This is a genomic window from Phyllobacterium myrsinacearum (assembly GCF_014138285.1).
GTDB lineage: Bacteria > Pseudomonadota > Alphaproteobacteria > Rhizobiales > Rhizobiaceae > Phyllobacterium > Phyllobacterium myrsinacearum_A.
Genome location: NZ_JACGXN010000001.1, coordinates 1 through 113,747, shown reverse-complemented (window position 1 = coordinate 113,747; position 113,747 = coordinate 1). Strand labels below are relative to the sequence as shown.

Sequence of the window (113,747 nt, the reverse complement as noted above, 5' to 3'; positions counted from 1 at the left end):
TATCCCTTGACCAAACCTGCAGAATGCCCTTCGATACGAGGGTGAATGGGAGACATGTTGGAGCCTTGAAAGGGCACGGGGGGAACCCGCCAACGTGGAAAATTTCCTCTCTGGGAACACGGGCAACAATTAAAGGGTTTGGTAGTTATGAAAAATCTCGTTTTGAAGGGCGTACTGGGGGCATCTGCGCTGGTCCTGCTGGCTTCCGCAGCATCCGCCGGCACGCTTGATGACGTCAAGAAAAAAGGCTTCGTGCAATGCGGCGTCAACACCGGTCTTGCCGGGTTTGCCGCGCCGAACGACAAGGGCGAATGGTCCGGTTTCGACGTCGACTATTGCCGAGCCGTTGCCGCTGCCGTGTTTGGCGACGGAACCAAGGTAAAGTTCACACCGCTGTCCGCTAAGGATCGTCTTCCTGCCCTGCAATCGGGTGAAATTGACGTTCTGATTCGCAACACCACATGGACACTGAGCCGCGACACCCAGGGTTTCGATTTCCCGGGCGTCAACTATTATGACGGCCAGGGTTTCATGATCAACGCCAAGAAGCTGTCGGGTATCAATTCCGCATTGCAGCTTTCCGGCGCATCGGTTTGCGTTCAGGCCGGTACAACGACAGAACTCAATCTTGCCGACTACTTCAAGGCGAACAAGATGGACTACAATCCCGTCGTGTTCGAGAAGCTCGAAGAAGTCAACGCCGCCTACGATGCCGGCCGCTGCGATGTGTACACCACCGACCAGTCCGGCCTTTATGCAATCCGTCTGACACTTTCGGCACCGGACGATCACGTTGTTCTGCCCGAAATCATCTCTAAGGAGCCGCTTGGCCCGGTCGTCCGTCAGGGTGACAGCCAGTGGGCGGACGTTATCCGCTGGACACATTATGCCCTGCTGACTGCTGAAGAACTCGGCATAACCAAAGCCAATGTTGAAGAACTGACGAAGAGCGACAGCCCTGAAATCAAGCGTGTGCTCGGACAGGAAGCCAACACCAAGCTTGGAACGGACCTGGGCCTGACCAATGATTGGGTTGTGAACATCGTCAAGGCAGTTGGCAATTACGGCGAATTGTTCGAATCCAATGTTGGTGCCGGCAGCAAGCTCAAGATTGCGCGCGGCATCAATGCGCAGTGGAGCAAGGGCGGTCTGCAGTACGCAATGCCGATCCGCTGATTTTCCCAGTGATCAATCTGAAATCCGGGAAGGGGGCTCTGCCTCCTTTCCGGGAAAAGCAATTACAAAAACAATAAAAATAATAAAAATAAACTGTTAAAAGAAATGAGGGGTCAATGGCATCGCAGGATATTACGCCTGTCGATTCAGGCAGCGCCAAAGCATCACTTCTGAACGATCCGAGAATCCGCGGCTATATCTATCAGGTCGTCGTTCTGGTTGTGCTGGTGGGTTTGGTCTACTGGGTCGTCAACAACACTATTGCCAATCTGCAGCGCGCGCACCTGGCAACCGGTTTCGGATTTCTCGACGGGCGCTCGGGATTTGATATCAGTTCTCACCCGTTCACGCAGTATTCGAGCGACTCGACCTACATAAAGGCGCTTTATGTCGGTATTCTGAATACCATGCTGGTTGCCGTCGCGGGTATTATCACCGCGACCATCATCGGCTTTGTCATCGGCGTCGGGCGCCTGTCGCATAACTGGCTGATCCGCAAGCTCTGCACGGTTTATGTCGAGGTTTTCCGCAATATCCCACCACTGCTGGTTATCTTTTTCTGGTATTCCGGCGTTTTGGCGGTTCTGCCCCAGGCACGGCAAAGTATCGCCTTGCCGTTCAACACATTTCTGAACAATCGCGGTTTCTTCTTTCCGGTGCCGGTCTTCGGCGAAGGGGCCTGGTTGGCGGGAGCTGCTTTTATCATTGCGATCGTTGGCACATTTTTTATCCGCCGCTGGGCCTATAAACGGCAAATGGCAACCGGGCAGCGTTTCCCCATTCTGTGGACAAGTCTGGCGCTGATCATTGGTCTGCCGCTCCTTGCCTTTGCCCTCAAGGGTTTCCCTGTTACCCCCGACTGGCCGGTGCTGGGCGGCTTCAACATCAAGGGAGGCTCACTGGTCGGCCCCGAGTTCATGTCACTCTATCTCGCGCTGTCTTTCTATACGGCATCGTTCATTGCCGAGATCGTCCGTGCGGGTATTCGCGGTGTAGGCAAGGGACAGAGTGAAGCTTCCCATGCACTCGGCCTTCGCGCCGGCACGACCACACGGCTGGTCGTCGTCCCGCAGGCCATGCGCATCATCATCCCGCCACTGACCAGCCAGTATCTCAATCTGACGAAGAACTCGTCGCTGGCCGTTGCCGTGGGGTACCCCGATCTGTTTGCCGTGGGCGGAACCATCCTGAACCAGACGGGCCGTTCCATTGAAGTGGTGGCGATCTTCATTACCGTCTACCTCAGCCTGAGTGTTCTGACATCGCTCTTCATGAACTGGTTCAACGCCAAAATGGCATTGGTGGAGCGCTGATCATGGTGGATAGCAATCTTAGTTTCGTTCGCACGGAAATGCTTCAGGGAGAGACACCGCCGCTAGGCGAGCGGGGTATCGTCCGCTGGATTCGTCTCAACATGATGGCAACGCCCGTTGATGCCATCCTGACTATTCTTGCCATTTTCTTTTTGGCCTGGTTCATACCGCCTATGATCAACTGGCTGTTTGTTCAGGCTTCGTGGTCCGGTGCGGATCGCGCGGTCTGCTCGACAGTCGCACAGGGCGGGGTCATGCCCGATGGCTGGTCGGGTGCCTGCTGGGCCTATGTGAATGCCAATTTTGACCAGTTCATGTATGGCCGTTACCAGTTGGACCAGCATTGGCGCGTCAATCTGGTTGGCATTCTGTTCGTCGTGCTGCTGGTGCCGCTGCTGATACCGAAGGCGCCCTTCAAGACGGCCAATGCGATCGTGTTTTTCTTCATTTTCCCGATCGCTGCCTTCTTCCTGCTGGTTGGTGGCTGGTTTGGCCTTCCCTATATCGAAACGGCAACATGGGGCGGCTTGCTCGTCACATTGGTCCTTTCCTTCGTCGGTATCGCTATCTCCCTGCCGCTCGGTATCGTGCTGGCGTTGGGGCGGCGGTCGAAAATGCCCGTCATCAAGATGCTCTGTGTCATTTTCATTGAAATGGTGCGCGGTATTCCGCTGGTGACGGTGCTGTTCATGGCCAGCTACATGCTGCCATTGTTCCTGCCGCCGGGCGTGTCCTTCGACAAGTTTCTGCGTGCTTTGATCGGTGTGTCGCTCTTCGCTTCGGCCTACATGGCGGAGGTGGTGCGTGGCGGTCTGCAGGCGATCCCGAAGGGGCAGTACGAAGGTGCTGACTCGCTGGGATTGAGCTACTGGCAGAAAACCGGTCTTATCGTCCTGCCGCAGGCCCTGAAAATGGTAATCCCGGGGATCGTGAACACTTTCATTGGCCTGTTCAAGGACACATCGCTGGTTTCCATCATCAGCATGTTCGATCTGCTCGGAACGGTGCGCCAGCACTTCAACGATGCCAACTGGGCATCCCCGCAAACCCCCATTTCCGGCCTGATTTTTGCCGGTTTCGTCTTTTGGATTTTCTGTTTCGGCATGTCGCGCTATTCCATCTTCATGGAGCGCAGGCTGGACACAGGACATAAACGCTAAGGAGTATACGCATGACCACTCAAAACGTCGTCGATCCATCTGAAATTCATGTCGACCGCTCCTTGATGCACGTCTCCAAGACCGACGTCGCCGTCGAGATATCAAGCATGAACAAATGGTATGGCGATTTCCACGTGCTCAAGGACATCAACCTCAAGGTGATGCGCGGCGAGCGTATCGTCATTGCCGGTCCTTCGGGATCTGGCAAGTCGACCATGATTCGCTGCATCAACCGGCTCGAAGAGCACCAGAGCGGCAAGATCCTCGTCGACGGCATCGAACTGACCAATGATCTGAAGAAGATCGATGAAGTCCGGCGCGAAGTGGGCATGGTGTTCCAGCACTTCAACCTGTTTCCGCACCTGACCATTCTGGAAAATTGCACGCTCGCTCCGATCTGGGTGCGCAAGATGCCGAAGAAGAAGGCAGACGAGATTGCGATGCACTATCTCGAGCGCGTCAAGATCCCGGAGCAGGCCAACAAATATCCGGGTCAGCTTTCCGGCGGTCAGCAGCAGCGCGTGGCGATTGCGCGCTCACTCTGCATGAACCCGCGTATCATGCTGTTCGATGAACCGACTTCGGCGCTCGATCCGGAAATGATCAAGGAAGTGCTCGATACCATGGTGCAACTGGCCGAAGAAGGCATGACCATGGTGTGCGTCACCCACGAGATGGGCTTTGCCCGTCAGGTGGCAAACCGGGTTATTTTCATGGATCAGGGCCAGATCGTCGAGCAGAATGAACCGGCTGCATTCTTCGACAATCCGCAGCATGAGCGCACGAAACTGTTCCTCAGCCAGATTCTGCATTGAGACGTCTGCGCACCATTCTGAAATCCATTGCAGCGGCCCTCGTGGCCGCTGCTTTGTTATTTGCAGCCGGCATGTTGCTGCCGCGTCCGTTCTTTGCCGGGACAAGCGAGGCACCGCAGGCTTCGCGCACAGTTCTGCTGCTGTCGAACCCCATCCACACGGACCTGGCATTTCCAGCCGACCCCGATGTTCTTGCCCGACTGTCTTTCATTGGTAATGAAACGTTTCATCTCACCGATCCCCGCATTGCCTGGATCGTTGTTGGCTGGGGCGGCCGCAGCTTCTATCTGGAGACGCCGACCTGGGCGGAACTGAAATTCCTGCCTTTGATGCGCGGCCTGACTGTTGACCGCTCCACCCTGCATGTGGAGCCCATCGGCGCCATCGATATACGTCAGCCCGGTATTGAGAAGCTGTCCGTCAGTCCGGCAGCTTTCGACGCCATGCTTGAAGGCACGATCGCGTCTTTCCAGCGGGATGCCGGGGAGAAGGCGATGATGATCGAGGGTGCGGGATACGGGCTCAATGATCGCTTTTTCGAAGCGAACGGCTATTTCACCGCATTGGCTGGCTGCAATACCTGGACCAGTGCGATTCTGCGTCAAGGCGGATTGCGCACGGGCTTCTGGAATCCATTGCCGCAGAGCCTAGTCTGGTCATTGAAGCGCTATAACAATACGGATGGCGATCAGATATCGCCACCGGGCTTCTCCGCATCAAAGCCATAGAGCCAGTCAAACCCGGCCACGAACTTTTCTGCGGACCTGTTGCGTAGCAACAGGTTGCGGGCGAGGGCGACGGGCCCCTTGGCGTGATAGGCAAGCTGATTGAGCGCACCGCGGCGCACGACCGCTTCGATGCGTTTCGTCCGGTTCCTGGCGTAGGTTTCAAGTTCAGATGGCCAGTTTTCTTTTCGAGGCCCGAGCGTAACGGCGAGGGAACAGGCATCCTCGATCGCCATCGCGGCGCCCTGTGCCGCATAGGGCGTCATTGCGTGGGCCGCATCGCCGATCAGCACCAGCCGGTCATCCTGCAGGAATCGGCAGCGCTTCATCTCGAACAGGCGCCAGGGCGTCCATGGCCCGGCGGAGAGGACCAGATCGCGAATGCCCGGATGCCACCGGTGGAAATCCGTGGCAAAGCTCCGGCTGGGCGCTTCGGGATTAACCTCGACGTCCCAGCGTCGCGTATTTTTCCGGTCACGCGTCACGGCAACGAAATTCATGATTTCACCGGAGCGCACGGGGTAGGCGATAAGGTGCGCGTTGCTGCCGGTCCAGGCAACCACATTGGTCCCTTCAGGCAGAAGCGTCGTGAAGGACGTTGGCAACCGGGAAACCAAAACCGATGCGCGCCAGGCGATGGAGCCCGTATAGCGAGCCCGCTCGAGATCAGAGACTGCATTGCGCATGTTCGACCACACACCGTCCGCTCCGATCAGCAGCGCGCCGCGATGTTCCTCGATGCGATCATTGTACTGGACGCGCACCATCATGCCCTGTGCATCGCTCCTGTGATGGGTGACAGCGGATTCCAGCTGCATGGCGATATTGCTGCGGCTCTGCACTTCGTCGAGCAGGGCGCACTGCAAATCGGCGCGGTGACAGACGATATAGGGAGAATGCCAGCGTTCGGCGGCACCTGCACCCATGGGCAGGCGCAGCAGCTGATCGCCGCTGACCCCATCCTGCAGGCAAACGGCATCGGGCTGTACGGAGGAGGGCAGCAACCGGTCAAGCACGCCGAGGCGGCCCAGCAGGCGCGTTGCATTGGGTGAAAGCTGTATGCCGGCCCCGGCTTCGGCAAGAACGGTGCTCTTCTCGAAAATCTGGACGGCAAATCCTCTGCCGCTCAGGGCAAGCGCCAGCGTGAGACCGGCTATACCGGCGCCGGCAATGATGATCTGGTCAGGATTGGGAATTCGCCTGTTGCGAGCCGTCTTCAGATCGATGACGGGCGTTTGCAATCAGGCAGCCTTGTTGTCCACGTAGGTGCAGCCGGCAGGGATGGTCTCTTCAGCAGCAAGCGATGCATCAAAGCGATACAGCGTCGAGCAATAGGGGCAGACCTTTTCATTGTCGTCGCCAAGATCAAGGAAGACGTGCGGATGGTCGAAAGGCGGATTGGCACCGACACACATGAATTCCTTGACGCCAATGCTGATGGCGGCGTGGCCAGCGCTGTTCTGGAAGTGAGGAATACTGTGTCCGGCCATGTGTCGCTCCTGAGCTTTCGGTCCATACGCAATAGTGTTGCCTTCCTCATAGAGCAATTCTGCCATGATGAAAATCGCTTCTGTTTCCTGAAAGCGAGGCAATCTGACACAAGCACAGTCCATTTGGTCGCAAATGGTGCCGTACGCGGGCATGCCGCTGCTCATCGGCTTAAGAATTTCGTCGCAGAACCCTTCGTTTCAGGTGTAAGCTGTTCGACGTATTGATTTTTTATCGGCTGCAACGTGAATTTGCGGTGACTGCTATAAAACCTTCAAGAGACATCTCTATTGTGGCCTGTGATTCCGCGTTTGACGGGACTATTCTAATCGGAGAATGACAATGAACGATCAGTCACCCGCCATAACGAATGCAGTCGAAGCCATCGATCTGCCGGATCTGCATACCAGTGTCGATCGTTTCGTCAATCGCGAGTTTTCGTGGCTGCAGTTCAACCGCCGTGTGCTGGAAGAAGCGCACAATGTGCACCAGCCGCTGCTGGAGCGTTTGCGCTTCCTGTCAATCTCCGCTGCCAATCTCGACGAGTTCTTCATGGTGCGCATCGCCGGTCTTGCCGGGCAGGTGCGTGCAGGAGTTGCCAATCGCAGCCCGGATGGGCGTACGCCGCAGGAACAGCTGGAGTTCGTGCTTGATGAGGTCAGCAAACTTCAGGCCGCCCAGCAGCTTCGCCTGAACGAACTGCGGGTCGAGATGCTGGCCGAGAATATCGAGATCGTCCGTCCTGACAAGTTGACCAAGAGCGAGCGCCTCTGGCTTGAGGACCACTTCCTCGAAACCATTTATCCGGTTCTTACCCCGCTTTCCATCGACCCGGCGCACCCGTTTCCATTCATTCCCAATCTCGGTTTTACCATTGCGATGCTTCTGAGCCGCAGCATCGACAACCGGCCAATGACTGCGCTTTTGCGCCTGCCACAGGCGTTGAAACGTTTCATCCAGATTCCCGACGACGCCGGCCGTTTCCGCTTCCTTACCCTCGAGGATGCCATCAGTCTGTTCACGGGACGGCTGTTCCCCGGCTACGAGGTCAAGGGTGCCGGTACATTCCGCATCATTCGCGACAGCGATATTGAAGTGGAAGAAGAAGCCGAAGATCTGGTCCGTCTGTTTGAAAGCGCCCTGAAGCGCCGCCGCCGCGGTCAGGTGATCCGCATCGAGTTCGATGATGAAATGCCGGAAACGCTCCGTGCTTTTGTGGCAACCGAACTCGGCGTGCCGGACAACCGCATCAGCGTTCTCGAAGGACTTCTGGCGCTCAACACGATTTCTGAAATCGTCAGCATTCCGCGGGCTGATCTGAAGTTTGTGCCCTACAATCCGCGCTTCCCCGAGCGTGTGCGTGAGCATGGTGGTGACTGCTTTGCTGCGATCCGCGAAAAAGACATCGTGGTTCACCACCCCTATGAATCCTTTGACGTTGTCGTGCAGTTCCTGCGGCAAGCGGCGGCTGACCCGGAAGTGGTAGCCATCAAGCAGACGCTCTATCGCACATCCAATGACAGCCCGATCGTGCGTGCGCTGATCGATGCGGCCGATTCAGGCAAGTCCGTGACGGCGCTTGTCGAGCTCAAGGCACGCTTTGATGAAGAAGCCAATATCCGCTGGGCGCGCGACCTGGAGCGTGCCGGTGTTCAGGTTGTCTTCGGCTTTATCGAGCTGAAAACCCATGCGAAAATGTCGCTGGTCGTGCGCCGCGAGGAACAGAAGTTACGCAGTTACGTGCATCTTGGCACGGGCAATTACCATCCGATCACCGCCAAGATCTATACGGATCTGTCATTCTTCACCTGCGAACCATCTATCGGGCGTGACGTTGCCCAGATATTCAACTTCATCACCGGTTATACCCAGCCATCGGGCGAAATGGGCATTGCTGTATCGCCGACAACCCTGCGTCCGCGCATTCTCCAGCACATCCAGGAGGAAATCGAGCACGCCAAGGCAGGTCGCCCGGCCTCCATTTGGATGAAGATGAATTCGCTCGTCGATCCCCAGATCATCGATGCGCTCTACGACGCCAGCGGACATGGGGTGGATATTGACCTCATCGTGCGCGGCATTTGCTGCCTGCGTCCCCAGGTTCCGGGCCTTTCTGATACGATCCGCGCCAAGTCCATCGTCGGCCGCTTCCTTGAACACAGTCGTATTTTCTGCTTCGGCAATGGCGCGGGGCTGCCGTCGGAGAAGGCGCTCGTCTATATCGGTTCAGCCGATATGATGACCCGCAACCTCGACCGGCGCGTTGAAACGCTGGTACCGATCACCAATCCAACTGTGCATCAACAACTTCTTTCACAGATTATGCTGGCAAACCTTCTCGACAACCAGCAGAGTTACGAGTTACTAGCAGACGGTACATCGCGCCGGATCGTTGCGGCGGATGGAGAAGATGCTTTTAACGCGCAGGAATATTTCATGACAAATCCCAGCCTGTCTGGCCGCGGCAAGTCGCTGAAGTCTTCAGCACCACGCTTGATCGCTCACCGCAAGCGATCCAAAGCAGCGAAAAACAAGACTGCATGATATCCGCAGCGCAGGGGCGTGTGCAGGGGCGTCATCCGGCCGGTGTCATCGACATCGGCTCGAACTCTGTACGTCTGGTTGTTTATGAAGGCGTCACCCGCTCGCCCACTGTGCTTTTCAATGAAAAGATTCTGTGCGGTCTCGGCAAAGGTCTGGTGAAAACCGGCAGGCTGAATGAAAAGGCTGTGCAGAGCGCCTTGCGGGCATTGCGCCGGTTCCGTGCGCTGGCTGATCAGGCAGGCGCTCGCTCGCTCGATGTGCTGGCGACCGCGGCAGCGCGCGAAGCCGAGAACGGCCCGGATTTTATCGCACAGGCCGAAATCGTTCTGGGCGAGCCGATCAAGGTTCTGTCGGGTCGCGAAGAAGCCTATTACTCCGCGCTCGGGGTAATTTCCGGCTTCCATGATCCCGACGGTATCGCAGGTGATCTTGGTGGTGGCAGTCTCGAACTCGTGGACGTCAAGGGCCGCACCATCGGCGATGGCATTACCTTGCCGCTGGGCGGCCTGCGTTTGCAGGATATGTCGAACGGCGATCTTGCCGCTGCTTCGGATATCGCCAAGAAGACGCTCGAGTCGGCAAAACTGCTCGCCAAGGGCAAGGGCCGTGCTTTTTACGCCGTGGGCGGCACGTGGCGAAATCTTGCCAAGCTGCATATGAGCGCCGAACACTATCCCCTGCATGTCATGCATCATTACGAGATTCCGTTCGAAGAGGCGCAGCGCTTCCTCAAGCGCGTCGCTGACGGCAATCTCGACAATATGCGCGGTATCGAGGATGTCTCGAAAAACCGGCGTGCACTCCTGTCCTACGGTGCGATTGCCCTGCTGGAAACAATCCGCAAGATGCGACCGTCAAAGGTTGTCTTCTCGGCTCTGGGTGTGCGGGAAGGCTTTCTGTTCTCGCTGCTGCCTGAATCCGAGCAGCTCGAAGACCCGCTGATTGCTGCAGCCGACGAATTGGCTGTGCTGCGAGCCCGCTCGCCAGCCTATGCGCGTGAGCTGGCCGAATGGAGCGGGGATGCCTTTGCTGCGCTGGGTTATAACGAGACAGAAGACGAAAAGCGTTATCGTCGGGCGGCGTGTCTGATCGCCGATATCAGCTGGCGTGCTCATCCCGATTACCGCGGCTCGCAGGCATTGAATATGATCTCCAATGCGGCTTTCGTCGGTATTGATCACCCGGGCCGCGCCTATATCGCGCTTGCCAATTTCTTCCGGCACGAAGGCATTGCCAACAGCACAGCAGATCCGGATCTGGCCGCACTCGCCACTCCGCGTCTCCTCGAATATTCCCGGGTTCTGGCTGCAATCATGCGCATCGTCTATCCATTTTCGGCGTCCATGGCTGGGGTTGTTCCCAATCTTTCGTGGAAACAGGCAGCGGATGGCCTCTATCTTGAGGTGGCTGCCAAGAACGCCGATCTGATTGGCGATGTACCGGAAGGCCGCCTGCAGCAATTGGCAAAACTGACGGGCAAGACGCTGAAAATGGCAATCGGCAAATAGGTTTCAGGCGGCTGTGACAGCCGCCTTCTTGCGTCCGGGCAACGTCATCGCCGCGACACCGGCAATCACACAGATCAAGCCGATCCATGCGGTCGAGGTCAGGCTTTCGCCGAGAAACAGCACGCCAATACCGACACCGATCGGCACACGCAGATATGCCTGTGATGTCGTTCCCACCGTACCCAGCGTGTGAATGAGCCGGAAATAGATCACGAAGGCGAGGGCGGTGGAAAAGACGGCAAGTCCGAGCAGCGCCAACAGCGAGTGGTTGGAGGGTGCCAGCGTCCATGGCTGGTCGACCACAAGGCTGACCGGAATGAGAATGACGGCGCCGCAAATCAGCGAACCTGCAGCGGGCATCATCGGATCGAGACCTTTGAAACCCTTGCCGAAGATTGCCGCAGCCGCATAGGAAATCGTCGCGACGACGATGGCAATTTGCGCCACCAGCTCCTTGCCGAGACCATTGAATGCTTCAAGCCCGATAATCAGGGAAATGCCGACTACTCCGGCTGCAACGCCGAAGACTTTTCGCGCCGTCACGGCCTCATGGCGCGTGATCAATACGGTCAGCAGAAAGGCGAAGATCGGCGTTGTCGAGTTGAGAATGGTGGCAAGACCCGCGTTCACGGTCAGCTCTGCCCAGGCGATCAAGGTGAATGGAAACACGCTGTTGATGCAGGCCTGAATGAGAAAGCGTTTCCAGATCGCCGGATCGCGCGGCAGGGAAAGACCGCGCAGTTTGATGATGACAAGCAGCAACCCGCCGGCGATCAATGTGCGGGCGGCGATGAAGGTGATTGGCGGTATCGTCTCCACTCCCACCTTGATGAAGGTGTAGGACGCACCCCAAAGCGTGGCAAGGACGGCGAGAAGTGCCAGTTCTTTGGCCAGGGACGGGGTTTGTACGGGAGTGTTAGACATCATTGCCTCGCATCAGCATGGTTTCAATGGGCCGATGCTAGTCAATTTAGCCGGAGCGATACTTCGACAGTCGCCGAAGTGTCGCATCGCCACCTGAACGTCTTATGCCTGATCAATGCAGGGCACAGCCCGGATTCGTTTGTTTTCGAACTTCAGGCAAAGCTCGCCATTGATCAGCTGCAGCGCCTTTTCACCGAAGACTTCGCGGCGCCAGCCCTGCAATGCCGCAATATCATCCGCATCGCCTTCTGCGGCAATCCGGTCGATTTCGTCTGAAGTGGCAACCACCTTGGCGGCAACGCCGTGTTCTTCCGTCACCAGACGCAACAGCACTTTCAGCAGTTCGGCGGCAGCACCGGCACCTTCCGGCGATTGCACGGATTTGGGCAGGCGTGGCATGTCTTCCTTCGGAAGGTCCAGCGCGATATTGACCGCATTCAGCAGGCCTGTCGCAATGCTGGAACGCTCCCAGCCCTTGGGGATGGTGCGGAGCCGGCCCATTGCTTCCGCATCACGCGGCTGCTGCTGGGCGATTTCGTAAATGGCGTCGTCCTTGAGAACACGGCCACGCGGCACATTGCGCTCACGCGCCTCCCGTTCGCGCCACGCGGCAACACTGCGCAGCACGGCAAGTTCCTGCGGTTTGCGCAGGCGCATCTTAAGACGCTTCCACGCATCGTCTGGATGCATGTCGTAGGTCTCGCGTGCCGTCAGCACTTTCATCTCGTCAAGAACCCAGTCCGTGCGCCCTTCTTCCTCGAGCTTTTTGTTGAGGTAGAGGTAAATGTCGCGCAGATGGGTCACGTCGGCCAGCGCATAGTCGAGCTGTTTGTCCGAAAGCGGACGTCGCCGCCAGTCGGTGAAGCGCGAGGATTTGTCGATCTGCGCGCCGTTGACCCGCTGCACCAGCTGATCATAGGCAATGGCATCGCCGAAGCCGCAGACCATGGCCGCAACCTGCGTGTCAAAGACCGGATGGGGGATCAGATTGCCGAGATGGAAAATAATCTCGATATCCTGCCGCGCCGCATGGAAAACCTTGACGATGGTTTCATCGGCCATCAGCCGGAAAAACGGTGCCAGATCGAGACCCGGCGCGAGGGCATCGACAATGGCGGTGTGATCAGGAGACGCCAGCTGGATAACGCAAAGTTCCGGCCAGAACGTGGTCTCCCGGATGAACTCCGTATCGACTGTTACGAAATCGGATTGCGAAAGGGCGGCTACAGCCTGGTCAAGCTGATCTGTGGTTGTAATCATGGTCATGAATTTTCTATAGCGAATGGAAATGCATTTGTCTCGTCTGTCCGAGTTTCTTCGCCGCTTGTCGCGTCTATATGGTTGATACGCTTACAAATCCCGTCTCCGGTAATTCGCAATCTTGACAAATCGCCGTCAAAATGCGCTTGTCCGCGCAAATTCCAGATCATGGCCGGGGCTCTCTTCACACCTTCCGGCAACAAGCATCAAGCATCTCAGAGGCACATATCATGCACCGTTACCGCAGCCATACCTGCGCCGCCCTGCGGAAATCCGACGTTGGTTCGACAGTTCGTCTTTCCGGCTGGGTTCATCGCGTCCGCGATCATGGCGGCATTCTCTTCATCGACATCCGCGATCATTACGGTCTGACCCAGATCGTCGCCAGCCCCGACTCGCCCGCTTTCAAGCTGGCCGAGACCGTGCGCGGCGAATGGGTTATCCGCGTGGATGGTGAAGTGAAGGCCCGCACGGACGATACGGTCAATCCAAACATGCCAACGGGCGAGATCGAAGTGTTTGCCCGCGAGATCGAAATCCTGTCGGCCGCCAAGGAACTGCCGCTGCCGGTGTTCGGCGAACTGGATTATCCGGAAGACATTCGCCTGAAGTACCGCTTCCTCGATCTGCGCCGCGATACGCTGCATAAGAACATCATGTCGCGTACCAAGATCATCGCTGCCATGCGCCGCCGCATGACTGACATTGGCTTCACCGAGTTCTCGACACCCATTCTGACGGCGTCGTCGCCGGAAGGTGCGCGCGATTTCCTCGTGCCAAGCCGCATTCATCCGGGCAAGTTCTACGCGTTGCCGCAGGCGCCGCAGCAGTACAAGCAGCTGATCATGATGTCCGGTTTCGACCGTTACTTCCAGATCGCCCCCTGTTTCCGCGACGAAGACCCGCGCGCCGACCGTCTGCCGGGTGAATTCTATCAGCTCGACGTCGAAATGAGCTTTGTCGAACAGGAAGATGTTCTGACGACGATGGAGCCCGTCCTGCGCGGCGTGTTCGAGGAATTTGCCGAAGGCAAGCCGGTCACACAGCAGTTCCCGCGCATCGCCTATGACGATGCCATGCGCAAATACGGCTCGGACAAGCCTGATCTGCGCAACCCGATCGAGATGCAGGCTGTCACCGGGCATTTTGCTGGTTCCGGCTTCAAGGTCTTTGCCAACATGATCGCCAACGATCCGAAGGTCGAAATCTGGGCCATACCGGCTAAGACTGGCGGGTCGCGTGCATTCTGTGACCGCATGAACTCCTGGGCGCAGGGCGAAGGCCAGCCGGGCCTTGGCTACATCTTCTGGCGCAAGGAAGGCGAGGCGCTTGAGGGCGCTGGCCCGCTTGCCAAGAACATCGGACCGGAACGGACCGAAGCGCTGCGCGTGCAGCTCGGACTTGATGATGGCGACGCGGCTTTCTTCGTTGCGGGCGATCCGAAGAAATTCGTCTCGTTTGCCGGTGCTGCCCGTACCCGTGCAGGCGAAGAGTTGAACCTTGTCGACCGCGACCAGTTCAAGTTGTGCTGGATTGTTGACTTCCCATTCTTCGAGTGGCTGGAAGACGAGAAGAAGATCGACTTTGCTCACAACCCGTTCTCCATGCCGCAGGGTGGTATCGAGGCGCTGGAAAACCAGGATCCTCTGACCATCAAGGCATTCCAGTACGATCTGGTCTGCAACGGCTTCGAGATTTCCTCGGGCGGTATCCGCAACCACCTGCCGGAAACCATGGTGAAGGCATTCGAGGCTGTCGGTCATTCGCGTGAAACCGTGGAAGAGCGTTTTGGCGGTCTCTATCGTGCGTTCCAGTACGGCGCGCCGCCCCATGGCGGCATGGCAGCCGGTATTGACCGCATTGTGATGTTGCTCGTGGGCGCCAAGAACCTGCGCGAGATCACCATGTTCCCGATGAACCAGCAGGCCTATGATCTGCTGATGAGTGCGCCGTCGGACGTATCGCCAGCGCAGCTGCGCGATCTCAACATCCGTCTCGCACCCATCAAGAAAGAGGATTAAAAACTCTTTCTAACCGACTCTGGATAAACAAAAAGCCCGGCATCGCTGCCGGGCTTTTTGTTTACTGTGTACGCCCGCTTACTGGTTGGCGTTAACGGTGACGCCGAGCGTCTTGATCAGCGACTTCGGATCGGCCATGCCACCGGCAGCGATGATCGCAAACGGGACGGATTTTCCCGGAGCAGCCTTGATCTCGATGTTCTTCGGATCATCAAGGTAAGCACTCACGGCTGTTCCCAGAGCCTGCGCGAATTCGGCATTGCCGAGCTGTGCTGCCATCATCGGCAGGATCGCCTTGCCCTGATTAACCAGATCATCGCGCTTCATGCCCTGCTGCTTGGCAGCATAGTCGAGTGCCTTGTTGGTAACCGATCCATCGTCAAAGCGGATCGACGCTCCTGTGAAGCTGAGCTGTTGCATCAGGCCGAGCATGGCCATGCCCTGAGCCTCATCCGTCTTGCCTTCGCCCTTCTTGACGGCATCCTTCAATCCGTTGAGGAAGTCGAGCGTATAGCCGGAAATATCAAACTTGAGCCCAAGCGTACCAACCTGGTCTGCAATGAAATCGAACTTGTCGATATTGAAACGTCCGTCCGGAATATTCCACGAGCCGTTGAAGTCGATCTTGCCCGAAACGGTTTCGTAGCCCAATGCCTTCAGCGCATCCTTGGTCTTCGGGTCTTCCACGCCGGACAGGTCCGCCTTGAAGCTTTCAAGGTTGGATGTGAAGACAACCGGTGCTGAGGCGGTCAGTGGTGAAACGGTAAAGGACAGGTTTTCAGCTGTGAAAACGTCTTTGCCCTTGGCGTTGATATTCAGATGTTTGAGTCCACCTTTTTCGCACTGCATCAATTTCGCCAAAGGGTCGGTAACACCTTCGGCCGGAAGAGTAATGCCTTCGAGCTTGATGCCTTCGACGACGATCTTGCTGTCGGCTTCGCCTTCAGGGCTGAAGTTAACGTCAGGTACACCGAGTGAGCCGATCTTGAAGCCACCGTCGGAGGCGTCGCTTACATCATTCAAAGTCACGTCACCGATGCTGACGCTTTTCTTCATTCCGGCTGAAGTGACCTTGGTATCCTTGATAATGACCGTTGAACCGTTGGTCTCCACATTCGAATATTCGAGTGTGTTGCCCTGTTCGCCATAGGCAGACTTCAGGCGGGCAGCAACGGCATTGCCATCAACCGCATAGGCTGAACCGGCAAAGACAACGACAAGAGCGGTGGTCGCAGCCATAAGGCGCAAGCCGGATTTCAGAGAGTGGTTTGAAGGCATTGTTTGATCCTCGTTAACAACAATATTTGTACCTATTGCATGATGAGCGGCAAAACTGTGACAGACGCCAGTCAAAGCGCAATAACGGCAATTCGGGCGGTAGAAAGTCAGATTTGGGATGCGGAAGCAAGCCCTGCTCATTTTTTGCTCATTACAAAGCGCAACAGGCTGTGATCTCAACGAATCATTGCTTGCCCGGGAATCAGCGAATTGGTAACCCATTGACATGGGAAAAAGCCTGATTCCGCCAGACAGTGGCGACGATAATGTTGAACCGGTTGATTTGAAGGCCGCGCTGGAACAGCGCTATCTGGCCTACGCACTTTCGACGATTACAAACCGTGCCTTGCCTGACGTACGCGACGGTCTGAAACCCGTCCACCGCAGAATCATGCATGCGATGCGTCTGTTGCGGCTCTCGCCTGACCAGTCCTATGCGAAATGCGCCCGTATCGTCGGCGAGGTGATGGGTAAATTCCATCCGCATGGCGACCAGTCCATCTATGACGCGCTGGTACGCCTGTCGCAGGATTTCGCCGTGCGTTATCCGGTTGTCGACGGGCAGGGCAATTTTGGCAATATTGACGGCGATAATCCGGCAGCCATGCGTTACACCGAAGCGCGGATGACAGATGTCGCCATGCTGCTTCTCGAAGGCATCACCGAAGATGCTGTCGATTTTCGTCCAACCTACAATGACGAAGACGAAGAGCCGATCGTTCTTCCTGGCGCATTCCCGAACCTGCTCGCCAATGGCTCCTCCGGCATTGCCGTTGGCATGGCCACCTCGATCCCGCCGCACAATGTTTCGGAGCTCTGCGCCGCTGCCCTGCATCTGATCAAGCATCCCGATGCGACGGTGGAGGATCTCATATCGCTTGAAGAGGATCCGCAGGATCCGAGCAAGACCATGGTTCGCGGGCCGGATTTCCCGACCGGCGGCGTGCTTGTCGAAAGCGCCGATGCCATTCTGGAGGCCTACAAGACAGGGCGTGGCGGTTTCCGTCTGCGCGCCCGCTGGCAGGTCGAGGATCAGGGCCGGGGCACGTGGATCATCGTCATCACCGAGATTCCCTACCAGGTGCAGAAGTCGCGGCTGATCGAAAAGATCGCCGAGCTGCTGATCGCCAAGAAGTTGCCGCTGCTTGATGATGTTCGTGACGAATCCACCGAAGACGTGCGCATCGTGCTCGAACCAAAGAGCCGCAGCGTCAATCCTGATATACTGATGGAGTCCCTGTTCAAGCTTTCCGAGCTTGAAACGCGCTTCCCCCTCAACATGAACGTGCTGACCAACGGCAAGGTACCGAACGTCCTGTCGTTGCGCGATGTGCTCAAGCAATGGCTGGAACACCGCAAGGACGTTCTTATCCGCCGTTCGCGTCACCGTCTGGCCGAGATCGAGCGCCGTCTGGAAATTCTGGGCGGTTTCCTGATCGCCTATCTCAATCTGGACGAGGTGATCCGCATCATCCGCGAAGAGGATGAGCCAAAGCAGGAAATGATGGCGCGCTTCGGGCTGTCCGATGTGCAGGCGGAAGCCGTGCTCAATATGCGCCTGCGTTCACTGCGCAAGCTTGAGGAATTCGAGATTCGCAAGGAATTTGAGGGCCTGACCGCTGAAAAGGGCGAAATCGAGCAGTTGCTGGGTTCCGATGCCAAGCAGTGGCAGACCATTTCCTGGCAGATCGCCGAAATGCAGAAGAAATACGCGGCCGACACGCCGCTTGGCAAGCGTCGCACAACCTTTGCCGATGCGCCGCAGCATGACCTGACCGACATTCACCACGCCATGATCGAGAAGGAGCCGGTCACGGTTGTCGTCTCGGAAAAGGGCTGGCTGCGCGCCATGAAGGGGCATCTGCCTGACTTCTCCGCCCTGACCTTCAAGGAGGGCGACAAGCTCAAGCTGGCGTTTCATGCCGAGACCACGGACCGGATTCTCATCCTGACCACCGGCGGCAAGTTCTATACCATCGGTGCCAACAGCCTGCCGGGCGGGCGCGGTCATGGCGAACCTATCCGCATCATCGTGGATATGGAGAACGATCAGGATATCGTCACAGCCTTCGTCCACAATCCCGGACGCCAGCTGCTCCTGTCATCCCATGACGGCAACGGCTTCCTCGTGCCCGAGGTGGACGTGATGGCCAACACCCGCAAGGGCAGGCAGGTGATGAACGTCAAGGCACCGGATGAGGCGCGCCATTGCGTTCCCGTGACGGGTGACAGCGTCGCCATTGTCGGCGAGAACCGCAAGATGCTTGTCTTCCCTCTATCGGAAATCCCTGAACTGGGCCGTGGCAAGGGCGTCCGGCTGCAGCGCTACAAGGATGGCGGCGTCTCCGACATCCGCGTCTTTGCCATGGAGCAGGGGCTGACGTGGCAGGATGCGGCGGATCGCACGTTCACGCGCAGCAAGGAAGACCTGGTCGAATGGATCGGGCCGCGCGCTTCCGCTGGCCGCATGGTGCCGAAGGGTTTCCCGCGCTCGGGCAAGTTTTCCTGACAGGAAATTTACTGGTTGACCAAAAATAAAACGAGAACGATCATTCTCGTATTGACCAGTATTGTGTTTCGCTATAATTGAGAACGAACATTCGCTCTTTTTTTGTGGTGATGCATGGTCGACAATATTCTGCCAAAACAATCGAAGCTTCTGACCGATGACAAATCGGACAGCACCTGCGGTTGTTTTGTCACCAAACTGTTCAGCAAGCGCGCCCAGAACCGCGAAGTGCAGGAAGCCCGCATCCTTGAAGCGGCGACCAGCTGTTTTGTCCGTGCAGGTTTTCGCGGCGCGTCCATGAACGATATCTGCTCCGAGGCGGGCATGAGCCCCGGTGCCCTTTACCGCTACTTCCCATCGAAAGAATCCCTGATCGAAGCCATTGTTGCGGGTCACCGCAAGGCAAGCGCCGAAATTCTCGATCGTATGAGCGGGTACGGCAATATCATCGATGCACTTGTGATGGTGGGTCTCGATCACGTTCGCCAGAAATCGGCAAACGGCGTTGATGATGCCAGCGCGCGGCTTTTTGCCGAAGTGAGAGCAGAAGCCATTCGCAATGAAGCTGTTGCTGCCCAGTGCGAGCTTTATGAAGGACAGATGCGCGAGAAGCTTCTGTCAGCCATTGGTGCGGCCAAGGCAAGAGGCGAGATCGATCCCGTCGGTGACCTCGAGCTCGTCGCGGCAACCCTTGCTGCCATGGGCGAGGGCGTCATCATGCGGAATTTTCCGGCACAGGGTGTTCCTGTCGAGGCGTTGGAGCCCATGTTCCGCGCACTCGCCGTGGCCATACTGCGCCCAGCATCAGCATAAATTACTGACATACCGATCCAGCAAATACCTCTTTTTGATCAGGTTTTCCGATGCGCAACAGCCGCAATAAAGTTCTGGTACCTTTCGCCCTGGCCCTTGGCCTGTCTTCCATGCTGGCCTCCGGCGCACGCGCCGAAGACAAGGCACCGCAGGCCGTCAAGCCGCCTGTCATCAACGTCATTCCCGCAGCCGATGCCGAGATGGTTGCAAGCATCACGGTCACAGGTACGATTGTGCCCCGGCAGGAAGTCGCCGTCGGCACGGATGTGGCCGGGCTGATCGTGCTGGAACTCGGTGCGGATCAGGGCGACACGGTGAAGGAAGGCGATATCATCGCCCGTCTCGACAAGTCGTCGCTGGAAATCCAGCTGGCCCAGATCGAAGCCCAGCGCGCGCAGGCCGAAGCGTCAATCGCTCAATCGGAAGCGCAGATTGTCGATGCGCAGATCGCCGTTCGTCAGGCACAGGAAGCACTGGATCGTGCCCGCGCCCTGTCCGCCAAAGGCATCACCTCCAAAGCCGATTTCGACAATGCCACAAATGCCCATGACAGCGCCAATGCGCGGCTCAACACCTCCCGGCAGGCACTGGTTGCCAGTCAGTCACAATTGCAACTGGTGGCTGCACAAAAGCGGGATATTCTCTTGCGGATTGAAAAGGCTGACGTGAAGGCACCCACGGACGGTGTGGTGCTCAGCCGCAATGCGTTGCTGGGCGGCATTGTGTCGATGAATGCTGGACCGCTGTTCCGCATCGCCCGTGATAATGAATTCGAACTTTCCGCCAACATTCCGGAAGTCGACCTGCCGCGTCTCAAGCCTGACATGCCGGTATCGGTGCGTGTTTCCGGGATGGAACAGCCGGTTGCGGGCCGTGTCCGGTTGATTTCGCCTGAGATCACCGCAAGTTCGCGTCTGGGCGCCGTGAAGATTTCGCTCGAGCACAATGATGCGATACGACCCGGCAACTTTGCCCGTGCTGTTATCGAACTGACCCGGCGCAATGGCGTCAGTGTTCCGCTCTCCGCCATCGTCTATCGCGGCCCGACCGCACTTGTGCAGGTGGTCAAGGATGGCGTTGTCGACACCCGCAAGGTCACGCTCGGCATCCGCAATGACCGGGCGGTCGAGGTGCTGGACGGGCTGGCAGACGGAGAAGACGTGGTGGCGCGTGCCGGCACTTTCGTCGCCAATGGTGACCGTGTGACGCCCGTGCGCGTCGCCGAGGAAACGACGGGGGCAGTCAAATGAACTGGAACATTTCCGCCTGGTCGATCCGTAATCCTGTCCCTTCGATCCTGCTCTTTGTCGTGCTGGTCGTGCTTGGCTTGATGAGCTTTTCCAAGCTGCCGATTACCCGCTTTCCCAATATCGACGTGCCGCTGATTTCGGTGGCCGTCACTGATCCCGGTGTTGCGCCAAGCGAACTTGAAACGCAGATCGCCAAGCGGGTCGAGGACTCCGTCGCCAATATCACCGGCGTCAAGAACGTCATCACCACGCTGACCGAAGGCAGTTCGACAACGCTCGTCGAATTCCGCCTGGAAGTTGACACGCAGAAGGCGCTCAATGATGTCAAGGATGCGGTGACACGCATTCGCAGCGATCTGCCTGCAACCATCAAGGAGCCTATCGTCAGTTCGGTGGATGTCGAAGGGTCGGCGATCCTGACCTATGCGGTATCAGCGCCAACCATGACGTCCGAAGAACTCTCCTGGTTCGTCGATGACAAGATCCTGCGCGATATTCAGGGGGTGAAGGGCGTTGGCCGTGTCGAACGTTATGGCGGGGTGACGCGTGAAATCCGCGTCTCGCTTGACCCGGACCGGCTGACGGCGCTTGGTGTGACGGCCGCTGACGTCAATCGTGCCCTGAAATCCATGAATGCCGATCTGACCGGCGGGCGCGGCGACCTTGGCAGCACGCAGCAGACCATCCGCACCCTTGGCGCCTCGCGCACGCTGGACGACCTGCGCAGCGTCGAAATCCCGCTTGCTGGTGGCCGTTCCGTCCGCCTTGATGCCATAGGCACGGTGACAGACTCGTTTCAGGAACCGAAATCCTTCGCCCGTGTGAACAACCAGACCGTAGTCTCGGTTGGTGTGTTCCGCGCCAAGGGCGCCAGCGATGCCGACGTGTTCAAGCGCGTTCAGGACCGCATGGACCTGTTGAAGCAGAAATATCCCGATGCGCGGTTCAGCATCATCGACAACGCTGTAACCTATACCTATGGCAACTACGAAGCGGCCATGAGTTCGCTTGTCGAAGGTGCGCTTCTGTCGATTGTCGTTGTCTTCCTGTTCCTGCGCAACATACGTGCAACCCTGATTGCGGCGGTTGCGCTTCCGCTGTCGGCTATTCCGACCTTCTGGGCCATCGACATGCTCGGCTTCTCGCTGAATCTGATCAGCCTGCTCGGTATCACGCTGGTGACGGGCATTCTCGTCGACGATGCCATCGTGGAAATCGAAAACATTGTCCGGCATATGCGCTCCGGAAAATCGCCCTATCGCGCTTCGCTGGAAGCGGCAGATGAGATCGGACTTGCGGTTATCGCGATTTCGGTGACGATCATTGCCGTGTTTGCCCCTGTCAGCTTCATGAGCGGCATTGCCGGACAATATTTCAAACAGTTTGGCCTGACGGTGGCCGTGGCGGTGTTCTTCTCGCTGCTGGTGGCGCGCCTGATCACGCCGATGATGACCGCCTATCTCCTGCGTGACGGCAAGAACCTGCATCACGAGGAAAACAACGGCGGCTGGGTTGGCGCCTATACCCGTTTTCTTGGCGTGACATTGCGCTACCGCTGGTTGACCCTGATCAGCGGCGTGCTGCTGTTTGCGACAGCCATCTGGGCCATGGGGTTTTTGCCTTCCGGTTTTGTACCGCCGCAGGACGAAGCGCGCGTTGCAGTCAATCTCGAATTGACACCGGGCTCGCCGATCGACGAAACCCGCCGCGTGACTGACGAGGCTGCAACGCGCGTTCGGGAAATTCCCGAGGTGCAACAGACCTATGTCGTCGGCGGATCGTCGCCGAAGGGGGAAGTGGATACGCGGCGCGCGACGATGATTGTCAAGCTCAGCCACAAGAGCGAGCGCAGCCGGACCCAGAAGCAGATCGAGGTCGATATCTTCAACAAGCTGTCCGAAGTACCTGATCTGCGTGCCAATTTCGTCAATGATCGCGGCGAGCGCGAATTTGCGGTCGGTGTTATCGGCGCTGATGGCCAGAAGGTGAGCGAAGAGGCCCGGGCAATGCAGAGCGCCATGATGGCAACCGGCAGCTTTCAGGCGGTTTCCTCGAGTGCTGCGCTGGACCGCCCTGAGATTATCGTCACACCGCGCATGGACAAGCTGGCCGAGCTTGGCCTGTCCACGTCAGGTGTCTCCGATGCACTGCGGGTCGCAACGCTCGGGGATCTTGATGCCAATCTGGCCAAATACACGGTTGGTGACCGGCAAATTCCGATCCGGGTTCAGCTGACAGAGGAGTCGCGCCGCGACCTGACCGTACTGAATACGCTCACCGTTACGGCGCCATCCGGCGTTGTAGTGCCGCTGGCATCCATTGCCCAGGTCAGTTTCGGCCAGGGACCATCATCCATCGAACGCTTCAATCGCGAACGTCGTGTGGTTGTTGGTGCCAACATGGCCGGTGGCAAGGAGATCGGCGAGGGGCTGTCCATCGTCAAGGGATTGCCGCAGGTCAAATCCATGCCGGACGGTGTACGCATTCAGGAAACCGGCGACGCCGAAGTGATGGGCGAAGTTTTTGCGGGTTTCCGCGATGCCATGATCATGGGGTTGATGCTGGTGTTCGTGGTGCTGATCCTGCTCTTTGGCAGTATCTTCCATGCCTTCACCATCCTGATGTCTCTGCCGCTATCGATTGCCGGTGTTGCCGCGGCTTTGCTGCTCACCAACAATTCCGTGTCGATGGCCGTGGTTATCGGTATCCTTATGCTGATGGGTATCGTCACCAAGAACGCCATCATGCTGGTGGATTTTGCCATCGAAGAGGTCAAGCACGGCGTTCCGCGCAACGAGGCGATTATCGATGCCGGCCGCAAACGCGTTCGTCCGATTGTCATGACAACGATTGCCATGTCCGCGGGTATGATTCCAGCCGCGATGGCGTTCGGCGATGGCGGCGAGTTCCGCGCACCCATGGCTATTGCCGTGATTGGCGGTCTGCTGATCTCCACTGTCCTATCGCTGGTGTTCGTTCCATCGTTCTATACAATCATGGACGATCTCAGCCGCTGGATGGCCCGCGCGTTTCATTGGGGCTTCCGTCCCAATACGCCCGATGAAGCGGAAGGCCCGGCACGGCATGGCGTGCGCACTGTTCCTGCCTATCCCGCACCCGGCTTTGCCAGCGAGGCGGCGGAATAAGCCGATATCAGATTGGGTGGCGGATTTCCGCCATCCGGGACCGCCTGCGGGAACTGCGCATCTGCCAGATAGAATGAGAAACCAGTGCCGTGATGATGATGATCCCGCCCAGCAGGGTAGGATCGCTGGGACGCTCGGAAAAGACCAGCCAGACCCAGATCGGCGCCAGTACGGTTTCCAGAAGATAGAACATCGCCACTTCGGGCCCGGACAGGAACCGGGGCCCGGTCGCAAGGCAGGCGAAGGCGATTGTCGTGATCACCGCACCGTTGAAGATGATCCAGCCGGGGGCCGCGACGGAATATCCGTGCTGCGAAACCATGAAAGCCGCGACCGTCATCGGCAGGACGGTGCCGATGATCGCGGCAAAGCTCATATCCTTCTTCGAGGCGCGGGTTACCGTAATGGCCGACGCGAGGAAAAAGGTGGACATGAGTGCGATGATGTTGCCGAAGAGGTGTCCTGATGACAGGCCTTCGCGCACGATGATTCCGACACCGATCAGCATGAAGAACATGGCGACGAAGGTTGCGGTCTTTGGACGCTCCTTCAGGAAAATCCACGACAGGAGTGCGGCAAAAACCGTGTTGAATGCCAGAATGAAGACGAGGTTGGCCGTCGAAGTGTTGTAGACGGCAATCATGAAAAAGATCGAGCCCAGGCCGTAAAGCCCGGCTACCGCAAATCCGATGCGTCCCGGCAGGATTGTTTTGACCCGCCCGGTGGCAATGCTCCACACCGCCCAGATGATCAGGGCGCAGATGAAGGTGGTACCGCTACGCAGCAGCAGTGTCGACCAGGTTTCGCCCTGACCGAGGCGCAGAAGCGGAATATCGACGGAGAGTATCAGCCCGCCGATACCCGTGATGAGCAGGCCCTTGCGGTGATCAAGATGCGATTGGGACATTTCCTGTGGGCTTTCCAAGTCTTTTTATTGTTCTGAGCCACGAGCTTTAGCGGGAAGAACGATGTTATTCCAGGTGATGCCCGCATAATCAGTTTCAAATGGCAGAAGGCGCTGCAAATTTTCTATTCGCGCCTTTCCCAGCCTTTTGGTCCCAGATGTTCCTGCGGTTTGTAGCGGATCTTGTATTGCATCTTGCGCGAGCCTTCGACCCAATAGCCGAGATAGACATGCGGCAGTCCTGCAGCGGCGGCGCGCTGGATGTGATCGAGAATCATGAAGGTACCGAGCGAACGGTCCGCATAATCAGGATTGAAGAAGGAATAGACCATCGACAACCCATCGCCCATGATGTCGGTCAGCGCCACTGCGATCAGTTCGCCTTCACCCTTCTTGGTGATGAAGGAATCCGGTCCGCGGCGGCGATACTCGATGATCTGGGTGGGAACATGGGTATCCTCGACCATCATCGCGTAGTCGAGCACGGTCATCTCCGACATGCCGCCTTTGTTGTGGCGCGCATCAAGATAGCGGCGGAAGAGCGTGTACTGTTCGGTGGAGGGTTCGGCCTGATGGATATTGCCGATAAGGTCGCGGTTGCGGTTCCAGACGCGGCGCATGGATTTGTCCTGCTTGAACTCTCCCGCAAGAATGCGCACCGAAACGCAGGCCCGGCAATTTTCACAGGCCGGTCGATAGGCGATGTTCTGGGAACGGCGGAACCCGCCCTGGGTCAGGAGGTCGTTCAACTCGCTCGCTCGCCCGCCCACGAGATGGGTGAAAACCTTGCGCTCCAATTGCCCTTCCAGATACGGACAGGGCGAGGGTGCTGTCAGGAAGAACTGCGGTGATTGCTGCGGTTGATGCGTCATTCGTTATCCTGGACCAGTCTGCAACCCCTATAGAATCGTAAGACCCCCGAAAACGTCAATTCAATTATATTGTATTCAGTTGTGAATGTCGCGGGTTTCGCTGCAGTACCTGGCTAACAAGATTCAAACCTAGTTACGATTGTCGTCAAGATAGTAGCAAGGCGCTCCATTCCACGAATGGCTTGGTGTGTCGTCCCTGCCACCTTCTGTGCGGCCCCAGCGGCCATTGAACGAACGATAGTCATTGGAAAAATGCAAGGTCAGCAGACCAGAGCCATATTTGTCGGTCCAGACCATTGTGCGGACTGTTTCGGCGGTGAGATTCTTTTCCACCAGCGTTCCCATGACAAGGCCATCCGGCGCCTCGATCTGGTATGTACCCGAGATGCGGCCATCACGGTCCACATTGAGAATGGTCGTTATATCCTGATAATCGCCGTTTGAAATGACCTCGCCGCAATATCGCCCGGCGGGCGACGCGGCCGGGCTGCTGGCAATACCGAAACCATAGAAGAGGAACGCCATTGCGGCGAAGGCGGTGAGCCTGAGATGTGTCATGGACATGGCCGGCAAATGAAGAAGGCTCCCGCGTGGGAGCCCTCGGATTAATTATATGCGCGTACGACAACCGTACCAAGAAGAAGGTCATGCACCGTGCGTTTGCGGTCCAGAACGAATGTTGCAAGCAGGATCAGCGGTGTCAGCACCACGTTGAGGCCCCAGAACAACACCGTATGCACGATGGCAAACAGGCCGTCGACTTTCTGGCCGTCAAGACGTTCCAGCTTCAGACCCATCATCTGCATGCCCTTGGTCGCCTGACGTGGTCCGCCGAGTGTCGTCGCCACATAGGCGAGGGCGACGGCAGGGAACATGATGCCGTAGAGCATCCATCCAAGACCAAGCGTTGCAACACCGAGAACAGCGATGACGATCGCTACGGGGATGCAAAGGAAAAACACGATGACATAATCCATCAGGAACGCAAAAACACGGCTGGACCGCACGCCCTGATACATCCGCCAGTCATCCAGGCGGTTGGTGATTATTTCGCCGTCAAGCGCGCTCGTATTCATTTTGTTTCCCGTTTAAAACACACGGACACAGTGCCGTACTGCTGAACGTGGGAATTCTAGAATAGAAATTCAAGGAGATTTCTTGAAGCTTTGTGGTGCGTACGGAGCTGATGCAGTCTAAAGCCCGGCCTTCAGACGTTCGGCAACAAGAGGCGCGAAGTAGGTCAGAATACCGTCGCAGCCGGCGCGCTTGAACGCCAGCAGGGTTTCCATCATTACCCGTTCCTCGTCGATCCAGCCATTGGCACCGGCCGCCTTGATCATCGCGTACTCACCGGACACCTGATAGGCGAATGTCGGCACAGCAAAGGTTTCCTTGAGACGGTGGATGATGTCGAGATAGGGCAGGCCCGGCTTGACCATCAGCGAATCCGCACCCTCGGCCAGATCCTGTTCCGCCTCGCGGACGGCCTCATCCGTATTGGCCGGATCAATATAATAGGTCTTCTTGTCGCCTTTCAGACGCCCTGACGTGCCGATGGCTTCGCGATAGGGGCCATAAAACGCCGAGGCGAATTTCGTGGCATAGGCCATGATCGCCACATCCTGAAAGCCGTTCTGGTCCAGTGCCTCGCGGATGGCGCCGATGCGGCCATCCATCATGTCGGACGGCGCGATGATATCGGCACCGGCCGCCGCCTGCAGCACCGCGCCGCGGGTAATCTGGGCCACCGTTTCGTCATTGACGATGATGCCCTCACGCAAAATACCGTCGTGACCGTGGCTGGTGAACGGGTCCAGTGCCACATCGGTGATCATGCCGATCTCAGGCACGGCGTCCTTGATGGCGCGCGTGGCGCGATTGATCAGGTTGTCGGCGTCGAGAATGCCCGAACCGGTATCATCGCGCAGCGCCGGATCGATATTGGCAAAGGTTGCAATGGCGGGAATGCCGAGCTTTGCTGCCCGCTCCGCTTCGCGCACGGCCATATCCACAGAAAAACGCTGGACGCCCGGCATGGCCGCGATGTCCTCACGGCGGTTCGTTCCCTCGCACAGGAAGATCGGCCAGATCAGATCGTTGACCGTCAATTGGCTTTCCTGCACCAGACGACGTGACCAGTCGGCCTTGCGCATGCGGCGCAGGCGCCGGCTCTGCGTGATTTCATCGACGGACCTGCCGGTGCTGGCGTGGAAAGGGGAAACTTTGTTCATGATGACTGCCTTATCCGCATCGAACGGACTTTCTTCTGTTTTGTTTAAAAACAGTTTTAACAGGCTTCACCCTGCGGACCAAGACGCTTGCCGCAAGATGTGATCCATTGACGCGGTACGCCGGAGTTTCCTAACCTCACGACAATGAACGAGGAGGGGCGTATGGAAATTGATTTTGGCGGCGAAGGCGAGATCGCATTCGAAACCAAGGGGAAGGCCGGACTGGTGCGTCTGACGCGCCCAAAGGCTCTGAATGCGCTGACGCCCGTTATGATCAGGGCGCTGTCCCGCGCCTTGCATGCCTGGGCCATCGATCCCGATATTGCGTGTGTCATCGTTGAGGGCGAGGGCCGGGCCTTTTGTGCAGGTGGTGATATCCTTGCTGTTTATCATGCGGGGCGGGCGGGCAAACCACTCTATGACTTCTTTTATGATGAGTATCGGCTCAACGCATTCATCCGCCATTTTCCCAAGCCGTATATTTCGCTGATAGATGGCATTGTCATGGGCGGAGGTGTTGGCATTTCCGCGCACGGGTCGCACCGGATCGTCACGGAAAATGTCATGTTTGCCATGCCGGAGGTTGGTATCGGGTTCTTTCCCGATGTGGGTGGCAGTGCTTTCCTTCCGCATATGCCCGAACATTTCGGCACCTATCTGGCCCTGACCGGCAACCGTATCCGGCAGGGTGATTGCCTCCAGAGCGGCATTGCTACCCATGCGATCCGGGCGAAAGACAAGGAGGCAATACGCCGTGCTCTGATCAGGACCGGTGATCCCGAACAGGCTCTTCACGGGAAAACTATCAATCCGGACTATGAAACCAGCGAGAAAATACGCGATATGATTGGCGTTCTGTTCGATTCGCAAACGCTGGGCGGCTGTCTTATCCGCCTTGCCGCTGCTGGCGTGAACGGAAACGAGGATGCGCAGCGGGTTCTGGATATCGTCAGGACACGTTCTCCCACCAGCCTGCATGTGACGTTCAGGCAGATCGAAGAAGGACGTGATCTCGACATGGATCAATGCATGCAGATGGAATACCGGATTCTTTCGAGAATGCTGGAGAGCCATGATTTCTACGAGGGTATCCGCGCGCTTCTGATCGACAAGGACAACACTCCTGTCTGGCAACCTGCCACAATCGAGGATGTGACGACCGAAATGGTCGACGCTTATTTCGCACCGCTTGGCGAGCGGGAATTGCAGCTTACATGATTGAGAAGCCGACCCACCTGCCATTCGATTCGACCCTGGCCCAGACCGGCTTTGTCTGGCTGCTGCGGCTGGTCTCGCTTTATTGCCTCGTGGCGGGCGTTGGCTACTGGGTGCAGATCATGGGCTATTATGACGGCCTGCTCTGGCGCTTCGACCTGATGCCCTGGCAATGGAAGGTCGCGTCGGTGTCGCTGGCCATGCTTTTCCCGGTCGCTTCCATCGGATTGTGGATGATGGTTTCCTGGGGCCCGGTCATCTGGTTCGTTGCCGCAACAGGGGAGGCGCTGATGTTTACGGTCTTCTGGGAATATTTCTATTACCGGCCAGTGATTGCAGCCATCCATTGCTGCGTGGCTATCCTCTATATCGCCTTTCGTATCGTGCTTTTCCTGCAGAAGCGTCAGCAGGCCATGCCACAGCGGTAAGTCTTCATTAAGCCTGAAATTGCATCCATCGTGGTAAGGTACTGTTAAGTCTGAGTTTTAATTCGAATTTTATGCGTATTGGATAGTGTTGCCTCAACGGTGAGAAAAATACACCGAAACAACAGTGAGGCAGGTACTATGAACAACATACAGAGAAAGTCTGGCACGACCCCGCATGCAACCGTGAATGATACAGCATTGCGGACTCTTTATCTTGAAGCACTTCAGTTGGTCGAACGTCTGCATCGTCGTTTACTTGACGTCGTCAAAGATGAATTCGACCGCAACGGCCGCAGTGATATCAACGCCATCCAGGCATTGCTGCTTTTCAACATCGGCAATGCTGAATTGACCGCCGGGGAACTGCGCAGCCGCGGTTACTATCTCGGTTCGAATGTTTCCTACAATCTGAAGAAACTGGTCGAACTTGGCTTCATCTCCCACGAGCGTTCACGCACCGACCGTCGTTCGGTGCGCGTCAGCCTGACGGAGAAGGGCAATGAAGTAGCGGAACTCGTTGCGGGGCTTTATGAACGTCATGTGGCTTCGATCGAACATGTCGGCGGCATCAAGGCCGAGGAATTCCAGTCGATGAACAAGGCTTTGCAGCGTCTCGACCGCTTCTGGAATGATACGATCGCCTATCGCATGTAATCCTCGATACCAGTTGTCAAACAAAAGCCCGGCTTCGGACCACTAGCGGAACGAAGGCGGGCTTTGGTGCTCAGGCGCCCGTCAGCGGGTGCAAAAGTCATCAATCCGCCATAATGCCGTGAAAAGGCGATCCAAGTTATTCCATAATTCAGTGAAGCTTAAATATCGGCTCCGTATGGGCTGATCGGCGTTTGAACCATCACGATTACGCGATCAGTGTGAAAGTTGCTGTTTGTTAAGGGTGTTCCTGATAATTTTGGAAACCATAATCTGCGTTCTGCGTTATTAGGCGGCAGGTTGGCTGCAGAATTTCCATTTGGGTTGGGCAATACTATGAAGAAACTAGGATCATCAGGGCTTGATCGCCGCACATTCCTCACCGGAGTGGCAACTGCTGGTTTGGCTGCTATTTCATCGTCTGCATGGGCGGATGATCCGGCAATCAATGATATCCTCGCTTCTCCGCGCCGCGGCAACTGGGACGACCAGTTCGATGCGCGCTCAAGCGCCCACGCCAAAGTGGCAAGCTTCCAGCCAATTGCCAGCCCCGAGACGGTGTCTTTCATTCAGGCTGCCATCAACACCTACAGTCAGATCGTCGCCAATGGCGGCTGGCCGAATGTTCCTATCAACACCAAGCTGCAGCTGGGTGTTGTCGATCCGTCCATTCCTGCGTTGCGCAAGCGTCTGATGGTATCAGGCGATCTTTCCGAGAGCGCCGGGCTTTCGACGTCCTTTGACACCTATGTCGATGCGGCCGTGAAGCGGTTTCAGGCGCGTCATGGCCTGCCCGCCGACGGTGTCATGGGCCAGTTCACCATTGCGGCCCTGAATATCCCGGCCAATATCCGTCTTGGCCAGTTGCAGACCAACCTCGAGCGCGTACGCACGCTGGCCGCTGCCAACCAGGGCAGCCGCTATGTCATGGTCAACATTCCGGCAGCGCAGATCGAGGCCGTCGAAGGCGGCCGCGTCGTGCAGCGCCATACGGCCATTGTCGGCAAGATCGACCGCCAGACACCAATTCTCGACTCCAAGATTTCGGAAGTCATTCTCAATCCTTACTGGACGGCGCCGAAGTCGATTATCCAGAAGGACATTATCCCGCTGATGCGCAAGGATCCGACTTACCTGACGCGCAACAAGATCCGCCTGTTCAACGAACAGAAGCAGGAAGTGCCGCCGGAAAGCGTCGATTGGAACACCGACGATGCGGTCAAGCTGATGTTCCGTCAGGATCCGGGCAAGATCAACGCCATGTCGTCGACGAAGATCAACTTCGCCAATCCTTACGCGGTCTACATGCACGACACGCCGCAGCAGGGCAATTTCAACAAGCTGATGCGGTTTGATTCGTCCGGCTGCGTACGTGTGCAGAACGTGCGCGACCTGAACGTCTGGCTGCTGCGCAACACGGCGGGCTGGGATCGCCAGACCATGGATGCGACGATCAAATCCGGTGTTAACACGCCGATTGCTGTGGCCGATCCGGTTCCCCTGCATTTTGTTTATGTGAGTGCATGGTCGACGGGCGACGGTGTTGTTCAGCTGCGCGACGATATTTACGAGCGCGATGGCCAGCAGGCGCTGTCGATCGGCACGAATACCTGATCGATTGTTTTTTGATCGCTGTATTGGCAAAGACCGCCTTCGGGCGGTCTTTTTGCATTTGAATCGTGGATGGCGGTTTCGGGCTAATGGTTTTCGCCCCCCGGCCATTGGCCTTGATCGTTTAAGTATGATAATGCGCCGGAAATACCTACTCACTTAAGGCAAATGAGGGTCCAGGCACCATGTCGAATGCAAGCGCTTCCGTTGCAGATACATTTTTCAACGCATCACTCGAAGACATCGATCCGGAAATTTTTGGCTCCATCCGCAAGGAACTCGGCCGCCAGCGCCACGAGATCGAGCTGATTGCATCCGAAAACATCGTGTCGCGTGCCGTGCTTGAAGCACAGGGCTCGATCATGACCAACAAATATGCCGAGGGTTATCCGGGCAAGCGTTACTATGGCGGCTGCCAGTTTGTTGATATTGCGGAAGAATTGGCTATCGAACGGGCCAAGAAGCTTTTCGATTGCGAATATGCCAATGTGCAACCGAATTCCGGTAGCCAGATGAACCAGGCCGTATTCCTCGCGCTTCTGCAGCCGGGTGACACCTTCATGGGTCTTGACCTCAATTCCGGCGGGCATCTGACCCACGGTTCGCCGGTCAATATGTCCGGCAAGTGGTTCAACGTTGTTTCCTACGGCGTGCGCCAGGACGACAACCTGCTCGACATGGCCGAAATTGAACGTCTGGCCCATCAGCACAAGCCAAAACTGATCATCGCCGGCGGTACAGCCTATTCCCGTGTCTGGGATTTCGAGCGCTTCCGCCAGATTGCCGATGCGGTCGGTGCCTATCTCATGGTCGATATGGCGCACATCGCCGGTCTCGTGGCTGCCGGTGTGCATCCGTCGCCGCTGCCGCATGCCCATGTCACCACCACCACGACGCACAAATCGCTGCGCGGCCCGCGTGGCGGCATGATTTTGACCAACGATGCTGATATCGCCAAGAAAATCAATTCAGCCGTCTTTCCCGGCCTGCAGGGCGGACCCTTGATGCACGTTATCGCTGCCAAGGCCGTGGCATTTGGTGAAGCGCTGAAGCCGGAATTCAAGACCTACGGCCAGAACGTTGTGAACAATGCCCGTACCTTGGCTGAATCGCTGAAGAAGAACGGTCTCAACATCGTTTCCGGCGGCACCGACAACCACCTGATGCTGGTGGATCTGCGCCCCAAGAATGCAACCGGCAAGCGTGCCGAAGCTGCTCTTGGCCGCGCCAATATCACCTGCAACAAGAACGGTATCCCGTTCGACCCGGAAAAGCCGTTCGTCACGTCAGGCGTGCGCCTGGGCACACCGGCCGGCACGACACGCGGTTTCGGCGCAGCTGAGTTCACCGAGATCGGCAATCTGATTTCGGAAGTTTTGGACGGTCTCAAGGTCGCCAATTCCGACGAGGGCAATGCAGCTGTCGAGCAGGCCGTGCAGAAGAAGGTTGTCGAGCTGACCGACCGCTTCCCGCTTTACCCATACCTCGGACAGTAAGTCCGCGAGAAATACCTGAAATGGCGGTGCTTCGGCGCCGCCATTTTTGTTTGTGGCTGCAGGAAGGTGGGGTCCAAGTGTTGTGGCGTTTTCATCCCCCTCTGTCCTGTCGGACATCTCCCCCGCAAGGGGGGAGATCATATCGTCATCGACCATCTCGCGTAATTTTCAACTCTTGAAGATTAGCTGAAATGAACATGAAGGCTGATCTCCCCCCTTGCGGGGGAGATGGGCGGCAGCCCAGAGGGGGGTGAATCAATCGTTCGATCCGCTGGTCGGAAAAACACATGCGCAACGGCGGGCATGGCGATGCAAAAGCCAACCATTTCTTTGACAGATCGTTGCGGTCAGGGTGCTTTTATATCGTACCGAAAGACACTATCTTCCCTAACGATTTCAGAATCATCCGGAAAGCCAAACGATGCGTTGTCCCTATTGCCAGTCTGAGGATACTCAGGTGAAAGATTCCCGCCCAGCTGAAGATGGGGCGGTGATCCGTAGACGGCGCATCTGTACCGTGTGCGGCGGGCGCTTCACCACCTTTGAACGCGTCCAATTGCGTGATTTGAGCGTGATCAAGAAGAGTGGCCGCAAGGTCGCCTTTGATCGCGACAAGCTGATGCGCTCGGTGGAAGTTGCGTTGCGCAAGCGGCAGGTCGATCCTGAACGGGTCGAGCGCGCGGTATCGGGCATTGTCCGTCAACTGGAAAGCTCCGGTGAGCCGGAGGTCAGCTCCGATGAAATCGGCCGGCTGGTCATGGATGCGCTAAAGGGCATCGATGATATCGCCTACATCCGCTTTGCCTCGGTCTATCGCAATTTCCGCGAAGCCAAGGATTTCCACAATGTGATCGACGAAATCACCGCTGGCGATGTTGCGTGCGATCCGGTTGAGGATGATTGACCCCCATGAACTCATCGGAGCAGAATTCGCTTGACCGGCGCTACATGGCTGCGGCCATTCGTCTGTCGCGTAGCCATCAGGGACTGACAGGCACGAACCCGTCCGTGGCGACGCTGATTGTCGACAATGAGGGTGTCATTGTCGGGCGCGGCGTGACCGCTATCGGCGGACGGCCGCATGCGGAAACACAGGCTTTGGCCGAGGCAGGCGACAGGGCAAGGGGCGCCACGGCTTATGTGACGCTTGAGCCTTGCGCTCATCATGGCAAGACGCCACCCTGCGCCGATGCGCTGGTAACAGCGGGCGTCAGCCGCGTGGTTTCCGCCGCCAATGATCCGGATGACCGGGTTGCCGGCAAGGGCTATGCCATCCTGCGCAACGGTGGCATCGAGGTTGTGACTGGCGTTCTGGCTGCAGAATCTGCCGATTATCTCGCTGGTTACTTGATTCGATCTTCGAAAAAACGCCCGGAAGTGACTCTGAAACTTGCACTTTCTGCCGATGGCTACATCGGCAGGCACGGCACGGGCCAGATCGCGATCACCGGTCCCGTTGCACGGGCACAGGTGCACCTCATGCGGGCAGAGTCGGACGCTATCCTCGTGGGAATTGGGACAGCACTTGCCGATGATCCAGTCTTGACCTGCCGTTTGCCGGGGCTGGAAAACCGTTCACCGGTACGCATTGTGCTCGACAGCCAGTTGCGCCTGCCGCTCGACAGCAAGCTGGTGCAATCAGCGGGCAGCGTTCCGGTCTGGATTGCCGCCAGTGCACAGGCTGACGCGGCAAAGCGCCAGGCGCTGGTTGCAGCGGGATGCCGGATTCTGGCAACGGAGACCGATTGCGGCGCGACGGCGCTGCCGGAGCTGCTCGACGATCTCGCAGCGCAGGGCATTGCCACCCTGATGGTCGAGGGTGGCGCTTCCGTTGCATCGGCGCTTTTGCAGGATGGTCTGGTCGATCGGATTGCTCTTTTCAGAGGCCCGCTTTCAATCGGATCGGAAGGTGGTCTTGCAGTGCCCGAACTTTCTTCCCATATCGCTCGTGACTTCACATTGTCGCGTGATGATCGCTTTGGTGACGATCAGTACAGCGAATACATAAGACCCGTCTGAGGAAACAGCATGTTTACTGGAATTGTAACGGATATCGGCAAGGTCGGTCAGGTAAAGCCGCTGAATGAGGGCGTGCTTCTGCGTGTGGAAACCAATTATGATCCTCAGACGATCGAGATCGGTGCATCCATATCCTGTTCAGGCGTGTGCCTGACCGTCGTTACCTTGCCGGAAAAGGGATCGAATGCCCGATGGTTCGAGGTGGAAGCGTGGGAAGAGGCTCTGCGCCTGACCAGCATTGCCAACTGGAAGAGCGGTACGCGCATCAACCTCGAGCGTTCGCTGAAGCTGGGCGACGAGATGGGTGGTCATCTCGTTTCCGGTCACATCGATGCCATGGCTGAGCTCGTCCAGCGCGAGGAAGAAGGCGACGCCGTCCGCTTCACGCTGCGGGTGCCGGAAGACCTGGCGCGGTTTATCGCCCCGAAGGGCTCCGTTGCGCTCGATGGCACATCGCTGACTGTCAATGCGGTCAATGGCAACGAGTTCGATGTACTGTTGATCCGTCATTCGCTTGAAGTTACCACCTGGGGTGACCGTAAGGCGGGGGACAAGGTCAATATAGAGATCGATCAGATGGCGAGATACGCTGCACGGCTTGCAGAATATCCGAAATCGGCCTAGGACCACAACCAGAGGCGGAGCATCTCCGCCAACCCCATTGAGTTCTGGAGTTTTCCATGTCCAAAAAAAAGGCGCATGCGCCACATCTGTTGATCGTGGAAGCGCGATTCTACGACGATTTGTCGGATGCCCTGCTGAACGGTGCCAAGCTTGCACTCGACGAAGGCAAGGCGACCTATGATGTCGTGACTGTTCCCGGTGCGCTTGAAGTGCCTGCCGCCATTTCCTTTGCGCTGGATGCAGCGGAAAACGGTGGAACGGAATATGATGGATTCGTGGCGCTTGGCACAGTCATTCGCGGCGAAACCTATCATTTCGATATCGTTGCCAATGAATCCTGCCGTGCTTTGATGGAACTCGCTGTGGATGAAAGCATTGCCATCGGCAACGGCATTCTCACCGTCGAGAACGAAGAGCAGGCCTGGGCTCGTGCCCGCCGTGAAGACAAAGACAAGGGTGGCTTTGCAGCACGCGCTGCGCTGACTATGATTGCCCTCAAGGAAAAGCTCGGAGCCTGACCGGATGCCTTCTTCAAAAGATGGGGAAAGTCCCGCTGTAAAAACCGCCAACAAGCGCGGCGTTGCACGTCTGGCTGCGGTGCAGGCACTGTATCAGATGGATGTTGCCGGTACCGGCGTAATCGAAGTGGTTGCGGAATACGAAGAGCACCGCCTCGGCAAGGAAGTCGACGGTATGCAGTACCTGGATGCCGATCCGCAATGGTTCCGCGCCATTGTCGCCGGTGTCGTCTCTGAACAGACATCCCTCGATCCGATGATCCGTCAGGCCTTGACTGAGGACTGGCCGTTGTCGCGGCTCGATTCGACGCTGCGGGCGATCCTGCGCGCTGGTATCTGGGAACTGAAAAACCGCCCGGATGTGCCGACAGCCGTTATCGTTTCGGAATATATCGATATTGCCAAGGCCTTCTACACGGAAGAAGAGCCAAAGCTGGTGAATGCCGTTCTTGATCGTCTGGCTTTCGAGCTTCGCGGTGAAAGCAGGGGCGTAAAAAACCCGCGCAACTGAGTCCATCTTTCCTCGGTAAGACCCGTTTTTAAACGGGACTACGCAACTTGTTGGGAGTGTTTCAAACACTCTCATTGCATGAGTCTGCTTGAAATAAGCCGCCTCAGCGAAAGCCCTTGACCTTTTCGCATCCGCTTCGCTACTCCTACTGCATACGGTCGCGTTTCTGCCGGCCTGGCAGATTTTGTGTGCCGTACCGAACCTGATCCGGGGAGGGGTTATTTTTCGGGTCAAAATCTGAGGGAGTGGCATGACTATACTGTTTCTCGTCATCGCCTGCGGTCTGCTGTCTATCGTTTACGCTTACTGGGCTACCCAATCGGTGCTCGCAGCGGATCAGGGCAATGCGCGCATGCAAGAAATCGCCGGTGCTATCCGCGAAGGTGCACAGGCCTATCTCACACGTCAGTATACAACGATCGCCATTGTTGGCGTCGTTGTCTTTCTAGCAGTCTGGTACCTCTTGTCTTCCACCGCAGCGATCGGCTTCCTGATCGGTGCCGTCTTGTCGGGGCTTGCCGGTTTCATCGGCATGCACGTCTCAGTCCGCGCCAATGTGCGCACCGCGCAGGCGGCGTCCCGCAGTCTGGCTGCCGGTCTTGAGATCGCGTTCAAATCGGGCGCGATTACCGGCATGCTTGTGGCTGGTCTCGCCCTGCTTGGCGTGTCGGTCTATTATTATATCCTGACTGGACCGATGGGCCATCTGCCTGCGGACCGTGTTGTCATTGACGCTCTTGTCTCCCTCGGGTTCGGTGCGTCGCTTATTTCCATTTTTGCCCGTCTTGGCGGCGGCATCTTCACCAAGGGCGCTGACGTTGGCGGCGATCTCGTCGGCAAGGTTGAAGCCGGAATTCCCGAAGATGATCCACGCAATCCGGCAACCATTGCCGATAATGTGGGCGACAATGTCGGCGATTGTGCCGGCATGGCTGCTGATTTGTTCGAAACCTATGCGGTGACCATTGTTGCCACCATGGTTCTAAGCGCCATTTTCTTTGCCGCAACGCCTGTCTTGAGCAATATCATGCTCTATCCGCTGGCCATCTGCGGCGCCTGCATCATCACCTCGATTGCCGGTACGTTCTTCGTCAAGCTTGGCGCGAACAACTCGATCATGGGTGCGCTCTACAAAGGCCTCATCGTAACGGGGCTGCTGTCGATCGCCGGTCTTGCCCTTGCCACGTCGATGACCATTGGCTGGGGTGAGGTTGGCACTGTTGCGGGTAAATCGATCACCGGCATCAATCTCTTCTACTGTGGCCTGGTCGGGCTCGTGGTGACGGGGTTGATCGTGGTGATCACCGAGTACTACACAGGCACCGGCAAGCGTCCCGTCAATTCGATCGCCCAGGCGTCGGTTACCGGTCACGGCACCAACGTGATCCAGGGATTGGCGGTTTCGCTTGAATCGACGGCGCTTCCGGCACTGGTGATCGTCGGCGGCATCATTTCCACCTACCAGCTGGCCGGGCTCTTCGGCACTGGTATTGCCGTCACGGCCATGCTCGGCATTGCCGGCATGATCGTTGCGCTCGATGCGTTCGGTCCAGTAACTGACAATGCCGGTGGTATCGCCGAAATGGCCGGCCTTGATCCGGAAGTGCGTAAGTCAACAGACGCGCTTGATGCCGTAGGCAACACGACGAAAGCCGTGACCAAGGGCTATGCCATTGGTTCGGCCGGTCTTGGTGCACTGGTGCTGTTTGCTGCTTATTCCAACGATCTGCAGTTCTTCATCAGTGAAGCCAACAAGGATGGTTCGACGGTCTTCTCCTATTTCAAGGGAATGGGTGCCGTATCGTTCGAACTTTCCAATCCTTACGTCGTTGCCGGTCTGATTTTCGGCGGTCTCATCCCCTACCTCTTCGGTGGTATTGCGATGACGGCCGTTGGCCGCGCTGCGGGTTCCGTGGTTGAGGAGGTGCGCAGGCAGTTCCGCGAAAAGCCAGGCATCATGGCCGGTACGGAGCGTCCGGACTATGCGCGTGCCGTGGATATTCTCACCCGCGCTGCCATCAAGGAAATGGTTGTGCCTTCGCTGCTCCCGGTTCTGGCGCCGCTCGTCGTCTATTTCGGCGTGCTGCTGATTTCCGGCTCGAAAGCGTCGGCATTCGCCGCGCTCGGCGCTTCGCTGCTGGGTGTCATTATCAATGGTATTTTCGTTGCCATTTCGATGACATCGGGCGGCGGTGCCTGGGACAATGCCAAGAAATCCTTTGAAGACGGTTTTGTCGACAAGGATGGCGTTCGTCACATGAAAGGATCAGAGGCGCACAAGGCTTCCGTCACCGGTGATACGGTTGGCGATCCCTACAAGGATACAGCCGGTCCTGCGGTCAATCCGGCCATCAAGATCACCAACATCGTGGCCTTGCTGCTGCTGGCGGTGCTGGCACACGGATAAACTTTCGCTAGACCAAAGAAAAACCCGCGAAATCAGATTTCGCGGGTTTTTTGCATTTTTGGCTGATGGATTATTGACCGGGAGCAGGACCGGCTCCGGGAAGGGTGCCTGGTGCCTTGCCAACACCTGCGAGCAGCTGGCCGAGGAACGAGAGATCCTTGCCGCCTGTCGGCGTGGTGCGGGAGATGAAGTCGAATACCTTGCCGTCCTGCAATCCGTAGTTGGAAATGTTGGCGACCTTGCTCTTCTGGTCGAAATACACAGCCAGAATGCGGCGCTCGGTCACCTTCGGCTGCATGAACGCAACACTGCGATGACGCTTCTGCGAGATGTAGTAGAAAACCTCGTTGTCGAAGGTTGCCGTGGTGGACGGGCTGCCAAGCGAGAGGATGACCTGTTCGCGGCTTGAACCGACCGGAACGAACTCCAGCGCCTTCTCGTCGAGAATATAGCCTTCCGACAGGGTTTCGGATGGGTTGAGGTTGGCGGTGTTACAGCCGGCAAGCCCTACGACGAAAAACAGAGTCCCCGCGAGAAGATATTCCCGTGAACGATCGGCCTTGAAAATCCGCTGCAGCAACGACATCTCCATTTCAATTGTGGGGGCCACGTCTTTCGCTGCCCGCAGAACTTCGGTAAACCACCTTGAAGTCCGATGCAACAGCGACTCGTGTTGCAGCCTGACCCAAGTGAAAGCACATATATGATTCTCAGTTTATTCAGCCGTAAGGCCAAAGCAAATGAGGCGATTACCACCGCCCTTTACGACGCGATCGTGGCAGCGGCGCGGCAGCCATACTTCTATTCTGACATTGATGTGCCGGATTCGCCGCTGGGACGCTATGAAATGCTGTCTTTGCACGTTTTTCTTTTCATGCGCCGGATAAAGGGCAGAACACCGGCTCTGAAAATGATCGGGCAGGAGGTGACCGACGAATTCTTCCGGGATGTCGACCATTCCTTGCGCGAACTCGGTATCGGCGATTCCGGTATCCCGAAACGGATGAAAAAGCTGGCCCGCATGTTCTATGGCCGGGTAGAATCCTACGACAAGGCACTGCAGGCCAACGATTACCCCGCACTGGCTGCCGCATTGGCCCGCAATGTACGCCCGGACAGCAAGACCTGGCCACAGGCAGCGGATCTGGCCAAGTACACAGTAGAGGCTGCCCTGCTTCTGGAAACACAATCGGATGACGACTTTGCTGGCGGGCACCTGTTGTTTCCCGATGCCGGCGTTGTTGCCGAAACCCAACAAAATTGAGAAGGGGAGCAAGATGACAAGAAATCTCGATGGCGCACTGAGTTTCCCGGTCTCGGTCAAAAGACTTCCGCAGAAGGGACTGACCGTCAAGATAGAGGCGGACGAACGCGAGCGTATTGCGCTGCGTGACTTTCATGAATTACAGGATGTGAGTTCGTTCAGGGCCGAGCTGCAGATCATTCCGTGGAAAAAGGATGGCGTGCGTGTGCGCGGTGTCGTGAAAGCCCGGATTGTCCAGTCCTGTGTGGTAACATCCGATCCCGTCGATGCTGTTGTGGATGCTGAAGTGGATACGCTTTTTGTCCCGGAGAATTCCAAACTGGCCCGGCTGCCGCTCGATGAGAACGGCGAACTGATCATCAGCGCGGATGGACCTGATATACCGGAGACATTTTCCGGCGATACGTTGGATGCCGGGGCAATTGCAGAAGAGTTTTTCGAGCTTGCAATTCATCCTTATCCCCGCAAGGAGGGGGTATCGGATGCGCCTATAGAGGTTGTCTTTGGTGACGATGAAACGGCGGAAAAGCCTGTCAATCCGTTTGCCAGCCTCAAGGACTGGAAACAGAAGCCTTGATTGTGACGATTTCCTGCGGCTCACTATCGGAATGTTGCCCTGATGGGTTATAAGAGCGAAAAATAACAAAAGCAGGGATAGCGGTTTTCACAATGATTTCAGTCCATGTGCCAGCCCGCTGGCAGATTCCGGTTGTATGGCGACGGAAATTGACTATTTTCGCCGAGTCTTTGAGCCATTGATGAACCCAGCAAGCATACTCACTGAACAGGACAATCGAGAGTGATCAGAATTTCCATTGATGCCATGGGCGGTGATTTCGGTCCTGAGATCGTTATTCCCGGTCTGGCAACGGCGCTGGAGCGCCATCCTGATATCCGGTTCGTGATCTTCGGTCGTGAGGAAGAGGTAAAGCCGGTTCTCGATCGCTTCCCGACACTTGCCGGTTCGACGTTCCATCATTGTGACGTCGCGGTGCGCATGGACGAAAAACCCAGCCAGGCACTGCGCAATGGCCGCTGGAAGTCGTCGATGTGGCGTTCCATCGAAGCGGTAAAGACAGGCGAGGCGGATGTCTGCGTTTCGGCAGGCAATACCGGTGCCCTGATGGCCATGTCAAAATTCTGCCTGCGGACGATGGCCAATGTCGAACGCCCTGCCATCGCCGGCATCTGGCCGACCCTGCGCGGTGAAAGCATTGTGCTTGATATCGGTGCGACCATCGGCGCAGATGCACAGCAGCTGGTTGATTACGCCGTTATGGGCGCGGCCATGGCCCGTTCGCTGTTCGAGATCGAACGTCCGACGATCGGTCTGCTCAATGTCGGTGTCGAAGAAATCAAGGGACAGGATGATGTGAAGGATGCCGCGCGCATTTTGCGCGAGATTCCTTTGCCAAGCCTTGAATATTATGGATTTGTCGAAGGTGACGATATTGGCAAGGGTACTGTCGATGTTGTCGTCACTGAAGGGTTTACCGGAAACATCGCGCTGAAGGCCGCGGAAGGCACTGCAAAGCAGTTTGCACAGTATCTGCGTGACGCCATGAGCCGCACGCTGATGGCCAAGATCGGCTATCTCTTTGCCAAGGGCGCTTTTGATCGCCTGCGCGAGAAGATGGATCCGCGCAAGACCAATGGCGGTGTGTTTCTCGGGCTCAATGGGGTTGTCATCAAGAGTCATGGCGGGACCGATGCGTTGGGCTTCGCTTCCGCGGTCGATGTCGGCTATGATATGGCCCGCAACAAACTTTTGGACAAGATTGCCTCGGATCTGAGCCATTTCCACAAGAGCCCGGTCGGTGTCGCTTTTCAGGGCGAGGCCGAAAATGATTCAGAAGCTGAGATTGAGCCACAGGCGTAGGAAAAATAAATGATCCGGTCCGTTGTTAGAGGTGTAGGGGCGGCCAAACCGGCGCGTCTGGTGAAAAACGCCGATCTGGAAGGTATCGTCGAAACAAGCGATGAGTGGATTGTCCAGCGCACCGGCATTCGCCAGCGCTATATCGCGGGAGAGGGTGAGACAACAGCCTCTCTGGGCGAGGCAGCAGCGCGTGCAGCGCTCGACAATGCCGGTATGACGCCGGATGACATTGATCTGATTATCCTGGCAACCTCGACACCCGATAACACATTCCCGGCCTCTGCCGTCGACATTCAGGCGCGCCTCGGCATGACTCATGGCTTTGCCTTTGACATGCAGGCGGTCTGCTCCGGTTTTGTCTATGCCATCAGCACGGCCGATCTCTATATTCGCGGCGGCATGGCCAAGCGGGTTTTGGTCATCGGTTCAGAAACCTTTTCCCGTCTTCTCGACTGGAATGACCGCACGACCTGCGTCCTGTTTGGCGATGGTGCCGGCGCGGTTGTTCTCGAGGCGAATGAAGGGCGTGGTCTGACATCCGATCGCGGCATCCTGACCGCAAACCTGCGCTCCGATGGATCGCACAAGCAAAAATTGTATGTGGATGGCGGGCCGTCCAGTACCCAAACGGTCGGTCATCTGCGCATGGAAGGCCGCGAGGTTTTCAAACACGCGGTTGGAATGATCACGGATGTGATCGAAGCTTCGTTCGCCGAAGCCGGTATTACCGCCGAAGATGTAGACTGGTTTGTTCCGCATCAGGCGAACAAACGCATCATTGACGCTTCCGCCAAGAAATTGAACCTTGCCGAAGAAAAAGTTGTCATTACCGTTGACCAACACGGCAATACCTCGGCGGCTTCCGTACCTCTGGCTTTGGCGACGGCTGTTGCCGACGGGCGCATCAAGCAGGGCGATCTTGTCCTTCTAGAAGCGATGGGCGGGGGCTTTACGTGGGGTGCAGTTCTGCTACGGTGGTGATGGTCCGGTTGGGTCAGTGGTTTGTTTTATCAACTGTTTTTACCTGCTTGCCCTATCGGATTTGATCCTATAACGTCCGCTTCCACCTTGATAGTTTTGCAACAAACGAGAGCTTAGAGATCGTATGGGGGGTAAGACCATTACGCGCGCTGATCTGGCCGAAGCAGTCTATCGCAAGGTAGGGCTATCGCGCACGGAGTCAGCTTCACTCGTCGAAACAATCCTCGATGAAGTCTGTGATGCAATTGTTCGTGGCGAGACGGTTAAACTGTCGTCATTCGCCACGTTTCAGGTAAGAGACAAAAATGAACGCATTGGCCGAAACCCGAAAACGGGTGAGGAGGTGCCGATTTTGCCTCGCCGGGTGATGACGTTCAAGGCGTCCAACGTACTCAAGCAGCGCATTTTGCGCTCACACCAGGCGCGGAAGAAGAAATCGGCTTAGGATTAGCCGGTTCAGGGCATTTTAAGCGAGATTGCTGTGGGGCAATCTCGCGTTGTACTTGAAAAGCACATGATAAACCGCTGAAATGGACGTCGAATCAGATTTTCTCCTGAAAGGGTGAAAACATGGACAAGAGTCCCGACGCTTTTAGAACCATCAGTGAAGTTGCAGAAGATCTCGATCTTCCCCAACATGTTCTGCGTTTTTGGGAAACGCGTTTTACCCATATCAAGCCGATGAAGCGTGGCGGCGGGCGTCGATACTACCGTCCGCTTGATGTCGATCTGCTCAAGGGCATCCGGCATTTGCTCTATGATCAGGGTTATACGATCAAGGGCGTCCAACGGCTTTTGCGGGAAAACGGCGCACAATTCATCATCGCGCTCGGCAGTGGCGATACCGCTGCGGCTGAAGCCATCAGCCAGCAGAAACAGGCGGCCGTTCGTGAGGAGGAAGCGATTTCCGCCGAACAGGACCGCGTTGACGCTGCCGAAGAGGCTGCCGTCATGGGTGCGCCAAAATCTTCGTCTCATGGGCGGCGTCTGTTCGGATTGATCAAAGGCGATGATGACGGACCTGTGGTTGCCGATGGCAAACGCCTGTCGAAAGACAACCGCACGCTGCTTCAGGAAACGCTGTTCGATCTGCTTGAATGCAAACGGTTATTGGATCAAGTGCGATAAACTTCACAATCCCTGCAGCGCTGCAGGTGGAGAGTTCGTGGTTCGGCAAGCTCACCATGAGGCCATTGCAGCTGTAAGGTTAATCGGAGAGATTGCAGAGGTTGTTCACCTGCTTTGCAGAACTTGAATCCCTGCAATCCTCACTCTCCCTCATGGTGAGTTTCCTGAGCTTGTCGAAGGGCGAACCACGAAACCTTTATCTGCAGATGGGAGAAACAAAAAACCCAGCTTTCACGGGGAGCGAAAGCTGGGATTTGGGGTCGGCTGTGGGGTTCAGCCTAGCTGGTTGGGGGACCAGTTCAGTTAAAACGGAACCGGCTGTGAAAAGTTCCAAAAATATTTTTAAAATTTTGGAACAGGATTTAACGGGCCAGCATACCGATAACGATACCCAGGCCTGCAATCACAATCAGCGTCGATACCGAGTTCTGCGTCTGAATCCCGCCGATCTTCTGGGCCTGATGTCCGACAACACGTGCTGCACGTCGTCCGCCACTCTTGATGGCATCAAAAGCCGAGCTTTCGTCATCACCATCAAGATCATCCAGCAACTGAACGCCCTTGTCGGCCAGGGATTTCGTCAGCGCCGCGAGATCGCGCTTCAGATCCGCGATTTCCCGCTGCAAACGCTCCCGGTCTTCATCGCTACGGAATGCTTCAGCATTGTCCATATCAATCACCCTTCACTTAGCGTCTGGAAATCAACCCGATCAGCAACGCAGCGCCCGCCACGATGGCGAGGGTAGCCAGCGGATTTTCCTTGGCTGCGTCGGCAGCATAATTGACCTGCTTGGTTGCAGCCTTTTTCACATTATCAAGCTTTTCGCCGCCGATATCTGAGAAACTTGCCGTAAGCCGCGACACTTCCTTACGCAGGGCTGCGATCTGGGCTTCGACATCGTCCTGGATATCATCGGTATTTTTTGAGAATATTGCCATTCTTTATGCTCCTGTGCATGACAGGTCTATAACGGACCCGCGCCGCTTATGTTCCCTCACTGTTTGAGAGGGCAGCCGGACAGGCCAATAATATATTCGCCCGCTGGAAACTTTTCGGCTGAAGGCTTCGTTCTTGTTTGCATTCCCCACTAAGGGGGAGGCAAACGTGGAGCAATAAAATGGGTAAATTGACTGTAGGCATTTTCGCCGGCTTTTTGGCGGTTACAGCACTGAGTGGAGCGGCATTGGCCAAGGACAACCCGATGGTTGGCGGAGCGCCTATGTATGCCAACAAGAACATCATCGAGAATGCGGTCAACTCCAAGGATCACACAACGCTCGTTGCAGCGGTCAAGGCCGCCGGTCTTGTCGAAACACTTCAGGGCAAGGGACCGTTCACGGTTTTCGCACCAACCAACGAAGCATTCGCCGCATTGCCCAAGGGCACGGTCGAGACGCTGTTGAAGCCCGAGAACAAGGCAACTCTGACCAAGGTTCTCACCTGCCACGTGGTGGCCGCTGACGCCATGTCTGCGACAATCAAGAAGATGATCAAGGACGACGGCGGCTCGCACAAGGTCAAAACCGTTGGTGGCTGTGTGCTGACAGTCAGCGAGAAGGGCGGCAAGATTTCCATCAAGGATGAGAAGGGCAATGTAGCCCATGTCACGATCGGTGACGTGAAACAGTCAAATGGCGTCATTCATGTAATCGACAAGGTTCTGCTGCCAAAATAAGACGGCGGCAAACGCTGCAAGATCACATATTCTTATTATGCCCGCTACAGGTTCTCTTCCTGCAGCGGGTCTTTATTTGGTTCGATTAAAACCTACTTGGTCTCTTGCTTGAATCGCCGGTGGCTGAATCCGCCCTTGGCAAGCCGCAGGATTGAAGAGAGTTTAGTCGGATCGCAGGCGACTTTAGGAATTTGCCCGCGCACTTTCTGCAGCGTGTTGGGCGAGGCCGGTTTGGCATGGTGAGGTGTATGAAGAATTGCATCTCCCATTATTGTCACTCCCTGACGACGTTCCGCTTCCGGCCCATGCCGGAAAGCCGAATGCTGTACGCGGTATACGGACATTCCTCGATCAAGTCAGTCGATCCTTGCCTGGATCACTCGATACATGTGTCAGTCAAATCCTGCGGTTTCACGTTCAGTGCGAGGGTTTCGCCTGGTAAGCCAGCAAGAGAACCACAATAACTGCAAGCAAGAAATCAAGATCACGCATATCCGTAACCTCCTGCATTCTGCCCGAACTATATCGCGAAATCTTCCCGCTTCCAAATCACAACATGTCGATCAGCTGAATTGCAAGGATCACCAGAATGTAAAAAACGGTGAGCCGCGAAGCCCACCGTTTCAAAAAATGACGTGACTGGAGATCTCATCATCGCAGTTTGGCAATACAGTCCTTCTCCATTGCCAAACACAATTCGAATGTTTGTTGGGCCAAGGCCTGATGATCCGGGGAACGAGCCCCCGGATACGTCTTCAAATCCCGTGGGATTAGAAGTTGCGCTGGAAGCGGATCATGCCACCGAATGCATCGTCGCCACCGCCCTTGCGGCTTTCAGCGAAGGTCTTGCGGTCGCCGTCAAACTTGGTGTAGCTGACTTCCGGAGTGATAACGAAGCCAGGAACCAGTTCGTAAGCTACGTTTGCAGTTGCTGCCCATGTGCCTTCGGCTTCGTAAGCAACCTGTGCATTGACAGTTGCCTTGTCCGAAACCTTGGCGGAGAGACCACCCCAAGCTGCCCAGTCACCATCCCAGGTGCCGAACCAGTTGCGTTCGCCGCTGTCCTGCAGATCATCCCAGTTGGACTGGTAGCCACCCATGACGAATGCTGAAACCGTGTCTGTGAACTTCACGTCCAAACGCAGCTTGCCAGCGAATTCTTCTGCCTTGGAATCGTAACCGACAACACCGGAGATGCCGCCCCAAGCCTGCTCGAACTTTGCACCAGCAAGAACGTGTGGCATGTAGTCGTCAATACGATAGTCGTAGCTGAAGTAGTTAGCAGTCTGTACCTGGCCCTGTTCAGCAGCGATGATTGCCGAGAAACCGTTGCCGCCAGTGAATGTGTAGCTAACCTGGTTCGATGAGCCTGACTGATAGTTGATCACGTCATCGTTGATGACCTTGCCAGCATAACCGGTCCACGAACCGAAGATTTCATCCGAAACACCGATGCGGAAGCCGCCGAGGTCGATATAAGCCTGAGGAATCAGGCCGCCGCTCTGGTCGCCGTTTGTGTACTGGAAGCGTGTTTCAATGTACGAACGCAGTGTGCCGAGTTCGGTTTCCGAACGGGCATCAAAACGGACAGTCGCACGTGTACGCTTCCACCAGGTGCCGTATTCGCCGCCGGTGTAGACGTTGTCGCCGCCCTTGGCGTCGTAACGCAAGTAACCGCTGATCTTCAGGCAGGTTTCGGTGCCTGGGATGTAGAAGAAGCCCTTGCCGTAAGCGTCGCAAACGCGAACGTATTCGACAGCTTCTGGTTCAGCGACGACAACTGCGTCAGCAGCGCGTGCGCCAGTTACTGCAACCAGGGCTGCAGCGGAGCCGAGTAGAAGGCTCTTGATGTTCATTGTTGCTCTCCATCAGATTGGTAGTGACAATTTCGTATTCTGCGACTTTGGTCGTAGAGTCAAATGTCAAATTACAAATCTGTAATGTCGGCAACGAACGAATTTGTATTGTTGCTGATTTGCAACTAAAAGTTTACAATTGATAAATACAAAGTATAATTATGAGAAATACTACAACTTAGAAGCATATCACGTTATTGTAACAAAAATGTGATAAGTTTTTCAAATATAGTAAGATTTTTCGAATGTAACGCTCTTGTCCTCATGGTCTGGGGGATTCGCTGGCGCCCGCATTCTGGCCTGGAAATGACCGTTACGAATGTAGAACGAATTTTCCGGCAATGCATAGGGCGTTCTTTGCGAAATGTGACTTGTTCGCGTGAAAAATACACTGCGGAATGACCAGTCATCAGATGTCTGGGGTAGGCGCCGCGTGACACCCAGGCTCCTGATATCGTACCCTATTGATAGCGGAGTGAAATAAAGACGGCCACGTCCGTTCGTGGCAGCGGGTGAGACGTCAATCAGCCCGCCCGACCCTATCCTTAAGTTGATAGCAGTCGCGCCGTGCCCTTGCGGGCAGGGTGCTTGTGGCAGATTCCGGAGACAATTGATATGCTGAATAATGGTAAGCGGTTCCGGCGGGTGATCAGGCCCTGATAGATTCGGCGCACATACCGGCACGGTGCATTAACAGTCAACAGGGTAGAATAGCAGGACAAACAATCAGGCCATTCGATTGACGAGGCCCGGTAGCCTGCCTTCATCAGTGTCAGTTACCGAGCCTCTTGCTGCACTCTCGTGCAACACGACAAATGTGAGCCCTTGACCTGTAACAGTCAAATCACAGTTGCAGACTGGAAGCCCGGATTATCGATGACAGGTCAGAAGCTTAATGCGTTCCTTCCTTCGTGTGCGTCGCATGATTGCCAGCAGATCGGCGCCGCACTCTTGAATATTTAATCGCGCGCCACCGGTTTGTTGCTCCGTATGCCCGATGATGTTTTCTTTGCAGCTCTGGTGTGCCAGAAACTTAATTCTTATGCGCATGTTCCACCCCTCGTGTCTTATGACTTTTCTTGAGAGACCTAAGATATGCGATAATTCTAAATAGTTTGGAATACCTCTAATATATGTTCGCTTGAGAAAAGGCGCACATACCGGTGAATAACCACCGCCCTCGACCCATAATCGAGGCAAAGAGACGGAAACGGGGATTGAAACTTGACGTTCACCGGAGAGGATAAGACGGCGCATGTTCTTGTAATCGTGGATGTGCAGAATGCCTTCATCACGGGGAGTGAGGCGGTTCCGGATCATGTTCAGCTTCAGCGGGCTGTCGAAATACTCCTTGCCAATGCGCGCGCAGCGAAGGTTCCCGTTATCTTTCTTCAGAATGACGGGCCTGCGGGTACGGCTGACGAGCCCAACACTGATGGCTGGCAGTTGTTCTTCGCCCTGAAGCCGGGCGAGCACGTTGTGCGAAAGTCACGTGATGATGGTTTTGACGGAACCGAACTGGAGGCTCTGCTGACAGGGTACGGTCTCCGCTCGCTGGCGATCTGTGGCATGCAGTCGGAAATGTGCCTGGCGGCAACGGCACGCACAGCAATGCAGAAGGGTTTTTCCGTCATCCTGCCGCATGACGCTCACGCGACCTATGATGTGCCGGCAGGACCGGGAGGTTCCGAGCCGGTTCCGGCCAGAATGGCCGCGCGCGCTGCCGAATGGTCACTGGGAGACGAAATCATTGTGGTGGGTACAGCGGCGGATGTTTGTTTTCAAACCGCCAGTGCTGCTTAGGGATAACGCTGCTTCATGCGCTTCCTAGCGGAAAAGGCGGAGAAAGATGCTGCTTGCCAGGACCCCCGAGATACCGCCCGCTGCTTTCACCACCGCATCAAGCAATCTCGCGTGCCGCGTCGGGGCCAGCATTTGCGCGAGTTCAAATCCGAAGGCTGCACCAACCACCAAAAACAGGATCAACATCCAGCGCTTCGGGTAAGCTGCCGCAAAGACGAAGCCCAGCACCGCAAAGGCAAGAAAGCGCTCGATGTTCACCGGCAAACCGCTTTCCGGCCGCAGATTGATGGGGTCGACGGTTATGAAGAGTATGGCGGCGAACAGAAGCCATGCGATGATTTGAGCGGGTTTCATCGATTCCAGATAACGCATTCAGCGCTTGGTTCCAATCCCATACTCGGGAATTACAAGGCTCCCTCGTTTCGGCACGACAATTGAGACGGGTATTGTCGGCCAATCACCGGCGGGAGGTGAGGCCCGGCGGGGGCATCGGGGGGGTGATGATAGGCCGGGCCTCGCGTTGTCCGAAGGCGACAACGGCTGGTTGATATCATTGGAAGCTGAGCAGAGGATTATGTGAACCTGATGCGAAACTGAGGCGGTGATCACAATTTTTGCCGGGGAAACCTTGGCCTGCCTCAAGGTACGGTGCCCGCAATCAGACCGGCAATTTCATCATAAAGCCGCGTTTGACAAGATCTGCCGAGCCGGAAAACTTCACCGAACCGTCATAGGTGAGTGAAAAATCTTCCCCGAAATCCGGATGGTCGAGCATTGCGCCGTAGTGAGCGCCGCCGTCCGCATGACCGCCGTGGGCAACGATATTCCTGAACTCGTTGATCGACTGGTTTGAAAACCGGTAATGCAGCAGAACCGCTGTGATCGGCACGAAATTCCGGCTGCATGGCCCCGGGCCATGAATGCTGCCCCGTTGATAGCTGGTGGCACCGTCTACCCAGATCAGCGGGAACTTCGAAAGCCGCATATCACGGCCAAAGAACCGCTTTCGCGGGCCGCCGCGTACGGACGTGCCATAGCGCTCGAGCTTGATCGTATAGCTGTCGCCATCGAAGTGTGAGGATACGTCGAACGGCCATCTGCTGCCATCATCGATAAACGGGTCGCCGTTCAGCGGGCCGGCTGGGTATAGGTCAAGCATGGGAGCATGACACCGCTCTATGCCGGCTTTCTCCAGTTGGCGGATGAATTCCGGCAGCTGGATTTCCTCGCTGCCGGGAAAAACGAGAAACTCGTCAGCGTCAAGTGACAGATACCACCGGTTTGGCCCATAAACCTTGAAAAGCGCGTCACGCCATGCTTTTCCGCGCGCTGCTTCCGCGTAACTGATGGGGGACGTGAAAAGGTCCACATCCGGGGCGTTGCGCAATATATCGGATGTTCCATCGTTGGATTGGTCATCCAAAAAAGCGAAACGTGTGACGCCGAGCTTCCGGTAGTACCGCAGGAAGGAATGGATATAGCCAATTGCGTTTTTCACGATGCAAATGGCCAAAATGTCGTCCTTGGCGGGATGAACCGGTGGCCCCGAAACTTTGGTGATGATGGCGTTTGGCAACGCCTTGGATGCACCTGGATAAGTGTAGTGATAAAGATGCGACTTGGCCCGCCTTAGGAATGACGGTTTCTCAAGACGGAGCCAATCTGCCGGGTTGGATATGGGATACTGGATTGGCATTGGGATTCCCGGTTGGCCGCATCGGGGAATATACTGCGAACGGCATTTTCCATCCTCGCCAAGGCCCACCCGTAACGAAGTTTGGAGCACAACTAATAATTAGTCATGCAATATTCAACACGAAATTGCATCGACGGCTGCTTGGAGAGGGCATCCACTTTGCGGGTCGAACTGTCCGCTTGATATGCAATTCGCCCAGGGGGTGCTGGGCGAATTGCTGGAACGGTTACGGCCAAATATCCCGGCTGAGCATCAATCTGCCCTCGTGTGATCGGCTCTCACGTTAATGGTTCTTGATGACATTGAGGAAAATCCCGGCAATTTTGCTCAGATGGACATCGTCATCTTCGTGATATGCCTGCCGACCGGCGGATGAAATGGCATTGAAAAGTTGGTTCCCTTCGCTTTCCAGGGCAGTGATATCCGTTACGATCTTTTGAATGTCCGTGTCTGGACGAATTTTGTTTGCCAGATAGTCTGACAGAAGTTTTTGACGTCTTTTCCGGTCATCGGTGAGTGCGGCGAAAATACCCCAAACGAACCACGTCTCGCCGATTTGCATCTCCCCTTCGCTGATTTGGCTGCTCAGTTGTTCCGGCAGTTTCGCTTTTTGCGTGTCGGCGATGTTTGCGGCAAGCTCATATGCTTCACCATCCGTAATCCCGATCTTATCTGTCATTGTATAACTCCAAGCCTTTGAGATGTTCGCCAGTGAATGGAGCGAGGCCGATTGAAGTGTGCATAACGCACAGCCGATCCCCGGTCAGAGTTCTACGTCTAACGGTATGCAAACGACTGACGGTTCCTTTTGTTCCCGACATTTTGAAAGAATTATCTGGCGGGAATGCGGTCTTTTTGTCTTCGTGCATTTTTGTGCAGTTTGTTATTTTCTTGCCGATCGGCTATTGCCAAAAAAACCTCAGTATTCTAGGGGTTCGGCACCGGCGGAGCGTCGCGCACTTGACTGGGTCAAGGGTTCATCGGTCTGCTGTATGTATATGCTGATACAATGAGTTTGTCGGGAATAGACTAATATTGACGGAGCGTAGCGCAGCCCGGTAGCGCACTTGACTGGGGGTCAAGGGGTCGTCGGTTCGAATCCGGCCGCTCCGACCAATAACTACCTAGCTAAAACAAGATGTTAGAGTAGTTAATTCGTCTATTTCCAAAAAGGGCCGGTCTCGGAATGTCTGAGACCGGCCTTTTTGTATCAAAATTCGGCACAGAAACTTCCAGATGAATTCCGCAGTATCGCGTGATGTTTTGCGCGCCTCGCTCGGCTAGCCAGCATGTCGTGCCGCTGCGACGGACAAGGGGAAGCCGCGATCAACATCTGTTGACCGCGGCTTCTGCAAATCAGATACCGTCTACGACGCTCTGACGTTTTGCTAACGTCTTATAAATGCCGCCACGACAGCGCTGGCGGCACTTGAGGCGGCCACGATCAGGAAGACCAACGACGTATTGTGGTGCGTGTCCATGAACCCGCCGATGAGCGGCTCGCCGAGACCGGCGAAAAGGTAGGCGAAAAAGTTCATAACACCGATTGCCGTGCCTGCTCGTTTATGACCAACCAGATCAGGGCAGAGCGCCCAGAACGAAGACTGCGGTCCATAAACAAAGAAGCCACACAGAAAGAGCACAACCAGGCCTTTGTAAACTTCCGAGACCGGTATGGTATACATGTAAAGCGAGGTAATGGCTGCCAATGCCATATACAGAACGATGGCAAGATAACGCTTCGAGTTAAAGACACGATCCGATATCCAGCCATTGGTCGCTGCACCAATTGCCATTCCGACGGGCAATGCAACGCTGATCCACTTGGGATCAATTGCTGACGCTTGTGCCGTTGCCTTGGTCCAGTCTTCGCCCAGAAAATGCACCGGCACCCAGACGAGAAGGCCGTAGCGAGCAGCGTTCTGAAAACCGATAGCCAAACCGCCGACCAGTAATCGCCAGTTCTTCAGTACACCCTTGTAGCGCTCAAGCGATGTCTCATCGTCGGCAACTTCCCCGGTTTCGTCCCCCTCGATGGAATCGTCGTGCGGTGATGCGTAACCCAGATCTTCCGGGCGTTCGCGGGCAACGAGGTAGAACGTAATGCCGCCAACGAGAAGCAACAGCACGGGAAGACGGAAAATCCATCTCCAGTCGAGCTGCAGATAATGCACCACGATCAGCGATGTCACGTAAGAGAGCACCGAGGCCAGTCCCGCTGCGAAGACATAACAGCCAAAGACCTTGCCGCGTTCATGTCGGCCCCACCAATTGGATAGCAGACGGCTTCCGGGGGCCCAACCCATGGCCTGAAAATAGCCGTTTGCACCCCAAAGAAGGCCGAGACTGAACACGCCGCCGGCGAAACTCGTTCCCCAGTTCATGATGCAGGAGAGGATCGCCCCAGCGCTCATCACGCGGCGGCCACCGAACTTGTCGCCGAGATTGCCATTGATGGCCTGACCGACGGCATAGCTCCAGAGCATGGCCGCGCTGACCCAGCCCAATGTCTCCTTTGAAACACCGAATTCGGCCTGAATCCCGGGAATTGCGAAGCCGAACGTCTGCCTGCCCGTATAGAAGAACAGATAGCAGAACATTGCTGCCAGCAGCATTCGCCACTGTGCCCTTCGAAATCCGCTGTCGGTTGCCTGCTCCACCGCAAAATGCGGCGCATCTACTAACACCTTGCTCATTGTTACCTCCCAGTTTGAATGCGTTGGCGCGGAGCCTCCTGTTCCCACTTCGCGGCAACGTCGGTGTTTGGTTGATCCCCGATGCTATGATGCCCAGGGGAGTGACCACGTCCTCACATTGGTGAAGCTCTTCATTGCCTCGTGAACGCCTTCCTTGTAGCCAAGGCCGGAGTCCTTTATTCCGCCGAACGGCGACATCTCGATCCGGTAGCCCGGGACCTCCCAGATGTTCACCGTGCCGACTTCAAGTTCACTGACAAAGCGTGAGACATAATCGACCCGGTTGGTGCAGACGCCCGATGAAAGTCCGTATGCCGTCGAGTTGGAAATTCTTATGACCTCTGCGATATTGTCAGGGCAGCGGACGATCGGGATGACTGGCCCGAATGTTTCCTCGCGAACCAGTTCGCAATCATAGGGGACGTGATCGACAACTGTCGGGGCATAGAGCGCCCCGCGGCGCGGAGCCGTATGCAGTACCTCGGCACCGAAGCGCTGTGCATCTTCGACGCGGCGTTCGAACAGTTCGGCCGAGCGTTCATTGATAACGGTCCCGACATCCGTATCCGGATCAGCGGGATTGCCACATTTCAGTTTCTGAGCCTTTTCAACGACAAGTTTCGAAAACGCATCAGCAACACTGTCGACGACAAGAATGCGTTTGACTGCAGTGCACCGCTGTCCCGAATTCTTTGTGGCGCCCGTTACAGCCAGTTCCGCAGCCTTCTCGAGATCGGCATCCTCCATGACGATAAGGGGATCATTGCCGCCAAGCTCGAGAACGATGCGCTTGTAGCCTGCTGTCGCCGCAATATGTTTGCCGACGCGCACGGACCCGGTGAATGTCACAAGATCGGCATTCGGATCGGTGATCATGGCGTCACCCATCGTGGATGGATTGCCTGTGACCACCGACAGCATCTCGGGGGGCAGGCCAGCCTCATAAAGCACGTCCGCCAGAGCCAGCGCCGTCAGCGGCGTGAGTTCCGTGGGCTTCAGGACGACCCGGTTGTTGGTGGCGATTGCCGGGGCAATCTTGTGGCTCACCATGTTGAGGGGATGATTGAACGGCGTGATGGCGGAAATAACACCCAGAAGCGGCAGCCGTGTCGTATAGATCTTGCGCGACTTGCCGTTCGGCGAGATGTCACAGGAATAAATCTCGCCATCATCCTTGATTGTCAGCTGAGCCGCAAAGGACCAGACATCGAAGGCTCGCGTTGCTTCATAAAGGGAGTCCTTCCAGCACAGGCCGGATTCCGCCGTAATGAGCCGGGCAAAATCCTGTTGCCGGTCCCGCAGAAGTTCTGCCGTACGTTGCAAAATCGTCTGCCGCTCGTAACGCGTGAGTTTCGGTTTGAAGGCGTTCGCTTTTACAAAGGCTTCGCGGACATGTTCTGCCCGCGCGGCCGGCACAGTGCCGACGACGGAATTGTCGTAAGGGTTCAAAACCTCGATCTGGTCTTCTGTTTGTACGAGCTTGCCAGCGATGCGCATGGATTCGCGGCGAAATACAGGTTTGATGATTGCGTTCATGATTTATCTCACGAGGTTGAGCGCTATATCGAACGCATCAAAGTTACGAAGTTGCCGTCCCGCGGGAACTGCGATTTTCCGGTTCGAAATGACCGGGACCGTCTGTTCGGTCAGACCGCCATGGGAGCGCAACGGTTCGGTCAGGCCGGAAAGATCGTGACGCGAGGCCGTCGTGCCGAGCACTTTCTCGCGCGTTGACAGCACAACGACGTCGCCGATGCGGTCAGCCGGAAGTTCAAACCGTGCACAGGCTTCTTCGGCGGAAATGGCGACGTCGATTCCGGGTGTATTCTTCAGCAATTCAAGGATGCCGGGACACTTGTCTTCGTCTGCATAAACAGTGGCAAAGGAACCGAGCGCACCATGATGCGCCACATAAGGGTCAGTGATTGGGAGGATGACGCGCGTTGTTCCAGAGCCAAAACGTTGATCGAGAATATCCTGAAGATAAATGACGTCCGGTTCGCCGTTGGCGAGGTGTTTGTCGTTCATGCCATGGTCGGCTGTGATCAAGAGCGTGCAGCCTGCACGATCCAACGCGCCGACATAGCGGTCGAACATTTCGTAAAAGTCGTTCGCGACTTTCGAACCCGGAGCGGCCTTGTGCTGGATGTAGTCAGTGGTGGAAAGATACATGAGATCAGGTTTGAAGATCTCAAGGAGATCGACCCCGGCAGCGAATACGAACTCGGACAAATCGGCCGAGTAAACCTCTGGCAGCGGCTTACCGACAAAGGCGAGGACGTGCTCTATTCCGTTGTCCTGAAGATTGGCCTTGTCAGCCTTCTCCGAAGAAAACGCAATTGCTGTGCCCGAGGAAAAGTCGAGACCCTTGCCGAGAAGCGTGCGCAGCTTGTCTTTCGCAGTGACCATCGCAACCCGGAAGCCTGCCTTTTGGAACTCCGCCAGAATGGTTGGCGCGCGCAGGAACCGCGCATCATTCATCATGACTTCCTGATCCTGCTCGCGGTCGTAGAAATAGTTTCCGGCTATCCCATGAACGGCTGGTGGGCGGCCTGTGATAATCGACAAATTGTTAGGGTTGGTGAAGCTTGGAATGACGGAGAGTGCTGTGGTGCTGGTGCCCGTCTTCATGAGGCGGTCGAGGTGAGGAGCCAGTCCTTTCGCAATTGCCGCCTCGATATAACCCGGCTCCGATCCGTCGAGGCAAATGACGACAACGGGCTTGTCCGGCTTGCCGTATGTGCGCCCATTGACGATCACTTCGGAATTGATCTTGGAATACGTGTTCATGATGATGCTCCTTACGCAGCGGCGGCCAGAATGGCTTCGCGGCTGCCGATGAAATTGCGTCCCCGCTCGCCGAGGAGTGCGTCATTGATTGCTCCGATCCAGTTTTCCTGGGTAACGCCGTAGTCGGTCGCGGTCGTGGATACGCCAAGACCCGTCAGGAATTGTTCGAGCGCCAGTGCGCCCTTGCCGAGATCCTGTCCGAATATCCGCTGCAATGCGGCGTCGCATGCCGGATCATTGCCGATCACACTGCGGAAGATCGCCGGCAGGCTGAACGAACAGGCAATGCCATGTACCGTCCCGTGATGCAGTGTCAGGTAATAGGAGAGCGAATGAGCCAGAGCTGTTTTGGTGTTTGAAAACGCCAATCCGGCAAACAGGCTGGCGCGCGCCAACCGTTCGCGCAGCGTAATGTCATCGAGCCTATCCAACAGATGCGGCAGAACCGTCAATATCTCCTGCGCGGCAAAAACCGCATGGTTACTGGAAACCGGATTGGCATTGACATTCCAGATGCTTTCGAGCGCATGCGAGAGCGCGTCGAGACCCGTGCTCAGCGTGAGGGCGCGGGGTACGCCGACGCTGAGTTGCGGATCAAGGATGGCGTGTTGGGGATAGAGGTTGGGATGAGCAAGGGAGTATTTCTTCTTGTTTTCAGTATCCCATACGGTGGCCCAGCAGGTAACTTCGCTTCCGGTGCCGGATGTTGTCGGCACTGCGATGATGGGAAGATTGAGCAGGGTCTCGACGCCAGCGCGACCTTCAAGGAAGGCTTGAACGCGTTCGAAATCACCACCGGACGCTGCAAGCACTTTTGCCGTATCGATGACGGAACCGCCGCCTATGGCCACGATAACTTCGGGAGCAACGGTGCTGGTGCCGAATGATTTGCAAGCGAGGCGCAGACCATTGAAGCTGGGATTGGGCTCAACATCCCTGACAATGACCACGGGTGGTCCGGCTTCACGGGTTGCGCGGACGACCAGTTCGTCGAACATCGGATGATCGTTGTACGTCAGCAGGCAGTAGCTGCGGCCCTGCAGTTTCTGCCCGATGGAGGAGAACATTCCCTCGCCAAAACTGATATCGACCGGGTTCGCATATTTCCACGACATTGAACCATTCCTTGATAGTGGTTTTCGAAGGTTCAATAGAAAGATGCATCGGTCCATATGTCCAATTGATAGTTTCAACGGAACTCATTGAAAAATCCTATGGATAGGGGTAGGATATTCCTGGACCTGTTCCAATGGAGTGCTTACGCGAATGGCTGTTGTTTTCACCCACCTTCGGTCTTTTCATGCGGTTGCCCAGCATCATGGTTTTACCGCGGCCGCCAAAGCTATGAATGTCAGCCAGCCGACCGTGACATCACAGGTTAGAGAGCTGGAAGAACGCTACGGCGTTGAGCTGTTCCTGCGGCAGGGCCGCCGCGTCGAACTGACGGATTCAGGCAAGGCTCTTTTCGAGATAAGTTCAAGGATCATCAAACTGCACGAGGATGCAGAGGAGCTCCTATCAAGCAGCGGACAGCTCACGACAGGTCACCTTCGGATTGCTGCTGTGGGACCGTTTCATGCGACCGAGATGGTGTCCCGCTTTCTAGCGCGCTATCCCGCCATCAAGATAACGATGCTGCTGGGGAATTCGCATCAAAGTCTCACGCGGTTGCTGGACCTCGAAGCGGATGTGGCCATCGTCGCGCACATGGTGGATGACAACCGTATTTATTCGGTGCCGTTCAGCACGCATGAAGTGGTCGTGTTTGTAAACGAAGATCACCCCTGGCATGGCCGCGAAACAATAAGGATCAGGGAACTGGAGGATCAGCGCCTCATATTGCGTGAAACAGGGTCGACGACCCGCCGAGCTCTTGAAGAAGTTGCAGCTAAAGCCAATGTTATAATCGCACCGTTTCTCGAGATTGGCAGCCGGGAAGGGGTCTGGAAGGCGGTAGAACGTGGACTCGGCATCGGCGTCGTTGCGGACTTTGAGTTCGTGGCACATCCGCGGCTTTCCACGATCCGCATCAGTGATGCCAAGATTGCCACGGAATATCGCGTCGCCTGCCTTGCCGACAGGCAATACTCCCGTAAAATCGATGCATTTCTTGCCTCGGTGAAAGACAAGGATTGAAGCCATGAATACCGACCCGATTCTGCCATCCATTGTCGCCGTGCGCACCGCAATTCCTGATGACGCTTTCACAGCCACGACCTTGGGCACCCTGAGAGAGGGCAGCGGCGTGGTCATCAGGGAAGACGGGCTGGTGCTTACAATCGGCTATCTGATCACTGAAGCTGAAGAGGTGTGGTTGACTCGCCATGACGGGAAAGTCATTCCGGGTCACGCTCTTGCCTACGATCAAGAGTCTGGATTTGGTCTGGTGCAAGCGCTCGGACCACTTGACGTTGCCGCTGTGGACTTTGGTGATGCTGCGGAAGCCAAAGTAGGAGATCCCGTTTTGTTTGCCGACGGGATCGGCCAGACGGTGCATGCGCATATAGTCGCGAAACAGGAATTTGCTGGCTACTGGGAGTATGTCCTGAACGAAGCAATCTTTATTGCGCCTGCGCATCCTTCCTGGGGAGGGGCCGCCTTGCTCGATGCGGACGGCAAGCTCTTGGGCGTCGGTTCCCTTCGCCTGCAAATGGCAAGGGAGGGCCAAATCGCGGATGTCAATATGGTGGTGCCCATCAATCTGTTGCCGCCGATCCTTGATGATCTCCTGACGCGTGGACAGGTCAACAAACCTCCGCGACCCTGGCTTGGAGCTTTCTCCGGAGAGAGCAACGGCAAAGTTGTGGTTATGAGCGTTACCCAGGATGGTCCGGCAGCACAGGCTGGCTTGCGTCAGGGTGACATCATCTCGGAAATCCGGGGTTATCAGGTGGATGGATTGGCTGATTTCTACCGGAAGGTATGGACGAGCGGCCCCGCGGGAGCAGAAATCCCACTGAGAGTCCTGCGCAACGGACGTGAAGCTTGGCTGCGTATAAAATCAGCGGATCGCAACAACTTTCTCAAAAAGCCCCAATTGCAGTGAGGCAACGGCCTTCCCGGGTTTTCATGCGGCAACGCAAACGGGATCACGCATGTTCCACGAGATGGCCTGAACGCTTGTTGACGACTTTCCAGCCGGCAAAGCAATCAAGTACGCCGCAGGAAACGCATCTTGTTCCAACGTAGACCCACTGGATATTTCCGTCCGGATACAAGGAAAATGCGACGCCGATATTGGCATTTTCACTTTCACAAACGCTGCATCCCCAATGCTCCCGCTCAGCTTCGTTCCAATGTTCCCCGCTGTCACATATAAAATGTTCGGCAGAGCATTCCACGCAAATACGCTTCGCACTGCCCTCGCAACTGTCGGTGTCGAGCTTGAAGCGAATTGAAGAACAGTGACATCGAGCCAGACGAAATGTTGAGACTGGTGTTTCTTCGTCTGCGTAAGCCTTAAGATATGCTTCGATATCGGACGCGCTTGTCCCCACCCACCAAGTACCACCGGTGTCAATTGCCATAACAGATCCTCCCTGCTGATAGTATATCAAATCGCAGCACAGCAAGGAAGACTGTCGCAACTGCTTGAAATACTGCGTCAGCAGGAAATCTGAACAGTAAAAATCTTATAATAGATAAAGGTTTCCATCTGGCCGCTTCGACCATTCATTCCGCCAGATCAATCGTTGATTGGATATATCGAAGACAGAAAACCGGATATGACGTCTGGTTTTCTGTCAGAAACCTGGTCCGGCAATTAAATCTTTACGATCCGCTTGCCGCGATTTTCACCGGCGAGAAGGCCAATCAAGGCCGAAGGTGTGTTTTCCAGTCCTTCGATAATATCTTCTTCGACTTTCAGTTTGCCCGATGCAACCCAGGTTTGCAGATCGGCAAGGGCGCGATCGCGTTCCTTGAAATAATCCATGACGATAAAACCCTGCATCACGATGCGCTTGATCGTAAGCAATCCGGGAATGCCGCGCGGTCCTGGCGTCGGTGTGCCGTCATATTGTGAAACGGCGCCGCAGCAGGCAATGCGCCCGTGATTGTTCATCAGCGGCAGACACGCTTCGAGAATGTCACCGCCGACATTGTCAAAATAGACATCGATCCCGTCAGGAGCGGCAGCCCGCAATGCCTTGAAGAGATTGCCCGCCTTGTAATCAACGGCTTCGTCAAAGCCGAGATGCGATGTGAGCCACGCGCATTTGTCAGCCCCGCCCGCAATGCCGATGACGCGGCAACCCTTGATCTTGGCGATCTGGCCGACGAGGGTACCCACGGAACCGGCCGCCGCCGAAACGACGACAGTTTCGCCCGCCTTTGCCTTGCCCACATCAAGCAGACCGAAATAAGCAGTAAGACCGGCGACGCCATAGATGCTGAGCAGATGGGTGAGGGGCTCGATGCGCGGCATCTTGATAAGATGCTTCGCGGGCAGCACGGCAAAATCCTGCCAGCCCGTGTCGGCAAAGACCAGATCGCCGGGTGTAAAGCCGGGAGCTTTTGAGGTTACGACTTCGGCGATACCGCCGCCGGCCATGACGGAATTCGGTTCGACGGCAGCGCGGTAGGTAGCACCCTGCATCCATGCCCGGTTTGCGGCGTCAAGCGAGATATAATGCACGCGGACAAGAACCTCACCATCCCCGGGTTCGGCGATGGAGTTCTCGATCAGACCGAAATGGTTGTGCTGAAGTTTGCCGACCGGCTTTTCCAAGAGGATGATCTGGCGGTTGGTGTATGGGCTCACGGACTTTGCCTCCATAGATGATTTTCCCCGGCTGCCGGGCTTGGCGGCACGGGGTTTGTCGCGAGATTAATGTTGGCTATGGTATAAATCATATGATCAGTTCTAATGTCTGCCCATGAACAATTTTGATAACCGCCTCGATCTCAACCTGTTTCGCGTTCTCGATGCGATCCATGCCAATGGCAGCATTTCCGGCGCAGCGCGAGCCTTGCACCTGACGCAGCCCGCGATCAGTCATTCGCTCGCACGCTTGCGTGACATCTTCAATGATCCGCTGTTCGTGCGCCAAGGCAACCGCATGGTGGCGACGGAGCGGGTGCGTGTCATCATTGCCGATATCAGGCACAATCTGCAGGGGCTCTATGCGGCGGTGGAAACATCGTCAGCATTTTCTCCTGCCCGTCTCGTTGTGGATTTCAAGGTGGCCCTGCGCGATGTGCTGGAATCGGCAACCTTTTCGCCGCTGATGCGCCGTCTTGCCACGCAGGCGCCGGGCGTCTGCGTTGTCAGCCGCCGGGTGGCGCGTGAAGCGTTTGAAAAGGAGCTGGCATCTGGTGGGCTCGATCTGGCCATCGACCGCAAGATCAAGGTCGGCCCTCACATCCGCCAGAAGACATTGTTGCGCGAACCCAATGCGGTGGTCGTGCGCAAAGGTCATTCCCTCTCCGGCCGAAAGTTGACCCAGGCCGACTATGTGGCCGCCAAGCACGTGCTCGTCACCCATATCGAGGGCATGGAGCCTATTGATTATATCCTGGCGGAGCAGGGCCTTGGCCGTAACGTCGGCCTGCGTTGCCAGCATTTCTTCGCCGCGTGCAAGGTGATTGCCGAGACCGACTGGATTTTGACGATGCCCCGGACCTATGCGCTGGAACTATCCGACGTGCTTCCTCTCGATGTATTGGTCGCGCCGCTTGCCATTCCGCCGATCGATGTCGTCATGTATTGGCATGCGGTGCGGGACGATGATCAGGGACATCGCTGGATGCGTGACCTGTTTGCAGAGGTGATGACCCAATATGGTGGCGGCGGACCGCCATCGATTTCAGGTCATAAATACAACTCATAACTGATCATAAAGACATGTAATTTGTTTGATATGCCTGAAGCCGCTAGTCTTCTGCCACCAGAGGACAGGACAGCCACTTCATGGACTTTACGCCAAGCCCCAAAACCCAGGATTTCATCAAGCGTGTGAAGGTTTTCATGCGCACGCACATTCGACCGGTGGAGAAGCGCCATTGGGCGGATATTGCCGCTGCAGACCATGGCAGCGACTGGAAAGAATGGCGCATCTCTCCTGTCGTTGAAGAGTTGAAGGCCAAGGCGAGGGCCGAGGGGCTTTGGAACATGTTCCTGCCTGATGAAGCACTGGGCGCTGGTTTGTCGACGCTCGAATACGCGCTGGTCGCGGAAGAAACCGGCCGCAGTTTCATGGCGCCGGAAATTTTCAACTGCAATGCACCCGATACGGGCAACATGGAAGTGTTGTGGAAATATGGCTCCGAGCATCAGCAGCACCTTTGGCTGAAACCATTGCTGGCGGGCGAAATCCGCTCGGTGTTCAGCATGACCGAGCCGGATGTGGCAAGCAGCGATGCAACGAATATGGAGGCGACGGCGATTGTCGACGGAAATTCCATCGTCGTGAATGGCAAGAAGCACTGGTCGAGCGGGCTTGGCGATCCGCGGGCCAAGATCGCCATCGTCATGGCGCGCACGCCGGATGCGGAAAGAGGGCGTCATCATCAGCATTCGATGGTTCTTGTTCCGCTCGACAGTCCGGGCGTCGAAATCATTCGCATGCAATCGGTCTTCGGCGAATTTGATGAGCCGCACGGTCATGGTGAGGTGCATTACAACAATGTTCGGGTGCCGCTGACGAATGTGGTCAAAGCTCCGGGGGCGGGATTCGAGATTGCGCAGGGCCGTCTGGGACCGGGCCGCATTCACCATTGCATGCGCTGCATCGGCGCGGCGGAAGAAGCACTTGAGCTGACAATCGCGCGTGGAATGTCCCGCACGGCATTCGGCAAGCCCCTTCTCAACCTTGGCGGTAACCGCGAGCGTCTGGCCGAGGCCCGCATTGCCATCGATCAGGCGCGTCTCCTGACCCTGCATGCCGCATGGAAACTTGACACGCTGGGACCCATGGGCGCCATGGCTGACGTATCGGCGATCAAGGTTGTCGCGCCGCAGATGCTGCAGAAGGTTGTCGATGACGCGATTCAAATCCACGGTGGAACCGGTCTCTCACGGGATACGCCGCTGGCACAGTTTTTCATTCAGGCCCGTTCGCTCCGCCTTGCCGATGGTCCCGACGAGGTCCACAAAGGCGTTATTGCACGCATTGAACTGGCCAAGCACGGACACGCGAAGTGAATGACTGAATCCATGGGTATTGATCGCGCCGGCAAGGTGCGGGCGGGCGAGGAGCTTGATGCAGAGGCGGTCAGCCGCTGGCTGACGTTGCTTGGCGTGCCGGTTGAGGGTGCGCCCGAAGTCACACAGTTTTCCGGCGGGGCCTCCAACTGGACCTACCGGTTGCACTATCCGCAGCACGATCTGATCCTGCGCCGTCCGCCATCGGGCACCAAGGCAAAATCCGCTCACGATATGGGACGGGAATACAGGGTGCAGAAGGCACTGAAACCCTTTTATCCCGCTGTTCCCGCCATGGTGGGGCTATGCGAGGACGACACGCTGATCGGTGCGCAGTTTTACGTCATGCAGCGCATTGCCGGCATCATTCCGCGCCGCCGCTTGCCGCAGGGTATATCTCTTGGTGCTGCCGACACACGGCGCCTGTGCGAGAACATGCTGGACAAGCTGGTCGAGTTGCACGGGATCGATATAGCGGAAGCGGGGCTTGAGACGCTCGGCAAGGGCGCAGGTTATGTGCAGCGGCAGGTCACCGGTTGGTCCGACCGTTATGGCAAGGCGCGCACATGGAATACACCGACCTTCAAGCTGGTGCGTGACTGGCTTGCCGCGAACATCCCGGATGACGCGCGCACGTGCCTGATCCACAACGATTGGCGTTTCGACAACCTCGTCCTTGATCCCGAGGATCTGACCAGCATCATTGGTGTGCTCGACTGGGAAATGGCGACATCGGGTGATCCGCTGATGGATCTGGGCAGCATGCTGGCCTATTGGGTGGAATCCGGTGACGGCTATTTCATGAAAATGACGCAGCGTCAGCCGACAACCTTGCCGGGTATGATGAAACGCCGCGAAGTCATTGATTATTATCTGCAAAAGAGTGGTTTAAAAGTCAACAATTTCGCTTTCTACGAGGTGTTCGGTCTGTTCCGGCTCGCCGTCATCGCCCAGCAGATCTACTACCGCTATTATCACAGGCAGACCCGCAATCCGGCGTTCAAGAATATCTGGGTCATGGTCAACTATTTCGATTGGCGATGCTGGCGCATTATCCGTCAAAGTGGACAATAGGGGTACTGCATGGCGACCATACGCAAGACGATATTGATAACGGGCGCGAGCTCCGGCCTTGGCGAAGGCATGGCGCGCGAATTTGCTGCCATGGGTCGTGATCTGGCTCTGTGCGCGCGGCGAACCGAGCGGCTCGAAACCCTGAAGTCAGAGCTGGAAGCCAAACATCCCGGTATCCGGATCATCGTCAAGGCACTGGATGTGAACGATTACGCTGCCGTGTTCCGGGTGTTCCGCGAAGTACAGCAGGAATTCGGCACGGTCGACCGCATCATTGTCAATGCGGGTGTCGGGCAGGGCAAGCGCATCGGCACGGGGCACTTCGCCCAGAACGTTCAGACGGCGCAGACGAATTTTGTTGCCGCACTCGCCCAATGCGAAGCGGCGGTCGAGATTTTCCGCCAGCAGAATGCTGGACATCTCGTGACGATTTCGTCCATGAGCGCGGTGCGCGGTCTACCAAAACACTTGACAACCTACGCCGCAACCAAGGCCGGGCTGGCCTCGCTGTCGGAAGGCATCCGGGCGGAACTCATGGCAACGCCCATCAAGGTCAGCACGATTTTTCCAGGCTATATCCGTACCGAAATCAACGAGGGCGCACCGAAACTGCCGTTTGAAGTAGATGGACCGACCGGCTCGCGGCTTCTGGCGCGGGCCATCGAGCGCGAACCGGCAAAAGCCTCCGTTCCCTGGTGGCCCTGGGCACCGATGGGGCTTCTGATGCGCATTCTTCCGCTCAAAGCCGTTATTCGCCTCGCGTGAAGCAAAAAGGATTCTCAATGAAAAAGCGTATCTTTGTCACTGGCGGCGCCTCGGGCCTTGGCCGGGAAATTGCCGTGCGCTGGGCCCGCGAGGGCGCGCTCATCTGCATTGGCGATCTCAATGACGTACGCGGGCAGGAGACGCTTGATCTTATCAGGGCGGCTGGAGGCGAGGGCATCTATCGGCATTGCGATGTGACGAAGCTTGCGGATCTGCAAGCCGTTGCCGCGGAACTGCAACAGACATGGGGCGGCGTTGACGTGGTGTTCAACAATGCCGGTGTGGCGACGGCAGGGGCGCTTACCGGCGAAACCATTGAACAATGGCAATGGGTGCTCGACATCAATCTGCTGGGTGTCGTGCGCGGCTGTCAGGCATTTGCCCCGGTGTTCAAGGCGCAGGGCAAGGGCCATTTCGTCAATACGGCGTCGATGGCAGGTCTGGTGCATCCGCCAATGATGGGAAGCTATAACGCGGTGAAGGCTGCGGTGGTGGCGTTTTCCGAGACCTTGCGGGTGGAACTGGCGCCGAACAATATCGGTGTGACGGTGGTGTGCCCATCCTTCTTCCGCACCAACCTGACGGAATCCATGCGCAGCAACAGCCCCGCTGCCGCCCAGAAGATCGAACGGCTGTTTGAGAAGGCGCCGATCACCGCCGCCGAGATTGCCGAGCGCATTTATCGGGCTGTCGAGACAAACCAGTATCTTGTCCTGCCGCATTCCGGGGACAGGAAAGCCTACTGGTTCAAACGGCTGATGCCGGTAAACGCTTATCTGAATTTCATGACGAAGAAGACCCGCAGTTTCCACCGGTTGGGGCAGTCGGCCGCAAAATAATTCAAACTTTATCCGGCGTTGCGCCGGTCCGCGATTCCAGCCGGTAGCGATTGCCCGGATAGACCAGATGGACGAGTGAAACCACAGATCTGCCCGACCATGTGCGGCGGCGGATGGCAAGGCATGGCTCGGTGCGCAGGATATCAAGCAGCTTGCGCTCCTGTGCAGAGGGCATCGCGGCTTCAACCACATGTTCCGACCCGCTGAGCGGCGCAATCGCGCTGAGGTAGGCATTGGGCGTGAGGGCCGTGAAGTCCTGAGCGAGATAATCTGGAGCGGCTGCCGGATTGACGAAACGATCCTCGAGCTGGACCGGGATACCGTTTTCGCGGTGCACAATCACCGAGTGAAAGACAGTGGCTCCCGCTTGCAGGTCAAGAGCGTCCGCGACGGCGCAGGAGGTTTTCTCCCGTGCCAGGCGCACAATGGATGCGCTATGGATATGACCGCGCTCGACGATTTCATCGGCGATATTGCGCACTTCAAAAAGCGTTGAATGACCTTTGCGCGCCGCGACAAACGAACCGACGCCACGGATGCGCACAAGTTCGCCCTCGTTGGCGAGCTCACGCAATGCCCGGTTGGCGGTCATCTTGCTGACACCCCATCCAGCCACCAGTTCGTTCTCCGAGGGAACGCGGTGCTCAGGCGGCCATTCGCCGCTGTGGATGCGGTCAAGGATCATTTGCTTCACATTCGCATAAAGAGGCGCACCATAACGTGTGGCAGGTTGCTTCTTGAGCATGGCGTTGGTTATCAGGCCTTTCATTGCTCATTCCTTGTGCAGGATCAGATTCTGCCTCGCAGTGCGACTTTCCCTCTTGCGCGGCACCGGGGATGTCATAAGGTACCATATACAACTTGCGAAAAGACAAAAGCTCAAAAGCCACCGCAGCGTGGTATCGGGAACACAGGTTCAACACTCGCCAACCTCAAGAGGAGAAGGCCGATGAAACTACACAAGCTCTTGCTGTCAGGAGCGATAGCGCTTTCCGCGCTGTCCATGTCCGCAGCTCATGCGAAAGACTGGAAAACAGTCACGATCACGCTGGAGGGCGCCTATGCCCCCTGGAATGTGACCAATCCTGACGGGACACTGGGCGGTTTTGAGCCCGAACTGGCAAAGTATCTCTGCGACCAGATGAAGGTCGAGTGCAAACTCGTCGCGTCCGATTGGGATGGCATGATTCCGGCCCTCAATGCCGGCAAGTTCGACGTCATCATGGACGCATTGTCGATCACCGAGGAGCGCAAGCAGGTCATCGATTTCTCCATTCCTTACGCCAACACCCACGCAGGCTTCGCCACCCAGAAGGACAGCCCACTGGCCAATGCAGCCGGAACCGGCGCGGTCCTGAAGCTTACGCCGGGGCAGACCGGCATTGCCGAAGTCGAAGCCATGAAGACGGCCTTCAAGGGCAAGACCATCGGCATTCAGGCGGCGACCGTCTATGCCAAGTTCATCTATGACAACTTCGGCAGCATCGCCACCGTGCGCGAATACAAGACCGGTGCCGAGCGCGATCTCGATCTCGAGTCTGGCCGCATTGATCTCGCCTTCGATGATGCGGTGTATTTCGGCACAACATTCGAAAAAGCAAATGGCGCGCTGGTCTTCACCGGCCCTGAGTTCGGCGGTACGATCTTCGGTATTGGTGAGGGACTGGGCCTGCGCAAGGCCGATACGGACCTCAAGGCCATGTTCGACAAGGCCATCACTGCCGCCCTGGCAGACGGAACTGTAAAAACCCTTTCCATGAAATGGTTCAAGACCGACGTCAGCCCGTGATTCCAACGGCGAGGCGGTAACGTCTTTGGATCGATCGGGGCATTGTCAGGCAATGTGACGCATTTGCAGCATCTGACAATGCCCGCCTATACTCTCGAAAACCGGATCAACCGGGCGGAGCGGGAACACGGCGGATGTGGATAGTCGAAGTGCTCGGGTTTGGACAGAAGGGCTGGGGCGGATTGCTCGTCGCTGGCGCCCTCATGACTCTCTGCGTCACCATTGTCGCTCTTTTGATCGGTGCCATTCTCGGCACGCTGGTTGCATGGGCAAAACTCTCCGGTGGTGGAGTCGCGCGCACTCTCGGCAATGCCTATACGACAGTCTTTCGCGGCGTTCCGGAACTTCTCATCATCTATCTCGTCTATTTCGGCGGGTCGGGTGCAGTCAGCGCTATCGGGCGCTCGCTTGGCTATGAAGGGTTTCTCGGTCTGCCATCCTTTGCCGCAGGCGCCCTGGCGGTTGGCATCATCTCCGGCGCCTATCAGGCAGAAGTTTATCGCGGCGCCTATCTCGCCATTCCCAAAGGGGAACTGGAGGCGGCCGAAGCCATCGGCATGCACCGCAGTCTGCTGTTCCGGCGCATCATTGCCCCGCAGGTGATCCGGTTTGCTATTCCAGGTATTGGCAATGTCTGGCAGCTGAGCCTGAAAGATTCGGCGCTCGTATCTGTTACCGGTCTGGCGGATCTGATGCGCACCAGTCAGGTCGCTGCCGGATCGACGCGGCAATATCTCCTCTTCTTCATTGCCGGCGGCTGTCTCTATCTCATTTTGACCAGCCTTTCGGACCGCCTGTTCAATCGAGCTGAACGGCGCGCAAATCGCTCCATGCCGTCTTCCTTCGGTCAGGCCTGAGGTACGGCCATGGATTTTGTTTTCATTCTCCAGACCATGAAAACCCTGCTGGCAGCGGTCCCCATGACGCTTGCCCTGTTTTTCCTGTCGATATTCTTCGGCGGTTTGCTTGCGTTGTTGATCGTATGGATGCGTGTCGCCAAGAACCCGATCCTCAGCAATTTTGCCAAGGGCTACATCTTCGTGTTTCGTGGCTCGCCACTGCTGATCCAGATGTTTCTTGTGTTTTACGGCCTCGGACAGTTCGGTTTCATTCGCTACAGTTTTCTCTGGCCGTTCCTGCGTGAGCCCTTCGTTTGCGCGGTTCTTTCGCTGGCGCTGTGCACGGCCGGTTACACTGCCGAGATATTCCGCAGTGGTTTGCGTGCTGTTCCGGTCAAGGAAATCGAAGCGGCGCGGTCCATCGGCATGTCCGGTTTTCTTCTTGTCCGGCGGATCATCGGACCAATCGCCTTCCGTCATGCGCTTCCGGCTTATTCGACCGAAATTGTCATGATGGTGAAATCAACGGCACTGGCCAGTCTTGTGACTGTCTGGGAAGTAACGGGCGTGGCACAGCGGCTGATCTCGCAGACCTATCGCACCATGGAAGTCTTTCTGTGTGCGGCGGCAATCTATCTCATCCTTAATTTCGTGATCCTGCAGGCCATGGCACTGCTGGAACATCGGCTTTCCCAGCATCGGCGCGCCGCTCCGCGTTTGTCGTAAGGATTATTGGTTATGGTGCACGAACATTCCATTGAACCGGCCACAGCAACCGTCAACCGGCTCTCGGTGCGTAACATCCGCAAGAAATTCGGTTCGCTGGAGGTTCTGCGCGGCATTTCTCTTGAAGCCCATGATGGGGACGTTATCTCCATTCTCGGCTCAAGCGGTTCGGGTAAATCCACCTTCCTGCGGTGTATCAATCTTCTTGAAATTGCCGACGATGGCGAGATCTGGGTGGATGGCGAACACATCAACATGATCAAGAAGCATGGCCGGAACGTCCCGGCGAGTTCGAAGCAGGTGGACCATATTCGTGCGGAACTCGGGATGGTCTTTCAATCCTTCAATCTTTGGTCCCATATGACCATTCTGCAGAATGTGATCGAAGGCCCTGTACATGTTCTGAAACGCCCGCGGGCCGAGTGTATCGCCGAAGCGGAAGCGCTTCTGGAAAAGGTGGGTATTGCGGAAAAACGGCACGCATATCCAGCCCATCTGTCCGGCGGTCAGCAGCAACGGGCGGCTATCGCGCGTTCGCTCGCCATGAAGCCAAAGGTCATGCTGTTTGACGAACCGACCTCCGCACTTGATCCTGAGCTCGTTGGCGAGGTGCTGCGGGTCATGCGATCGCTTGCCGAGGAGGGCATGACGATGCTCGTGGTAACCCATGAAATGAATTTCGCCCGGGACGTGTCAAACCGGGTTGTTTTCATGCGGGAAGGGCAGATTGATTGCACCGGCGCGCCCGCTGAAATGTTCAGCGGCGAGAGTTCGCCCGCATTTCGTCAGTTTATCGGTAATTTCCGAGGCTAACATGTTGGGCGGCTTTACGCCGGACGAGCACTGCGTCTACCGCAAATGAGGCCATCGCTTTTGTATCTCTGTTGCCGATAATGAATGCGGCACGGACGAAACGTGCCAGAACTTTACATTCCGGGTCATTGTCGTCCTCGATCCTCAACTTCCGTGCAGCTTCCTCCAGTGCCTGCTGCATCAGTTCGCCGTCGGCTTTCGAGTAGTTTGGATTATCATCATCAAAAAACGTCAACGATCATTTCCACCCATTTTTCGTCGCTTTGAATCAACTTAAAGAATAGAAATCCCTTTCGTTTAAGAAAATAAAACTAATCGAGCAATCGTACATGCAAGTCAGCAATTTTTCAACGTGACCACAGAATTCATATTGAGTGTATATTATATAATATTTCTATATTCGTTATATGAATTGTGGTTTTCGGGGATAAATATATAAAATGTAATACTAATAACAAAATACGCTCTGTTAGAACATATTGCGACAATATCTATACAATTGTTATCGGGATTACTTATCGGATGGATGGTTGCGGGGGATGGCGCGCTTCAAGCGCAGCACAACCCCAGATGATTCCAACCAGTATGTAGAAATGGCGCCAGTGGTCGGTATCGATCACGTTGCCGACAACCACATGCGCGACATAAGTAAGGTACGCACAGAGCAGGAAAGGTTGCCACGGCCGGTCGCGGAACAAAATGCGCAGGCCGAGACCCAATGTGAGCATGGTCAGTGTCAGGTAGCTGATGAAGCCGATCCAGCCATAATCGAGAGCTGCCTTCAGCCAGATATTGTGGGTATCCTCGCCATAGATGGGGCCAAATTCCAGCGGTCCGATGCCCAGCGGATGGTCAATGGACATCAACAGGCCGTACCAATGGCGGGCAAAGCGTCCGAACTGGGCGTTGTCATAGTCTTGTACGAGTTGTGCCCGTGCAAAGAACAGTTCCGACACACTGGGTATTTGCAGGGCAATGATGAGGGCAATGAGAAGGATCACGACCGCCAGACCGGCGAGGAATACGATTCTGAGCCGGAAGAGGCGGCTCGGGCTCCGAATGAAAAGTGCGAGGGCAAGACCGGCGATCACGATAACAGCCATGCCCCACGCCGCACGGGAGAACGACAGGAAAACGCCGAAAGTGAGGATGAGCGTCGGAATGAGGCGCAGCGGCAGGGACCGAAGATTGCCAACCAGTATGCCGTGCACCAGCCAGGCGATCGGCAGAATGAGGAATGGGCCGAACACGTTCGGATCTTTGAAGGCGCCCATGGCGCGCCCGTATCGCGTAAATACATCCGCGCCGGGAAAGGCGTCGAAGTAACCCAGAATTCCGAGCATGGTAGTACAGACGGCCGCAATGAGATAGCCGTTGAATATGGCTGACAGAATACGGTGGTTGCCTTCGATGATCGCGGCAAAGAAGACCGATGTAAAAGCAAGAAACAGCGAGACGGCCATGTACATGGGAGCGGTCTTGAGATCTGGCATTTGCCCGACCGATAACCACCCGCCGAGATTGAACATCACCAAAAGACCGAGCAGAACCACGACGCCACGGGAAAAGCGCAGACCAAAAAGCGCCCATACGACGATCAGCACAGCCATGTAGAGTTCATAGGGCGCTGGTTCGTTGATGACGAAACCGCTGAGAAAAACGCCGAAGCCAACCGCCAGTGTCGAAGCAAGTGTGATCAGAAAGCGGTTCTTCGCTGCCCGGTCCATGCTGGCGAGATCAGAGGATTCGACCGTGGTGCTCAATAGGCGTTGTCCGTGTTGAGCAGACGAACCGGTGTCAGAAACAGGATCTTCAGATCGAACCACAGTGACCAGTTTTCAATGTAGTAGAGATCGAACTCCGTCCGCATCTTGATCTTGTCCTCCGTGTCGATTTCACCGCGCCAGCCATTGATCTGTGCCCAACCCGTTACCCCTGGCTTGACCCGATGGCGGGCGAAATAGCCGTCCACAACCTCGTTGTAGAGCAGGTTGTGCGTATGGGCCGAGATGGCGTGGGGTCGGGGACCGACAAGCGAAAGGGTTCCCATCAGGGAATTGAAGAATTGCGGCAATTCGTCGATGGATGTCTTGCGGATGATGCGCCCGACCCTGGTTACGCGGGGGTCATTTTTCACCACGGCGTTGCGCGCCGTCGGATCGCACATTTCCGTATACATCGAGCGGAATTTCCAGACTTCGATAATTTCATTGTTGAAGCCGTGCCGCTGCTGCTTGAAAATGACCGAGCCTTTGCTTTCCAGCCGGATGGCGATTGCGGTCGCCAGCATGAACGGACTGAAAACCACAATGCCGAACAGGCTGAAGACAATGTCGAAAGCCCGCTTGGCCACCGAGTCCCAGTCGTTGATCGGCTTGTCGAACAGGTCGATCATGGCGATCGAGCCAATATAGGAATAGGCGCGCGGGCGGAACTGAAGATGATTGTTGTGCGCCGACAACCGGATATCGACCGGCAGGACCCAAAGCTTCTTCAGCAGGGCAAGAACGCGCTCTTCCGCCGTGATCGGCAGCGAGACGATGAGCATATCGATGTGGGCAATACGCGCAAATTCGATGAGTTCGGAAATATTTCCAAGCTTGGGATAGCCAGCAACGACGGGCGGCGAGCGTTTGGCGTCGCGGTCATCAAAAACGCCGCAAATACGGATATCATTGTAGGGTTGCTGCTCGATGGAGCGGATCAGGTCTTCCGCCGGTTTGCCACCGCCGACGATCACGGCGCGGCGTTCCATTTTGCCATTGCGCGCCCAGCGGCGAATAAGCCGGGACATGATGACGCGAAAGAGCACGAACAGTATCAATCCGGAGACGTACCAGGCACCGAGCCAGACGCGTGAATAGGCTTCGGAAATCTTGAGAAAGAATGCTGCCAGCGCCATCAGTGCAAATGTGCCGGACCATGCCATCAGCAACCGGCCGAATCTGGTGAATGGATTGCGCATCACCGACAGTTGGTAACTGTCCGTCAGTTCCAGAACCAGCACACCAACGATGGCAGTCGCAAGAATGGCGAAGGTGTAGCTGAAGACGACCCCGGGTGCGGGGCCGACATACATGAGAAAGACTGTGATCCCGCTGAGAAGGATGATCAGGAATTCAACAATCCGCATGATGCCGCTGATCATGACAGGTGAATTGCTGTTGCGCGCATATTGCGACGCGATCTGATAGGCTACCGGGCTGAGTGTAACTTTCTCCTTTGGTGCCGAGGCAGCATCAGATACGAGATTGCGCACGGTATCCCGCGAGAATTTGATATCCCCTTTTCTGTCTTTCATGCTGCACCTTGAAGAGTTCCGGTAGTCCGTATTAGCACGGATGAGATAAGAAATACTTGCATGAAAATGCGGGTTGCAGCGGTTAATCTATGGATCGAGCGCTGCGAAGTATTCGCTTTCCAGTTGCGCCGCCATCATCTGCACGCTGAACCTTTGCCGCAGTGTATTACGATCGGGAAGCGCCGCGCGGTAGGCTGCCATATCGGAGAGAACAGCCACCATCTTCCGGGCAAGGTCTTCCGCATCCGGGCGGACAAGCGCCGAGGAATCATCACCCAGTATTTCGGGAATGCCGCCAATGCGACTTGTGATAACAGGCCGGCCGGCCGCCAAGGCCTCCAGAACGATATAGGGCAGAGCCTCGGCACGGGATGGAATCACCACGACGGTTGCAAGACGGAAAGCTTCCCGGGCCTTCATGGGCTTGAGAAATCGGACGTGTGCATTGATGCCTGCCACGACTGTCTGCTTTTCAAGATTGGCACGCTCTGCACCGTCACCGACGATCACAGCGGTCATGACGTTTCCGCTTTGTGTGCTCGCCTGTGCGAGAGCGTCGATAAAGATATCCGGCCCTTTCAATGTTCGCAGTTCGCCGATGAAAAGGAAGTCAGCCGCATCCCTATCCGGTCCAACCGGTTCGAAATCCCCGTCTGTCAGGCCATTGTAGATGAGTGCGGACGTGCAGTGGGGCGTCCCGATCTTGCTGGTGTATATGCTGCGTTCAAAGGCTGAAACAAAGATGATCCGGTCGGTCATCCTCTCCATGATCTTCTCGATAAGAAAGATCACACGCCCGGCCATGGTGGCAGGATCGTAATGCAGGCTGCCGCCGTGCGGCGAATAGAACCGCGCGACACGTTTTCCCGATAACCGCAGTGCCGAGCCGAATATTCTGGCATAGGTGCCGCCCTTGGCGCCGTGACCGTGCAGCACGTCCGGCTGCATGGTCTTGATTGCCTTGTAACTGCGTATGGCGGCGATGGCATCGCCGGGGCCAATTTGCCGTTGCATGGCAATCCGGTTGAGTCCCAGTGCCAGTTTATCCTGCATGCCGGAGAGCAGCGCTTCCTCGAAGTCCCCGCCGGTGGTCGCATCGCAAACGACACCGACCTGATGCCCGGCATCTATCTGTGCATCAATCAAATCGCGCACGTGACGGAATATTCCGCCAACCGGTGCGCGAAAGCAGTGAACGATTCGAAGGGATCGTTTGCCAGTCATATCAGGTGATCAGAAGAAGCGCTCACGTACATAGACTGTATCACCCGGCAGGACCGGATCGGAAATGGTAACGCGGCCGGTCAGAATTTCCCCGTTAAGCTGGCGCGTAATATCAATGTCCGCCTGATTGGCCCGGGCGCTGAAACCACCGGCTGCAGCAATCGCCTTCTGGGCGGTCATTCCGGGAACGTAGGAATACTGTCCGGCAGCACCCACTTCGCCCATGACGAAGATCGGACGATAACGATCGATTTCGACCGCGACATCGGGATCACGCAGATAACCCTTGCGCAGTTTGGCTGCAACGGCTGCTTCGATCTGCTGGATCGTCTTGCCGCGAGCAGGGACACTGCCGATCAATGGCACCGAAATATAGCCGGCCTGGTCGACGCTGTAAGTGTTGGTGATGCCTTCCTGTTCAAAGACAGTCAGGCGTATCCGGTCACCCGCATCAAGCAGATACGGCTTGTTGATAGCTTCGTGAAATGCCGCTGGGGCAGGGCGGTAACTTGCACAGCCGCCAAGCGTCACGGACACAACGCTGATCGCTACCAGAAAGATTTGCTTGCTGAACACCGTAAAAACCCTTGCAACATTGGCGACGAATTCGCTCGACTCTGTGCTGGATTATCAATTCATTAGGGTTAATGGCTGGTAAATTATTCATGCACTTTAGTCGCATCGTTATCATCACCGAGCCGGATATCTTAACCCGCTGGTTACCATAGGTCTTTACCATTGCGGCATTCAAAGTGGAGTGGGGAATGCCTCGGGCTGGCTCTGTCGATAGTGACGTAGATATTGATATCGGCGCTCTTTTTGCCAGTTTGTGGCAGAACAGGGTGCGCGTTCTGCTTGGCGCTGTCCTTCTGACGCTGCTGGCATTCCTTGCGCTTTCATTGATTTCGCCGAAATATCGCGCCGAGACACGCATCCTTATTGAGACCCGTGAATCCGTTTTTACGCGCCCGACCGGCGAGCAGGGTGACGACCGGCCGGTTCTCGACCAGGAGGGAATCAAGAGCCAGGTGGAACTCATCGGCTCTTCCGATCTGTTGAAGCGGGTCATTGCCAAGCTTGATCTTGGCAATAATGCTGAACTGGCTGCCGGTGCAGAGCCGTCGGTGATTAAACGTCTGCTGGCGGGCATTGGTCTGGCCGCTGATCCCGACGCGACGGCACGCGATGACTATATTCTGCAGGCCGTGCGGGATCGTCTGGTTGTCTATAGCGTGCAGAACTCCCGCGTGATCGTCATCCAGTTCTCGTCCAAGGACCCGACGATTTCCGCCGCCGTCCCCAATGCCATTGCTGATGAATATGTAACAACACAACAGGCTTCAAAGTCGCAATCCAACGCCGATGCCACCGGCTGGCTGGAACCTGAAATTGCCGACCTGAGCAAGCGCGTGAAGGATGCCGAAGCCAAGGTTGCAGCCTATCGCAGCTCATCCGACCTGTTGATTGGCCAGAACAATGCTGTTCTGGCGACGCAGCAGCTTTCGGAGTTGTCGTCGGAATTGTCGCGTGTACGCGCCAACAAGGCGGCAAGTGAAGCCAAGGCGGCGAGCGTTCGCACAGCTCTTGCCAAGGGCGGTCCGGTTGAAGCACTGCCGGATGTCATGGCATCGCCGCTTATCCAACGCCTGCGGGAGCGGCAGGTCCAACTCAACAACGATATTGCCGATCTGTCGGCCTCGCTGCTCAGCGGTCATCCGCGCATCAAGGCTTTGCGCTCGCAGCTGGCTGACCTCAACCAGCAAATCAGGCTGGAAGCCCGCAAGGTGCTTGCTGGCCTTGAGAGCGAAGCAGATACGGCGCGCCTGCGCGAGACGGAACTCACTCGTTCACTGAATGGCCTGAAGGCGCAATCCTCCAAGGCTGGCGAAGAAGAAGTTGAATTGCGCGCATTGGAGCGCGAGGCTGCGGCACAACGGCAACTGCTGGAATCTTATCTCACCCGCTATCGCGAAGCCTCATCCCGCACGGATCGCGGTTATCTGCCTGCCGATGTGCGGATCTTCTCGCGGGCTGACAAGCCGATTGAACCTTATTTCCCCAAAGTCCTGCCGATGACCGGCGCTGCTTTTGTTGCCTCGCTGCTGATCCTGAGTATTGGAACGCTGTTGAGCGCGCTGTTCAGCGGTCGCGCCCTGCGCCCGGCCCATACAGTCGTTGCGAAGGTCGCTCCTGTCGAAGCGGAAGCGGTGAGACAGCCCTCCAAACCGGTCGTGCTGGTTCCAGCGACAGAAACCGTCCCGACGTCCCATAAGGAACAACCGTCTATGCCCGTGGCGGCAGCACCTGTCTTCACGCCGCCTGTGCCGAATGTCGAGCATCCTGCGGATCATTCGGGTATTGCGGTCGTTGCGGATCGATTGATGGCGAGCGGCGCTGCACGCGCCGTGGTCGTCTCGCCGGAAGGGGACGAGGCATCGGCCCTGACCATTCTGCTGGTACGGGAGCTTGCGGATCGCGGTGTCCGGGTGGTTCTGCTTGATATGACGGGTTCAGGTGAGATGGGCCGCTCCATGCTCGACGGTCAGGAACTTGCTGGAATGACTGATCTCCTGGCCAGTGAGCGGCCATTCAGCGAAGTCATTCATGCCGATCATTACTCGCAGGCGGAAATCATTCCGCTCGGCACCCACGATCCGGTCAAAGCAATGCAGTCGATCGGACGCTTGCCGATGATCCTCAATGCCCTGCAGTCTGCCTACGATCTGGTGGTCGTAGACAGCGGACCGGCTACGGCCGATGAATTGAAACATATCGTGGACGACGGATCCGAGCTGGTCATGAGCCTTGTCAATCCGGAAGATGAGGACGTCAAAGCGATTTCCATGGCGATTTTCGATGGCGGTTTCATCAAACCAGAGCTTCTGACGCCGTTCAGGGACGGCTCACTGGAGCTGGATGACGGTGTGATCATCCGCACTGCAAAGCATCTCGATTGATATCAATCAGGTACGCCCCAACAGTCGGGTGCGCAGTTTTTTGACTGCGGTCCACAGGCGATCGTTCTTTTTGATATGGCGCACAAGATGGCCGCGCATGTCGAGATAGCCGGAATAAACCTTGCCTTTGGCTGTCAGGCTGATCTGCGTATCGTACGTCATTGTTTCGAGATCGCACCAGCTGCGCTTGTATGGCTCATCGCCAACGCCAAAGCTGTATATGGACAGGTTTGTTTCGCAGCTGTCTTTGATATCTTCGAAGAACAGGAATTCTCCGGGACTGGCATTGCTCAGTTCGTCTTCCGCAATGCCGATGAAGTCGATGAACGTCAGGCTTTTTGCCCGCGATTTTCCAAGTACGGCGCGGTATTGGCCGCCCACCTCAAGCGCCTTGAGCTGAAACAGCGGATTCGCCGTCTCCGCATGACGTGCAAACAATTGACGGAAGAACAGCTGGATTTCCCTGGGTGCGAAGGTATTTCTGATTCCGGCCTTGGCGAACTTCTCCGCTTTGTTTGCCAGATAGCTATCGAGCATCGCATCGGTTTCTTTAGATGTAGCGGCGGTAACGACGCGGTATCCGCCTGCTTCCTCGAGCTTGCTGATGCTGTTGCGGTGCTTTTTCTTCTTGCGCTTGGGGTTGTGGCGCTCAAGCACCGTTTGAAAATTCCGGTCCAAGGTGATGCCAAGGCTAACATTGGCGTTTTCCCGGCTTGCCAATTGCAGAAGCGGGTTCGTGTATCCGTCGAGCACGGGAAGTTGCCGCTCCAGCGTCACGACATCGACATCAGGGCGTGCCCGATGCAAAGCATCGAGCAAGCGGGTCAGATCGTCGTGACGAATGGGGTGAGCGGGTGAAAGGACCGGAAAGTTGCAATTGGCATGCGGGCCGCCGGGGTAGGCGGCAATTCTACATGGGCCTGATCTGTTGATTTCCAGCGGAAGCACAAAGATCGGCAGCTCGCCGGCGTAGAGGCAGGCAACGAGGCAGTCCTGATTGACATTGGATTGCCATAGGGAAAACCAGTCAACGGTCTGTGCCGGGCTGCAGACGTGTGTTTCAGGCAGGGAGCGCCACAAACGCGCGATTTCACCCGGCTCCGTAATGATTCTTGCGTCAAGGTGTGGAAGAGTCATCCCAGGTTCCAGTGAAAGCGGCATTGCGTCAAATGCCGCGCCGTTGATCAACCATATATAAACATTTAGTCTGCATGAAATGGTGGTCAGATCCACGTTTCATGATGCCTTGATTAGCGCGAATTGGTGAAGGAATGGTCCACGCGGCCGACTTGATACGAAAGGCCGTGATGCGACTGGCGTGGCACACCGGTTTTGCGTCAACTGCGCGCGACCATTTTGGCGGACTGGGGTCTGTCATTATGCTGCACCGGGTGCGTCCCGATTGCATAAGCCCGCTTGGCGTGACCCGATCTTTGTCCATAACTCCGGCCTTTCTTGAACAGATCATCCTCTCGTTGAAAGGCGAGGGCACCGAATTCATCTCCATGGATGAAGTCGTGGAACGCGTGAAAGGCGGGAAACGGCCAGATCGACGCTTTGTCGCGGTGACGCTCGATGATGGCTACAATGACAATCTTCATCATGCCTATCCCGTTTTCCAGAAACATTCGGTGCCTTTCACCGTGTATGTCGCACCGGGGTTTATCGAGGGCGCCAGCGTCCTCTGGTGGGAAATCGTCGAAAACCTTGTTACCAAGGCGGATTACATCAGAATTCCCGGCGGGCCGGAATGGCGATGTGGTACGCTTTTTCAGAAAAGATCAGCATTCCATGCGCTTATGCGGTATTTCTCATACACGCTGACAGAAATCGAGCAGATGCCGGTTCTGCGCGCGCTCTGCGAAGCCGAAGGTATTGTCTGCGGCGTCGCACAGGATCGAGACGTCATGAGCTGGGGTGAATTGCGCCAGATGGGCAGCGATCCCCTGTGTACCATTGGCGGTCACACGGTGCATCACTACAATCTGAAAAAGTTGACGGCGGGAATGGTTGAGCAGGAAATGCGCCTGTCAGCGGATATGATCGAGGAAAAACTCGGGCGGCGGCCGCAGCATTTTGCCTATCCCTACGGGTCGGCCAAGGCGGCAGGCAAACGCGAAGCGGAAATCGCGGCAACAGAGGGATTTCTTTCGGCCGTCACGACCCGGCATGGCACCATTCACGCCGAACATCGCAATAACCTCCATGCTTTGCCGCGTATTTCCATCAACGGCCGCTTTCAGAAGCTTGTCTATGCCCAGACAATGATGAGCGGTGTCACGACGCCAATTGCCAATGCGGGACGGCGTGTCATACAGGCCTGAATCAGGCTTTTTTCTTGGGTACTTTTTCCATCCAGCTGATGATGAACATCGCAGGGATGACCCAAAGCAGGCCCGTTCCAAGAAAATAAATCAGGTGTATCCATGGGCTCGCATTGGCAAGCAGCGCCACGGCGAAAATCGTGGCGACAATGGCGTAGACACAAACCAGAGCGACCAGCAGGACGGTTCCGATGAGTTTCTTGAGCCTTACGGGCATGAAGCATTCCAATCCTGGTATTTATTCGTCTGCGCCATGCGCGTGAGGGTTCTAACTGGTTAAGCCGCACGCGAAAAGTAAAAAAGCCCTTTCGCCGTTAAAAACGCGACGGCTTGTCGCGTAAACCCGGCTTGTCATCCCCGCGCAGATGCTGCACCTATCCGGCCAGTTACAGGAGTGTTTTGAATGGCCGCCCACACAATGTCCGAAGGCGCTGTGTCCTCCGCTGGAGATCGCGAAGCGCGTAACCGCAGACTGATCCGCGTGTGGCTCTACCTCGTACTGCTTGTGCTTGCCACGATTGTGTTGGTCGGCGGCGCAACACGCATGACCGGCTCAGGACTTTCAATCACCGAATGGAAGCCGATCCATGGAATCATCCCGCCATTGAACCATGATCAATGGATCGAAGAGTTCGAGAAATATAAGCAAATTCCACAGTATGAGCAGCTCAATAAAGGCATGAGCCTTGGCGAATTCCAGCGCATCTTCTGGTGGGAATGGTCGCATCGTTTTCTGGCACGTGGTGTCGGTTTCCTCGTCGCCATCCCGCTTGCCTTTTTCTGGTTCACCGGCCGTCTTGAGCGCGTTTTGAAGCCTCGAATGATCGGCATTCTGGCACTTGGCGGTCTGCAGGGTGCTGTCGGCTGGTGGATGGTGGCGTCGGGCCTCAGTGGCCGTGTCGATGTCAGCCAGTACAGGCTGGCGACCCATCTGACGCTCGCCTGCATTATTTTTGCTGCTGTGATGTACGTAGCACGGGGTCTTGCGGTCTATTCGGAGCGGTCTGCGGATCGAAGTACCCAGCGTCTTGCCGGGTGGTTTGTCGTGTTCGTCTTCATCCAGATTTATCTCGGCGCATTGGTGGCGGGGCTCGATGCCGGTCTTTCGTACAATACGTGGCCGTTGATGGATGGTTCGATCATTCCCGGTGACATGTTCCCGATCCAGCCGATCTGGCACAATTTGTTCGAGAATCCGAAGACCGTTCAGTTCATGCATCGCTGTTTTGCCTATTTTGTGCTGCTTGCAGCGCTTTGGCAGGCGATCTCGACTGTTCGCCGCGTGCCTGGCTCGACTCATGCCCGACGCGCCATATTCCTCGTTGTACTTATCCTCTTGCAGGCGGCGATTGGCATCACGACTCTGCTGATGCAGGTACCGATGAGCCTTGGCCTGCTGCATCAGGGTTTCGCCATTGTCATTCTCGGTTTTGCCGTTGCCCATTGGCGTGCAACCAAGGGAGCCTATCCCCTCGAAACGGAAATAGCTGCGGCCCGATAGGAGCAACTATATTTGCTTCAAGACTCGGTGTAGTGATTGGAGAGTTTCGTTGGCTGTCGTTCACGAAGCTCTCCCGCCGTATCGAAAGCAAACATCATGATTCTTAGCGCAAGACGCTCACTGGCCGCCGTTACGGGTCTGGGTGTTACGCAGATCGTCAGCTACGGCACGCTTTATTACAGCTTCAGCATACTTGAACCCGCCATGGCGCAGGAGTTCGGTCAGTCACGCCAATGGCTGTTTGCCGCATTCTCCGGGACGCTGCTGGTCGGCGGTATCATCTCGCCATGGTCCGGCCGCTGGGCTGACCGGTTCGGAGCCGGACGGGTGATGACATTTGGCTCGCTGGCCGCAGCCCTGTCGCTCATTCTCTGTGTTCTGTCGCAAAAGTGGATCTGGTTCGCTCCGGCACTCGTGACCACAGGTATGGCGACACCGTTCATTCTCTACAACACCGCCTTTGCGGTGCTTGTCCAGATCGACCCGCAAACCGCATCGCGCCGGATTACCTATCTAACGCTCATAGCAGGTTTTTCCTCGACATTGTTCTGGCCGCTGGCGACGCATTTGTTGACGGTTTTCACCTGGCGGGAGATTTATCTGTTCTATGCAGGATTGCAGGTTTTCATCTGTTTTCCGATCCATTTCTGGTTGTCACAAATGACGCGCCGCTCACCAAAACTGCGTGAAGACGAGAATGCCGACGAGGCCGTCAGGGGTGTCAGCGGGCAATTGCCGCTCGAAAGCAGGCGTTCTGCCTTGCTGCTCATCATGGCCGGATTTTCGCTGGCGAGCTTTTCGCTGTCGGCCATGCTCGTGCATCTGGTGCCTGTTCTGGCCGCTGTGGGCGTGGGCACGTCGGCCGTGCTGGTCGGTGCTATTTTCGGGCCATCGCAGTTCGCGGCGCGCCTGGTGAACATGGTTTTCGGCAACAAACTATCGGCCATGGCCATTGCGGTGCTGTCGACAGCCTTGATCCCCCTGTCGTTCCTGATGCTGATCGTGCCACTGCCTGTGCCGCTTGTGGTGGGTGCCGTGATGTTCGCTATGCTCTTCGGCATGGGATCCGGCCTCAATAGCATTGTGCAGGGAACCCTGCCGCTGGCGCTGTTCGGCCATCACGGCTATGGCGAGATTCTGGGCAAGATCACCTCGGCGCGACTGATCGTGTCATCGTCCGCGCCGTTCATTTTCGCCTTCATCATGGAAAAGCTTGGACCCAAGCTGGCGCTGTCCGTTGCCGCCATGGTCGGCGTTCTCGGTGTCCTGACGTTCCTGACGGTCGCCAGTCTTGTCAGACGTTCAACCCAGTGAGGCCATTACGCGTTGCACTGCGCGCGCCACGCCGAGACTGAGTTCGGCTTCCTCAAAATTCTCGTCCTCCGTATGCCATGAGGCCGATAAAGCCGCGTGGGACATGGCATAGCCGAGGATGGTTCTGATATCGCGATTGAAGGCGCGGGAGAAGGTGAGGGCCATAGTGGCAACGCGCTGGTCGCTGGCGCGCAGATCCTGCCGTTCCAGTGGGTTGTAGAACATGTTGGCGGCATCGTACATCGGATCGCCCAAAAGCCCCTGCGGATCGATGACAAGCCAGCCCCGATCACCCAGAAGAATGTTTTCGTGATGGACATCGCCATGCAGGGGCTGAACGTCGACGGGGTTGCTGAGCAGCGTGTCGGCTATCCCCGCTGCTTCGACAAAGATGCTGGCATCGCCGTTGTTCCGGTCAATTTCCGCTTTCTTGAACAGGCTGGCATACTGTTCGCGCAATGGCCGCAGATCAGGTGCGAAGGATTTGCTCTGGCCATTGTTGGCCAGCAATTTCAACAGGACATCGACAGCAATCGCTGTAGCCGCATCGTCGCCATGCTCGTTAAGATGGTCAAGCAGAGTGCGGTTGCCGGCATGTTCAAGCAGCAGCAGATTGCCTTTTTCGGCCAGCACCCGGATTGAGCCATTGCCGTCGTGCCAGTCGAGATAATGCACGCCGCGCAACTCTTCCCGCATGCCGGTTTCGTTGAGTGCCTTGATGACGGCAGGTGTGCCGTCGGCCAGCCGCACCATGATGATGCGGCTGGTATGGGTTTCAACAAACAATTCAGGAGAGGATATCTGCCATTCGGCAGGAAAGGTCTCGTGTATGCTATCAGCCATTTTTCAGCATGAGGTCCAGATTTTGTACGGCCGCGCCCGAAGCGCCTTTGCCGAGATTGTCGAGAAGCGCCACCAGATTGACCTGCCCCTGACCGTCGCTGCCGAGCACGAACAGCTTCATGATATCAGTGTCGCGCAGCTCTTCCGCATCAATCCTCGCCAGTGATGCGCTTTCCGCCAGCGGCACCACCTGCACGATGTTCTGGCCGTGATAATGCGCCTGCAGGGCCGCATGGATGGATTCCATCGAGGCATTGCCGTTGAGATCGCCGGTGAACACAGGCACCTGTACGATCATGCCTTGGGCAAAGCGGCCGACGCTTGGGCTGAAAATGGGACGCCGGTCGAGATGACCGTGCGTCTGCAGTTCCGGCACGTGCTTGTGCTTGAGCGGCAAGCCATAAAGGAAGTTGTTGGCGCTGATATGGTCCGGATTGGCCGGATCTTCCATCTGGGCGATCATCTGCTTGCCGCCGCCGGTATAACCGGAAACCGCGTTGACGGTGATCGGGTAATCGCCGGGAAGAATGCCTGCATCGCGCAGCGGCCGGACCAGCGAAATCGCGCCAGTCGGATAGCAGCCGGGATTGGCCACCAGCCGTGCATCGGCAATTTTCTGCCGCTGGGCACTGTCAAGTTCAGCAAAACCATAGGCCCAATCCGGATGAATCCGGTGTGCTGTGGACGTGTCGATGATCCGCGTGGAATTATGGCCTTCAAGGATGGCAACAGCTTCCTTTGACGCATCGTCCGGCAGGCACAGAATTGCCACGTCGGCACCTTTCAGGAAATCGGCGCGCATGTCCTTGTTGCGCCGCTCGGCTTCGGGAATGGAGAGGACGTCCAGATCATGACGGCCGGCAAGCCGTGTCCGGATCTGCAGTCCTGTGGTGCCGTGTTCGCCGTCGATAAAGATTTTCGGTTTCATGGGAGATGCCTTTGAAGCTTGGTATTCAGTGAGTTAGCGAGAAAACCGGATTCGATATGTAAGAACCCTGAATCAAAATGTAAGCTTCATCGCTTGGCTTTTTTCTCAGCCAGAATACCAAGGTAGTACATCGCTATTGTGGCACCCGCGATGGCCGTGACATCCGCGTGGTCATAAGCGGGCGCAACTTCCACCACATCGGCACCGACGATGTTGAGTTCGGTCAAATGCCGCAGGACTGAAAGGATTTTGGCCGAGGAAGGGCCGCCCGCAACGGGCGTACCGGTTCCCGGGGCAAAGGCCGGGTCGAGGCAATCAATGTCGAAGGTGAGATAGACGGGCTTGCCCGCGGTACGCTTGATGATCGCCTTGGCAATCTCCGCAGCCGACATTTCCTCCACCTCATAGCCGTAGACGATCTGCAAGCCGCAGTCATCCGGCGCGTGGGTACGAATACCCACCTGAATGGAATGCGAGGGATCGATGACGCCATCGCGTGCGGCCCGGCCGACGAAGGAGCCGTGATCGATGCGCTTGCCGTCATCATACCATGTGTCCTGATGTGCATCGAACTGCACCAGCGCCACCGGGCCGTGCTTCGCTGCATGCGCCTTCAGAATGGGCCACGTGACGAAATGGTCGCCGCCCATCGAAAGCAGGAAAGCGCCAGATTTGATGATCTTGGCGGCTTCGCGCTCAATGGTGGCAGGTGTTTTCTGGTGATTGCCGTAGTCGAGCAGGCAATCGCCGTAATCAATCACCGCGAGATCTTCAAACAGATCGCGCTGGAAAGGATATTGCGGGTCATTGTCGAAAATGGCCGATGCGCGCCGGATGGCTTGCGGACCGAACCGTGCACCCGGCCGGTTGGAAACCGCGGCATCGAAGGGAATGCCCCAGACAACCACTTCCGCACCGTTCAGATTTTTGGTGTAGCGCCGGCGCATGAAGGACAGCGCTCCCGCGTGCGTGGGATCGGTCGCAGCGCTCGTCAGTGTCCGTGCGGTGAAGGCGTGATCGATTGTCTTCGATGGCATTGGATTTCTAACTCCGGGGATCTTGCATCTTCAGCTTGGCGGCGAAGCTACCGCAAACGCATTTATTGGCAACAAAAAAGCGGACCCGAGGGCCCGCTTTTTGTTCTGTCCAATTGAAACGCTGTATTAGCGCTTCGAGAACTGGAAGGAACGACGGGCCTTCGCCTTGCCGTACTTCTTACGTTCAACAACACGGCTGTCGCGTGTGAGGAAACCACCCTTCTTCAGAACACCGCGCAGGGCAGGTTCGAAGTAGGTGAGGGCCTTGGAAATGCCGTGACGAACGGCACCGGCCTGACCGGACAGACCACCACCGGCAACGGTAGCGATGATGTCGTACTGGCCAGCGCGGTTAGCGGCAACGATTGGCTGCTGCAGGATCATCTGCAGAACCGGACGGGCGAAATACTTGCCGTATTCCTTTTCGTTGACGATGATCTTGCCGGAACCTGGCTTGATCCAGACGCGGGCAACCGCATCCTTACGCTTGCCTGTTGCATAGGCACGGCCATTGGCGTCGAGCTTCTGGACATGAACCGGTGCAGCTGCCTGCGTCGATGCGGCGGCAGTACCGAGATCTGCGAGCGAATTGAGCTCAGCCATTCTTATGCGCTCCTTTTGTTCTTGGAATTCAGCGCGCCAACGTCGAGGACTTCTGGGGCCTGAGCTTCATGTGGGTGATTGGAACCTGCGTATACGCGGAGGTTCTTCATCTGGCGACGGCCGAGCGGACCACGGGGAACCATGCGCTCGATAGCCTTTTCAACGACGCGTTCCGGGAAACGGCCTTCGAGCAGCTGACGGGCAGTACGTTCCTTGATGCCACCTGGGTGGCCGGTGTGCCAGTAGTAAACCTTGTCGGTAAACTTCTTACCGGTGAGTGCAACCTTTTCCGCATTGATGATGATGACATTGTCGCCATCGTCAACGTGAGGGGTGAAGGTTGCTTTGTGCTTGCCGCGCAGGATGTTGGCGACGATGGAAGCGAGACGGCCGACGACGAGACCTTCGGCGTCAATCAGGATCCACTTTTTCGTCACATCTGCTGGCTTCTGAGAGAAGGTAGCCATTGTGTTCGTCCTTGAGATCATCCTTCACATAGGAAGGCTTTTCTTGTTGCTTGCGTTGCGTCAATGGTAGCCATTCACGCAACAGTTAAATGCGGCAGGAAGAACCTACCGCAGTCGAGGGGTTCAATACCGGCCCAACGGGATCGCGTCAAGTGGATGTTTTTCGCATTTTTGACAAATACTCTTTGTAAAACAATAGCTTAAGAAAAAGGTATTATATTACCACATATTTCTCGCCCGGATTTGCGGCGTTTCGCGGGATTTTTAGTCCGCTTACAGCTCTAGCTGCGCGGTGGAATCGAATAAGTCGCCGTGGCGTGGGCCACCAGTTCATCGTCTTGGCCATTGGTGAGCGAGATATCCATCACCGCGAGCCGCTTTCCCAGCTTGAGTACCTTTGCCGTGGCGTCGATGGGACCGAGTTCCGGCTTGCGCAGGAAGTTGATATTGAGATTGGTCGTCACTGCCAGCGCCACCGGGCCGATTTGCGCCAGGATGGCTACATAGGCGGCAATATCGGCAAGGGCGAACAGTGTCGGACCCGATACGGTACCGCCGGGGCGCAAATGCCGGTCGCCCGGATCAAGCCGCATCGTGGCATAGCCGGGGCCGGCTCCCGTCACCGTGTAGGCAACACCGTCGGCATTGACCTGTGGAAACTCACTCTCGAGAAAAGCCGTTAACGCTTTTACGTCCATTGCAGTCCCCACGGTACACTCCATCTGTTCTCTCATGGCATTCGCTGATATTCCTAGCTATCCGTGTCTTCTTTGCAAGGAAGCCAGTTATGACGCTGCTCCGATCCACGCTCTTTTTCATCGCTATTCTTGCGGCCGCGCCTGTAACGCCGTCCTTTGCACAGACCGCGCCGCAGATCGAACCCTTCAGCCTGCCGGTCCGGCCAGTGGTGCTGAGCCAGGATATCATCAAGCGCTTTCTCTACAGTTTTGCGCCGGTAGGCGCGCAGATGAAAGAAGAGGCTGCAGGCAATACCGCCACACCCGAAGCAACGGCGCGGCTGGACAAGAAGGCGGCCGAATATGGCTTCAAGGACTTCAACGATTGGGGCGAAACCACTCGAACAATCATGGTGACCTATCATTGGCTCACCAATCCCGATCCGCGCGAGGAGGTGGAAAAGGCGATTGCCGCCATTCCGTCCACGCCTAACCTGTCCGACAAGCAGAAGGCCGACATGATTGATGGTCTGAAAACCGGATTGGAAACGGTTGAAAAGGCACGGCCATCCGCAGAAAACATGGCCATTGTCAAAAAGCATTTAAGCTCTATCAAACCACTTTATAAGCAATGGACAAACCTCTGACCGAGGTGTCAGCGCATACAAATAAGGAGTGACATGGGAGAAGTTCACATTATCCGCAAGGAAGAACCAATCGTCGGGTATGAACTCATCTCGGGTGTTTTGCGCCTGACTTTGCAGAATCCGCCTGCCAACGCGCTGTCGATCGCGCTGATGCAATTGCTGCTGGATCATCTGCTTGCGGCACGGGACGACAAGGCCGTGCGCGTGATCATCATCGATTCCGCACAGAAACTGTTTTCGGCGGGTCACGATCTGAAAGAACTGACCGCACATCGGCAGGATGCCGATCGCGGCCGGGCATTCTTCGAAGAGACGATGCAACTCTGTGCCGAACTGATGCAGGCGATCGTGCACCATCCAAGGCCGGTGATTGCCGCCGTCGGCGGGCTTGCGACTGCTGCGGGCTGCCAGCTTGTGGCCTCCTGCGATCTGGCGATCTGCTCGGACAAGGCGACATTCTGCACACCCGGCGTCCATATCGGCCTTTTCTGCTCGACACCGATGGTTGCCCTGTCGCGCAATGTCTCGCGCAAGCAGGCCATGGAGATGCTTCTGACCGGCGAGGTTATCGATGCATCGACCGCACGGGAGTTCGGTCTGGTCAACCGCGTTGTTCCGGAGGAGTACCTGAATCCGATTGTCAGGAAATACGCCCAAGCCATTGCCGAGAAATCAACTTTGACCGTTAAGATAGGCAAGGAAGCCTTTTACCGGCAAGCGGAAATGGGGCTTTCCGAGGCCTATGCCTATACGGCCCAGGTAATGGTGGAAAACATGCTGGCACGCGATGCGGAAGAAGGCATCAACGCCTTCATCGAAAAGCGCAAGCCGGAATGGAAGGGTGAATAATCCCATGGATCACGATCATTATCCGGATGATTACATCAGGGGCATTCTTTCATCCGTCAAAACCATCGCCATGGTCGGCGCCTCGGCCAATGAGGTGCGGCCGAGCTTCTTCGTGATGAAATATCTGATCGACAAAGGATATCGGGTTATACCAGTAAATCCGGGGCAGGCGGGCAAGGCGATCCTTGGCCAGACGGTTTATGCGCGCCTTGCCGATATCCCTGAAACCATCGATATGGTCGATGTGTTCCGCGCGTCCGATGCAGTGCCCGCGATTGTCGATGAAGTATTGGCATTGAAACCGCTGCCCAAAGTCATCTGGACCCAGTTGACTGTCCGCCACGATGAAGCGGCGCGCAAGGCGGAAGCGGCAGGCATTCAGGTGGTGATGAATCGCTGCCCGAAGATCGAGTATGCGCGGCTCTGTGGAGAAATAGGCTGGAGCGGCGTCAATTCGCGTATCCTGTCAGCGAAGAAACCGCAGATGCGTCAGGGCTTTCAAAGTTTTGGTCTGAGATCACCAAAATAGGTTGGCGGCAAAGCCGTGATCCCATAGCCTGTGCCAAATCAGGAATGACAGGGAGTTGAACCATGGCGCATCGCGCACCCGGAATTGAAACTCTTGCCGTGCATGCGGGCGCCCAGCCTGATCCGGCAACAGGCGCGCGCGCCACACCGATTTACCAGACGACAGCTTTTGTTTTCGACGATGCCGACCATGCCGCTTCGCTGTTTGGCCTGAAGGCCTTCGGGAATATCTACACCCGCATCACCAACCCGACCAATGCTGTGCTTGAAGAGCGTGTGGCCGCGCTCGAAGGCGGAACCGCTGCGCTGGCCGTCGCATCCGGCCATGCGGCCCAGTTTTTGGTGTTTCACACGCTCATGCAGCCGGGTGACAATTTCGTCGCCTCCAAAAAACTCTATGGCGGTTCGATCAATCAGTTCGGCCAATCGTTCAAATCCTTCGACTGGCATGTACGCTGGGCTGAGCCCGATGATCTCGCCTCGTTCGAATCGCAGATCGACGACCGGACCCGCGCGATCTTCATCGAGAGCTTCGCCAATCCCGGCGGCATCGTCACGGATATCGAGGCGATTGCCACCATCGCTCACAAGCATGGGCTGCCGCTGATCGTCGATAATACGCTGGCATCGCCTTACCTGATCCGGCCGATCGAGCATGGCGCCGATATCATTGTTCATTCGATGACCAAGTTTCTCGGTGGCCACGGCAATTCCATGGGCGGGGTGATTGTCGATTGCGGCACGTTCGACTGGTCGAAATCAGGCAACTATCCGCTGCTGTCCGAACCGCGCAGCGAATATAACGGCATTGTGCTGCATGAAACCTTTGGCAATTTCGCCTTTGCCATCGCCTGCCGTGTGCTTGGGTTGAGGGATCTTGGCCCCGCACTGTCGCCATTCAATGCCTTTCAGATACTTACGGGTATCGAGACCTTGCCGCTGCGCATGCAGCGCCACGCTGATAATGCGCTTGCGGTGGCAACATGGCTTTCAGGTCATGAAAAGGTTGCCTGGGTCAGCTATGCCGGACTGCCGAATGATCCCTATCATGCCCTGCAGCAGAAATACGCGCCGCGCGGCGCCGGAGCCGTTTTCACCTTCGGGTTGAAGGGTGGCTATGAGGCTGGTGTCAAGCTGGTCGAGCACCTGCAACTGTTTTCGCATCTGGCCAATATCGGTGACACCAAATCCCTGATCATCCATCCCGCGTCGACCACGCACCGGCAGTTGAGCGACGCGCAAAAGGTTGCCGCTGGCGCGGGGCCGGACGTCGTGCGGCTGTCCATTGGGATCGAGACTGTCGAAGATCTGATCTCCGATCTTGATCAGGCATTGACGAAGGCAGGGTAAACCCATGACATCATCGCATTTTGTCACCATCGATTTCGGCAGCATTGATCCCGAACACGGCGCACCGGCGGCAGACCGGGTTATCTCGGGCGATCCGCAATTCCGAACATGGAACTGCGATGAGGCTGAGGGTGGCCTTTACGCAGGAATATGGGAGGCAACGCCGGGCAAATGGCGCATCGTCTATGACGAATGGGAGTTCTGCCACATCCTCTCGGGCCGCTCGATTGTCACCGAAGAGGGTGGCAAGGAGCAACGTCTGGAAGCAGGTGACAGCTTTGTACTGCGTCCGGGCTTTCGCGGCACATGGGAAGTCATTGAGACCACGCGCAAGGAATATGTGATCCGGTTGTGAGGTGACTGCTTGCATAACCCTTGTACGTGGTTCGCCCTTCGACAAGCTCAGGAAGCTCACCATGAGGGAATTGGTTTGATTGCAAAGCCAACCAGCAATTTTGCAGAATAAAACACCCTGCAATCCTCGCTCTCCCTCATGCTGAGCTTCCTGAGCTTGTCGAAGGGCGAACCACGTACAGTGCTTTTGCAAAACACCTCACCACTCCACCGCCAACCGCTCCAGTCCATGGAAATGATAGGTATCCTTGAAGCGCGGAGCTTCCTTGAAATGCAACCCCGGCAGCCGGTCGAACAGCACCTTCAACGAGACCTGCAACTCCAGCCGCGCCAATGGTGCGCCGATGCAGAAATGGATGCCCGCGCCAAAGGAGAGGTTTTTCTGGTCCGTCCGGCCCGGCACAAAGTTGCCGGCGTCAACAAAAGCCTTGGGATCGCGGTTGCCTGCGCCGAGCATGAGACCGATCTGGTCGCCGGGCTTCACCGCAATGCCGTCGCCGAGGTCGATCTCCTCATAGGCATAGCGCGTGAACATATGCAGCGGAGCGTCGAAACGCAGGCATTCCTCGACGGTCTGCGCCGTTGAATCCGCATCGCGAAACAGGTCGTTGGCATTGCGATCACTTTCCAGAATGGTTTTAACCGCATTGCCGGTTTGGTGCACCGTGGCTTCGTGTCCGGCATTGAGCAGCAGGATCGCCGTGGTGATCAGTTCGTCTTCGGATAGTTTCGAACCGTCAGCTTCGGCAGCCAGCAGCAGGCTGAGAAGATCGTCGGCCGGTTCGCTGCGCCGACGTCCGGCGTAGTCCCTAAGAAAACCGGAGAATTCGACAGCGGCGGCATTGGCGCTGTCCTCCGACTGGCGGTTGCGGCCATGCATGTACATCGCAACCATGCGGTGCGACCAGTCGAGAAGCCGCGGTGCCGCTTCCGTTGGCACGCCAAGCATTTCCGCAATTACTGTCACAGGAATGGGTGTAGCGAAATCGGCGATGAGATCGGCTTCACCCTTTGCCTCGAACCGATCGATCAGATCGTGCGCCAGAGTCTCGATGCGTGGGCGCAGGCGCTCCACCTGCCGGGAAACGAAAGCCCGGTTGACCAGGGTGCGCAGCCGTGTGTGGGTGGGTGGTTCAAGCTCCAGCATGGAAAACTTTTCGACATGGTCGAAGTCTTTCAGATGTGCGCGATCACCCGTATTGCCTTGGGAATCGGCGATGCCATGGCGGTTTTCCCGGCCGAAGCGGCGGTCACGCAGCAGTTTGTTGACGCTGTCATAGCCGATGAAACACCAGAAGCCGTATTCCTCCCAGAAGAACGCCGATGTCTGCGCATGCAGCGCGGCATAGGTACCGTAAGGGTTCTGCACGAAAAGCTGGTCGTGCGGATCAAGCCGCAGATGGCGATTGGCGGGATCGAACTTGAATGAGGAGGGCTTAGCTGGATTCATGATGAAATATACCGTTGGACCGTGGGTCAGGCGAAAGAAAGACAGAGAATAGGCTGGCGACCAGTTTCCATGCGCCGCCAGTTCACAAAAGCGGAGCACTCCAGAAGATCTTCATAGGCACGGCGGCAACGGTCGCGCATCTGTTCAACTGCATCCAGCTGCAACACTACCATACCGCCTTTTTCGACATTGATGGTCGTCATCCCGTGATCAAGTTCATCCAGCGATGTCATGCAATCGATCCAGGCGTCCATGTTGGCGCCGTAAAAGGGGGGGAAGCCAAACATGGCGGCAAACACACGGTGAAAACTGTCTTCATCGAAAATGTTTGAGCAATCGATGCGAATGGTCTCATATTGCATGCGAATCTCCCTCCTACAGAAGTCATAGCAGGACCCAATCATGAAAATCACCATTGTCGGGGCAGGAATCGCCGGGCTGTCCAGTGCCTGGTCGCTGACCAAGGCCGGTCATGCCGTGACGCTGATCGAGCAGGGACCAATCCCCAACCCGCTGGCTGCCTCCGGCGATCACCATCGTATCATCCGGCGTGCCTATGGTGCAGCCGGTGGTTATGCCGATGCGATTTCGGAGGCCTACGCGGCATGGGATGAGCTGTGGCAGGATATGGGAACGAGCCATCTCGATCCGCGCGGCTTCATCTGCATATCACGCGAAGCGGGCGATGAAGCAGAAGAATACCGCCAAGGGCTCGAGCACGGCGATTATCCGCTGGAGCTCTATGAACCCGCAGAGGCGATAAAGCGCTTTGGTTATCTGGAAGAAGGCACATTCCGCTATGCGTTCTTTTCGCCCGAGGGCGGAGCGCTGCATTGCAGGAAGATTGCTGTGGATATTGCCCGCTGGCTGCGTGCTCATGGCGCCACCCTTCTCGAAAACACGAAGGTTACTGCTGTCGACAGTGCTGCAGGCGCTGTGACGCTGGCAGATGGCAGCGTCATTACCGCTGACAGGGTGGTCGTTACATCAGGCGCGTGGGTGACAAAACTGTTTCCCGATCTGGTCACTTCGCTCACCACCTACCGGACGGCGGTGGTCTATCTCGAACCGCCCGCGGATTTGCAGGCAGCGTGGAACAACTCTCCCGTCGTGCTCGATGTGGGCGGGCGCACGGATGGCTATATTATTCCGGCAAGCGGTGGGGGCGGCCTGAAATTTGGCTCCGGTCTGCACAAGCGCAAATCAGCTGACGCCGATGCCGGTCGTGTTGCCGAGGCGGGCGAGGGCGAGGCAATCCGTGATCTGTTCGCTCCGCCGATGAAGCGGCTTGATGAATACAAGGTCACCAGCGTCGTGACATGCGCCTATACATTCACCGCGGATGAACGTTTTTTCGCTACGGAAGAGGGCAAATGTCTGGTTGTTTCAGCCTGCTCCGGACATGGATACAAGTTCGGTGCGGCGGTCGGCCGGCGTGTCGCCCAGACGCTGGGAACGGGCGATGTACCCTTGCTGAAACGCTGGTTGCGGGCAGAAGCCGCCTAAAAAGCTGTTCTGCGCTTGCGCTCGTTACCGGATGACGGCAGAACATCTTGCGGAACAGGGTGGCAACACCCTATGTATCGAAAGTGTAATCCACGAATCTTGGGGGCGTTCAAACCCCTTGTTCTCCAAAACGCTGAGGCCCACCGATGAGAGATCCAATCGAAACAGCAATGAACCTCGTACCCATGGTCGTCGAGCAGACCAACCGGGGCGAGCGGGCCTATGATATTTTCTCGCGCCTGCTGAAAGAACGCATCATTTTCATTACCGGACCCATCGAGGACGGCATGGCGACGCTGATCTGCGCCCAGCTTCTGTTCCTTGAATCGGAAAATCCGAAGAAAGAAATCAACCTCTACATCAATTCGCCTGGCGGCGTCGTCACGTCAGGCATGGCGATCTACGACACCATGCAGTTCATCCGTCCTGCCGTCTCGACTCTTTGCTTCGGTCAGGCGGCATCGATGGGTTCGCTGCTGCTGACGGCCGGTGAAAAGGACATGCGTTTCGTTCTGCCGAACGCCCGCATCATGCTGCACCAGCCTTCCGGCGGTTTCCAGGGTCAGGCTTCGGATATCGAACGCCATGCCCAGGACATCATCAAAATGAAGCGCCGCCTCAACGAGATTTACGTCAAGCATACGGGCCGCGACTACGAGACGATCGAGAAGACTCTCGACCGCGATCACTTCATGACGGCACAGGAATCACTTGAGTTCGGTCTTATCGACAAGGTGCTGGAATCCCGTGCGATCATCGAAGGGGATGCAAAGTAACCGGCTAAATGGCCGCACCGGGTCAAGAATGAACTTTTTTTGACCCGGATGCGGACTTTTTGCCACACATCCGGCTTGCATGCAGGCCAACAGACGCTACGTTAAGTGATTGGTGAGTAGAGGAAGCCTATTCTTCGAATTACTATTCGAATCATTCCCCGAAGGGCATAGTCCAAAGGGGGTGAACGGTTCCCGGCCAAACAGGGCGCCGATACTGAAAGGAAACTGCAATGAGCAAAGTCAGCAACGGCGGCGGTGATTCCAAGAATACGCTTTATTGCTCGTTTTGCGGGAAGAGCCAGCACGAAGTTCGCAAGTTGATTGCGGGCCCGACTGTTTTCATCTGCGATGAATGCGTCGAGCTGTGCATGGACATCATCCGCGAGGAAAACAAATCCTCGATGGTGAAATCCCGCGAAGGCGTTCCGACGCCGCAGGAAATCATGGCTGTGCTCGATGATTATGTCATCGGTCAGAACCATGCCAAGCGTGTTCTCTCTGTCGCGGTGCACAACCACTACAAGCGGTTGGCCCACGCATCGAAAAACAATGAAGTCGAACTGGCGAAGTCCAACATCCTTCTCGTTGGTCCAACCGGTTGCGGCAAAACCTATCTGGCGCAATCGCTCGCCCGTATCATCGACGTGCCGTTCACGATGGCAGACGCGACGACACTGACGGAAGCCGGTTATGTCGGTGAGGATGTCGAGAACATCATTCTCAAGCTGCTTCAGTCTGCCGACTACAATGTCGAGCGGGCACAGCGCGGCATCGTCTATATCGACGAAGTCGACAAGATCAGCCGCAAGTCCGATAACCCGTCGATTACGCGCGACGTGTCGGGCGAGGGTGTGCAGCAGGCACTTCTGAAGATCATGGAAGGTACGGTTGCTTCCGTTCCGCCGCAGGGCGGACGCAAGCATCCCCAGCAGGAATTCCTGCAGGTGGATACGACCAACATCCTGTTCATCTGCGGTGGTGCCTTTGCCGGTCTCGACAAGATCATCTCGGCACGCGGCGAGAAGACGTCCATCGGCTTCAGCGCCGCGGTCAAGAGCCCGGACGAGCGTCGTGTCGGCGCGATCTTCCGCGAACTTGAGCCGGAAGATCTGCTGAAATTTGGTCTTATCCCCGAATTTGTCGGCCGTCTGCCTGTGATCGCGACGCTCGAGGATCTCGATGAAGCTGCCCTCGTGCAGATTTTGTCGGAACCGAAGAACGCCCTGGTCAAGCAGTATCAGCGTCTGTTCGACATGGAAAATGTCGAGCTGACGTTCCATGAGGACGCTCTGAAGGCAATCGCTCTGAGGGCCATTGCCCGCAAAACAGGCGCGCGCGGTCTTCGTTCGATCATGGAAAAGATCCTGCTCGATACGATGTACGAACTGCCAACGCTGGACGGTGTTCAGGAAGTTGTGATCTCCGGCGATGTGGTTGAGGGCAATTCGCGCCCGCTCTACATCTATGCCGAGCGCAAGGAAGAAAAGGGCAATGTTTCGGCTTAAATCGCCGAATCAATGTCTGAGAAACAAGGGCTCCGCATCAGCGGAGCCTTTTGCATTTGTGTCGCGTCTTAATTGCGCCACGAAACAATATTTACGATTGGTTAACCACAAGGGGCGCACAATTTTTTGCAGAGCAGCGTAGGTAAAACGGCGTAGACTGGGCAGTATCGCCCCTGTCGACCGATGATTTCCACGAAAATCATCCTCTTCAGAGGTGTGCTGCATCGCAAAAGATTGCGCTTGGAGTTTGGTAGGAGCAGGATAGATTACGATTCTGTGACCAAGCTTGAAACCGGGGCGCTTGAAACAAGAGCCCCGCCACTCCAAGTAAAGGTTAAGCTGCACAACCGGTTGTATGCCGCTCTTCGCATGATCCCCGAAAGTGATCCCGACTTTTTGGAAAGATCAGGCAACCAAAGGGTACCCGGATGTGGCGATCTAGGCCGACTGGCCTGAGAAAGGACATGAAATGACGGTTGCAAGCAAGAAGACACCGGCGGGTGGGGAAAACGGGCTTTATGCCGTTTTGCCGCTGCGCGATATCGTTGTCTTCCCACACATGATCGTTCCGCTCTTTGTCGGTCGCGAAAAATCCATTCGCGCACTCGAGGAAGTGATGGGCGTCGACAAGCAAATCCTGCTTGCCACACAGAAGAACGCTGCGGATGATGATCCGCAGGCGGATGCCATCTACAACATCGGTACCATTGCCAATGTCCTGCAGTTGCTGAAACTGCCGGATGGTACGGTCAAGGTTTTGGTCGAAGGTATTGCCCGCGCTGAAATCACCAGTTTCAGTGATCGTGAGGATTATCACGAGGCCAATGCCACGACGCTGGCGGAACCCGCCGAAGACCCTGTTGAAATCGAAGCCCTGGCCCGCTCTGTCGTGTCGGATTTTGAAAACTACGTGAAGCTGAACAAGAAGATTTCGCCAGAAGTTGTTGGCGCTGCCGGACAGATCGAGGATTACTCGAAGCTGGCCGATACGGTTGCTTCGCATCTTGCGATCAAGATTCCTGAGAAGCAGGACATGCTGTCCATTCTGTCCGTGCGCGCACGGCTGGAAAAGGCCATGTCATTCATGGAGTCGGAGATTTCCGTTCTTCAGGTGGAAAAGCGTATCCGCTCGCGCGTCAAGCGCCAGATGGAGAAAACCCAGCGCGAGTACTACCTCAATGAACAGATGAAGGCGATCCAGAAGGAACTTGGCGACGGCGAAGATGGCCGCGACGAGGCAGCCGAACTGGAAGAGCGCATCAAGAAGACGAAGTTCTCCAAGGAAGCACGTGAGAAGGCCAATCAGGAGCTGAAGAAGCTTCGCCAGATGAGCCCGATGTCCGCCGAGGCGACAGTTGTTCGCAACTATCTCGACTGGCTGCTGACCATTCCGTGGAACAAGAAGTCGAAGGTCAAGAACGACCTGAACCTTGCTGACGAGATTCTGGATGCCGAGCATTACGGCCTCGACAAGGTGAAAGACCGGATCGTGGAATATCTCGCCGTACAGGCGCGGTCGACCAAGATCAAGGGTCCGATCCTGTGCCTCGTTGGTCCTCCCGGTGTCGGCAAGACCTCGCTGGCGCGTTCGATCGCCAAGGCAACCGGCCGTGAATACATCCGCATGTCGCTTGGCGGCGTGCGTGACGAGGCTGAAATCCGTGGTCACCGCCGTACCTATATCGGTTCGATGCCCGGCAAGGTCATCCAGTCGATGAAGAAGGCAAAGAAGTCCAATCCGCTCTTCCTGCTCGATGAAATCGACAAGATGGGCCAGGATTTCCGCGGCGATCCATCATCGGCTCTGCTTGAGGTGCTCGATCCGGAGCAGAACTCAACGTTCATGGATCACTATCTGGAGGTCGAATATGACCTTTCGAACGTGATGTTCGTGACGACAGCCAATACGCTGAACATTCCTGGTCCGCTGATGGATCGTATGGAGATCATCCGTATTGCCGGTTACACGGAAGACGAGAAGGTTGAGATTGCCAAACGGCACCTGCTGCCCAAGGCCATCCGCGACCATGCGTTGCAGCCGAAGGAGTTTTCCGTATCGGAAGGCGCGATCCGTGCCATCGTCCGTGATTACACGCGGGAAGCTGGTGTGCGCAGTCTCGAACGTGAATTGATGAAGCTTGCCCGCAAGGCAGTGACGGAAATTCTGAAGTCGAAATCCAAGGTGAAGTCGGTGAAGGTCACTGAGGCCAACATCAACGACTATCTCGGCGTGCAGAAGTTCCGCTTCGGCCAGATCGACGGTGAAGATCAGGTTGGCGTTGTCACAGGGCTTGCCTGGACCGAAGTGGGCGGCGAATTGCTGACCATTGAAGGCGTCATGATGCCCGGCAAGGGCCGCATGACGGTTACGGGCAATCTGCGCGACGTGATGAAGGAATCGATTTCTGCGGCGGCATCCTATGTCCGCTCCAGAGCCATCGATTTCGGTGTCGAGCCACCACTGTTCGACCGCAGGGATATCCACGTGCACGTGCCGGAAGGCGCAACGCCGAAGGATGGTCCATCGGCTGGTGTTGCCATGGTGACGGCGATTGTCTCGATCCTGACCGGTATTCCGGTTCGTAAAGACATTGCCATGACCGGCGAGATTACGCTGCGCGGCAGGGTACTGCCAATCGGTGGCCTGAAAGAGAAGCTGCTTGCCGCGCTGCGCGGCGGCATCAAGACGGTTCTGATCCCGGAAGAGAACGCCAAGGATCTGGCGGAGATTCCGGACAATGTGAAGAATGGCCTTGAGATCATTCCTGTCAGCCACGCGAATGACGTGCTCAAGCATGCGCTTGTTCGTGCACCTGTGCCGATCCAGTGGACCGAACCGGTCCATGTACCGGCAGCAGCCACGAACGAGGACGATGCCGCGAACCAGATCGCGCACTAAGCACCACACTCAATGAAAAAAGCCGGGCAAGAAATTGCCCGGCTTTTTGATTCGAGCCTGTAGCCCTTTAGAGGGTGCCTGTGAGGATGCCGACACCGGCCAGAGCTGCCAGCCCGCCGATGATCCGCACGATGCCTGGACCCACACGCTGACTGATTTTGCCGATGCCAAAGCCAATTCCGATACCGGCAACGTGGAGCAGGGCGGTTGCAGCCATGAAACCACCGGCATAGGCGAGCCCACCGGCACTCTCAGGCATTTCCGCACCATGGGCATGGCCGTGGAAGACGGCAAACAGGCCAACAAGGGCAACTGCTATTGCAGCCGGCGCCTTGATCTCAAAGGCAACCGCGGCGCCCAGCACGATGACCGAGAGCGCGATTCCGAGTTCCACGAAGGGCACGTTGATGCCGGCGGCGCCGAGCGCACCACCGGCAGCCATCATGCCGACAAAGGCCGCAGGAACGAGCCAGAGCGCTCGGCCTCCCAGCTGAAAGGCAAAGACGCCGACAAGAATCATCGCGAGAACATGATCAAGGCCGGAGATAGGGTGAGCAAAGCCGTGGGTAAAGCCGCTGGTTTCACCTACGCCCACATGCGCGTGGGCAAGGGCAGGGTAAAGCATGGCGAGTGAAAAGACGGTGATGCGTGACGGGGTCGTTGACATGTGATGTTCCCATTATTTGGTTTGTCTCTTGGAAGGAGAACATCATTGTTGCCGCAGAAAACGCCGGGCGCAACGGGCAAAATGCTGCGCCAGGTCGATATTGGCGGGGAAAGCGCGGCATGAGCCTGCTCCTCCCTTTGGGCAGTCCGAACCAGCAGAAGTCGTCGGGTGCCAACTCCCGCTGGAATTTCTGCCGCGAAAACCACGCAGGTAGACGGCCTCACCTTTTGCGCGCAGCAGACGGTTGCGGTACGGCCGTTGATGTAGCGTGGCGCCGCCTGCAGTGCGCAATTGCAATAACAGTCCTGCCCGTTGTAAATATTCCGCTACTTGATTTCAAAGGAGGCGCAGCATGGACCGAATCACGGGCGGCTGCCTATGCGGCAACGTTCGAATTGTGGCCTCGGGACTCCCATACCGGGTCGGCATCTGTCACTGTCTCGACTGCCGCAAGCACCATGGGGCGCTTTTCCACGCTTCCGCTATATTCCCTCAGGAGGCTGTGACGATCAGTGGTGAAACCCGCGACTATGCCGGGCGGTTTTTCTGCCCCCGGTGCGGCTCGTCCGTTTTTGCACGCTCCGCGGATGAAATCGAAGTGAACCTGGGATCCCTCGATGCCCCTGACCAACTGACGCCAACCTACGAACTCTGGACCATCCGCCGCGAGTCCTGGTTGCCGCCGTTTCCGCTCAAGAGACGGTATGACCGCGATCGTGACGCAGCGAGTCGCCTGGAGGAGTAGGCCGCACGAATTGGTGCGAAGACCCTGTCAGGAGGTGACAGAGGTGTATGCCGTGAGCAGCACTTCGAAACAGGTGCCCGTGAACAGCGCCACCGAATCTTGGTAAAAGTGGAGAAACCTGGGCTTCCTTTGTTATTTTAGACAGAATGCGTTTGGATCCGCATGTGAGCACTCTGATTGGCTTGCCTCGCATAAGAACATCAGTTGGCGGGCTTTTTCAGTGGCGATGAATCACGCCCCTGAGCAGAGGTTGATGTAAGTCATTGATTTCCAGGAAGGAGAATGGTGGGCGATGAGAGACTCGAACTCCCGACATCTTCGGTGTAAACGAAGCGCTCTACCAACTGAGCTAATCGCCCCTCACAGAGGGTGTGTGGGGAGCGTTTAGGCGTTTCGCGCGCCATTGGCAAGGGGGTATTTGACACTTTTATGATTTGTTTGAAGAGTTTTTCACAATCGCATTTTTCGTGTCGAGAAGCGCTTGACACTCCCCCGCGAACCCCTTAAACGACGCCTCACACCAGATGAATTTCTGGTTTGCAAAGTGCGCGGGTGTAGCTCAGTTGGTTAGAGTGCCGGCCTGTCACGCCGGAGGTCGCGGGTTCGAGCCCCGTCACTCGCGCCACTTTTGCCCTTTAAAATCAATGACATTGAATTGGTCCCTTCGGGGAAAGTCGGAACGCCAGACTGACTGCTCCAACTTTTGAGCGTCATTTGTTCTCCCGGTTGTTAATTCTGCCAGCTAGGCCCGCTGTATCTGCACTGCACACCGCGTTCACGTGTACCGGGGCATAAGTCTGTTCAAGCTTCTTTGATTCTCCCGTGGAATTCGCAAGTTTGGCCGACAACTGCGACGCCTAGGAGCTGGCCGTCTGCCGCCGTGAGCTTTCGGGCCTCGTCGACTTCAAGGCCATCAGGTGATTTGCGCCGATCGGCGGACCCAGGGACAGGGAATATTTGCCGAGTGCTGGGGGAAGAGCTTCACGGCCTCCCGCCATGGACATCTATGGTGAAAACGTCAATAGCAACTGGGCTGATCTATTTGTACGGCAGTCCACGGGGTGTTTGGTGGCAAGTTTACTGTTTTAACAAACGCAACCCCATTGGATTTCGGCGGAACAAAAAAGCTCTCGGTACGAGTATCGCTTTGGCCCCCGTATGACAGTTTATATGTCGTGGAACAGTTGTATGGTCGGTCATCAGGATTGGCTGCAACAATCCAAAAGCCCTTGTCATTTGAATCCCACCTGAGCATCGGTGATGACCAGGCAATTGATGGTGTCGTGACAACCAAGAATGTGCTCACCGCAAGCCACATTCTTATGGGGAAACTATTTGAATGACGGGACATCGAATTAGTGCTCCATGTACCTCGACGTTAGCATCTAATTCCGGTCCGTAGGGCTCACAGATTCTTTCAGTATGTCCGAGTAGAGCAGCCCGGTGGCTCGCAGGTTCAAACCCTGTCTCCGCGACCAATGAAAAGAAACGTCCTCGTCCTTCAGCGCTTAAGATATCTGGCGCACAGCAAAAATAGCGGAACAGACGCTGCCCAGAAAATGGCACCTTGCATCAGTCGGTAAGAAAAGACACCGACAATTCCACCGAACAGGAAAGAAACGATCGTAGCAGAATGCAGCTTCAATCGCTGGATTGTTGCGCTGCTTGCTTCCTTGCTATGCGAGTGCCACAGAGTTGCCAGTCCGACGCCGATATCCGTCGCTACGCCCGAAACGTGGGTTGTTCTGACCCGGCCCGTCGACATGCGCGTTGAGGCAGCGTTCTGAATTCCCATTGTAAAGCTCAGGATGCCGACGATCAATGTCCCTATCAAAGGGCCGGAACCGTGAATATCCAAGGCTCCCACAACAAGGAGGAGGCACGCTTCCGCAAGAAGTGTGAGCGCATAAACCCTCCGCCAGTTCTTATGTTTGCCGAGCTGGATAAACAGGGAGGCTGCGAATGCTCCCATGATGAACAGCACCACGATTGATGCGAAGGCTGTAGCGATAGCAAATTGTTCGAGCGAGATATGGTCGGAGATGAGCGAAACATTGCCTGTCATATTGGCGGAGAAATATCCAAATGCGAAATAGCCGGCACTGTTGACCGTGCCGGCAACAAACGCGAGTATGGCCGCCAGCATTAGGTCGATACGAGTGGTACGACTGTCGCCCTCTTGGATAAGCATTGCGAACCTTGCATCATGTTGTGATTGTGAGCAGTGCTGAGTCCCGGCTGAAAAGCAAGATAGGGCCACGATCCGGACCATGGCGGAAGACGCCAAGCTCCATGGACACCTTTCCGTCAGACAGATCAGATAATCCCCGATCAGCCTTGCCAGACGCAGGGTTGAGCTCCAAGCGCCGGGACCCCCCCCCGTCTGCCAATGGAATCTGGTCTATTAATTCAATGCGTTGCAGTTTCTTTGCATGACTGATCCGATTGCCATTGATTATTGCTATCCGACAACATGCAGCAGTGACCTGCAATTGGACTTCTCGCCAGTGCATGTAAACGCGTTCTTTGCCGACGCTGCGGCACTCTAAGCCACGATCCCGATGTAACATATGGCGAGCGCGCAAAGTGCTGCCATGCCGATTGCACCATAGAACAGAACATTCTTGGTAGCTTCAGACATGTCGGTCTCCCGGTTCTGGTGATCTGGAAGTTCGGAACTCTTCGAGGAAGGAAACCGCAACGTGCGGTCTCGGCAGCACAAAGCCAGCCTCGAAGGGGTTTCGACGCCCAACGCGCTATGTTGACGCGTCAATGTTGCCGATACATTACAGGAAGCTCGTACCATGTGCAGATCCTCACGGCTGGCAAGCGTCGTACTCAGCTAATGTTTATATGTTCTGTGTGAATTCCCATCCGTCGCGGGTCCATCGGCGCCGTATCTGACCAGACGATTTAAATAGCTTGCCGTCGTTCAGGCGAATGAATCCGCTGGGGCGGTGGGGATGCCGATCGCCGTTCTTGTTGTCTGAACCATGGGAATGAATCATAAAATTCCTCGAAAAGTCTCCCGACTGCGGCAAACTTGCCCTTCATCACAGTTGGGTCTGTGCGGGCATTGAGCGACCCGCAAAGATGACGGCGGCCAGTCTCAACGACCTCTATAAAGCCATTGGCACGATATCGGCTCAATTTGAAAGCTTTGCGCCGGGATATGGACGCATCCGACCGCAGGGCGGGCGCTGAAACCCGGGAGGTGGATGAAAAGCAAGCCGTCGTTCATCGCCGCATGGATGGACTGATCGAAAAAGTCAGCGGCATCAAAATTCATATGGCATCCATCTCTGCTAAGATCGATGACAGTAAGAAGATCAGGGACGAAATGAAGAAAGTGGATGGGGATCGGGGTCTCGTCGGCCTTGCCGGTACGGCTCTTGGTGTTACGCTCGCGAACTCAGTCGAATGGTTGGCGAGGCCATTTCATAGGCGAGGCCCGGCAATCGTCAACGGGGGAAGAATATCACCGGGCCTCATGTTGACACTGGAGAGCGACAACAATCCAAACGTGGGCACATGGTATGACAATTTCAAGAAGCAGCAGTCTGACACGTTAAACCCGATCTGCGAGCGCGTCTAAATCGCAGATCGGGTTCAAACTTCCAGCACTTGGTAGTGGGGCCCAGATTGCCTCACAGTTTAACCCGTTTGACGATACTGAGCCCCTGTCGAGTAGCGTTTCTGAAACAGGTCCAGTGCTTGCTCGGCAAGGAATCAACGTAGTTCGTGTGCGATAGTTCCCGACTTTCTCGATTTTTTGCGGTGTCTGAATCGGGGTGCCTGATACGGCGGGGCTTTTTTGCTTTTCTGGAACCCTCTCGCCTCGACAACGTTACGGGGCAGGAGGATTTCAATCATGATTCGTGCAGAGATTGTCGGTCCTTTGACCGAATATGAATATCAGACGCCAGAACAGCGCCATGCCCATTGCATGGAGGTTATGCGGGAACGATTTCTGGATGAGGTTTCCACAAGCGACATCCGGGTAATTGCGGATGAGGCCGAACTGGCGGGTTGGAATTACCGCGAGGTCCGCCGGGCAATTGACGCACTGGTTGAGGAGAAAGCCGGTCAAGCAGACGAGGGGCCATGCTGATGGAAAACCATCCATTTGAACATGTGAATCTTCAGTTGGGTAATGGTGCTCGGGTAGTTTCAATTCGCTCCATTCATGAAGCTCTTGTATTCCTGTCCAATGAATGGCCGGCTGACAAGGGCCGCAAATACCATATTGCGATACGGGCTTGTGCCGAAGCCTTGGAAAGCAAACGATCAGGTGACGAAGCCCGCAGGGCCTTTATCGACGCGGCAAAGGCCATTGATATTTATGTGCACGAGCGCACGCCTAGCCGGGAACATCACTGAAGATCGTTCGTCTTCACATTCGCGCTGGTGTTCCGGGTGCTTGGTGCAGGTTGTCGATTTTCACCGGCTCGTCCGGGGTTAGGTCTGCCGCACCAAGCAGCCGATCCGGGCCGGTGCCTAAATCTGGCTTTATGGCTGGCTGACCGAGAAAGTTCCTTTGGAACTAATGGCTCGAGTCGAGAATGTTCTTGATGCCAGGTAGGCGAGGGCGTCATTCTTACCTTCTGCGAAAGAGGCAATCATATTCATTCGGGAGCGCCGTTGATCAGGACGATAACTTACGTCCCTCTGCAATCGGCGTGATCTGGCCGTCGTCCATTTTGAACACGCCGTTCTGCCCGCCTTGCTCGGCAAAATCAGTCTCCAAATCACCCCATGTCCCCAACAATAAACCACACGTCGAGCAATGGATCTGGGTCTTGTCGTCGACGTTCTCTGGAATAGTGAGATAGATGGTTCCGCAGTCCTTGCACTCTAATCTGTGGTCCAGATTTCTTACCATGCTGTGCAGCTCCATGACCAAATTGGCATGAATATATACCTGACGATCAGATTTTCAATTGGGCTCTTTAGTCAGCGGTCTTTGCCCATGGAACGTATTGCCGCTTGAACTGTTCTGGAAGATATCAGGGCGGTTAACATGACTACTCATGACGACAGAAATGCAATGAAAGCCAAGGAGTTTCGCAAACAGATTGGCCAATCCCAATTACGAGAAAGTCTGCGATCCCGCTATGCACTCATGCCCAACAATGAATTGTTCGAGAATCTGTTAAAGCGTCTTGAGGAAGCTGAGGCATTGAAGCGGAAGTGAGATTTTACTGTTTGAAACCAGCCCAGCCGTGCACGGTACCCCGCAATACCCCCAGTTCCATAGCGCTTGCTGAATCAGAACGGGAAACCTCATTGCGGCCTTCCTCTGCTCAGGTGCGAAGCCGCACGGATCAGATCAATCTATTCTCAATCGCCATCTGGCAATCAGCATAGCGGTCAGAATAATTCCCCTTGGCCCTTGGAGCCTTTATCTTCATTGATATGCTCTCGCCTGCAGACTATGCCAAAAACTTGACAAATACGAGCTCCGGATCGTTATCGTCCAGGTTATGAACGTACCCGCTCGGACTAAAGCTAGCTTGAGAGAGAAGCCTCTGCATTGCCTGATTTGAGAGGTTTGTTGTTGCCCAAATTTTCGGTGTTGTGCAGATATCTATAAAGTAGCGCAGCAGGGCAGCGCCGACGCCCTTCTTTCGGAATGCCGTCCCAACCATGACCATTTCAATCATGCCTGAGCGAAAGAAATGGTAGTTGAAAACACCGTAGGCGGCGATTTCGTTATTATGACAAGCCACAAAACATTCGTTCGCGTCGATCCATTGTTTTATTTCTTTGGTACGCTCTGGATAGGTGGGAGTGATGGTATCAAGAGACGTCAGAGCATCCAGATCATTCAACGCGGCCAGCCGCATTTCAATTTTCATGTTTTCATTACCAGCTGGTCAACGATCTGTTTCTTGCTCTTGGTGCGTTTACTTCAATTCGAGTGTTTCTTTAGCTGAAACCTGTTTCAATTTTGTTCTCAATAACCAAAGAGTCAAGTGGAGTAACAGTCCGTTTCAGGGTTAGGGCAACTTGAGCGTCCGTTGTCAGATTAGGCGCCACCTTATAGATTAGGACGATACTTTGGAGATTGGGTACATGGCAATCAAACGAATGGACAACGTAGGAATCGTCGTCGCAGACCTGGACGTGGCGATCGATTTCTTTCTCGAGCTGGGCCTTGAGCTCGAAGGGCGGGGTATGATCGAAGGAGAATGGGCTGGACGTGTGACTGGACTGGGCGATCAGCGTGTCGAGATTGCTATGATGCGCACACCGGACGGCCATAACCGCCTCGAGCTCTCCTGCTTCCTCACGCCGCCTGTCGTCGAAGATCACCGCAACGCTCCGGTCAACGCCCTGGGTTACCTTCGTGTCATGTTCGCCGTGGACGATATAGACGAGACGCTTGAAAGGCTCCGCAAGCGTGGCGCGCAACTTGTAGGTGAAGTAGTCCAGTATAAAGACGTGTATCGGCTCTGCTACATCCGTGGACCTGAAGGGATACTCATCGGACTCGCCCAGGAGCTCAGCTGAGAGTGATACGAAGACAAATAGGAAAGAGTGATCGACGTCAGCGAGCGCGTGAGGTTGACTTGTCACTCTGTTATCGCTCATTCCCATATTAATTCTTCCAGTTTGGGAGGCTCGGGTGGCAATACGATTAGTTCGTCGTCGGGCAGGGGCTTTTGAAGCCTAAGCGCCTCTTTCCTCGGAGCATTCAGCTAAATGTCGATTTCTTCGGGCGTGCGCAGGATGACGGGCATCGCCTTGGAGTGGATGGATTCGACGACAGCATTCGGGCGCGTTGTCAGGAAGGCGAATATCTCCGTATCAATCGGGCCTTCCTTTGCCTTGCGCACTCCGCTCCATTTCGTCCACACACCTGCAAACCAGAACAGGGGCTTGTCCTCATTCAGCGCAAACCAGTAGAGCGGAAGATTGTTTGTGATGGGATCGCGGACGCTGCCATACTCAGAAAATCGGGTGACGGGCACAACGCAACGGTTTTCCTTACCCATCCAAGTCTGCCAGTGCGGTATCCATGACTTTCGGACATTTGTAACACCACTGTCGACGGTTACGCCAGTCTTGGCGTTGGGCTTCAAATGCTTTGCCGGTGTCGGCATGCCCAACGCAGCACCGCCAGCTCCATTTCGCCGTCTGCGTCCTTGCGGGCTATTGGGGCTGGATAGTCCGGATAGGTATCCTCATCGAACTCGTTTCGGTTCGTTCGATTGCCGATCCCCTTGAAGAGATCGCGCATCGCCTGAAAGCCGGTGGTCATTCTATAAAGGTTGCACATTACGGACAGCGTCCCCAAATCCGCTTTGTCGAAACTGGCTTCATTCGTAAGGTCGCTAATTGCGAGATCAATCCACGTTCCATCAATCATGCCCATGAGGATTTCATGGTTATTGGTGCTTATGATCGTGGTCGATGTTGCTCGCTCTGTGCCAGTCCCTTTAGTTTTGAAAGCAAGCAACTCATCAAACAGTGTTGAGGCGCTAGCCACCATTCTATGGGACATTAGGGACAACATGATGCTAGAGAAAATTGCCAGTATTTTATGCATTCATCCCACCAAGAGTTTTATTTCACGAATGATAATTGATCCGGCTGCGATCACAAGATGCTCAATCCCGAGGCCCGTTTGCCTTGCCGACGACCGAGACTGTCTTCCTGTCACAGGCGTTGCATTTGAGTTTCGGTCTGATCGCATTGATTGGAGAGTACAATCCATACTTCTTTGCAAGCTCGTAGCGGTCGATCTGTTTTGCCCGGCTGCATTCCGTGCAAACAGCAAACAGAATCTCGTAGCTGGCCAGATCAATGAATGCCTCCAAGTTGGTCACGAACGCTATATAGACGCGCAACTTTGCCACGATGGTTAATCCCGCGGTCGGTTTCGCGTGCCAAATTCGTTCATGTGTTTGCCCTTGCAGAGACTGCATTTGAGCAGCGGGGCCAAACTATTGATCCTAGCGTACTTCCCATGCTTCCGCTCAAGATCGTATCGATCGACCAATCCGTCCCGGCAGCAGTTATTACAATAGCCATAGAGATCGTCCCAGCTTTCCAGATCACAAAAAGGTCCGTGTCTTTCGGCCCGTTCAATGACTTCTTTCTAGCTATACCGGCCCACCAGTTGGCGCACGCACGGCGAGCGCCAGGTGCCCTTCCTGCGCTGTTCGGGTGTGATCCAGTGGCCATCGAAAGTCTTGAGGAATATCTCGGCGCTTTCCCGCTCGGTGAAGCACTAGATGACGAAACCTTCGTCATCGTCATTGTAGTGGTGATTGAGACGGTAATCCCTCTATGTTCTCAATGTTGTTGATGGCTGCATGCCCTCCGACCTTGGCGCCGGATCAAAGCCGGAACTCGAGGAGGAAAGGCGGCTGCTTTACGTCGCAATGACCCGCGCAAAGGATGATCTGCATCTTGTGGTGCCCAAACGATTCTTCACACACGGTCAGAACTCATAGGGTAACCGGCACGTTTACGCTTCGCGGACGATGTTTATTCCGGCAACGCTGCTGCAGTATTTCGAATGCACGACGTGGCCCAAGATGCGGGCAGATACCCTGAAGCAGGTTGAAGCGAAAAATGTGCGTGTGAATATCGCCGCTAGGATGAGGGGCATGTGGGGGTAGAGGGTGACTCAATGAGCTGTGGTTTCAAAGAAATGATCGCATGCGCAGGGTTGTTTTGCGCACGAAACTAGGGTAGCTCGCATGCATTCATAATTCATCGGTGTAGGCGACAATTGGTATTTAGTTCAACGACATTTCTCTTTGCGTTCTTGCCAATAGTACTTGCACTGTACTATCTCGCGAACAATAAAATCAGAAACACAGTACTGCTAATCGCAAGTCTGGTGTTCTACGCTTGGGGTGAGCCTCATTTCGTTATCATAATGCTCGGTTCGATTCTGATGAATTGGGTGATCAGCGTAATGATGGGACTGACAAAAGGAAAAAAGTGGGAAGTTATCTGGTTGTCGGTTGGTATAATGGCCGATTTGATAATGCTGGGATATTTCAAATATTTCGCGTTTGTCGCAGGCAGTGTCATGTCGGTGATAGCACCTTTTCTCGGGCATTCTGTTCACTTTAATGAGGTTGCGCTACCTCTCGGTATTTCCTTCTATACTTTCCACGCCATTTCCTATCTGGTCGACATTTATCGGCGTCAGGCAGCTCCGCTGAAAAACCCATTGACGATGGGGTTGTATATTTCTCTTTTTCCCCAGCTGGTGGCAGGGCCGATCATTCGCTTTCATGACGTAGCAGATCAGTTACTGCATCGTACGAATACGCTGGAAAGATTCTCGTCTGGTATTGAACGGTTTGTGTATGGTCTTGGCAAAAAGGTGCTGATCGCTAATTCATTGGCCGTAGCCGCAGATGCGTCGTTTGCTACTTCAAATGGCGACCTCTCCATGGCGACCGCTTGGATCGGTATCGTATGTTATACGCTTCAGATTTACTTTGATTTTTCGGGTTACTCTGACATGGCAATTGGTCTCGGCAGGATGTTTGGGTTTGAGTTCCCCGAGAATTTTAACTATCCCTACATAGCCAAATCCATTCGCGAATTCTGGCGCCGGTGGCATCTATCATTGTCTACTTGGTTTCGCGATTATGTCTATATCCCTCTTGGGGGAAATCGCGGTGGATACATTCGGACAAGATTTAATCTATTTGCAGTGTTCTTTCTCTGCGGACTTTGGCACGGGGCAAGTTGGAATTTCGTTCTGTGGGGCATGTTCCATGGAGCACTCCTGATGATCGAACGTGGTAAATTTGGAGAAATTCTTGATAAATCACCGCCATTATTTACACGGATTTACACAATATTGTTTGTGATGATTGGCTGGGTGTTCTTCAAGGCCAATGATTTCCCCCATTCGATTAAATATCTGAAAGCCATGAGTGGCTTCGGCGATGGGGTCGCCTTGGTAGGGCCCATTGCTCCAGTACTTTCATTCAAGCTTTATTTCTTCATCGTCATCGCAATCATTCTTGCAACTCCTATCGCGACATTCCTGGCACGCGATTGGAAAAACAGGCGGTTCCCATCCCATGCTAAGGAGCCCTATCCAAGCCCTGTCGGAATAGTTGTTGATCGCCATATGAGTAAAATAATGCCGGTGATCCGTACCGTGTGCACCTTGGTTATTTTCTATCTCAGTGTAGCTCAACTTTCTGGATCGACGTACAACCCATTTATCTATTTCAGGTTCTAAATGCCAAGACTTCAAAAAATCACCAATATGGTATTAGTGTCTGTGTTTCTAGCGACGGTCTGTATTCCATTCAGCGCCCTGTTTGTCTCGAACGGTACAACGAGCGAGCAGCGCGTCTTAGCAGCATTTCCGAAATGGAACGGTACGTGGGATGGTACCCTTGCATATCAAAAAGGCATTGATGCCTACATCAACGATCATTTTGGTTTTCGAGAACGGTTTCTCGACCTGCAAGGATGGCTATATTACAATCTTTTCAAGGCGTCGTCTTCGAGTCGCGTAATCGCTGGGACCGGCAATTGGCTTTTTTATGCTGATGACGGTTCACTTGATGATCTTCAAGGGATAGTCCCCGCGAGTAATGCATTGGTTTCGGCATGGTCAAAGAGTGTTCAACAAAGGGGTGAATGGCTTGCGGGCAAGGGTATCGAATACCGGGTTGTGATCGTTCCGGATAAGCACACTGTGTATCCGGAGTTTCTGCCCGATCATTTGCGGATAGCAGTTCGGTCTAGATTAGACGGGATCATGGAAGGGATGTCTGGTTCGAACAATGTGGTGAACCTCACTCAAACCCTCGTCAGTGCGAAGCAAAGGTTTGGCGGGAACCTTTACTATCACACGGATACCCATTGGACTGATCTGGCAGCATACTTGGCTAATAACGCTATCATGGCCTCTTTGGGCGGCAAGAAATCTGACGATGCTGATCTAAGGTTCGTAAAGGACGCCAACCCTAAGCCCCGTGACCTAGCCATTATGTCTCGGATCAACACGTGGGAAAGCAATATTACGGTACCGTCGCATGAGCCTAAAGGTTGTGTGCCGGGCCAAGTCCTTCCACCAGTGGGCGGAGATTTTTCTGGAGTACGGGACGTTTCGGCGACGCTCTGTCCCGATAAAAGCAAGTCGGTGCTTATCTTCCATGATTCTTTCATGGTTTCGCTGGCACCGTATCTAACAAACGAATTTAGGCGTTCAGTTCTGCTCTGGACTAATCCTAACGATGATCTATTCGTTCGAATGGTTGAACAAGAAAAGCCGGATGTAGTCATCGAGGAGCGGGTTGAGCGGTATATGCAAATCCCTCCAGCAACGGAAGCTAAATTTGTTGCAGCAAACATCAACACTCCTGCAATTAGGAACTACACAACTGCGCTTCGTAAGGCTCATGACAATATTTATCCAATCATCCAGGGGTACTCAGTAATACACGGCAACCAAGTAACCGTTGACGGGCAGCAATGGGCTGATGTCAATTCTGAGCAGGGCGGTGTAGTCGAACAGGCTACGGATGTAGGGGGGGCTATTGCGCTATCAGGATGGGCCGGGTCCACGAGCGGGGATAGACCAGCTGAATATGTAATCGTGGCAAAGGGTGGACTGATATTCTTTGCCGCAAGCGTTGGTCTATCTCGACCAGACGTTGCAAATTCGCTTGATACGAATCAGCTCGATCGCTCCGGATTTTCTTTCTCTCTTTCCAAGGCGATGTTATCAAGGTCTGCGGGCCCTATAAGGCTCTATGCTGTAACAGATCGATACGTGAGTGAACTTGCGATGCCGCCGAATGTGCAAGCACAGTTATCGCAATAATTGGTCCATAATTATTTGAGATGCGTGATTCTAGCTCGCATTTTGCCTTGATCGTTAGTATTGCCAATGCGAGATTGGCGATAAATTCACAATCTTAACTTTGCGGCGGAATGGTAGTGCCACCCGTTCCGTGTTTTGCGGACTTATTCTCTGACCTGAGACCCGATTTCCCTCCAGTTTTTAGGAGAGTCTTGGGTTTTCAACCTGGCCTCATGCGGCCTGTTTTTCCAGCGTAATGTTCATTGCGAATTCGTCAGGCGTGAGGTTTCCCAATGAAGAATGTGGTCTGTTGTGGTTGT

The 113,747-nt window shown here is 55.8% G+C and carries 110 protein-coding genes, 3 tRNA genes and 1 pseudogene; 66 read left to right on the top strand and 48 right to left on the bottom strand.

Going from position 1 to position 113,747, the window contains the following annotated elements:
* Positions 1-147: 147 nt before the first annotated feature.
* The 5 genes from FHW16_RS00565 to FHW16_RS00545 all read left to right on the top strand — a co-directional run bounded on the left by FHW16_RS00565 (position 148) and on the right by FHW16_RS00545 (position 5,192).
* Positions 148-1,176, top strand: a complete 1,029-nt coding sequence (locus tag FHW16_RS00565) for an amino acid ABC transporter substrate-binding protein (protein ID WP_182547237.1) — start codon at positions 148-150, stop codon at positions 1,174-1,176.
* Positions 1,177-1,292: 116 nt separating this feature from the next.
* A complete protein-coding gene (locus tag FHW16_RS00560; RefSeq protein WP_182547236.1) occupies positions 1,293-2,489 on the top strand; it encodes an amino acid ABC transporter permease in 1,197 nt (398 codons plus the stop codon).
* A gap of 2 nt (positions 2,490-2,491) precedes the next feature.
* Complete coding sequence (locus FHW16_RS00555; protein WP_182547235.1) at positions 2,492-3,649, top strand: amino acid ABC transporter permease; 1,158 nt, start codon at positions 2,492-2,494, stop codon at positions 3,647-3,649.
* Positions 3,650-3,660: 11 nt separating this feature from the next.
* Positions 3,661-4,464: an amino acid ABC transporter ATP-binding protein gene (locus FHW16_RS00550; protein WP_182547234.1), complete on the top strand. Its 804-nt coding sequence runs from the start codon at positions 3,661-3,663 to the stop codon at positions 4,462-4,464.
* The gene (locus FHW16_RS00545) at positions 4,461-5,192 is read left to right on the top strand and encodes a TIGR02117 family protein (protein ID WP_246711592.1); all 732 of its coding nucleotides are present in this window, start codon (positions 4,461-4,463) and stop codon (positions 5,190-5,192) included. The genes FHW16_RS00550 and FHW16_RS00545 overlap by 4 nt, the downstream gene beginning before the upstream one ends.
* Here the strand turns inward: FHW16_RS00545 and FHW16_RS00540 are convergent.
* Positions 5,153-6,430: an FAD-dependent monooxygenase gene (locus tag FHW16_RS00540; protein ID WP_182547233.1), complete on the bottom strand. Its 1,278-nt coding sequence runs from the start codon at positions 6,428-6,430 to the stop codon at positions 5,153-5,155. The genes FHW16_RS00545 and FHW16_RS00540 overlap by 40 nt on opposite strands.
* A complete protein-coding gene (locus FHW16_RS00535; protein ID WP_182547232.1) occupies positions 6,431-6,679 on the bottom strand; it encodes a zinc-finger domain-containing protein in 249 nt (82 codons plus the stop codon).
* A 340-nt stretch (positions 6,680-7,019) separates the two neighbouring features.
* Between FHW16_RS00535 and FHW16_RS00530 the strand changes: the two genes are divergently transcribed.
* Both FHW16_RS00530 and ppx read left to right on the top strand, forming a co-directional pair.
* Complete coding sequence (locus tag FHW16_RS00530; RefSeq protein ID WP_432651982.1) at positions 7,020-9,221, top strand: RNA degradosome polyphosphate kinase; 2,202 nt, start codon at positions 7,020-7,022, stop codon at positions 9,219-9,221.
* On the top strand, positions 9,218-10,729 hold the full coding sequence (gene ppx, locus FHW16_RS00525) for an exopolyphosphatase (protein ID WP_182547230.1): 1,512 nt from the start codon (positions 9,218-9,220) through the stop codon (positions 10,727-10,729). Before FHW16_RS00530 ends, ppx begins: the two co-directional genes overlap by 4 nt.
* A gap of 3 nt (positions 10,730-10,732) precedes the next feature.
* Here the strand turns inward: ppx and FHW16_RS00520 are convergent, their stop codons facing one another.
* Positions 10,733-11,653 carry a DMT family transporter gene (locus FHW16_RS00520; RefSeq protein ID WP_182547229.1) on the bottom strand — a complete coding sequence of 307 codons (921 nt, stop codon included), beginning with the start codon at positions 11,651-11,653 and terminating at the stop codon, positions 10,733-10,735.
* Between the two features lie 102 nt (positions 11,654-11,755).
* The gene (gene rnd / locus FHW16_RS00515) at positions 11,756-12,919 is read right to left on the bottom strand and encodes a ribonuclease D (RefSeq protein ID WP_182547228.1); all 1,164 of its coding nucleotides are present in this window, start codon (positions 12,917-12,919) and stop codon (positions 11,756-11,758) included.
* Positions 12,920-13,143: 224 nt separating this feature from the next.
* Here rnd and aspS point away from each other — a divergent pair, with 224 nt between their 5' ends.
* Positions 13,144-14,934 carry an aspartate--tRNA ligase gene (gene aspS / locus FHW16_RS00510; protein WP_182547227.1) on the top strand — a complete coding sequence of 597 codons (1,791 nt, stop codon included), beginning with the start codon at positions 13,144-13,146 and terminating at the stop codon, positions 14,932-14,934.
* A 78-nt stretch (positions 14,935-15,012) separates the two neighbouring features.
* Here the strand turns inward: aspS and FHW16_RS00505 are convergent, their stop codons facing one another.
* Positions 15,013-16,212, bottom strand: a complete 1,200-nt coding sequence (locus FHW16_RS00505) for a hypothetical protein (protein WP_182547226.1) — start codon at positions 16,210-16,212, stop codon at positions 15,013-15,015.
* 226 nt (positions 16,213-16,438) lie between these two features.
* Between FHW16_RS00505 and parC the strand changes: the two genes are divergently transcribed.
* The 4 genes from parC (at position 16,439) to FHW16_RS00485 (ending at position 23,930) form a co-directional block, all read left to right on the top strand.
* On the top strand, positions 16,439-18,721 hold the full coding sequence (gene parC / locus FHW16_RS00500) for a DNA topoisomerase IV subunit A (protein WP_182547225.1): 2,283 nt from the start codon (positions 16,439-16,441) through the stop codon (positions 18,719-18,721).
* A 114-nt stretch (positions 18,722-18,835) separates the two neighbouring features.
* The gene (locus FHW16_RS00495; RefSeq protein WP_182547224.1) at positions 18,836-19,534 is read left to right on the top strand and encodes a TetR/AcrR family transcriptional regulator; all 699 of its coding nucleotides are present in this window, start codon (positions 18,836-18,838) and stop codon (positions 19,532-19,534) included.
* Positions 19,535-19,584: 50 nt separating this feature from the next.
* Positions 19,585-20,784, top strand: coding sequence for an efflux RND transporter periplasmic adaptor subunit (locus FHW16_RS00490; protein ID WP_182547223.1), 1,200 nt, complete (start codon positions 19,585-19,587; stop codon positions 20,782-20,784).
* Positions 20,781-23,930 carry an efflux RND transporter permease subunit gene (locus tag FHW16_RS00485; protein WP_182547222.1) on the top strand — a complete coding sequence of 1,050 codons (3,150 nt, stop codon included), beginning with the start codon at positions 20,781-20,783 and terminating at the stop codon, positions 23,928-23,930. The genes FHW16_RS00490 and FHW16_RS00485 overlap by 4 nt, the downstream gene beginning before the upstream one ends.
* A gap of 7 nt (positions 23,931-23,937) precedes the next feature.
* Here FHW16_RS00485 and FHW16_RS00480 read toward each other — a convergent pair whose 3' ends face one another.
* The 5 genes from FHW16_RS00480 to hemB form a co-directional block, all read right to left on the bottom strand.
* Entirely contained in the window at positions 23,938-24,837 is a 900-nt protein-coding gene (locus FHW16_RS00480; protein ID WP_182547221.1) for a DMT family transporter, read from the bottom strand.
* 122 nt (positions 24,838-24,959) lie between these two features.
* Positions 24,960-25,706, bottom strand: coding sequence for an arginyltransferase (locus FHW16_RS00475; protein ID WP_182547220.1), 747 nt, complete (start codon positions 25,704-25,706; stop codon positions 24,960-24,962).
* Positions 25,707-25,835: 129 nt separating this feature from the next.
* Complete coding sequence (locus tag FHW16_RS00470) at positions 25,836-26,264, bottom strand: hypothetical protein (protein WP_182547219.1); 429 nt, start codon at positions 26,262-26,264, stop codon at positions 25,836-25,838.
* Between the two features lie 47 nt (positions 26,265-26,311).
* Positions 26,312-26,782 (bottom strand): RDD family protein, encoded by a 471-nt coding sequence (locus tag FHW16_RS00465; protein WP_182547218.1) that lies wholly within the window; start codon positions 26,780-26,782, stop codon positions 26,312-26,314.
* A 117-nt stretch (positions 26,783-26,899) separates the two neighbouring features.
* Positions 26,900-27,937, bottom strand: a complete 1,038-nt coding sequence (gene hemB, locus FHW16_RS00460; RefSeq protein ID WP_210277998.1) for a porphobilinogen synthase — start codon at positions 27,935-27,937, stop codon at positions 26,900-26,902.
* A 162-nt stretch (positions 27,938-28,099) separates the two neighbouring features.
* Here hemB and FHW16_RS00455 point away from each other — a divergent pair, with 162 nt between their 5' ends.
* From FHW16_RS00455 to FHW16_RS00405, 11 genes are all read left to right on the top strand, one after another.
* On the top strand, positions 28,100-29,155 hold the full coding sequence (locus tag FHW16_RS00455) for an enoyl-CoA hydratase/isomerase family protein (protein WP_182547217.1): 1,056 nt from the start codon (positions 28,100-28,102) through the stop codon (positions 29,153-29,155).
* Positions 29,152-29,580: a DUF6163 family protein gene (locus FHW16_RS00450; RefSeq protein ID WP_182547216.1), complete on the top strand. Its 429-nt coding sequence runs from the start codon at positions 29,152-29,154 to the stop codon at positions 29,578-29,580. Before FHW16_RS00455 ends, FHW16_RS00450 begins: the two co-directional genes overlap by 4 nt.
* Positions 29,581-29,718: 138 nt before the next feature.
* Positions 29,719-30,234 carry a transcriptional regulator LdtR gene (gene ldtR, locus FHW16_RS00445; RefSeq protein WP_182547215.1) on the top strand — a complete coding sequence of 172 codons (516 nt, stop codon included), beginning with the start codon at positions 29,719-29,721 and terminating at the stop codon, positions 30,232-30,234.
* A 321-nt stretch (positions 30,235-30,555) separates the two neighbouring features.
* Positions 30,556-31,845, top strand: a complete 1,290-nt coding sequence (locus tag FHW16_RS00440; protein ID WP_432651981.1) for a L,D-transpeptidase family protein — start codon at positions 30,556-30,558, stop codon at positions 31,843-31,845.
* A gap of 182 nt (positions 31,846-32,027) precedes the next feature.
* Positions 32,028-33,338 (top strand): serine hydroxymethyltransferase, encoded by a 1,311-nt coding sequence (gene glyA, locus FHW16_RS00435; RefSeq protein WP_182547213.1) that lies wholly within the window; start codon positions 32,028-32,030, stop codon positions 33,336-33,338.
* A gap of 421 nt (positions 33,339-33,759) precedes the next feature.
* Positions 33,760-34,242, top strand: a complete 483-nt coding sequence (gene nrdR, locus FHW16_RS00430; RefSeq protein ID WP_182547212.1) for a transcriptional regulator NrdR — start codon at positions 33,760-33,762, stop codon at positions 34,240-34,242.
* 5 nt (positions 34,243-34,247) lie between these two features.
* Positions 34,248-35,357 carry a bifunctional diaminohydroxyphosphoribosylaminopyrimidine deaminase/5-amino-6-(5-phosphoribosylamino)uracil reductase RibD gene (gene ribD, locus FHW16_RS00425; protein WP_182547211.1) on the top strand — a complete coding sequence of 370 codons (1,110 nt, stop codon included), beginning with the start codon at positions 34,248-34,250 and terminating at the stop codon, positions 35,355-35,357.
* Positions 35,358-35,366: 9 nt separating this feature from the next.
* Positions 35,367-35,981, top strand: coding sequence for a riboflavin synthase (locus tag FHW16_RS00420; protein WP_182547210.1), 615 nt, complete (start codon positions 35,367-35,369; stop codon positions 35,979-35,981).
* A 56-nt stretch (positions 35,982-36,037) separates the two neighbouring features.
* On the top strand, positions 36,038-36,499 hold the full coding sequence (gene ribH / locus FHW16_RS00415) for a 6,7-dimethyl-8-ribityllumazine synthase (RefSeq protein ID WP_182547209.1): 462 nt from the start codon (positions 36,038-36,040) through the stop codon (positions 36,497-36,499).
* A 4-nt stretch (positions 36,500-36,503) separates the two neighbouring features.
* Positions 36,504-37,010, top strand: a complete 507-nt coding sequence (nusB, locus tag FHW16_RS00410; RefSeq protein ID WP_182547208.1) for a transcription antitermination factor NusB — start codon at positions 36,504-36,506, stop codon at positions 37,008-37,010.
* A 250-nt stretch (positions 37,011-37,260) separates the two neighbouring features.
* Positions 37,261-39,417, top strand: coding sequence for a sodium-translocating pyrophosphatase (locus tag FHW16_RS00405; RefSeq protein ID WP_182547207.1), 2,157 nt, complete (start codon positions 37,261-37,263; stop codon positions 39,415-39,417).
* Between the two features lie 70 nt (positions 39,418-39,487).
* Here FHW16_RS00405 and FHW16_RS00400 read toward each other — a convergent pair whose 3' ends face one another.
* Positions 39,488-39,997: an outer membrane protein assembly factor BamE gene (locus tag FHW16_RS00400; protein ID WP_182548852.1), complete on the bottom strand. Its 510-nt coding sequence runs from the start codon at positions 39,995-39,997 to the stop codon at positions 39,488-39,490.
* Between the two features lie 123 nt (positions 39,998-40,120).
* Between FHW16_RS00400 and FHW16_RS00395 the strand changes: the two genes are divergently transcribed.
* The 6 genes from FHW16_RS00395 to FHW16_RS00370 all read left to right on the top strand — a co-directional run bounded on the left by FHW16_RS00395 (position 40,121) and on the right by FHW16_RS00370 (position 44,669).
* A complete protein-coding gene (locus FHW16_RS00395; RefSeq protein WP_182547206.1) occupies positions 40,121-40,681 on the top strand; it encodes a ubiquinol-cytochrome C chaperone family protein in 561 nt (186 codons plus the stop codon).
* A 13-nt stretch (positions 40,682-40,694) separates the two neighbouring features.
* On the top strand, positions 40,695-41,258 hold the full coding sequence (locus tag FHW16_RS00390) for a YceD family protein (RefSeq protein ID WP_182547205.1): 564 nt from the start codon (positions 40,695-40,697) through the stop codon (positions 41,256-41,258).
* Positions 41,259-41,480: 222 nt separating this feature from the next.
* Positions 41,481-42,560 carry a phosphate acyltransferase PlsX gene (gene plsX, locus FHW16_RS00385; protein WP_182547204.1) on the top strand — a complete coding sequence of 360 codons (1,080 nt, stop codon included), beginning with the start codon at positions 41,481-41,483 and terminating at the stop codon, positions 42,558-42,560.
* Positions 42,561-42,569: 9 nt separating this feature from the next.
* Complete coding sequence (locus FHW16_RS00380) at positions 42,570-43,541, top strand: beta-ketoacyl-ACP synthase III (RefSeq protein WP_182547203.1); 972 nt, start codon at positions 42,570-42,572, stop codon at positions 43,539-43,541.
* Between the two features lie 124 nt (positions 43,542-43,665).
* Positions 43,666-43,986: an integration host factor subunit alpha gene (locus FHW16_RS00375; protein WP_091883889.1), complete on the top strand. Its 321-nt coding sequence runs from the start codon at positions 43,666-43,668 to the stop codon at positions 43,984-43,986.
* A 125-nt stretch (positions 43,987-44,111) separates the two neighbouring features.
* The gene (locus FHW16_RS00370) at positions 44,112-44,669 is read left to right on the top strand and encodes a MerR family transcriptional regulator (RefSeq protein ID WP_182547202.1); all 558 of its coding nucleotides are present in this window, start codon (positions 44,112-44,114) and stop codon (positions 44,667-44,669) included.
* A 362-nt stretch (positions 44,670-45,031) separates the two neighbouring features.
* Here FHW16_RS00370 and FHW16_RS00365 read toward each other — a convergent pair whose 3' ends face one another.
* Both FHW16_RS00365 and FHW16_RS00360 read right to left on the bottom strand, forming a co-directional pair.
* Positions 45,032-45,340 carry a hypothetical protein gene (locus FHW16_RS00365; protein WP_182547201.1) on the bottom strand — a complete coding sequence of 103 codons (309 nt, stop codon included), beginning with the start codon at positions 45,338-45,340 and terminating at the stop codon, positions 45,032-45,034.
* Between the two features lie 16 nt (positions 45,341-45,356).
* Positions 45,357-45,608 (bottom strand): DUF883 C-terminal domain-containing protein, encoded by a 252-nt coding sequence (locus tag FHW16_RS00360; protein WP_182547200.1) that lies wholly within the window; start codon positions 45,606-45,608, stop codon positions 45,357-45,359.
* Between the two features lie 179 nt (positions 45,609-45,787).
* Between FHW16_RS00360 and FHW16_RS00355 the strand changes: the two genes are divergently transcribed.
* On the top strand, positions 45,788-46,345 hold the full coding sequence (locus tag FHW16_RS00355) for a fasciclin domain-containing protein (RefSeq protein WP_182547199.1): 558 nt from the start codon (positions 45,788-45,790) through the stop codon (positions 46,343-46,345).
* 92 nt (positions 46,346-46,437) lie between these two features.
* On the opposite strand, the gene FHW16_RS00350 is transcribed toward FHW16_RS00355, so the two are convergent.
* Positions 46,438-46,614 carry a hypothetical protein gene (locus FHW16_RS00350; protein ID WP_182547198.1) on the bottom strand — a complete coding sequence of 59 codons (177 nt, stop codon included), beginning with the start codon at positions 46,612-46,614 and terminating at the stop codon, positions 46,438-46,440.
* Between the two features lie 501 nt (positions 46,615-47,115).
* Complete coding sequence (locus FHW16_RS00345; protein ID WP_182547197.1) at positions 47,116-48,201, bottom strand: porin; 1,086 nt, start codon at positions 48,199-48,201, stop codon at positions 47,116-47,118.
* A gap of 1,224 nt (positions 48,202-49,425) precedes the next feature.
* On the opposite strand from FHW16_RS00345, the gene FHW16_RS00340 reads away from it, so the two are divergent.
* Complete coding sequence (locus tag FHW16_RS00340; RefSeq protein WP_182547196.1) at positions 49,426-50,004, top strand: isochorismatase family protein; 579 nt, start codon at positions 49,426-49,428, stop codon at positions 50,002-50,004.
* A 24-nt stretch (positions 50,005-50,028) separates the two neighbouring features.
* On the opposite strand, the gene FHW16_RS00335 is transcribed toward FHW16_RS00340, so the two are convergent.
* The 3 genes from FHW16_RS00335 to FHW16_RS00325 form a co-directional block, all read right to left on the bottom strand.
* The gene (locus FHW16_RS00335) at positions 50,029-50,376 is read right to left on the bottom strand and encodes a VanZ family protein (protein ID WP_246711591.1); all 348 of its coding nucleotides are present in this window, start codon (positions 50,374-50,376) and stop codon (positions 50,029-50,031) included.
* Positions 50,377-50,662: 286 nt separating this feature from the next.
* Positions 50,663-51,700 (bottom strand): glycosyltransferase family 2 protein, encoded by a 1,038-nt coding sequence (locus FHW16_RS00330; RefSeq protein ID WP_182547195.1) that lies wholly within the window; start codon positions 51,698-51,700, stop codon positions 50,663-50,665.
* Between the two features lie 283 nt (positions 51,701-51,983).
* Positions 51,984-52,379 carry a hypothetical protein gene (locus FHW16_RS00325; RefSeq protein ID WP_182547194.1) on the bottom strand — a complete coding sequence of 132 codons (396 nt, stop codon included), beginning with the start codon at positions 52,377-52,379 and terminating at the stop codon, positions 51,984-51,986.
* Positions 52,380-52,739: 360 nt separating this feature from the next.
* Here FHW16_RS00325 and FHW16_RS00320 point away from each other — a divergent pair.
* Positions 52,740-52,816: transfer RNA gene (locus FHW16_RS00320), tRNA-Pro, on the top strand.
* Positions 52,817-53,088: 272 nt separating this feature from the next.
* On the opposite strand, the gene FHW16_RS00315 is transcribed toward FHW16_RS00320, so the two are convergent.
* The 4 genes from FHW16_RS00315 to FHW16_RS00300 form a co-directional block, all read right to left on the bottom strand.
* Positions 53,089-54,396: an MFS transporter gene (locus FHW16_RS00315; protein WP_246711590.1), complete on the bottom strand. Its 1,308-nt coding sequence runs from the start codon at positions 54,394-54,396 to the stop codon at positions 53,089-53,091.
* A gap of 84 nt (positions 54,397-54,480) precedes the next feature.
* Positions 54,481-55,935 carry a phosphonoacetaldehyde dehydrogenase gene (phnY, locus tag FHW16_RS00310; protein ID WP_432651998.1) on the bottom strand — a complete coding sequence of 485 codons (1,455 nt, stop codon included), beginning with the start codon at positions 55,933-55,935 and terminating at the stop codon, positions 54,481-54,483.
* On the bottom strand, positions 55,936-57,186 hold the full coding sequence (gene phnA, locus FHW16_RS00305) for a phosphonoacetate hydrolase (RefSeq protein WP_182547192.1): 1,251 nt from the start codon (positions 57,184-57,186) through the stop codon (positions 55,936-55,938). It abuts the gene before it with no gap.
* Positions 57,187-57,197: 11 nt separating this feature from the next.
* Positions 57,198-58,301: a phosphonoacetaldehyde reductase gene (locus tag FHW16_RS00300; RefSeq protein WP_182547191.1), complete on the bottom strand. Its 1,104-nt coding sequence runs from the start codon at positions 58,299-58,301 to the stop codon at positions 57,198-57,200.
* Between the two features lie 151 nt (positions 58,302-58,452).
* Between FHW16_RS00300 and FHW16_RS00295 the strand changes: the two genes are divergently transcribed.
* On the top strand, positions 58,453-59,322 hold the full coding sequence (locus tag FHW16_RS00295; protein ID WP_182547190.1) for a LysR substrate-binding domain-containing protein: 870 nt from the start codon (positions 58,453-58,455) through the stop codon (positions 59,320-59,322).
* A gap of 4 nt (positions 59,323-59,326) precedes the next feature.
* Positions 59,327-60,232: a S1C family serine protease gene (locus tag FHW16_RS00290; protein ID WP_182547189.1), complete on the top strand. Its 906-nt coding sequence runs from the start codon at positions 59,327-59,329 to the stop codon at positions 60,230-60,232.
* A gap of 43 nt (positions 60,233-60,275) precedes the next feature.
* On the opposite strand, the gene FHW16_RS00285 is transcribed toward FHW16_RS00290, so the two are convergent.
* Together FHW16_RS00285 and FHW16_RS00280 are read right to left on the bottom strand one after the other, a co-directional pair.
* Complete coding sequence (locus FHW16_RS00285; protein ID WP_182547188.1) at positions 60,276-60,713, bottom strand: hypothetical protein; 438 nt, start codon at positions 60,711-60,713, stop codon at positions 60,276-60,278.
* A gap of 236 nt (positions 60,714-60,949) precedes the next feature.
* Positions 60,950-61,948, bottom strand: a complete 999-nt coding sequence (locus FHW16_RS00280; protein ID WP_182547187.1) for a zinc-binding dehydrogenase — start codon at positions 61,946-61,948, stop codon at positions 60,950-60,952.
* Positions 61,949-62,063: 115 nt separating this feature from the next.
* On the opposite strand from FHW16_RS00280, the gene FHW16_RS00275 reads away from it, so the two are divergent.
* From FHW16_RS00275 to FHW16_RS00255, 5 genes are all read left to right on the top strand, one after another.
* Positions 62,064-63,017: a LysR family transcriptional regulator gene (locus tag FHW16_RS00275; RefSeq protein WP_182547186.1), complete on the top strand. Its 954-nt coding sequence runs from the start codon at positions 62,064-62,066 to the stop codon at positions 63,015-63,017.
* A gap of 80 nt (positions 63,018-63,097) precedes the next feature.
* Positions 63,098-64,330: an acyl-CoA dehydrogenase family protein gene (locus FHW16_RS00270; protein ID WP_182547185.1), complete on the top strand. Its 1,233-nt coding sequence runs from the start codon at positions 63,098-63,100 to the stop codon at positions 64,328-64,330.
* Positions 64,331-65,404, top strand: coding sequence for a phosphotransferase family protein (locus tag FHW16_RS00265; protein WP_182547184.1), 1,074 nt, complete (start codon positions 64,331-64,333; stop codon positions 65,402-65,404). It abuts the gene before it with no gap.
* A gap of 9 nt (positions 65,405-65,413) precedes the next feature.
* On the top strand, positions 65,414-66,169 hold the full coding sequence (locus FHW16_RS00260; RefSeq protein ID WP_210277996.1) for an SDR family oxidoreductase: 756 nt from the start codon (positions 65,414-65,416) through the stop codon (positions 66,167-66,169).
* A 17-nt stretch (positions 66,170-66,186) separates the two neighbouring features.
* Complete coding sequence (locus FHW16_RS00255; protein WP_182547183.1) at positions 66,187-67,008, top strand: SDR family oxidoreductase; 822 nt, start codon at positions 66,187-66,189, stop codon at positions 67,006-67,008.
* A gap of 1 nt (position 67,009) precedes the next feature.
* Here FHW16_RS00255 and hutC read toward each other — a convergent pair whose 3' ends face one another.
* Positions 67,010-67,753, bottom strand: a complete 744-nt coding sequence (hutC, locus tag FHW16_RS00250; protein WP_182548848.1) for a histidine utilization repressor — start codon at positions 67,751-67,753, stop codon at positions 67,010-67,012.
* A 204-nt stretch (positions 67,754-67,957) separates the two neighbouring features.
* On the opposite strand from hutC, the gene FHW16_RS00245 reads away from it, so the two are divergent.
* The 4 genes from FHW16_RS00245 to FHW16_RS00230 all read left to right on the top strand — a co-directional run bounded on the left by FHW16_RS00245 (position 67,958) and on the right by FHW16_RS00230 (position 71,175).
* Positions 67,958-68,797: a transporter substrate-binding domain-containing protein gene (locus tag FHW16_RS00245; protein WP_182547182.1), complete on the top strand. Its 840-nt coding sequence runs from the start codon at positions 67,958-67,960 to the stop codon at positions 68,795-68,797.
* A 134-nt stretch (positions 68,798-68,931) separates the two neighbouring features.
* Positions 68,932-69,654: an ABC transporter permease gene (locus tag FHW16_RS00240; RefSeq protein ID WP_182547181.1), complete on the top strand. Its 723-nt coding sequence runs from the start codon at positions 68,932-68,934 to the stop codon at positions 69,652-69,654.
* 9 nt (positions 69,655-69,663) lie between these two features.
* Positions 69,664-70,362 (top strand): ABC transporter permease, encoded by a 699-nt coding sequence (locus FHW16_RS00235; RefSeq protein WP_182547180.1) that lies wholly within the window; start codon positions 69,664-69,666, stop codon positions 70,360-70,362.
* Between the two features lie 12 nt (positions 70,363-70,374).
* Positions 70,375-71,175 carry an ABC transporter ATP-binding protein gene (locus tag FHW16_RS00230; protein ID WP_182547179.1) on the top strand — a complete coding sequence of 267 codons (801 nt, stop codon included), beginning with the start codon at positions 70,375-70,377 and terminating at the stop codon, positions 71,173-71,175.
* Here FHW16_RS00230 and FHW16_RS00225 read toward each other — a convergent pair.
* The 5 genes from FHW16_RS00225 to FHW16_RS00205 all read right to left on the bottom strand — a co-directional run bounded on the left by FHW16_RS00225 (position 71,153) and on the right by FHW16_RS00205 (position 76,276).
* Complete coding sequence (locus tag FHW16_RS00225; protein ID WP_182547178.1) at positions 71,153-71,410, bottom strand: hypothetical protein; 258 nt, start codon at positions 71,408-71,410, stop codon at positions 71,153-71,155. The genes FHW16_RS00230 and FHW16_RS00225 overlap by 23 nt on opposite strands.
* 280 nt (positions 71,411-71,690) lie before the next feature.
* Positions 71,691-72,938, bottom strand: coding sequence for an O-antigen ligase family protein (locus FHW16_RS00220; RefSeq protein ID WP_246711589.1), 1,248 nt, complete (start codon positions 72,936-72,938; stop codon positions 71,691-71,693).
* The gene (locus tag FHW16_RS00215) at positions 72,935-74,476 is read right to left on the bottom strand and encodes an undecaprenyl-phosphate glucose phosphotransferase (protein ID WP_182547177.1); all 1,542 of its coding nucleotides are present in this window, start codon (positions 74,474-74,476) and stop codon (positions 72,935-72,937) included. Before FHW16_RS00215 ends, FHW16_RS00220 begins: the two co-directional genes overlap by 4 nt.
* 87 nt (positions 74,477-74,563) lie before the next feature.
* The gene (locus tag FHW16_RS00210; protein WP_182547176.1) at positions 74,564-75,700 is read right to left on the bottom strand and encodes a glycosyltransferase family 4 protein; all 1,137 of its coding nucleotides are present in this window, start codon (positions 75,698-75,700) and stop codon (positions 74,564-74,566) included.
* Positions 75,701-75,709: 9 nt separating this feature from the next.
* Entirely contained in the window at positions 75,710-76,276 is a 567-nt protein-coding gene (locus tag FHW16_RS00205; protein WP_182547175.1) for a polysaccharide biosynthesis/export family protein, read from the bottom strand.
* A 188-nt stretch (positions 76,277-76,464) separates the two neighbouring features.
* On the opposite strand from FHW16_RS00205, the gene FHW16_RS00200 reads away from it, so the two are divergent.
* Positions 76,465-78,657: a GumC family protein gene (locus FHW16_RS00200; protein WP_182547174.1), complete on the top strand. Its 2,193-nt coding sequence runs from the start codon at positions 76,465-76,467 to the stop codon at positions 78,655-78,657.
* Between the two features lie 6 nt (positions 78,658-78,663).
* On the opposite strand, the gene FHW16_RS00195 is transcribed toward FHW16_RS00200, so the two are convergent.
* Positions 78,664-79,794, bottom strand: coding sequence for a GNAT family N-acetyltransferase (locus tag FHW16_RS00195; protein ID WP_182547173.1), 1,131 nt, complete (start codon positions 79,792-79,794; stop codon positions 78,664-78,666).
* A gap of 170 nt (positions 79,795-79,964) precedes the next feature.
* On the opposite strand from FHW16_RS00195, the gene FHW16_RS00190 reads away from it, so the two are divergent.
* The gene (locus tag FHW16_RS00190; protein ID WP_246711644.1) at positions 79,965-80,981 is read left to right on the top strand and encodes a polysaccharide deacetylase family protein; all 1,017 of its coding nucleotides are present in this window, start codon (positions 79,965-79,967) and stop codon (positions 80,979-80,981) included.
* Between the two features lies 1 nt (position 80,982).
* Here FHW16_RS00190 and FHW16_RS00185 read toward each other — a convergent pair whose 3' ends face one another.
* On the bottom strand, positions 80,983-81,198 hold the full coding sequence (locus FHW16_RS00185; RefSeq protein WP_182547171.1) for a DUF2842 domain-containing protein: 216 nt from the start codon (positions 81,196-81,198) through the stop codon (positions 80,983-80,985).
* 186 nt (positions 81,199-81,384) lie between these two features.
* Here FHW16_RS00185 and FHW16_RS00180 point away from each other — a divergent pair, with 186 nt between their 5' ends.
* A complete protein-coding gene (locus FHW16_RS00180) occupies positions 81,385-82,482 on the top strand; it encodes a COX15/CtaA family protein (protein ID WP_182547170.1) in 1,098 nt (365 codons plus the stop codon).
* A 96-nt stretch (positions 82,483-82,578) separates the two neighbouring features.
* Positions 82,579-83,796: an arsenite efflux MFS transporter ArsK gene (gene arsK / locus FHW16_RS00175; RefSeq protein ID WP_182547169.1), complete on the top strand. Its 1,218-nt coding sequence runs from the start codon at positions 82,579-82,581 to the stop codon at positions 83,794-83,796.
* Here the strand turns inward: arsK and FHW16_RS00170 are convergent.
* The 6 genes from FHW16_RS00170 to FHW16_RS00145 form a co-directional block, all read right to left on the bottom strand.
* Positions 83,785-84,639, bottom strand: a complete 855-nt coding sequence (locus tag FHW16_RS00170; protein ID WP_182547168.1) for an aminoglycoside phosphotransferase family protein — start codon at positions 84,637-84,639, stop codon at positions 83,785-83,787. The genes arsK and FHW16_RS00170 overlap by 12 nt on opposite strands.
* Positions 84,632-85,567: an N-acetyl-gamma-glutamyl-phosphate reductase gene (gene argC, locus FHW16_RS00165; protein ID WP_182547167.1), complete on the bottom strand. Its 936-nt coding sequence runs from the start codon at positions 85,565-85,567 to the stop codon at positions 84,632-84,634. The genes FHW16_RS00170 and argC overlap by 8 nt, the downstream gene beginning before the upstream one ends.
* 86 nt (positions 85,568-85,653) lie before the next feature.
* Entirely contained in the window at positions 85,654-86,604 is a 951-nt protein-coding gene (gene speB, locus FHW16_RS00160; protein ID WP_182547166.1) for an agmatinase, read from the bottom strand.
* A 126-nt stretch (positions 86,605-86,730) separates the two neighbouring features.
* On the bottom strand, positions 86,731-87,207 hold the full coding sequence (gene rpsI, locus FHW16_RS00155; RefSeq protein ID WP_182547165.1) for a 30S ribosomal protein S9: 477 nt from the start codon (positions 87,205-87,207) through the stop codon (positions 86,731-86,733).
* 2 nt (positions 87,208-87,209) lie between these two features.
* Positions 87,210-87,674: a 50S ribosomal protein L13 gene (gene rplM / locus FHW16_RS00150; protein WP_182547164.1), complete on the bottom strand. Its 465-nt coding sequence runs from the start codon at positions 87,672-87,674 to the stop codon at positions 87,210-87,212.
* A 281-nt stretch (positions 87,675-87,955) separates the two neighbouring features.
* Positions 87,956-88,372, bottom strand: a complete 417-nt coding sequence (locus FHW16_RS00145; RefSeq protein ID WP_182547163.1) for a PaaI family thioesterase — start codon at positions 88,370-88,372, stop codon at positions 87,956-87,958.
* 89 nt (positions 88,373-88,461) lie between these two features.
* Here FHW16_RS00145 and FHW16_RS00140 point away from each other — a divergent pair, with 89 nt between their 5' ends.
* The 5 genes from FHW16_RS00140 (at position 88,462) to FHW16_RS00120 (ending at position 92,080) form a co-directional block, all read left to right on the top strand.
* Positions 88,462-88,998: a hypothetical protein gene (locus tag FHW16_RS00140; RefSeq protein WP_182547162.1), complete on the top strand. Its 537-nt coding sequence runs from the start codon at positions 88,462-88,464 to the stop codon at positions 88,996-88,998.
* A gap of 33 nt (positions 88,999-89,031) precedes the next feature.
* Positions 89,032-89,847, top strand: a complete 816-nt coding sequence (locus FHW16_RS00135) for an enoyl-CoA hydratase (protein ID WP_182547161.1) — start codon at positions 89,032-89,034, stop codon at positions 89,845-89,847.
* A gap of 4 nt (positions 89,848-89,851) precedes the next feature.
* Positions 89,852-90,376: a CoA-binding protein gene (locus tag FHW16_RS00130; RefSeq protein WP_182547160.1), complete on the top strand. Its 525-nt coding sequence runs from the start codon at positions 89,852-89,854 to the stop codon at positions 90,374-90,376.
* Between the two features lie 62 nt (positions 90,377-90,438).
* Positions 90,439-91,725 (top strand): O-acetylhomoserine aminocarboxypropyltransferase, encoded by a 1,287-nt coding sequence (locus FHW16_RS00125; protein ID WP_182547159.1) that lies wholly within the window; start codon positions 90,439-90,441, stop codon positions 91,723-91,725.
* Positions 91,726-91,729: 4 nt separating this feature from the next.
* Entirely contained in the window at positions 91,730-92,080 is a 351-nt protein-coding gene (locus FHW16_RS00120; RefSeq protein ID WP_182547158.1) for a cupin domain-containing protein, read from the top strand.
* Positions 92,081-92,278: 198 nt separating this feature from the next.
* On the opposite strand, the gene FHW16_RS00115 is transcribed toward FHW16_RS00120, so the two are convergent.
* Together FHW16_RS00115 and FHW16_RS00110 are read right to left on the bottom strand one after the other, a co-directional pair.
* Entirely contained in the window at positions 92,279-93,529 is a 1,251-nt protein-coding gene (locus FHW16_RS00115; RefSeq protein ID WP_182547157.1) for a cytochrome P450, read from the bottom strand.
* Positions 93,530-93,555: 26 nt separating this feature from the next.
* The gene (locus FHW16_RS00110) at positions 93,556-93,891 is read right to left on the bottom strand and encodes a barstar family protein (RefSeq protein ID WP_182547156.1); all 336 of its coding nucleotides are present in this window, start codon (positions 93,889-93,891) and stop codon (positions 93,556-93,558) included.
* Between the two features lie 40 nt (positions 93,892-93,931).
* Here FHW16_RS00110 and FHW16_RS00105 point away from each other — a divergent pair, with 40 nt between their 5' ends.
* From FHW16_RS00105 to lon, 4 genes are all read left to right on the top strand, one after another.
* On the top strand, positions 93,932-95,035 hold the full coding sequence (locus tag FHW16_RS00105; RefSeq protein WP_182547155.1) for an NAD(P)/FAD-dependent oxidoreductase: 1,104 nt from the start codon (positions 93,932-93,934) through the stop codon (positions 95,033-95,035).
* A 146-nt stretch (positions 95,036-95,181) separates the two neighbouring features.
* Positions 95,182-95,811, top strand: coding sequence for an ATP-dependent Clp protease proteolytic subunit (locus tag FHW16_RS00100; RefSeq protein ID WP_091883799.1), 630 nt, complete (start codon positions 95,182-95,184; stop codon positions 95,809-95,811).
* A 230-nt stretch (positions 95,812-96,041) separates the two neighbouring features.
* The gene (clpX, locus tag FHW16_RS00095; RefSeq protein ID WP_091883798.1) at positions 96,042-97,316 is read left to right on the top strand and encodes an ATP-dependent Clp protease ATP-binding subunit ClpX; all 1,275 of its coding nucleotides are present in this window, start codon (positions 96,042-96,044) and stop codon (positions 97,314-97,316) included.
* A 469-nt stretch (positions 97,317-97,785) separates the two neighbouring features.
* A complete protein-coding gene (gene lon / locus FHW16_RS00090; protein WP_182547154.1) occupies positions 97,786-100,215 on the top strand; it encodes an endopeptidase La in 2,430 nt (809 codons plus the stop codon).
* 67 nt (positions 100,216-100,282) lie between these two features.
* On the opposite strand, the gene FHW16_RS00085 is transcribed toward lon, so the two are convergent.
* Positions 100,283-100,882, bottom strand: a complete 600-nt coding sequence (locus tag FHW16_RS00085) for a HupE/UreJ family protein (protein WP_182547153.1) — start codon at positions 100,880-100,882, stop codon at positions 100,283-100,285.
* Positions 100,883-101,234: 352 nt separating this feature from the next.
* On the opposite strand from FHW16_RS00085, the gene FHW16_RS00080 reads away from it, so the two are divergent.
* Positions 101,235-101,627 (top strand): GFA family protein, encoded by a 393-nt coding sequence (locus FHW16_RS00080; RefSeq protein WP_182547152.1) that lies wholly within the window; start codon positions 101,235-101,237, stop codon positions 101,625-101,627.
* Positions 101,628-101,910: 283 nt separating this feature from the next.
* Here FHW16_RS00080 and FHW16_RS00075 read toward each other — a convergent pair.
* Positions 101,911-101,986, bottom strand: a tRNA-Val gene (locus tag FHW16_RS00075).
* A gap of 189 nt (positions 101,987-102,175) precedes the next feature.
* On the opposite strand from FHW16_RS00075, the gene FHW16_RS00070 reads away from it, so the two are divergent.
* Positions 102,176-102,252 (top strand) — tRNA-Asp (locus FHW16_RS00070).
* An 876-nt stretch (positions 102,253-103,128) separates the two neighbouring features.
* On the opposite strand, the gene FHW16_RS00065 is transcribed toward FHW16_RS00070, so the two are convergent.
* Positions 103,129-103,899 (bottom strand): YoaK family protein, encoded by a 771-nt coding sequence (locus FHW16_RS00065; protein ID WP_182547151.1) that lies wholly within the window; start codon positions 103,897-103,899, stop codon positions 103,129-103,131.
* Positions 103,900-104,757: 858 nt separating this feature from the next.
* Here FHW16_RS00065 and FHW16_RS00060 point away from each other — a divergent pair.
* From FHW16_RS00060 to FHW16_RS00050, 3 genes are all read left to right on the top strand, one after another.
* Positions 104,758-105,222 (top strand): DUF1515 family protein, encoded by a 465-nt coding sequence (locus tag FHW16_RS00060; RefSeq protein ID WP_348643833.1) that lies wholly within the window; start codon positions 104,758-104,760, stop codon positions 105,220-105,222.
* 276 nt (positions 105,223-105,498) lie between these two features.
* A complete protein-coding gene (locus tag FHW16_RS00055) occupies positions 105,499-105,738 on the top strand; it encodes a hypothetical protein (RefSeq protein ID WP_182547149.1) in 240 nt (79 codons plus the stop codon).
* On the top strand, positions 105,732-106,007 hold the full coding sequence (locus tag FHW16_RS00050) for a DUF982 domain-containing protein (RefSeq protein ID WP_182547148.1): 276 nt from the start codon (positions 105,732-105,734) through the stop codon (positions 106,005-106,007). The genes FHW16_RS00055 and FHW16_RS00050 overlap by 7 nt, the downstream gene beginning before the upstream one ends.
* A 265-nt stretch (positions 106,008-106,272) precedes the next feature.
* Here FHW16_RS00050 and FHW16_RS00045 read toward each other — a convergent pair whose 3' ends face one another.
* On the bottom strand, positions 106,273-106,509 hold the full coding sequence (locus FHW16_RS00045) for a hypothetical protein (protein ID WP_246711588.1): 237 nt from the start codon (positions 106,507-106,509) through the stop codon (positions 106,273-106,275).
* 550 nt (positions 106,510-107,059) lie between these two features.
* Positions 107,060-107,485: a GNAT family N-acetyltransferase gene (locus FHW16_RS00040; RefSeq protein ID WP_182547146.1), complete on the bottom strand. Its 426-nt coding sequence runs from the start codon at positions 107,483-107,485 to the stop codon at positions 107,060-107,062.
* 217 nt (positions 107,486-107,702) lie between these two features.
* Here FHW16_RS00040 and FHW16_RS00035 point away from each other — a divergent pair, with 217 nt between their 5' ends.
* Positions 107,703-108,140, top strand: coding sequence for a VOC family protein (locus tag FHW16_RS00035; protein WP_182547145.1), 438 nt, complete (start codon positions 107,703-107,705; stop codon positions 108,138-108,140).
* A gap of 188 nt (positions 108,141-108,328) precedes the next feature.
* Here FHW16_RS00035 and FHW16_RS29195 read toward each other — a convergent pair whose 3' ends face one another.
* The 3 genes from FHW16_RS29195 to FHW16_RS00025 form a co-directional block, all read right to left on the bottom strand.
* A complete protein-coding gene (locus FHW16_RS29195) occupies positions 108,329-108,733 on the bottom strand; it encodes an SOS response-associated peptidase family protein (RefSeq protein ID WP_348643832.1) in 405 nt (134 codons plus the stop codon).
* Positions 108,709-109,179 (bottom strand): hypothetical protein, encoded by a 471-nt coding sequence (locus FHW16_RS29190; RefSeq protein WP_348643831.1) that lies wholly within the window; start codon positions 109,177-109,179, stop codon positions 108,709-108,711. Before FHW16_RS29190 ends, FHW16_RS29195 begins: the two co-directional genes overlap by 25 nt.
* Before the next feature lie 61 nt (positions 109,180-109,240).
* A complete protein-coding gene (locus FHW16_RS00025) occupies positions 109,241-109,489 on the bottom strand; it encodes a hypothetical protein (protein WP_182547144.1) in 249 nt (82 codons plus the stop codon).
* Between the two features lie 110 nt (positions 109,490-109,599).
* Here FHW16_RS00025 and FHW16_RS00020 point away from each other — a divergent pair, with 110 nt between their 5' ends.
* From FHW16_RS00020 to FHW16_RS00005, 4 genes and pseudogenes are all read left to right on the top strand, one after another.
* Positions 109,600-109,941: a hypothetical protein gene (locus tag FHW16_RS00020; RefSeq protein WP_182547143.1), complete on the top strand. Its 342-nt coding sequence runs from the start codon at positions 109,600-109,602 to the stop codon at positions 109,939-109,941.
* A pseudogene (locus FHW16_RS00015) lies at positions 109,916-110,257 on the top strand (3'-5' exonuclease); the annotation flags it as partial. The gene FHW16_RS00020 and the pseudogene FHW16_RS00015, both read left to right, overlap by 26 nt.
* Positions 110,258-110,559: 302 nt before the next feature.
* On the top strand, positions 110,560-111,852 hold the full coding sequence (locus FHW16_RS00010; RefSeq protein WP_210277994.1) for an MBOAT family O-acyltransferase: 1,293 nt from the start codon (positions 110,560-110,562) through the stop codon (positions 111,850-111,852).
* Positions 111,853-113,448: an alginate O-acetyltransferase AlgX-related protein gene (locus FHW16_RS00005; protein WP_182547141.1), complete on the top strand. Its 1,596-nt coding sequence runs from the start codon at positions 111,853-111,855 to the stop codon at positions 113,446-113,448. It begins immediately after the preceding gene.
* The last annotated feature ends 299 nt before the right edge of the window (positions 113,449-113,747 follow it).

Coding starts and splice junctions, on each gene's coding strand:
- FHW16_RS00565 (WP_182547237.1), top strand. CDS start 148: ATGAAAAATCTCGTTTTGAAGGGCGTACTGGGGGCATCTGCGCTGGTC.
- FHW16_RS00560 (WP_182547236.1), top strand. CDS start 1,293: ATGGCATCGCAGGATATTACGCCTGTCGATTCAGGCAGCGCCAAAGCA.
- FHW16_RS00555 (WP_182547235.1), top strand. CDS start 2,492: ATGGTGGATAGCAATCTTAGTTTCGTTCGCACGGAAATGCTTCAGGGA.
- FHW16_RS00550 (WP_182547234.1), top strand. CDS start 3,661: ATGACCACTCAAAACGTCGTCGATCCATCTGAAATTCATGTCGACCGC.
- FHW16_RS00535 (WP_182547232.1), bottom strand. CDS start 6,679: ATGGCCGGACACAGTATTCCTCACTTCCAGAACAGCGCTGGCCACGCC.
- FHW16_RS00530 (WP_432651982.1), top strand. CDS start 7,020: ATGAACGATCAGTCACCCGCCATAACGAATGCAGTCGAAGCCATCGAT.
- ppx (WP_182547230.1), top strand. CDS start 9,218: ATGATATCCGCAGCGCAGGGGCGTGTGCAGGGGCGTCATCCGGCCGGT.
- FHW16_RS00520 (WP_182547229.1), bottom strand. CDS start 11,653: ATGTCTAACACTCCCGTACAAACCCCGTCCCTGGCCAAAGAACTGGCA.
- rnd (WP_182547228.1), bottom strand. CDS start 12,919: ATGACCATGATTACAACCACAGATCAGCTTGACCAGGCTGTAGCCGCC.
- aspS (WP_182547227.1), top strand. CDS start 13,144: ATGCACCGTTACCGCAGCCATACCTGCGCCGCCCTGCGGAAATCCGAC.
- FHW16_RS00505 (WP_182547226.1), bottom strand. CDS start 16,212: ATGCCTTCAAACCACTCTCTGAAATCCGGCTTGCGCCTTATGGCTGCG.
- parC (WP_182547225.1), top strand. CDS start 16,439: ATGGGAAAAAGCCTGATTCCGCCAGACAGTGGCGACGATAATGTTGAA.
- FHW16_RS00495 (WP_182547224.1), top strand. CDS start 18,836: ATGGTCGACAATATTCTGCCAAAACAATCGAAGCTTCTGACCGATGAC.
- FHW16_RS00490 (WP_182547223.1), top strand. CDS start 19,585: ATGCGCAACAGCCGCAATAAAGTTCTGGTACCTTTCGCCCTGGCCCTT.
- FHW16_RS00485 (WP_182547222.1), top strand. CDS start 20,781: ATGAACTGGAACATTTCCGCCTGGTCGATCCGTAATCCTGTCCCTTCG.
- FHW16_RS00480 (WP_182547221.1), bottom strand. CDS start 24,837: ATGTCCCAATCGCATCTTGATCACCGCAAGGGCCTGCTCATCACGGGT.
- FHW16_RS00475 (WP_182547220.1), bottom strand. CDS start 25,706: ATGACGCATCAACCGCAGCAATCACCGCAGTTCTTCCTGACAGCACCC.
- FHW16_RS00470 (WP_182547219.1), bottom strand. CDS start 26,264: ATGACACATCTCAGGCTCACCGCCTTCGCCGCAATGGCGTTCCTCTTC.
- FHW16_RS00465 (WP_182547218.1), bottom strand. CDS start 26,782: ATGAATACGAGCGCGCTTGACGGCGAAATAATCACCAACCGCCTGGAT.
- hemB (WP_210277998.1), bottom strand. CDS start 27,937: ATGAACAAAGTTTCCCCTTTCCACGCCAGCACCGGCAGGTCCGTCGAT.
- FHW16_RS00455 (WP_182547217.1), top strand. CDS start 28,100: ATGGAAATTGATTTTGGCGGCGAAGGCGAGATCGCATTCGAAACCAAG.
- FHW16_RS00450 (WP_182547216.1), top strand. CDS start 29,152: ATGATTGAGAAGCCGACCCACCTGCCATTCGATTCGACCCTGGCCCAG.
- ldtR (WP_182547215.1), top strand. CDS start 29,719: ATGAACAACATACAGAGAAAGTCTGGCACGACCCCGCATGCAACCGTG.
- glyA (WP_182547213.1), top strand. CDS start 32,028: ATGTCGAATGCAAGCGCTTCCGTTGCAGATACATTTTTCAACGCATCA.
- nrdR (WP_182547212.1), top strand. CDS start 33,760: ATGCGTTGTCCCTATTGCCAGTCTGAGGATACTCAGGTGAAAGATTCC.
- ribD (WP_182547211.1), top strand. CDS start 34,248: ATGAACTCATCGGAGCAGAATTCGCTTGACCGGCGCTACATGGCTGCG.
- FHW16_RS00420 (WP_182547210.1), top strand. CDS start 35,367: ATGTTTACTGGAATTGTAACGGATATCGGCAAGGTCGGTCAGGTAAAG.
- ribH (WP_182547209.1), top strand. CDS start 36,038: ATGTCCAAAAAAAAGGCGCATGCGCCACATCTGTTGATCGTGGAAGCG.
- nusB (WP_182547208.1), top strand. CDS start 36,504: ATGCCTTCTTCAAAAGATGGGGAAAGTCCCGCTGTAAAAACCGCCAAC.
- FHW16_RS00405 (WP_182547207.1), top strand. CDS start 37,261: ATGACTATACTGTTTCTCGTCATCGCCTGCGGTCTGCTGTCTATCGTT.
- FHW16_RS00395 (WP_182547206.1), top strand. CDS start 40,121: ATGATTCTCAGTTTATTCAGCCGTAAGGCCAAAGCAAATGAGGCGATT.
- FHW16_RS00390 (WP_182547205.1), top strand. CDS start 40,695: ATGACAAGAAATCTCGATGGCGCACTGAGTTTCCCGGTCTCGGTCAAA.
- FHW16_RS00380 (WP_182547203.1), top strand. CDS start 42,570: ATGATCCGGTCCGTTGTTAGAGGTGTAGGGGCGGCCAAACCGGCGCGT.
- FHW16_RS00375 (WP_091883889.1), top strand. CDS start 43,666: ATGGGGGGTAAGACCATTACGCGCGCTGATCTGGCCGAAGCAGTCTAT.
- FHW16_RS00370 (WP_182547202.1), top strand. CDS start 44,112: ATGGACAAGAGTCCCGACGCTTTTAGAACCATCAGTGAAGTTGCAGAA.
- FHW16_RS00365 (WP_182547201.1), bottom strand. CDS start 45,340: ATGGACAATGCTGAAGCATTCCGTAGCGATGAAGACCGGGAGCGTTTG.
- FHW16_RS00360 (WP_182547200.1), bottom strand. CDS start 45,608: ATGGCAATATTCTCAAAAAATACCGATGATATCCAGGACGATGTCGAA.
- FHW16_RS00355 (WP_182547199.1), top strand. CDS start 45,788: ATGGGTAAATTGACTGTAGGCATTTTCGCCGGCTTTTTGGCGGTTACA.
- FHW16_RS00350 (WP_182547198.1), bottom strand. CDS start 46,614: ATGGGAGATGCAATTCTTCATACACCTCACCATGCCAAACCGGCCTCG.
- FHW16_RS00345 (WP_182547197.1), bottom strand. CDS start 48,201: ATGAACATCAAGAGCCTTCTACTCGGCTCCGCTGCAGCCCTGGTTGCA.
- FHW16_RS00335 (WP_246711591.1), bottom strand. CDS start 50,376: ATGCGTTATCTGGAATCGATGAAACCCGCTCAAATCATCGCATGGCTT.
- FHW16_RS00330 (WP_182547195.1), bottom strand. CDS start 51,700: ATGCCAATCCAGTATCCCATATCCAACCCGGCAGATTGGCTCCGTCTT.
- FHW16_RS00325 (WP_182547194.1), bottom strand. CDS start 52,379: ATGACAGATAAGATCGGGATTACGGATGGTGAAGCATATGAGCTTGCC.
- FHW16_RS00315 (WP_246711590.1), bottom strand. CDS start 54,396: ATGAGCAAGGTGTTAGTAGATGCGCCGCATTTTGCGGTGGAGCAGGCA.
- phnA (WP_182547192.1), bottom strand. CDS start 57,186: ATGAACACGTATTCCAAGATCAATTCCGAAGTGATCGTCAATGGGCGC.
- FHW16_RS00300 (WP_182547191.1), bottom strand. CDS start 58,301: ATGTCGTGGAAATATGCGAACCCGGTCGATATCAGTTTTGGCGAGGGA.
- FHW16_RS00295 (WP_182547190.1), top strand. CDS start 58,453: ATGGCTGTTGTTTTCACCCACCTTCGGTCTTTTCATGCGGTTGCCCAG.
- FHW16_RS00290 (WP_182547189.1), top strand. CDS start 59,327: ATGAATACCGACCCGATTCTGCCATCCATTGTCGCCGTGCGCACCGCA.
- FHW16_RS00285 (WP_182547188.1), bottom strand. CDS start 60,713: ATGGCAATTGACACCGGTGGTACTTGGTGGGTGGGGACAAGCGCGTCC.
- FHW16_RS00275 (WP_182547186.1), top strand. CDS start 62,064: ATGAACAATTTTGATAACCGCCTCGATCTCAACCTGTTTCGCGTTCTC.
- FHW16_RS00270 (WP_182547185.1), top strand. CDS start 63,098: ATGGACTTTACGCCAAGCCCCAAAACCCAGGATTTCATCAAGCGTGTG.
- FHW16_RS00265 (WP_182547184.1), top strand. CDS start 64,331: ATGACTGAATCCATGGGTATTGATCGCGCCGGCAAGGTGCGGGCGGGC.
- FHW16_RS00260 (WP_210277996.1), top strand. CDS start 65,414: ATGGCGACCATACGCAAGACGATATTGATAACGGGCGCGAGCTCCGGC.
- FHW16_RS00255 (WP_182547183.1), top strand. CDS start 66,187: ATGAAAAAGCGTATCTTTGTCACTGGCGGCGCCTCGGGCCTTGGCCGG.
- hutC (WP_182548848.1), bottom strand. CDS start 67,753: ATGCTCAAGAAGCAACCTGCCACACGTTATGGTGCGCCTCTTTATGCG.
- FHW16_RS00245 (WP_182547182.1), top strand. CDS start 67,958: ATGAAACTACACAAGCTCTTGCTGTCAGGAGCGATAGCGCTTTCCGCG.
- FHW16_RS00240 (WP_182547181.1), top strand. CDS start 68,932: ATGTGGATAGTCGAAGTGCTCGGGTTTGGACAGAAGGGCTGGGGCGGA.
- FHW16_RS00235 (WP_182547180.1), top strand. CDS start 69,664: ATGGATTTTGTTTTCATTCTCCAGACCATGAAAACCCTGCTGGCAGCG.
- FHW16_RS00230 (WP_182547179.1), top strand. CDS start 70,375: ATGGTGCACGAACATTCCATTGAACCGGCCACAGCAACCGTCAACCGG.
- FHW16_RS00215 (WP_182547177.1), bottom strand. CDS start 74,476: ATGAAAGACAGAAAAGGGGATATCAAATTCTCGCGGGATACCGTGCGC.
- FHW16_RS00210 (WP_182547176.1), bottom strand. CDS start 75,700: ATGACTGGCAAACGATCCCTTCGAATCGTTCACTGCTTTCGCGCACCG.
- FHW16_RS00200 (WP_182547174.1), top strand. CDS start 76,465: ATGCCTCGGGCTGGCTCTGTCGATAGTGACGTAGATATTGATATCGGC.
- FHW16_RS00195 (WP_182547173.1), bottom strand. CDS start 79,794: ATGACTCTTCCACACCTTGACGCAAGAATCATTACGGAGCCGGGTGAA.
- FHW16_RS00190 (WP_246711644.1), top strand. CDS start 79,965: ATGCGACTGGCGTGGCACACCGGTTTTGCGTCAACTGCGCGCGACCAT.
- FHW16_RS00185 (WP_182547171.1), bottom strand. CDS start 81,198: ATGCCCGTAAGGCTCAAGAAACTCATCGGAACCGTCCTGCTGGTCGCT.
- FHW16_RS00180 (WP_182547170.1), top strand. CDS start 81,385: ATGGCCGCCCACACAATGTCCGAAGGCGCTGTGTCCTCCGCTGGAGAT.
- arsK (WP_182547169.1), top strand. CDS start 82,579: ATGATTCTTAGCGCAAGACGCTCACTGGCCGCCGTTACGGGTCTGGGT.
- FHW16_RS00170 (WP_182547168.1), bottom strand. CDS start 84,639: ATGGCTGATAGCATACACGAGACCTTTCCTGCCGAATGGCAGATATCC.
- argC (WP_182547167.1), bottom strand. CDS start 85,567: ATGAAACCGAAAATCTTTATCGACGGCGAACACGGCACCACAGGACTG.
- speB (WP_182547166.1), bottom strand. CDS start 86,604: ATGCCATCGAAGACAATCGATCACGCCTTCACCGCACGGACACTGACG.
- rpsI (WP_182547165.1), bottom strand. CDS start 87,207: ATGGCTGAGCTCAATTCGCTCGCAGATCTCGGTACTGCCGCCGCATCG.
- rplM (WP_182547164.1), bottom strand. CDS start 87,674: ATGGCTACCTTCTCTCAGAAGCCAGCAGATGTGACGAAAAAGTGGATC.
- FHW16_RS00145 (WP_182547163.1), bottom strand. CDS start 88,372: ATGGACGTAAAAGCGTTAACGGCTTTTCTCGAGAGTGAGTTTCCACAG.
- FHW16_RS00140 (WP_182547162.1), top strand. CDS start 88,462: ATGACGCTGCTCCGATCCACGCTCTTTTTCATCGCTATTCTTGCGGCC.
- FHW16_RS00135 (WP_182547161.1), top strand. CDS start 89,032: ATGGGAGAAGTTCACATTATCCGCAAGGAAGAACCAATCGTCGGGTAT.
- FHW16_RS00130 (WP_182547160.1), top strand. CDS start 89,852: ATGGATCACGATCATTATCCGGATGATTACATCAGGGGCATTCTTTCA.
- FHW16_RS00125 (WP_182547159.1), top strand. CDS start 90,439: ATGGCGCATCGCGCACCCGGAATTGAAACTCTTGCCGTGCATGCGGGC.
- FHW16_RS00120 (WP_182547158.1), top strand. CDS start 91,730: ATGACATCATCGCATTTTGTCACCATCGATTTCGGCAGCATTGATCCC.
- FHW16_RS00115 (WP_182547157.1), bottom strand. CDS start 93,529: ATGAATCCAGCTAAGCCCTCCTCATTCAAGTTCGATCCCGCCAATCGC.
- FHW16_RS00110 (WP_182547156.1), bottom strand. CDS start 93,891: ATGCAATATGAGACCATTCGCATCGATTGCTCAAACATTTTCGATGAA.
- FHW16_RS00105 (WP_182547155.1), top strand. CDS start 93,932: ATGAAAATCACCATTGTCGGGGCAGGAATCGCCGGGCTGTCCAGTGCC.
- FHW16_RS00100 (WP_091883799.1), top strand. CDS start 95,182: ATGAGAGATCCAATCGAAACAGCAATGAACCTCGTACCCATGGTCGTC.
- clpX (WP_091883798.1), top strand. CDS start 96,042: ATGAGCAAAGTCAGCAACGGCGGCGGTGATTCCAAGAATACGCTTTAT.
- lon (WP_182547154.1), top strand. CDS start 97,786: ATGACGGTTGCAAGCAAGAAGACACCGGCGGGTGGGGAAAACGGGCTT.
- FHW16_RS00085 (WP_182547153.1), bottom strand. CDS start 100,882: ATGTCAACGACCCCGTCACGCATCACCGTCTTTTCACTCGCCATGCTT.
- FHW16_RS00080 (WP_182547152.1), top strand. CDS start 101,235: ATGGACCGAATCACGGGCGGCTGCCTATGCGGCAACGTTCGAATTGTG.
- FHW16_RS00065 (WP_182547151.1), bottom strand. CDS start 103,899: ATGGTCCGGATCGTGGCCCTATCTTGCTTTTCAGCCGGGACTCAGCAC.
- FHW16_RS00055 (WP_182547149.1), top strand. CDS start 105,499: ATGATTCGTGCAGAGATTGTCGGTCCTTTGACCGAATATGAATATCAG.
- FHW16_RS00050 (WP_182547148.1), top strand. CDS start 105,732: ATGCTGATGGAAAACCATCCATTTGAACATGTGAATCTTCAGTTGGGT.
- FHW16_RS00045 (WP_246711588.1), bottom strand. CDS start 106,509: ATGGTAAGAAATCTGGACCACAGATTAGAGTGCAAGGACTGCGGAACC.
- FHW16_RS00040 (WP_182547146.1), bottom strand. CDS start 107,485: ATGAAAATTGAAATGCGGCTGGCCGCGTTGAATGATCTGGATGCTCTG.
- FHW16_RS00035 (WP_182547145.1), top strand. CDS start 107,703: ATGGCAATCAAACGAATGGACAACGTAGGAATCGTCGTCGCAGACCTG.
- FHW16_RS29195 (WP_348643832.1), bottom strand. CDS start 108,733: ATGCCGACACCGGCAAAGCATTTGAAGCCCAACGCCAAGACTGGCGTA.
- FHW16_RS29190 (WP_348643831.1), bottom strand. CDS start 109,179: ATGCATAAAATACTGGCAATTTTCTCTAGCATCATGTTGTCCCTAATG.
- FHW16_RS00020 (WP_182547143.1), top strand. CDS start 109,600: ATGCTTCCGCTCAAGATCGTATCGATCGACCAATCCGTCCCGGCAGCA.
- FHW16_RS00010 (WP_210277994.1), top strand. CDS start 110,560: ATGATGGGACTGACAAAAGGAAAAAAGTGGGAAGTTATCTGGTTGTCG.
- FHW16_RS00005 (WP_182547141.1), top strand. CDS start 111,853: ATGCCAAGACTTCAAAAAATCACCAATATGGTATTAGTGTCTGTGTTT.